Raw genomic sequence first — 115,343 nt, forward strand, 5'->3', positions numbered from 1 at the left:
TCCTCGCCGACCTCGGCATCTCCTGGTACGAGGAGCCGCTGCAGGTCGACGACCTCGCCAACCTCGGTGAGCTGCGCCGTCGCACCGGCCTGACCGTCGTCAACGGCGAGACCCACTTCACCCGCTTCGACCTGCGGGACTCCCTGCTCAACCGGGCCATCGACGTCTTCATGCCCAATGTCGCCCGCTGCGGCGGCATCACCGAGGCCATGCGGCTGTCCGCACTCGCCTCCGCCTTCCACGTCGACATCGCCCCGCACGGCGTCGGCTCCGGCGTCAGCCTCTGCGCGGCGCTCCAGCTCTGCGCCGCCACGCCGAACCTCCGCACCTACGAGTACAACCGGCTCCCCAACCCGATCCGGGAGAACATCCTGCTCAACCCGCCGAAGTTCGCCGACGGTGCCCTGGTGGTCCCCACCGGCCCCGGACTCGGCTTCGAACTCGACGAGGACGCGGTGGACCGCTACATCGTCGCCCGCTTCTGACCCGCCCCTCCGCCGGCGCCACCGCGAGGTCCTCGCCGGCCCGAGAACGCGGTGGCGGGCTGTCGCTGCCCTGACCGGCCCGCCACCGCACCGGTTCCCCGCCGCCGCCCCACCGGTCGGCGGGGAACCACCCCCTTCCACACCCCTCGGCTCCCGGGCCGCGGAACGGCACCGTCAGCCGCTCCGCGGCCCGGGTTCTTTCGTGCGGGCGCCGCCGGGGCGGGGTCGGGTGAAGGGCCCGGCGGCAGAGCCGGTGATGTCGAAGAACGCCTCGCACGTGTCCGCACCCCCACCTCCGGGCGGGCCCCGTACCGGAGGTGGGGGTGCGGACACCGGGCGCAGCGGCCAGAGTGAACCGGTGAGCATCCTCGTCCTGCTCGAAACCGAACTCGTCCGCACGTCGCCGGTCGGCGCGACCACCGACTACGTCGAGGGCGTGCGCGCCGTGCACGCGGCCCGGCCCGCCCCGGAGTCGCCGGGGGATCCGGGTGAGGTGACCTTGTGCGGCACGGGAACCGGCCGGATGCGCAGGGACCCGTACCGGGCGTCCGGGGCCGACGCGCCGTGGTACCCGCCGGAGTGGAGCACCCGGGTGTGCCCGTACTGCGATCGCGCACTCCGGGCCTGAGGTTCTGCGCGCCGGGACGTCACCGGCCGGAACGCCACGGGCCGGAACGCCACGGGCCGGGTCGAGTGCCTGGGAGGCACTCGACCCGGCCCGGGTCGTCCACCGGTCGGCCCTCAACGGACCGGTGGAGCTAGGGGGTCGCCCCGCCGTCGGCGGAGCTCCTTGCGGGTTCCTGCTTGTCGGTCCCGGTCACGACGGCCGGCTCCACGGCCGGAGGCGGTGCGGGGGCGGCCTCCGGTTCGGGGTCGTCCTCGCGCAGAGCCCGGGTCTCGGCCTTGAGGATGCGCATCGACCGGCCGAGGCCGCGGGCGACGTCGGGCAGCTTCTTGTAGCCGAACAGCAGGACGAGGGCTGCCACGACGATGACGAGGTGCCAGGGTTCGAGTGCGTTGCGGAGCATCGTGGGTCACCGGTCCTTCCGGTTGGCGGGTTCGAAGACGGGTCCGGGTGATCGGGGGCTGCGGAAGATGTCGCGCGCCCGGCCGAATGCCTCCCACGGGCACTCGACCGGGCGCGGTCCGTCCGCCGGTCCGCCGACCCGGACCGGGGCGACTACTCCTTCACCGCGCCGCCGGTCAGGCCGCTGACGAAGGTCTTCTGGAGCAGGACGAAGGCGAGGACCACCGGGATCGCCGCCAGCACGGAGCCGGCCATCAGGAGGTCCCAGCGCGGGGCGAACTGGTTCTGGAACTGGGCGAGTCCGACCGGCAGGGTGCGCAGCAGCTCGTTGTTGGTGACCAGGGAGGGCCAGGCGAACTCGCCCCAGGTCCACATGAACTTCAGCACCGCGACGGTCCCCAGCGCCGCCCAGGAGTTGGGCAGCAGGATGCTGACCAGGGTGCGCAGCCGCCCGGCGCCGTCGATCGCGGCGGCCTCGTCGAGCTGGACCGGCAGGGTGACGAAGTGCTGGCGCAGCAGGAAGATGCCGGTGGGGCTGGCGAGGAACGGCACGATCAGCGCCCAGTAGGTGTCGATCCAGCCGAGGTCGCGCATCACCAGGTACAGCGGCACGAGGATGACCTGGGTGGGGATCATCAGCGTGGCGAGGATCAGGGTGAGCACGGCCTGCCGGCCGCGGAAGCGGATCCGGGCCAGGCCGTAGGCGGCCAGGGTGTCGAACACCAGGTTGCCGGCGACGACGGCGAGGGCGACCACCACCGAGTTGAGGAACCACCGCCCGAACGGGAAGGCGGAGACGACCTCGTGGTAGGCGTCGGCGGTGAGGTGCTCGGGGATCAGGTGCCGCCCGTTGCCGACCAGGTCCTCCATGGGCTGGAAGGAGGTCAGTGCCATCCAGAGCACGGGGAGTCCGGCGAAGACGGTGACGGCGGTGAGCCAGAGCGCCGGTGCGAGGCGGATCGAGGACCTGCCGGTCAGGGACTTGCCGGTCGGGGACTTGGTCACGACTCCTCCCGGGAGGTCAGCTTGAGCCGCACGAGGGTGATCGCGAGCAGGATCACGAAGAGCACCACCGAGGCCGCCGAGGCGACGCCGACGTCGGTGAGCAGGCGGGTGTAGATGAAGGTGACCACGGTCAGGGTCGCGGTGCCCGGGCCGCCCTCGGTCATCACCCACACCTGGTCGAACACCTTGAAGGAGTTGAACAGGAGCAGGAGGAACACGGCGGCGGTGGCGGGCTTGAGCATGGGCAGGGTGATCGAGCGGAACTGCCGCCAGGGCCCGGCCCGGTCGATGGTGGCGGCCTCGTAGATCTCGTCCGGGATGCGCTGGAGTCCGCCGAGGAGGATCAGCGCGTAGATCCCGAACTCCTTCCAGACGCTCACCACGGCGACGGCCGGCAGCGCCAGGTCGTTGTCGAAGAGCCAGCGGGCGCCGTCCGCGCCGAACAGACCGATCAGGGTGTTGATCAGGCCGTGGTCCGGCTCGTAGAGCCACTTCCAGACCAGGCCGGCGACGACCATCGGGATGACGGCGGGCAGGACGGTGACGGTGCGCACGAACCGTGCGGAGGCGAGTTCGCGGTTGGCGGCCATCGCGGTGGCCAGCGCCAGCGCGTAGGTGCCGGCGATGGTGATCACGGTGAACACCAGCGTGTTGAGCAGGCTCTCGCGGAAGGTGCCGGCGCCGAGGATGTTGCTGTAGTTCTCGGCGCCGACGAAGGTGCGCGGGCCCAGCAGGTTCCAGTGGTCGGTGCTCAGCAGCATCGACTGGACCATCGGGTAGAAGGTGAAGCCCAGGATCACCAGCAGGGCGGGCGCCACCGACAGCCAGCCGGCCAGGGCGCCGCCGGGGCGCCGGCGCCGCTGCCGCGGGGTCCGGCCGGCCCGCTCCGGGCCGCCCGCCGCGGCGGGGCCGCCGGGCGGGGGCTCGGTGGAGAGTTCGGTCATGGTCGTCATCGGCTTTCCGTCACTCCTTGCCGAGCGCCTGGCCGACCGCGTCGTCGATGGTCTTCAGGGCCTTGTCGACGGGGGACTGGCCGTTGACGCCGGCGACGATGTTGGCCTTCTGGGCGTCCCAGCGGGCCTGGAAGGCGTGCCGGTCCTGGAGCAGCAGGTCGGGGGTGTTGCGGGAGAGCTGCTCGAAGATGGCGTTCCAGTTGGCGTCGGCCTTGACCTTGCCGTCCACGGTGGCCTTCACGGCCGGGTCGACCTTGGCGAGGTCGTAGGGGAAGATCGCGTGGAAGTCCATGTACTGGGCGCTGCGCTCGGGCGAGGCCAGCCAACGCATGAACGTTCCGGCGCCGTTCAGGTTCTTGCTCGCCGAGCTGGCGACCAGGCTGTGGCCGCCGACCATCGAGCAGCCGCTCTTCGGTCCGGTGGGCATCGGCGCGACCGCCCACTTGCCCGCGACCTTGTCACCGCCGGCCTGGACGTTGGCGATGACGGACTGGAAGAACGGGAACATCGCGACGTCGCCGCTGATGAAGCCGTTGAGGGCGCTGGTGCCGGTGGGGGAGATCCTGTCGGTGTAGAAGGACTTCATGTAGTCCATCGCGGTGCGCCCGGCCTCGGTGTTCTGGGTGGAGGCCTTGAAGTCGGGCGAGGTGAGCGAGCCGCCGGCCTGGCAGAGGAAGCTCTCCCAGGTCGAGTTGACGGCGTTGAGGTGGTCGTCCATGCCCTTGAACTGCCAGCCGCTCACCTTCTTGCCGGCCTCGGCGGACTTGGTGGTGATGGCGGCGGCGGTGGACCTGAGCTCGTCCCAGGTCCTGGGCGGGGCGGAGAACCCGTACTGCTGGAGGATGTCGGTGCGGTACATCATCACGTCGACGTCGAAGTAGAGCGGCGCGCCGTAGCTCTTGCCCTCGTAGTCGTCGACCTTGGCGAGCGGCAGGAACTTCTCCGTGTCGGCGGCGGTGTAGCCGAGCTTGTCGAGCGGGGCGAGGGCGCCGGACTTGAGGTAGTCGAGCTCCAGGCCGTTGTTCATCAGCCAGACGTCGGGGCCCTTGCCGGCCGCGATGGCCTGCTTGATCTTGTCGCGGCCGTCCTTCCACTCCAGCAGGGTGAGCTCGACCTTCACCTTGCTCTGGGAGGCGTTGAACTCGTCGACGAGTTCCTTGACCTTGGCGTCCTGGCCGATCCAGTAGGGCATCGACCAGAACTTGACGGTGGTCGGCCCGGCGGACTCCGAGGACCCGCCGGCGGAGGAGGAGCAGGCCGAGGCCGCGAGCGCGAAGGCGGACGCCAGGGAGAGGGCGGCGAGTCTGCGGCGGAGTGGTGCCATGGGTGGGTCTCCTTGTGCGGCGGGCTGCGGCCGGAGGGCCGCCCCGGATGTGCGGGGGCAGGAAGGCTCGGGTGCGGCGGGGTGGGGTGGAAACACCGCCGTCATCACCGACCTGACGCGTAACGTATGCGATATACGAAATGAGCGCCAGAGGGCGTTGCCGTTTCGTGTTGTTGACGGGACGGGTTCTCCTGCCGGACGGCTGCTGCTGCCGGGCCTTCCCGCGGAGCCGCCGCCGGAAGGCCGCACCCGCGGTGCCCGCACGCGGGCAGGCCGCCGCGGCCCGCCGCGGGCACCGCGGGTTCCTTCAGCAGATCCGGGCCTGCTGTAGGTATGCAATCCGGGGCACTACCTACCGTCGGCCGCGCCGGGGGCCGAGGCCGGGGAGCCGGGGCCGGCCTCAGATCGTGCGGCCCCGCACCTCGTCGCGGGTGCAGTCGAGCTTGCGCAGGACCCTGGCGACGTGCTGCTCGACGGTCCTGGGCGAGAGGAAGAGCGCCTCCGCGATGTCCTTGTTGCTGGCGCCGTCCGCGAGCAGCCGGCCCACCTGCTGCTCGCGCGGGGAGAGCCGGTCGCCGTAGCCGGCCCGGCCGCGCGGCCGGGTCCGGTCCTGGCCCAGGTCGCGCAGCAGCCGCAGGCAGCGGGCCGCGTCGCGGGTCGCGCCCAGCCGCTCGTGGACCTCCACGCTCCCGGTGAGCAGCGCGGCCGCCCGGTCGTCGTGCGGACCGGCGAGCGCCCGCGCGGCCTGCTCGCCGGCCAGCGCCGCGTGGTACGGCCGGCCGATGGCGGACCACAGCAGCCGGGCCCGGTCGCTCTCCGCCGCCGCGGCCACCGGGTCCTGCGCACGCAGGACCAGGCCCCGGCAGGCCAGCGCCTCCGCCCGGGCGCCCGGCGCGTCGGTGCCCTCGATCCCGGCCAGGTGCCGCGCCACGAGGTCCTCGGCGCCCGCCGCGTCGCCCCGGTCCAGGGCGATCTCCACCGCCGCCGGCACGAGGTCCCACGCGTACACCCACTGCTCCTTGCGCGGCAGCAGCGGCAGGTAGTCGGTGACGGTCCGCCACGCCTCCTCGGCGTCGCCCCGGGCCAGCTGGACCCGGGCCAGGCCGGCGGCCGCGCCCAGGGCGTTGACGTTCTTGTGCTCCGGGTCGCGGGCCAGGACCCGCCCGAAGCGCTCCGCCGCCCGCGCGGAGCGGCCCCGGGCCGCCGCGACGACGCCCTGGACGGTCGCCAGCAGATCGTCCACCGCGAGCGGTTCGTCGAGGTAGTCGGCGCGGAAGGCGGCGTACCGCTCCTCCCAGTCGGACCACTCGCCGGCGGTCCAGGACAGCAGCAGCCGGTACGAGCGGCAGTGCACGATCAGGGCGTGCGCGTGGTGGTGCTCGGCCAGCGCGAGCGACTCCTCGGTGTGCCGGGCCGCCCGCTCGTCCTGGCCCAGACAGATCCCCACCTCGGCGGCGTTGGCCAGGGCCCGCGCGGTGTGCCGCACGACCTCGGGATCGCGGTCCTCGCGCGGCAGCGCGGCCAGTTCCTCGTCCGTGCCCGGGATGCCCATCGAGGCCATCAGCGTGATCCGGTTGGCGGTCACCGAGGCGCGGGCCGCCCGGTCCTCGCTGTCGGCGACGGTGGCCTGCGCCCGTTCGATCCAGGCCCGCTGCTCGGCGGCCGAGAACCGGCTGGTCTCCCACATCGCGAGCACCGACATGGCGCGCGCGGCGAGCTCGGGGCGGTCGTTCACCAACTCGTCGACGGCCCGCTCGATCTCGCCCTCGCCGGAGGGGTCGGCGGCCTGGTTGAGCAGCATCAGCCCGAGGTCGAGCCTGATCTCGCCGCGCGCGGCCGCCGGCAGGCCGGGGCCGGCGACGATCCGGCGCAGGGTGGCGATGGTCCGGGTGTACTCGGTGGTGTCCCAGGCGATCCGGGCCAGCGACAGCGCGGCGCGCGCGTGCAGTTCGGACGGCAGCCGCGGCTCCTCCAGGATCTCGTGCAGCAGGGCGGCGGCCGTCCCCTGGTCGCCCACCTCCACCGCCTGGTCGGCGGCGGCCAGCGCGTGCTCCAGCCAGGCCTCGGTGTCGCCGAGCCGACGGGTGTGGTGGGCGATCTGCACCAGGGGCGGGTCCGGCAGCTTCCAGAGGGCGGCCAGCGCCCGGCGGTGCAGCCGGGTGCGTTCGGGCCCGGGGATGTTGTCGTAGTGCGCGCGCCGGGCCAGGGCGTGGGTGAAGCCGTAGCGGTCCGGTCCGAGTTCGCGCAGGACACCGGCCGTCAGGGCCGAGGTGAGGGCCTCGGCCGCGGGCTCCGGTTCGAGGCCGACGGTGTCGGCGAGCAGCCCCTCCCCGGCCGGCACCTCCAGGACGGCGGCGGCGTCGACCAGCGCGGCGGCGGTCGGCGGCAGGCGGTCGGCCCGTTCGGCGAACAGCTCCCGCAGGCTGCGGGGCACGCCGCTCGGCACGCCTCCCGGGTGGTCGCGCAGGGTCAGCAGGTCCTCCTCGGCCACCAGCGCCAGGCCCTCGCTGCGGCTGTACAGGGCCCGGGCCAGCGCGGGCGTCGCCGCGGCCGGGCCCAGCACCGAGCGGGCCATGTCCGCGACGTCCTGCTCGGTCAGCGGTCCGAGGGCCAGCTCGGCGCCGCTGGTGTTCGGCGGGCGGCGGAAGGCCGCGCCCAGCAGCGGGCCCCGGCCGGGCACGTCCTCGGCGCGGTAGGCCAGCAGCAGGGCGGCGTCACCGGGCAGGTCGCGGCCCAGCAGCAGGAGGAGCTCCCGGGTGGCCTCGTCGGCCCAGTGCACGTCGTCGATCACCAGGACGGCTGGGGAGACCGCCTCCAGTACCGTCCGTACCGCCTGGGCGACCTGGTGGCGGGCCGGGACCGGTCCGGTGGCCGGGTGGGGCGGCAGCGGCAGCCGGTCGGCGAGCTCGGGCAGCAGGTCCGCCAGCCAGCCGGCGGAGGCCCCGAGCACGCCGGGCGCGCCGGTCGGGCCGGCCGGCCCCGGGGCGCCGCCCGGGCGCGGCAGCCAGTCGGCGGCGTCGCGCAGGGCCTCGATCACCGGTCCGTAGGCCAGCGGCTCGCGCAGCGGGTGGCAGTGGCCGGTCAGCACCCGGACGCCGTCGGCGGCCAGCTCGGCGGACGCCTCGGCGACCAGCCGGGACTTGCCGATCCCGGCCGGGCCCTCGACCAGGATCACCGAGGGCCGCGAGCGGGCGGCGCTCAGCAGGACGGCGAGCTCGCGCTTCCGCCCGGCGAAGGCGGGCACCGCGGAGGCGCCCGTGGTCCTGGCACTGCCGCTCCGCCCGACCGCCATGGCCGACACCACCCTGCCTCTGCCGCGTGCTCGCGGGACCTGCGCCGGTACGCCCCCGGTCCGGGCCCGGTACCGAGGGCCGGACATCTCCGTTCCTACCGCTCCGGCCCGGGGGTCCGCCAGTGCAGCGCCGCGGGTGCGGCGCGAGTCCGGCGGCCGCGGGGTGTCCGTCGCGGGAGATTGCGGCAGGACCCCTGGCGCGATAGTCGTATATCGCATACCTTCCCAGCGATATCGGCGTGAAACCGTCCCCGCCCGAGGAGACGCCGCCCCGCCGGACCCCCTCGCGTGCCACCCCCACCACCCAGGAGGATCCGTGACGCACCGACCCGAACCGAGCCCCGTCAGCCGCCGGACCCTGCTGCGCGGCGCCGCCGTCGGCGGCGCGACCGCCGCGGCCGCACCGCTGTTACGGCTCCCGGCCGCGCGGGCCGCGGGGATCGACTCCGGCAGCTACCGCATCCGCTACGACGACGGGGCCCGGCAGACGATCCTGGGTCTGGGCTTCGAGATCCAGTCGGACTCGATCGGCTCCGGCAACAAGGGACTGCCCGACCTGGTCAGCGGCGTGCCGTTCGACCTCACGCCCGATGAGCGCACCCGCTTCTACCGGCAGATCCTCAAGGTCCGCGCCGATCGCGGCTTCCGCTACTGCCGTCTGGCCCTGGGCCTCTACCACCGAGGGCTGGACGCCACCGGAAAGCACCTGGTGGACCGCTACCCGGGCCAGACGGAGCTGCTGGCCGAGATGGTCCGGGAGGCAGGCATCGAAGGGGTGGCCGCCGAGTACTGGTCGCCCGCGCCGGGCTGGAAGTCCAACGGCTCCCTCGTCAAGGGCGGCACCCTCGCCTCCTTCGACCCGGCCTTCCTCGACCGGCTCGGCGACGCGATGGTCGCCGACCTCGACCACCTGGCCGCCCGCGGCGTGCCGATCACCATGTGGGGCCTGCAGAACGAGCCGGACGTGTCCACCGACTACTCCTCCTGCACCTACGACGCCGCCCAGTACCTCGCGGCCTTCAAGGCGGTCGCGCCGAAGATCCGGGCCAAGTACCCGAACGTGATGATCCACGCCGACAGCCAGCACGGCTGGAAGGGCCCGCGCGGCCGCGCCCTCCTCGCCGATCCCCGGGCGCTCTCCTACGTGGACGCCTGGACGTTCCACCGGATCGGCTCGGACAGCAACCAGCAGATCACCGAGGACTTCACCTCGGGGGCGGCCGGGAAGCTCGTCCTCAACAACGAGTTCGAGTACCTCCGCCCCACCAGCCCGTTCGACCGGACGCTCAACACCGCCCAGTCGATCATGAACTGGATGACCTTCCAGAACTCGCCCACCTGGTTCTGGCTGCACGCCCTGAAGCCCACCACCAACGCGGAGTCGCAGGGCTACTCGCTCGGCTTCTGGCGGCCCCCGCACGACACCGACTTCGGCCACCACCCGCACATCCGGCCCGGCCACTGGGACGTCAACCCGGAGAACTGGAACGCCGTCGCCGGCTTCGTCCGCTACCTGCCCTGGGACTCCGTGCGCCACCACGTCGAGGAGCCCGTCCACGACGACGGCACCCCCTACCGGGACCACCGGATCATGGCCTGGCGGACGCCCGAGGGCAAACAGGTCTTCGCGATCACCAACCGCTCGGCCACCACCCCGTTCACCTACACCGTCGACACCGGGACCGCCGCCGCCTTCCAGGGCCACCGCTTCGGACCGACCGTTCACAACCGGCCCCTGAGCACGGTGAACGGCCCGACGCTCGCCCTCACCGTCCCCCCGCTCTCGATCGAGTTCTGGGTCCGCTCCGCCTGACCCCGCCCACCCTTCGGCGTCGCAGGCATATCGCATACGATGAGGGGGTGACACAGGCGAACTGGGCACGGCTGCCCGTGGTGAAGAGCAAGGCCGACCTCGTCTACGACAGCCTCCGGGCTGCCATCGCCGAGGGGGACCTCAAGCCGGGCGAGCGCATCAACATGGATGAGCTCGCCCGGAACCTCGGCGTGAGCAAGATCCCCGTCCGGGAGGCCGTCAAGCGGCTGGAGGCGGACGGACTGGTGGTGTCCCGGGTGCACTCCGGGGTGACCGTCGCCGTGGTGGACGCCGCCGAGATGCGCGGCGTCTTCCTGGCCCGCGAGGCGATCGAGGGCCTGGTCGCCGGGCTCGCCGCCGAGCGCGTCACGGACGCCCAGCTGGCCGAGCTGGAATCGGTCCAGCAGCAGATGCGCGGCCGCCTCGGCACCAACTCGCTCCAGCGCCTGCCGGAACTCAACTCCGAGTTCCACCGGATCCTCGCCGAGGCCGCCGGCTACCGCATCCTGGCCGAGCTGACGGACCAGCTGCTGCTCACCGTCCGCCGTCACCGGGTCTCGGCCCCGGTCGACCCGGAGAACTGGGCGCAGGTCATCGCCGAGCACGACGGGATCGTGGCCGCCCTGCGCCGCCGCGACCCGGACGCGGCGGCGCGGGCGGCCAAGGCCCACATCAGCGCCCAGGCCGACCACGAGGTCGCCGACAAGGACTGAGCGGGCCGTCGGCCGGGGGCGGTGTCAGCAGGTCAGCCGGGGATCGGCCCAGTCGGTGTGGTCGTGGTCGATGCCGTCGCCGGCGTCCGTGACGACCAGCCGCAGCCGTTCGCCGCCGGTGAGGTCGGCGGTCAGGACCTTGGCCGGGTCCGCGCCGGTCAGCCGGCCGCTGTCGGCGACCTTGGTGCCGTCGCGCCAGATCTGGAACACGGCCGTGCCGGCCGCGCCCGACTCGTCGTCGATGCCGACCGTCACGGTGAGCCGCTCGCAGCGGCCCCCCAGGTAGTACACGACCTCGCTGGGCGCGTGCGTGCCCAGTCCGCGCCCGTACGTGGTGCCGCGCAGCGACAGGGTGCGGCCGTCCCCGGCCGGGCGTTCGCCGTTGCTGCGGTCGCGCTCGACCGGTCCGTGGCCGTTGTAGGACTGGGACCACGACCGGTCGGAGAGCGGACGGGTGCCGTCGGGGGCGGGTGTCTGGGTGCCCGGGGCGACCCGGTACATCACGGTGCCGTGCGGGGGGACGGCGGCGGCGACGGCACCGGTCGTACTGCTCGTCGCCTTCGACCACAGGTCCTTCACCTCGTACGAGGCGGCGTTGCCGAGGCCGACCGCGGAGACGGTGGTGGCGACCGTCGCGGTGGCCGCGGTCTCGTTGGTGAGGGTCACCGAGACGCTGCCGTCCGCCAGCGGTTTGGCCATCACGACCAGGCCGCCGGCCGAGGAGACCACGACCCCCTGCCGGCCGAGCGGGTCCTGGTCGACGGCGATGACGTCCCGGTTGAGCAGGATGTCGTAGGCGGCCCGGTCCGCGGTGCGCAGGTCGGTGCCGATCAGCAGCGGGGCCGCCATCTGGGCCCAGAGGCTGAAGTGGGTGCGGTACTCGGTGTCCGTCATCCCGCCGTTGCCGACCTCCAGCATGTCCGGGTCGTTCCAGGCGCCCGGGGCGGCGTACGGGGCGAGCTTCTGGTTCTGGTGGGCCAGCCCGATCATCCGGGACCAGGTGTCGCTGATGTCGAGGGTGGTGCGCCACATCTCGCCCAGGGCGGGCGCCCAGGTCCACGGCTTGTTCTGGCCCCACTCGCAGACGCTGAGCAGGATGGGCCGGCCGGTGGCGCGCAGCGCCTCGCTCATCGCACGGTACCGGGTGCGGGCGTCGAGGCCCTGGTTCCCGCAGTTGTCGTACTTCAGGAAGTCGACTCCCCAGGAGGCCCACAGGGCGGCGTCCTGCCGTTCGTGGCCGAGCCCGCCGGGGAAGCCCTTGCTGTTGCAGGTCCTGGTCCCGGCGGTGGAGTAGAGGCCGAACCGCAGACCCTTGCCGTGGACGTAGTCGGCGAGCGACTTGAGGCCGTTCGGGAAGCGGACCGGGTCGGGGACGAGGTTGCCGGCCGCGTCGCGCTGCGGCAGGGCCCAGCAGTCGTCGAGGTTGACGTAGCGGTAGCCGGCGTCCCGCAGGCCCTCGGAGACGAACAGGTCCGCGATCGATTTGACCATGGCCTCGTCGAACCCGGCGCCGCACTGGGTGGAGTTCCAGTTGTTGAAGCCCATCGGCGGGGTGGGGGCGAGGGTGCCGCCGTCGGGCGCGGCGCTCCGGGCGGCGGCCGGCTCCGGCGGGAGGGGTGGCGCTGCCTCGGCGGTGCCGCCGAGGAGCCAGCCGCCGACGGACAGGGTCAGGGCGGCCAGGGAGGCGATGGAGCGGCGAAGGGGTGTGCGGGTGGGCACAGCGGATCTCCTGGGGGTGGAATTCCGACTCAATCAAACAGATTCCAAAGGAATCCCACATAGGAGACCGTCATGACCGCGATGCGTCAAGGGAGTTGGGACGGTCGGACCTCGCGGTCGGACCGCCGGGCCGACCGACCGGGCGGCCCGGCGGAGCGGTGACGGACCGTCCGACCAGGGCATCGGCCCCTGCTGCCGCGCGAAGGCGGTCACCCGACGCTGTCGGTTTTCCGACGGCGCCGGGTGACGCTGGTGCCGAGTGACAGTGGCGCCGAGTGAGGCGGTGCCGGGTGACGTGGTGGGTCAGTCCACCGTGAACAGCTGCGCCCCCGAGCCGTCGAGCGGCCGCTGCTCGAACTGCCCGCCCACCGCGCCGGGGGCGGTCAGGTAGAGGCCGCTGTAGCGGTTGGCGAGGCGGATCCGGCCGTTGCCCGCGTCCTCCGCGAGCCATTCGTCGTTGGTGTGCTCCCCGGTGGCGTAGCCGCACTGGACGATCCTGCCGCCGGCGTCGCGCGAGGCGCGGAAGACGACCACGTCCTCGCCGCTGCCCCGGTTGACGATCCGGACGTAGCCGTCGCCGAGCGGCCGGAGCTCGAAGGTGCGGGCGGGGCTGCCGTCGCGCGGGGCCCGGACGACCGGCACGTCGCAGCCCGCGGGCCCGTCGACGGCGAGGGCGTCCGTGCTGCCGGCCACCGTGAGGCTGCGGTGGCCGGCGGGCAGGGCGGCGACCTTGGTGAGCTTGACGGCGTGCCCGCCGTGCGCGACGTTCGGGACGCTCAGGGTGTCCCCGGCCCGGACCACCCGGCTGGTCCGCACGAGCCCGTTCGGCCCGTCGGTGGTGATCTCGGCGAACCAGGTCCCGCCGCCGAGGAAGGCCGTCGGGTAGGCGATGGTGCCGGCGCCGCCGCCCGTGATCGCGCCGACGAACCAGCGGTCGCCGTTCCGTCGCGCGATCACCGAGCCGCCGACCGGGTCGCCCTGGACGAACCTGGTCTCGTCCCACGCGGTCGGCACCTGCCGCATCCAGCGCTGCGCCTCGGGCCTGGCCCGGTAGTCGGAGACGGTGCTGCCGGGCAGCATCAGCGCGCTCTCGTAGAGGACACCGAGGGCGAGTTCGGCGGCGTCGCTGTCCGGGTTCTCCCGCTGGAAGCTCATCGGCGAGGTGTCCGCGGCACCCAGCGCGCCGCGGGTGAACGGTATCGCCGTGACGTGTCCGAGGGGGCGGCCGGTGCTGTACTCCTCGCCCCGGACGGCCTCCGAGGTCAGGACGTTCGGCCAGGTGCGGCTCACGCCGACCGGGAGGCGGGAGCCGTGCAGGTCGACCATCAGCCTGTGGTCGGCGGCGTCGGCGAGCGCCTCGTCGTACCACTGCTGGCGCGCCCGGCTCTCGGAACCCATGAAGTCCATCTTCACGCCGACGACGCCCCATTGGCCGAGCCTGGTGAACTCGGCGGCGCGCTTCGCGGGGGTGTCGAGGTCCTTCCAGTTGTACCAGAGCATGACCCCCACCCCCCGGGCCCGCGCGTAGGAGACGAGGTCGGGCATCCAGCTGACGCCCTTCCAGCCGTCGTCGACCAGCAGGTACGGCCAGCCCTGCGAGGAGGCGTAGTCGGCCCAGCCCTTCAGCTTGCCGAGGTCCGCCTGGGTGGCGTGGAAGCCGTCGAACCAGGGCCAGGCCGCGATCCCGGGCTTGATCCAGGAGGTGTCGGCGACCTTGGAGGCCGGTGCGACGTCGTCCTCCAGGGTCGATTCGACGACGGTCGCGGTGGTGCCGAGCGCGGCCACCCGCCAGGGCGTGGTGAACGCGGCGGTCCGAACCACCTGTGCGTCCTTGAGCGTCACGGTGAAGCGGCCGGTGCCCGCCGTGTGGGCGAAGCGCCCGCCGGAGTATCCGCCGTCGACGCCGGACTCGGACAGCAGGACGCGGGCACCGTTGGCCAGTTGACCGAACAGGCTCATGTCGTACTCGCCGCCGGCCGCGGCGGACACCGCGGAGGTGCTGAAGACCTGCTCGTGGCCGTCGTCGAACGGCGCGCGGGTCAGCTGGGCGTCGGTCGGGAGCTCGAAGGAGGTGGTCTCCCGCAGCACGGTGGCCGCGCCCGGGAGTTCGTAGCGCAGCGCCACTCCGTCCGGGGAGGTCCGGACGTGCACGGTGAGGCGTTCGGAGCCCTTGGCGAGGACCAGCCGGGTCTCGGTCGCGGTGCGGGTGCGGCTCCGGGAGTTCCCGTTGACGGTCGTGTACGTCTCCGTGAAGGTCCGGTCGGTCCGGCCGACGAAGGCCAGGCCGGTGCTGAAGTCGGTGGTGGTGGTGACGAGTCCGATCGGGGCGGGGCGCAGCACCTGCCGGCAGTTCCAGTCGGCCCCGAGGGTGGGCGTGCCGTTGGCGTCCAGGGCGACGGTGGCGCGCACGCCGTCGCAGCCGGTGGGGGTGGCACCGGGTTGGACGGAGGTCCAGCTGCCGGGGGTCGCGGCGGAGGCCGGGGTCGAGGTGGCGGTGACGAGGCCGGCCGTGAGGGCCAGCAGGGCGGCTGCGAGGACGAGTTCGCGTCCGGGGGTGGTGCGGTTCATCGGGTCCCTTTCCTGGGTGGACCGCAGGCGGCCACGGCGACGGCCCGGGGAGGACGGGCGGGGTGGGGGCCGTGGTCGGCTGCGGCGGGGGCGCGCCGGCAGGAGTGCGGGCGCGCAGGGGCGGGGCGTGTCCCCCCGGCCCCGGCTCCGGATGTGACGATGCGTCAGGAGCATGCGGAGCTCGACCGAGAGGTCATTCCGTCACAGCTGTTCCAGCGGTGGCGAGTTGACGGTCGGACACGATCGGGTTGCGACGCTGTCGACCTGTGCGTGAATCGTGCGTAGTCCGGCCGGGTGGGTCGGAACAGGTGTCGGCGTGCCTGGTCGGCCGGGTCGCGGGCCGCCTAGGACTTGTCCGGTCGATCATGTGACTATCGCCTGCCTTGCTCGTTGGTCCGGGCATGGGGCGGGGAGATCTCACAGATGCCGAGTGGGAACGGCTGCGGCCGTTCCTGCCGGTCAGCAACAGGCGTTGCGGTCGGTGGCGGGACCATCGGCAGGTGATCGACGGGATTCTGCACCGGGTACGGACCGGTGTGCACTGGCGTGACCTGCCCGAGCGGTTCGGGCCGTGGAAGACGGTCTACGAGCGCCATCGGCTGTGGTCGGCAGACGGCACCTGGGAGCGTCTGCTCCAGCGGGTCCAGGCGGAAGCGGACGAGGCCGGCGACATCGACTGGGACATCTCGGTCGACTCCACCATCGTCCGGGCCCACCAGCACGCGGCCGGTGCCCGTACCGATCTGCCACCAGCCCTTGATTCAAAGGGGGCTGGGCCGGGGGAACACCAGGTCGAGACGCCGTGGCAGAGCCTCGTCGCCCGCCTGGCGGAGGTGGTGGCGGAGGCGAGGGCCTGGGCCGCTCGCGGGGCGGGTTCACCACCAAGGTCCACCTGAGCGCGGACGGCCGCTGCCGCCCGCTGTCCCTGGTCATCACCGCGGGACAGCGGGCGGACTGCACGCAGTTCGAACCCGTGCTGGAGAAGATCCGTGTCCCGCGGAGCGGTCCGGGCAGGCCTCGCAAGAGGCCCGACAGCCTTGCCGCCGACAAGGGCTACAGCAACGGGCCATGCCGCGACTACCTGCGCAGGCGCGGCATCCGGCACACCATCCCGGAGAAGACCGACAGCTGGGCCGTCCGCCTGCGCAAAGGCTCACGCGGCGGGCGACCGCCGGGCTTCGACGAGGAGCGGTACAGGAAACGCAACACCGTCGAACGGGCCATCAACAAGCTCAAGCACGCCAGAGCCGTCGCCACCCGATACGACAAACGCGGATACGTCTACCTCGGCACCGTCACCGCAGCAGCCCTCGTCATCTGGCTCCGCACATGATCGCCCGGACGGAACCTAGGCTGTTCGGTGGTCCCGACGGGGCGGGTGGCAGGTCAGGGTGCCATCCGGGCCGTCCCCGCCGGGGTCGTGGCCCGGTCACCGTCCTCCGGTCGGCGGAGGTGCGTCCGGAGCCAGTTCTCGGTGGTGGTGACGTGCATCAGGGCGGCGGCCCGGGCCAGCGGGACGTCCCGGGCGGCCAGCGCCCGGTGGATCGCCTCGTGCTCGGCGACGGCCCGATCGGCGGCGCCGCCGTCGACGGTCCCGCGCCGGACGCGGGCCCGCAGGGTGCGGCCGGCGATCCCCTCCAGCAGCGTGACGAGTGTCTCGTTGCCGGTGGCGGCGGCGACCGTGCGGTGGAAGGCGGCGTCGTGCAGGTTGAATTGTTCGGGGCTGTGCCGTGACGCCCGCATCGCGTCGAGGTGGCGGGCCAGTTCGGCGAGGGCCGCGTCGTCGATCCGGGCCGCCGCGAGTTCGGTGGCGGCCGGTTCGAGGAGTCGACGGGTCTCGATGAGTTCCACCAGGGTGTCGCCGGTGAGGAGTTCCACCGTGCCGGCCAGGTTCCCCAGCAGCACGCCGGGGGTCAGGCTGGTCACATAGGTGCCGTCGCCGCGCCGGACCTCCAGGACCCGGGCCACCACGAGCGCCTTGACGGCCTCGCGCATCGGGTTGCGGGACAGGCCCAGCTCGGCGGCGAGTTGCCGCTCCGGCGGCAGCCTGGATCCGGGCGGCAGGGCCCCGGCGCGGATCAGTTCGCGGATCCGGGCGATGGCCATGTCGGTCAGTGACAACGGCGGCCTCCTCGGGCGACGGCCGGGCGGCACACGGCAGGAGCGTGCCGTGAAGGCGCTGTGCGGGTGGGCCCAGCCTAAAGGACATCCCATCAATTGAGCCCTGCCCGACCGGACTTGTTTCTTCCGGTGAATGAATTCACCGCCTTGAACTGCCAGTTCCCTGCTTCTTGTCGGCGAGGGCTGGACAGGCGGACGCTTGTGCTCGACAGTACATCCCATGTCTCGGCAGATGCATTGCGCCGATCGACAACATTCGGCGTGCACCCGTGACGCCTCGAAGGCCTCGGTCGTGAACCGCGGCAACGACAACGCCCGGGCCCCGCACCAGGATCCCGCCACCGTCCCGCCCCGCCACCGTCCCGCCCCGCCGGCAACCCGCCGCGCACCTGATGCCGAACGGACCAGCCATGACCACCGCCCACCCGTCCGCCCACCCGCCGCTGGAGGACCGGCTCGCCGCCGGCACCGGCTGGCGGGACTTCCTCGGCACCCTCGACCCCGTCTGGCGGACCGTCCCCGGCGGCTTCTACGACGGCCCGTTCCTCGGCAACGGCGGCCTGGCCGCCTCCGTGCGCCGGCCGGAGGGGGACACCCGGCTCCGGTTCGTCCTCGGCGACAGCCGGGTCCGCGACCACCAGGACACCGGCGGCCCGCTCTGGGGCGGCACCCGGCTGCCGATCGGCCACCTGACCCTGCGGACCCTGGGCGAGGTCACCGGCGTGGACCTCCGGCTCTCGCTCCGGGACGCCGAACTCGCCGGCACCGTCACCACCACCCGGGGGACGGTCGCGCTCACCGCGTACGTCCACGCCGAGCGCGACCTGCTGGTCGTCCGCTGCCGGCCCGCCGACGGCGCCGAACAGGTCTCCTGGGACTTCACTCCCGACCCGGCCGTCCCGCCCCGGCAGGCGTTCTACCCCGAGCAGCGCCCGGCCGGGCTCGAGGACAACCCGCCACCGGTGACCACCGCCACCCCCGACGGCGGCGCCTGCGTCCAGGACCTCGCCTGCGGCGGCCGCACCGAGACCCGCTGGCGGACCACGACCGGACCGGACGGCACCACGACCCTGCGCTGCACCGTCGCCCACAGCGCCACCGACCGCTCAGCGAGCCGCACCGCCGAGGCCGCGCTCGACGAAGCCGCGCGCGACGAGGCCGACGTCACCGAGGCGACCCACCGGGCCTGGTGGCACGCCTTCTACCCCCGCAGCTTCCTCTCCGTCCCCGACGCCCGGATCCAGTCCTTCTACTGGATCCAGCTCTACAAACTGGCCTGCGCCACCCGCGCCGACCGGCCCGTCCTGGCCACCCACGGCCCCTGGCTGGAGCCCACCCCCTGGCCCGCCGCCTGGTGGAACCTCAACGTCCAACTGGAGTACTGGCCGATCAACGCCTCCGGCCACCCCGAACTCGACTCGCTGCGCACGGCCCTGGAGCACGGCGCGCCGGGCCTGCTCGCCTCCACCCCCGAGGACCACCGCGACGACGCCCTGGTGCTCGGCCGCTCCAGCCAGGACGACCTGCGCAGCGAACCGGCCGGCGTCCCCGGGCGGACCGACCCCCTCCCCGAGATCGGCAACCTCACCTGGGCCCTGCACACCGCCTGGCTCGCCCACCGGCACACCATGGACGAGCCGTACCTGCGCGACACCGTCCTTCCGCTGCTGCGCCGGGCCGTCAACTACTACCTGCGCTTCCTCACCCCCGACGACGCCGGCGTGCTGCACCTGCCCGCCACCTACTCCCCGGAGTACGGGACCACCGCCGACTGCAACTACGACCTCGCACTGCTGCACTGGGGCTGCCGGACCCTGCTCGACACCACCGCCCGGCTCGGCCTGCCCGACCCGCTCGCCCCCGCCTGGCAGGACGTCCTCGACCGTCTCGCCGCACCGCCGCAGGACGCCGACGAGGGCCTGTGGATCGGCCGGGACCTACGGCTGACCTCCTCCCACCGGCACTACTCGCACCTGCTCTGGTTCCACCCCCTGCACCAGCTCGACCCGACCCGCCCGGCCCACCGCGACCTTCTGCGCCGCAGCCTGGACCACTGGCTCGGCCTGACCGAGGAACTCCGCGGCTACAGCTTCACCGGCGCCGCCTCGATGTACGCGCTGCTCGGCGACGGCGACGAGGCGCTGCGCCGGATCGACGAGCTGCTGGACGGCCACGTCCGGCCGAACACCATGTACGCCGAGACCGGCCCGGTGGTCGAGACGCCGCTCTCCGGCGCGCAGAGCCTGCACGACCTGCTGCTGCAGAGCTGGGGCGGCGTCCTGCGGATCCTCCCGGCCGTCCCCGCGGCCTGGGCCGACGTCACGGTGCACGACCTGGTCGCCGAGGGCGCCTTCCGGGTCAGCGCCTGCCGGCGCGGCGGCGTCACCCGCTGGATCCGGGTGCACAGCGGGGCGGGCGAGCCGTGCCTGCTCGCGCCCGGCGGTCTGGCCGGTCCGCCCGAGGTCGCGGCGCTGGACGGCACACCGGGCCCGCTCGGCTGGGAGCTGCGCCCGGACGGGCTGCTGGCGATCGACCTGCCGGCCGGCGCCTCCTGCCTGGTGACCTCGGCCGGGGACCGCCCGGACCTCGTGGTGGAGCCCGTCACCGTGCCCTCCGCCCACCGCTGGGGCCTGCCCGGGGCCCCGTGACCCGCCTGAGCCACCACCCCATCTCCACCACCGCGTCCGCACGCCCCACGACCTCATCACCGGAACGGGACCTCCACCATGACCACGCACCTTCCCGCGACCACGCACCTCCCCGCCGGACGCCTCCTCGCGGCCGCCGTCGCCGCCGCACTCGCCTCGGGCCTGCTCGCCGGTTGCGGAGGCGGCGGTGACACCGGCGCCTCCTTCACCTACTGGTCGATGTGGAACCAGAACGAGCCGCAGGCCGAGGTCATCCAGGCGGTGGCCAAGCGGTTCACCGAGGACACCGGCATCAAGGTGACCGTCCAGTGGCAGGGCCGCCAGGTGATCCAGAAGATCACCCCCACCCTGAAGGGCGGCGCCGCGGCCGACCTGGTCGACAACTCGGTCAACGCGCTCGGCGCCCTGGTCGCGGCCGGCCAGAGCGCCGACCTGACGTCCGTGTACGCCGCGCGGATCCCCGGCGAGGACACCACCGTCGGCCAGGTGATCCCGGACAAGTACCGCACCTACCTCAACGACCGCGACGGCAAGCCGTTCATGGTGCCCTACTCGGTCGCCACCGAGGGCGTCTGGTTCAACACCGCCGCCTACCCGGACCTCGCCACCGCCCCGCCCAGGACCTGGGAGGAGCTGGTCGCGAAGCTCGACGCGATCAAGGCGACCGGCATCGCCCCGATCGCCCTGCCCAGCAACGACCCCTACTGGACCCTGCTCACCCTGCAGCGCCAGCTCGGCACGGACGGCCTGCGCGCGCTCGCCGCCGACCGCAGCGGAGCCGCCTGGGACGACCCGAGGGTCCGCGCCGCCGCCGGCAAGGTCGAGCAGCTGCGCAAGAACTACTTCGTCAAGGGCTACGAGTCCACCCAGGGCACCCAGGCGCAGACCGGCTGGGCCCAGGGCAAGGCGGCCTTCTACCTCAACGGCACCTGGGTGCCCGGCGAGAGCCGTCCCAACATCCCCGCCGGTTTCACCTTCGGCAACTTCCAGCTCCCCGCCATCGACGGCGGCAACACCGCGGTCGGCGTGAACTTCTTCGGGTTCGCGGTGCCCAGGAGTGCCAAGCACACGGCCGAGGCGGAGCGGTTCATCGCGTACTTCATGCACAAGGACCGCCTCTCGGGCATCGCGACCAAGGCCCTGAACATCACCCCGCGCACCGACATCCCGGCGCCCGCCGAACTCACCGCCGTCGCCCGGGCCCTCGACGGCAACGAGGTCTACGCCGACCAGGCCCGGCTGTTCGTCGACTACGCCGCCTGGGCCACCAAGGCGTACACCCCGAACGTGGTCCGCTTCATCCAGGGCGTCACCACCGCGGACGAGTTCGTCGCGCAGACCAAGCAGGCCTCCGTCGACTTCTGGAAGGCCAACCCGTGAGCGCCGCCACCGCGTCGCCGCTGGAACGGCGCCGCGGCCGGATCTTCGGACCGTTCGTGGCGCCGGCGGTGGCCCTGTACACGGTCCTGTTCATCGGCCCGACCCTGTACGCGATGTACACCAGCCTCACCGACTGGGACGGCATCAACTCCCCGCGCTGGGCCGGTCTGCGCAACTACACCCAGCTGCTGCACGACCCCGCGTTCCGCTCCGCCTTCGGCAACACCCTGAAGATCGTGTTCGGCGTCGGCGGAGTGGTCTTCGTGCTGAGCTTCGGCTTCCTGCTGATGCTCCGCGAGATGCGCGGCCGCAAGCTGATCCGCGGGGTGGTCTTCGTCCCGCACATCGTCTCCTCCGTCGTGCTGGCCATCTTCTGGGGCTCGCTGCTCAACCTGGACGGCCTGGTCAACCAGGCCCTCGGCCCGCTGGGGATCGACCCGGTGGAGTGGCTGCGGCCGAGCTGGACGACCAACGCCGTACTGGTCGCCCTGGTCTGGATCAACACCGGCTACTACGTGACCATCCTGATGTCCGGCGTCGACCGGATCCCCGAGTCCTACTACGAGGCGGCCCGGCTCGACGGGGCCAACGCCTGGCAGCGCTTCCGCCACGTCACGCTGCCGCTCTCCTGGGACGTGACCGCCGCCGCCGCGGTGCTGTGGACCATCACCTCGGTCAAGATCTTCGAGTTCGTCCTCGCCTTCGGCGGCAACCAGGGCGCCCTGCCGCCCACCTACCAGTGGAACAACGCCCTCTTCGTCTACGGGGAGACCGTCGGCGGGATCACCCCGCTCAACCAGTTCGGCTACGCCTCGGCCTCCGCCGTCACCACCCTGGCGTTCGTCGCCGTCCTGGTGGTCGTGCTGCGCCGGGTGATGCGCCGGGAAGCCCTGCAGTTCTGAACCCCCTCGCACGCTTCGACGAAAGGTTCCTGCGATGACCACCGTCGCGACCGGGCCGGACGAGTCCGGGGTCCGGCCCCGCAGCGCCCCGCCCCGCAGCGCCCCGCCCCGCAGCGCCCCGCCCCGCCGGGCCCGCCGCCGTCGCGCGGCGGTCGCGCTCGGCCGGCTGCCCGGGACGGCCGCCGTCTGGCTCTTCACCGGCTTCTGCCTGTTCGCCTTCGGGTTCCTGCTGCTCAGCTCGCTCAAGAGCAGCCGGGACGTGATGGAGCACCCCTGGTCCCCGCCCACCGCGCTCCACTTCGAGAACTGGTCGACCGCCTGGAACGAGGGCGGGTTCGGCCCCGCCTTCGCGAACTCCGCGCTGCTGGTGGTCGCCGCGGCCACGGTGACCGTCGTCGTCGCCGGACCGGCCGCCTATGTGCTCGGCCGCCGCCCCGGCCGGGTGTCCGACGGCCTCGGCCTGTACTTCGTGCTCGGCCTCGGCATCCCCGTCCAGGTGATGGTGCTGCCGCTGTACGCGCTGATGAACCGGCTCGGACTGATCGACAGCCTCTTCGGCCTGTTCGTGCTGTACGTGGTGACCTCGCTGCCGTTCACGGTCTTCCTGCTGACGGCCTTCTTCGCCTCGCTCCCGGCCGAACTGGAGGAGGCGGCCGCCCTCGACGGGGTGTCGGCGGCGATGACGTTCTGGCGGATCATGCTGCCGCTCGCCCGCGGCGGGCTGGTGACGGCGACCCTGCTGAACGCCATGGGGATCTGGAACGAGACCCTGCTGGCGCTGATGTTCATCCAGACCGACGACCGCTTCACCCTGCCGCTCGCCCTGCTGAACTACTTCCAGCAGCAGCAGTTCACGGGCGCGGACTACGGCGCGCTGTTCGCCGGGGTGTCGATCTCGATCCTGCCGATGATCGGCCTCTACGCCTGGCTCGGCCGCCGTCTCACCGAGGGGATCACCATGGGGGCCGGCAAATGAGCGGGTGCGCCGGTCGCGGGTGTTGACGCGGGCCCGCCGGAGTTCACTCGTTCGAGTGGAGCTGACTGGTCATCAGTTTGTGCCCGCCGTACCGGAACATGATTCGCCCGAACGGTGCCCGCCACGGGCACCCCGCTGATCAATGAAGGGCGCTTCGTATGACTACTGCTGGAGAGCCGACCCCCTCGGTCACCGACGCGACACTCACCGACATCGCCACCCACGGTCTCTGGCGCGGTGCGAGTCTCGACATCAACCCGTCGGTGCTCGCCGTCGCCGAGGCGCTGCTCGCGGCCGTCCGGGGCACGGGGACGGAGGCCGCGCTGCCCGAGGAGCTGCGGGAGCTGGCGGCGGGCGTGCGGCAGCGCGCAGAGGTCGGTTTCCCCCGCATCGCCACGGCGGACGGCTTCGGGCTCTCGGCGTTCTCGATCAGGCAGAGCGGTTCCGAGCAGCGCCCGGTGGTGATCGTGCCCGCCGGCTGGAACCCCTACGGCTGGCTGCCCTTCGTCTTCGGCTACCTCTCGCTGGCGGCGCGCGGCTACCACGTGCTGGCCTACACCCCGCGGGGCATCGGCACACCGGGCCTGGTGTCCACCTCCGAGGGGTTCGTCGACGTCGCCGGTCCGAAGGACTGGGCGGACGGCTCGCTCGTGATCGACTTCGCGCAGGAGCACTTCGACCCGAACAAGGTCGGTTTCCTCGGCCTGTCCTACGGTTCCGGGATCAGCCAGCTGGTCGCCGCGCACGACGAGGACAACCGGGTCGCCGTCGTGGCCGCGCTGAGCACCTGGGGGAACCTCGCCACCAGCCTCTACGACCACGGCACCCGGCACGAGGAGGCCGTGCGGCTGCTGGTCGGCTTCACCGGCGGCGAGGAGGAGGACAAGTTCGACGAGCCGACGCGGGAGATCCTCCGGTTCTTCCGGGACGGGGAGAACATGGACCGCGTGGTGGAGTGGGGCACCGAGCGCTCCCCGGAGGCCTATGTGGACCGCACCAACGAGCGCGGGATCCCGACCTACTACTCGAACACCTGGCACGAGGGCCTGTTCCCGGTCGGCGAGGCGATCGACACCTTCGAGAAGCTCACCGTCCCGAAGCACCTGAACCTCTGGATCGGCGACCACGGGGCCCCGGAGGGCACCGGCATCAGCGGCGTGTCGACCGGACTGCCCTTCCCCGGCCTGCTGACGCCGATCCGGGAGGCGTACGCCTGGCTGGACCACCACCTGCTCGGCGCGGCCAACGAAGTGCCGGAGTGGCCGGTGGTCAACAGCCAGGTCATGTTCACCTACAGGACCGCGCCGGTCCTCGGCGGCGGCCGGGTGATCACCACCCCGGCGCGGCGCGAACCGCTCGACTCCTGGGCCGATGCCACCGTCAGCACCGAGGCCTGGTACCTGGGCGGGAACGGCGGCAACGGCGACGGCACCCTGTCCGACAAGCCCTCGGCGGGCTGGAGCCGGGGCTTCACCGCGGGCCACGAGACCGCCGCCACGGCGATGGACGAGATCATGGCCACCGGCCAGAAGGAGTGGTTCGGCAACCCGAAGGAGTACGAGCCGGCGGCCTTCGAGCGGGACCGGCTGCTGCTGTGGTCCACCGAGGCGCTGGCGGGCGGCCGCCGGATCCGCGGCTCCGCCGGGGTCAGGCTCGCCGTCCGTACGGAGGCGGCCGACGCCGTCACCCTGGTCGCCTATCTCTTCGACCTGGCTCCGGACGGCGGCGCCCGGATCATCACCCATGAGCCCTTCACCGCCACCGGCCTCAGTGCCGGTACCGAGCTGACCCTCGACTGGAAGCTCCAGCCGGCCGCCTACGACCTGCCCGACGGCCACCGTCTCGCCCTGGTCGTCAACAGCCGGGACAAGCTCTACGCCTTCACGGGTGCGGCGGACAGCACCACGACGATCACCTCCCCGGCCCAGGGGGAGGCCGTCCTGGAGCTGCCGCTCGGCTGAGCCGCGCCGCCCCTACGCGAGGGGTGTCGCGGCCGGATCCGGTCGGCCGCGACACCCCCGGCCTCAGCAGGTCGCGCCGGGTGCCACCGGGGTCAGCCCGGTCAGGTAGCCGTCCACGGCACCGTCGACACAGGCGTTGCCGCGCCCGTACGCGGTGTGGCCCGCCCCCTTGTGGGTGAGCAGCATCCCGCCCGGCAACTGGGCGGCCAGGCTCTGCGCGTCCTCGTACGGGGTGGCCGGGTCGCCGGTGGTACCGACGACCAGGACGGGCGGCAGGCCCGGGGCCGCCACCCGGTGCGGCGTGGTCCCGCCCTTCGGCCAGGTGCGGCAGTCGAGTTCGGCGAGGGCGGTGGAGGCGCCGAAGACACCGGACTGCTGCCGGGCGCGGTCGAGGAGGCTCCAGTAGGCCTGCGGGTCGGCGGGGTGCGGGATGTCCAGGCAGTTGACGGCCGACAGCACGGCGTCGGAGTTGTCCGGGACGGCCCCGCCACTGCCGCCGCCACCGTCACCGCCGTCGTCGGTGGTGCCGCTCGCGTCGCCGGCCAGCTCGGCGAGTGCGGTGCCGTTCCCCCGGTTCGCGCTGCGCAGCGCCTCGGAGAGCGGCTTCCACTGGCTCTCGGGTGTGTACATCGCCTTGGTGAGGGCGCTGTGCAGCAGGTTCTGGTCCACCCGCCGGGCACTGCCGTCGACCTTCAGCGGCTTGCGGGCCGTCCGCTCGTACAGGTCGGCGACCAGCTTGCGGATGCCGTCCGGCGAGTCGGCGGGGCAGGCCCGGCCGGCCACGGCGGCGCAGCTGTCGGCGTAGTCGTCGACGGCCCGGCGGAAGGCCACGCCCGAGCGGAGGACCCGCTCCGACCAGTCCTGGGCCGGGTCGACGGCGCCGTCCAGCACCAGGGCCCGGACCCGCCGCGGGAACAACTCCCCGTAGACGGCGCCGAGGTACGTCCCGTAGGACCAGCCGAGGTAGCTCAGCTTCGGGTCGCCCAGTGCGGCCCGAAGGACGTCGAGGTCGCGGGCGGCGTCCTCGGTGCCGACGTGGGGGAGGATCGCCCCGCTGCGGGCCGCGCAGGCCGCCGCGGACCGGTCGGCCCCGGTCAGCAGTGCCTGACGCCCGGCCTCGGTGGTGGGGACCACGGCGTCCCGGTCGGGACCGGCGTTCCGGTCGGGCTCGGCGCTCTGCTCCGGCTTCCCGCAGTCCACGGCGGGCCTGCTGCCCGCGACCCCGCGCGGGTCGAAGCCGACGATGTCGAAGCGGGCCCGGACGCGCTCGCCGAAGGAGGAGATCCCGCCCTCCTTGAGGTGGGCGACCCCGGAGCCGCCGGGGCCGCCGGGGTTGAACACCAGGGAGCCGATCCGTCCGGCGGGGTCGGTGGCGGCCGACCTGACCAGCGGCAGGGTGAAGGTCCTCCCGTCCTCCGGGTGCCGGTAGTCCATCGGGACGGTCAGGGTGGCGCACCGGAGTTCCCCGCAGGTCTTCCAGGCGGGCTGCTGCCGGTAGAAGGCGGCCAGCTCCGGGCGGGCGGCCGGTTCGGCCGGTTCGGCCGTCGCGGTCGGCGCGGAGGTGGCGACCGTCGCGCTCGCGGAGGCGGAGGCGGAGGCGGGGGACGGCGGCGGCCCGGCCTGCGGGCGGGCCGGGTCGGGACCGCAGGCGGCCAGCGGGGCGGCGACGACGGCGGACAGGACGAGCGCGAGCGCGGCGCGGCGTGACGCGGAGTGGTTCAAGGGAGGGTGCTCCGAACGCACGAGGGCGGGCTGTGGGGGCCGACCCGTGGAGATCGCCGCCCGTGGGTGGGGGCGGCTGTCGTCACGCTACGGCGGGCCTTCCCGGCGGAGCGTCCCCCCGAGGTCCCCGACCGGCCCCCCGACCGGCTGAACTCCGCTGCTCCCTGCGGCGTAGCAGCGACGATGACGGGGAGTGACGACGGCGGGGCCCCGGTCGGCGCGGGGATTGGGCTGCCGGAGCGGTCTCGTGCACCCGTAGCAGTGGTCGTCGGAACAGGTCGCCGGGGGAGCGGGCAGGCATATGGCATGCCATCCGATCGTCAGATTGTCTCGCGAAGAATGCTCATGCTCGGGGCCGGGCTTTCACTCCTCGGGGTCGGCGGGTGCCACGGGGACTTCCGGGGACCGCCCCGCGGCGAGGAAGCGGCCGCCGGTGGACCGGATCTCGCCCCGGACGCTGCCGGCTCCGTGTTCCCCTCCCCGGCCGAGTCAACGACCGGGTCACCGACTGGGTCGCCGAGCGGGTCACCGACCGGGGTACCGACCCCGGCGCCCGCGCCGGGCATCGTCGCGTCGGCGGCGGGTACGCCCACGTCTGCCACGGCTGCCCCCGGGTCGGCGCCGAGCACCCCCGCACCCGCCACGGGCGCTCCCGCGCCCAGCGTCCCGCCCGCGCCCAGCAGTCCGCCCGCGCCCAGCAGTCCGTCCGCGTCGGCGGCCGCACCCTCGCCGCGCGTGGTGACCGCCGCCGAGAGCCGGCCGGTGTACGAGCTCGACGCTGGGCGGAAGGTGGTCGCCATCACCGTCGACGACGGACCGGATCCGAAGTACACGCCGGCCGTCCTGGCACTGCTCGACCAGTACGGGATCCGGGCCTCCTTCTTCCTCATCGGCGAGAACGCGACCGCCCACCCCGACCTGGTCCGGGAGGTCGCCGCGCGCGGCCACCACATCGCGAACCACTCCTGGAGCCACCCCGACCTGAGCGGCCTCTCCGCCGCGAAGGTGCGCGACGAACTCGGACGCACCTCCGAACTGCTCGGGCGGCTCACCGGCCGGGCGCCGACGTGGTTCCGCGCCCCGGGCGGCGGCTGGTCGCCGACGGTGCTGAAGGTCGGCGCCGAGCTGGGGATGCGGCCGATGGCCTGGTCCGTCGACCCGCAGGACTGGGCGACGCCGGGGACGGACGTGATCACCGAGCGGCTGGAGAAGGAGCTGCGGCCGGGCGCGATCGTCCTCACCCACGACGGCGGCGGGGACCGCTCGCAGACCGTCGCGGCGCTCAAGGCCTTCCTGCCGATGCTGATCGATTCCGGGTACCGCTTCACCGCGCCGCCCGGCTGACCGGCTTCCGGCGGCCCGCGTCAGCTCGCGCCCGGTCGCCCCGCCGTCCGCAGCCACGCGCGGGCGGCCCGCGCGGAGGTCAGGTGGACCACGGTCAGACCGGGGTGGGCGGCGAGCCGGTCCAGGGTCCGCCGGCGGTGCGCGGAGTGCCGGGCCCAGGCCCAGCGGATCGGGTGCTCCGGGTCCAGCCAGCCGCGGAAGCTCTCGCGGTTGCCGTTCCACAGCTCGCGCCGGGTGACCGCGCGAACCACCGAGCGGCGCAGGACCCGCTGCATGACGGTCCGTCGGGGCAGGTCGAGCCAGACATAGGTGTCGGCGCGGTCCGGCAGCAGGTCCCCCAGCTTGCCGGTGTACTGGTCCTCGACGACCCAGCGCCCGGTCGCCGCGAAGGCCTCGACGTCCGACCGGAACTCGGGGCGCGGGGTCCAGCCCGGGCCGTGGTGCAGCGCGTCCAGCTCGTGGCGGGGCAGGTCGAGCAGCACGGCCAGCCGGGCCGCCATCGTCGTCTTCCCCGCCCCCGAGACCCCGGCGACCAGCACACGTTCCACGGCCACCACCCTAGAGGAGGACGGCGGCGCCGCAGCCGGTGTCGGCCGGTGTCGGCCGGGTTCAGCCGGGTTCCGCCGAGCCGGTGAGGCGGAGTTTGCGCTGCGCCCGCTGGTAGAAGGTGGTCCGGCCGAGCCGGACGACGCGGGCGGCGGCGGGCAGCATGGTCACCTCGACGACGTCGCCCGGCGAGACATGGCCGACCACGCGGCCGTCCGCCTCGACGGCGAGGTCCCCGCTGTGCGGCAGGACCTCCAGGTCGAGCCGCTCACCGCTGGAGAGGAAGACCGAGCGGTTGAACGCGGCGTGCGGCGCCACCGGGGTGATCAGCAGCCCCTCCGCATTGGGGGAGACGATCGGGCCGCCGGCGGAGAAGCTGTACGCGGTGGAGCCGGTCGGCGTGGCGGTCACGATCGCGTCGGCGGTGTAGGCCACGAAGGGCTGGCCCTGGACCCGCACGGCTACCGCCGCGGACCGGTGTCCCGGGCTGCGCAGCAGCACGATGTCGTTGAGCGCCGTCTCCTCGACGGTCCCGAACCGCGCGTGCACCCCGGAGCGCACCTCGACGGTGAAGCGGTGGGCGTCGATGGCGTCCAGCGCGGCCGGGAGTTCCGGGATGTCGACCTCGGCGAGGAAGCCCAGCCGCCCGACGTTGACGCCGAGGACCGGTGCGTGGCCCCCGGCCGCGAGCCGCATGGTGCGCAGCATGGTGCCGTCCCCGCCCAGGCTGATCAGCAGATCGGCGCTCGTGGTCATCTCCTCGGCCCCCACCGGGATGGCCTCGCAGCCGATCCGCGCCACCTCCGTCGCCAGCCCGACGACCTTGGTGCCCCGGGCCCGGCTCCAGCGGACCACGGTGTCCACGGTGGGTGCGCTGGTGCGCTCGGGATGGAGGACCAGGCCCACCGTGCCGATGAATCCCATCCGGGTCACCTCGATGTCGGCCGGGGAGTGCTGCTCCCCTCCAGTCACGCACAGCCGCGCGGGTGCTTCAAGCCCGGGCGCCGCCGGTCGCGGAACCTCCGTCGGAGTCGGATGGTGGAGGTCGGACGGTGGTTGTCGGACGGAGACGTCCGACGGCTCCGGCCCCGATCGGGAGGTATGTCCGATGGACGACGACCAGCAGGACCAGGGGATCGACCCGTCCGTGCCGCCGAGCGGGGACGGCTGCGTGGAGTGCCTGGCGGGGGAGGGGCCGGGGTGGTGGTTCCACCTGCGGCGGTGCGCCGCGTGCGGGCACATCGGCTGCTGCGACTCCTCGCCCTCGCAGCACGGCACCCGGCACGCCCGGGAGGCGGGCCACCCGTTCCTGGCCAGTTTCGAGCCGGGGGAGGAGTGGTTCTGGAACATCGAGACCGAGCAGTACTACGAGGGGCCGGAACTCGCGGCCCCGGCGGCGCACCCGCTCGCCCAGCCGACCCCGGGCCCGCTGGGCAAGGTCCCGGCCGACTGGCAGTCGCACCTGCACTGACCCCTGCACCGGCCCCTGCACCGACCCGCCCGGCCGGCCCGGGGCCGGTCAGGACGGCGGGGTCGACAGTCCGGGGTCCGTGATGCCACCCGGGCAGGCCAGCCGGTCGACGTCCCAGCCGGCCCGGACGGCACCGGCCCGGTACGCGGCCTCGTAGAAGGCGAGGACGGCCGCCCTCGGGTCGGCCTCCGTGCGGGCCTCCGCGTAGCGAAGGACGGCCAGGTGGCTGCCGTTGGCCTCCACCCACCGGGCGGCGGCGGGTGCCAGTGGGTCCCCGGCCAGGTGCTCCGGTTCGGGGGCCGTGTAGGAGTAGAAGGCCGGCTCACCGAGGTCGGCGTCCCCGAACCAGAAGCCGAAGCTGATGAGCTCCCGGGAGTACGCCTCGCGGGTCACCGGGTCCGCCGCCGTCGGCCGGTCGAGGGCGCGTCCGGAGAACCGGGTGTGCGCCAGGTCGAAGGAGTGCCAGAAGAAGTGGACCGGGCTGGCCTTGCCCGAGAAGCGCGCCGAGAACTCCTCCAGCACCAGCGCGACCTGGCCGAGTACCTGCCAGGCGCGGTTCGCCAGGACGGGATCGTACGTCGCGTGCTCGACGTCCTCGGCGAACGGCCGGTCGGTGTCGGGCAGCCGGTAGGGCCGGGGGAACGGCAGCTCGACCCGGATGCCCAGCGCGGCCAGCGTCTCCAGGGTCTGCCGGTGGAACGAGGCGACGGAGTGGCCGGGAAGCGGGAAGGACGCCGTCCTGCCGTCCGCCACGGTGACGACCAGCCGGTGGTCGACGAGGTCGAGGTCGACGGTGAAGACCGGGTTGCCGTCGGCCAGTCCCATCGGCCGGGTGGTGAGCCCGCGCCCGGTCAGGTGGAAGGGCACGTTCCACCAGTGGTTGCGCCGCACGCTCGCCGCCAGCCGGATCTTGCCGACGACCTGGGCGAAGCGGTGCAGCGTCTCCTTCGTGTCCCGCCACTCGTCGAGCGGCATCGGTGGAAAGAGCTCCATCGGGTGTCCTCCTGCCCGTCGGCCGCCCTTCCATCATGACCAGGTCGGCCCGGATACGCAGACGGGCGGACCGGGGCGGACCGGGGAGGACCCGGCGGATCGGGGCGGACCGGGCGCGCGTGCCGGGCCGGGCCTGTCGTCGGGCCTCCGTACAGTCGTGGTCGCACGTGACGACGCCCCGGTGGGAGAGCGGAGCCCGATGGTGGACAACCGGCACACGGTCGAGGTCGAGGTCGAGGCCCAGGTCGAGAGCGAGATCGAGGTCGAGATCAGGAAGGTCGAGGTCGACGGTGCGGAGCTGGCGGCCGAACTCCACGGCGATCCCGCCGATCCCGCGATCGTGCTGATCCACGGCGCGGGACACTGCCGGCTGAACTGGCCGGACGGCTTCGTCCGCCGGCTGGTCGCGGGCGGCCGCTGCGTCGTCCGCTACGACGCCCGGGACGCGGGTGCCTCGACGACCTTCCCGGTCGGCGCGCCGCCGTACACGCTGCCCGACCTCGCCGAGGACGCCGCGGCCGTGATCGACGCCCTCGGGCACGGGCGCGCCCATGTGCTCGGGATGTCCCAGGGCGCCGCGGTCGGCCAGCTCCTGGCCCTCGGCCGTCCCGACCGGGTGGCGACCCTCACCCTCGCCTCCGGAACGCCGGGCATCCCCGGGCAGGAGCAGCCGGACCTGCCGCCCGTGTCGGAACGGCTCGCCGCCTTCTTCGCCCGGGTCGAGCAGGACGCCCAGGTCGAGCAGGACGCTCAGGACGCTCGGGGCGCGAAGGCGGAGCAGGACGCCGCGGCCGCCCGGGAGGCCCTCGTCGCGTCGATCGTCGAGGGCGAGCGCCCCTTCGCCGCCGCCTCGCGCCCGTTCGACGAGGACGGGGTGCGGCGGCTGGCCGCCCGGATCGTCGACCACGCGCGCGACATCGCGGCGCAGTCCACCAACCCCTACCTGCTCGACGCCGGCCCGCCGTGGCGCTCGCGGCTCGGCGCGATCACCGCGCCGACCCTGGTGCTGCACGGCGAGGAGGACCCGCTGTTCCCGCCGGAGCACGGCCGGGCCCTGGCCGCCGAGATCCCCGGCGCCCGCTTCCTCGCCCTGCCGGGCACCGGCCACGAGGTCTTCCCCGGGCACACCTGGGACACCGTCGTCCCGGCCGTCCTCGCCCACACCGCGAACCGGGACGACCCGACCCGCCCGGCCTGAGTAAGGTGATCTTTCCGACCGGTCCGGTGCCAGGGGTGGCGCAGGGCCGCACCGCAGGTCGGACACGGGGGAGAGGGAACGGATGGGCGAGCCGCTCGGCTTCGGGATACTCGGGCCGCTCGCGGTCACGGCCGGCCACGGACCGGTGACGATCGCCGGAGCCAGGCAGCGCACCGTTCTGGCCCTGCTGCTGCTGGACCCGGGCCGCATCGTCGCCACCGACACCCTGGTGGACGTGCTCTGGGACGGCGCTCCGCCGGCCAGCGCACGGACCCAGGTGGCCATCGTCGTGGCGGGGCTGCGCAAGTCGCTCGGCCGCCCGGGCACCGCGGGCCGCGAGGGCGGCGACCACGAGGTCATCGTCACCGCCCACCCCGGCTACCGGCTGCGCACCGACGGCCACACCGTGGACAGCGCCGTCTTCACCGCGCTCGTCGCCGACGCGGAGGCCGCGATCCGCGCGGGCCGGCCGGAGGAGGCGGAGCGCGCTTACACCGAGGCGCTGGCGCTGTGGCGCGGCCGGGCCCTCGCCGGGGTGCGCGGACGACCGGTGGAGGCGGAGGCCGCGCGCTGGGACGAGGTGCGGCTGAGCGTGCAGGAGGCGGCGACCGAGGTCCGGCTCGCGCTCGGCCGGCACCGGGAGCTGCTGCCCGAGCTGGCCGCCCGGGTCAGGGAGCACCCGCTGCGCGAACGGGCCCGCCAGCAGCTGATCCTCGCGCAGTACCGGTCCGGCCGCCGGGCCGAGGCGATGGCGGGCTTCCGGGAGGCCAGGCGCCGTCTCATCGACGAGCTGGGCGTCCAGCCGGGGCCTGCCCTGCGCGAGCTGAACGAGGCGATGCTGCGGGACGACCCGGTGCTGCTGCCCGGGCCGTCCGCCGACCCGGGGACGGCGCCCGTACCCGCCCGCACCGCGGCGGCCGCCCGGCCGCCGGCGCGACGGGGGCTGCCGCGCGGTCTCCCGGTGCCGTCCGAACTCCCGCCGGAGGCAGCGGGGTTCGCCGGCCGGACGGAGGAACTCGCCGCGCTGGACTCCCTGTTGGCGCCGCACCCGGACGGCGCCGGGCCCGTCCCGGCCGTCGGCCTGGTCACCGGTGTCGCCGGGGTGGGCAAGACCGGCCTCGCCGTCCGCTGGGCGCACCGGGTCCGGGACCGCTTCCCGGACGGCACGCTCTTCGCCGACCTGCGCGGCTACTCCGACGAGCACGCGCTGACCACCGCCGACGACGTCCTGGGGCGGTTCCTCCGCGCGCTCGGGGTGGAGAGCGACGCCGTCCCGAGCGGGTCGGAGGACCGCGTCGCGCTCTACCGCAGCCTGCTGGCCGGCCGCCGGGTGCTGATCGTCCTCGACAACGTCCGGACGTTCGCGCAGCTGCGGCCGCTGCTGCCCGGCAGCGCCGGGTGCACCGTCCTGGCCACCAGCCGGGACCAGTTGGAGGAGCTGGTGACCTGGCCGCAGGCGGCCCGGGTCCGGCTCGGACTGCTGCCCCGGCCGGAGTCCGTCGAGCTCCTCGAACGCGTCGTCGGGCGGGCCCGCCTCCAGGACGCGCCCGAGGACGTCGCCCGGCTGGCCGAGCTCTGCGACCGGCTGCCGCTCGCGCTGCGGATCGCCGGCGCCCGGCTGGCGTCGAAGCCGCACTGGACGGTCCGCCACCTGGTCACCCGGCTGGCCGACGAACGGCGGCGGCTGGACGAACTGAGCCGGGGCGAGTCCCAGGTGCGGGCGAGCTTCGCGCTGAGCTACCGCTACCTGCCGCCCGACGCGGCCCGGCTCTGCCGGCTGCTCGGGCTGCTCGCCGTCCCCGACTTCGCGGCCTGGGCCGGCGCCGCACTGCTGGACACCGGGGTGGCGGAGGCCGAACGCCTCGTGGAGCACCTGGTGGACACCCAGTTCCTGGAGGCCGTCGGGATCGACGCCGCCGGGCAACTGCGCTACCGCTTCCACGACCTGATGCGGCTGTACGCGGGCGAGCTGGCCCGGGACGAGGAGCCGGAGGCAGCGCGGGACGCGGCCCGCGAACGCTTCTTCCTCACCTTCCTGGGCATCGCCGACGAGGCCCGGCGCCGCGAGTACGGCGGCCCGTTCGCGGTGATCCGCGGGAGCAGCCCGAGCCCGGACCTCGACCCGGCCCTGCTGGACGAACTGCTGGCCGTCCCGCTCGACTGGTACGAGGCCGAGCGGCTGTCGCTGGTCGCCGCCGTGGACCAGGCCGCCAGGACGGGCCTGGCCGGGCTGTCCTGGGAACTGGCGGCCGCGACGGGGACGCTGTTCACCGCGCGCAACTACGTGGAGGACTGGCGCCGGTGCAGCGGGACCGCCCTGGAGGCGGCCCGGGCCGCGGGGGACCGGCGCGGCGAGGCGGCCATGGAGCGGGAACTCGGCGGGGTGGAGCTGCGGCTGAGCCGGCTCGACGCCTCGGCCCGGCACTACGGGCGCGCTCTGGAGCTGTTCGAGGCCGAGGGCGACGACTTCGGCCGGGCGATGGTGCTCAACGGCCTCGCGCTCGTCGACCGGCACCGGGGCGGCTACGAACTGGCCGAACACCGGCTGCGGGACGCCCTGGCGGTCTTCCGGGCGGTCGGCGACCTCTCCTGCGAGGGGTTCGCCCTGCAGAGCCTCGCCCAGTGCGCCCTCGACCTCGAACGGCCCGAGGAAGCGGTCGCACTCGGCCAGGAGGCCGTGCGGATCTGCGAGAGCATCGGCGGGACGCTGCGCGGCATCGCGCAGGCCCGCTACCGGCTGGCCTGCGCCCACCTGGCGGTCGGCCGGCCGGAGACGGCGGCCGTGGAGTTCACCCGCGCGCTCGCGATCGTCCGGGAGCGTTCGGACCTGCTCGGGCTGGCGTACACGCTGCTGGGGTTCGCCGAGGCCCGGCACCGGGCGGGCGCGGTGGACGAGGCCGAGCGGACGTTGGAGGAGGCGCTGGAGGTGGCCGGGCGGACCTGGAGCCCGATCGTGGAGGCGAAGGTCAGGCTCTACCTCGGCGAACTCCACCACGAGGCCGGCCGGCCGGTCCCGGCCCGGGCGCAGCTGGGCGCCGCGCTCGATCTCTTCCGCGGCATCGACGCGCCGCCCTGGGTGGAGCGGGCCGCGGCCGCCCTGGCCCGCACGGGCGAAGCGTGCCCGGACCCGGCGGAGGCCCGACCGGACACCGTCACGGCCCGACCGGACCCCGCCACCGCCCGCCCGGACCCCGCCGCGGTTCAACCGGACCCCGCCGCGGTTTAACCGGCCGATAAGCCCCCGATAACGCCGCTCCCTAGCGTCGTCGCAGATCGAACACCGAGTTCTGGAGTCTGCGATGCCCACCAGTCACGGCGCCCGTCACGGCACCCGCCCGTCCGCCGATCCCCGGTCCCCGGACGGCGCCCCCGCCCCCGCCCCCACCCCCGGCCCCGCGCTGCGCCTGGAGGGCGTGGTGAAGGACTACGGCCGGGGCGCCCGAGCGGTCCGCGCGCTGGACGGCGTCTCCGTCGACATCGCCCACGGCACGTTCACGGCCGTCATGGGCCCCTCCGGCTCCGGCAAGTCGACCTTCCTGCACTGCGCCGCCGGCCTGGACCGGCCGACCGGCGGCCACGCCGCCATCGGCGGCACCCCGCTGGCGGACCTGGACGAGAACGCGCTGACGGAGCTGCGCCGGCGCCGGGTCGGCTTCGTCTTCCAGGCGTTCAACCTGATCGGGGCCCTGTCGGTGCGGCAGAACGTCGAGCTGCCGCTGCGACTGGCCGGCGAGCGCACGGACCCGGCCTGGTGCGAGGAGATCCTCCGCCGGGTCGGACTCGCCGGCCGGGCCGCCCACCGGCCCGCCGAACTCTCCGGCGGCCAGCAGCAGCGGGTGGCGATCGCCCGCGCCCTGATCACCCGCCCCGACGTCGTCTTCGGCGACGAACCCACCGGTGCCCTGGACACGGTGACGGCCAAGGAGGTCCTCGCCCTGCTGCGCTCCTGCGTCGACGAGGACGGCCGGACGGTGGTCATGGTGACCCACGACCCGGTCGCCGCCTCCTACGCGGACACCGTGCTCTTCCTCGCCGACGGCCGGATCGTCGACCGGATGCCGGCGCCCACCGCCGACCGCGTCGCCGACCGGATGACGCACCTCGGGGCGTGGGCCTGATGCTCCGCTACGCCCTGCAGACCCTGCGCGCCCGACGGGGCGCGTTCACGGGTGCCTTCCTCGCGCTGTTCTGCGCCGCCGCCCTCGTCACGGCCTGCGGCATCCTGCTGGAGACCGGCCTGCGCGGCACGATCGGCACCGAGCGCTACGCCGGCACCCCGGTGCTCGTCGCCGCCGACCAGAACGTCCACCGGGTCACCGTGTCGGGCGGCGGCGGGAAGTCGAAGACCAAGCACAAGGAGAAGCCGCTCGGGGAGCGGGCCTGGCTGCCCGCCGGCACCGTGGACGGACTCCGGGCGCTGCCCGGGGTGCGGGCCGTGCTGCCCGAACTCACCTTCCCCGCCCACGCGGTCGGCGCGGCCGGGCAGGTGCTGGCGGGCGTCGACGGCGGTCCCTCCCTCGGCCACGCCTGGACCTCGGCCCCGCTGACCCCGTTCGCCCTGGTCGCGGGCGCCGCCCCGGCCGGTGCGGACGAGGTCGTCGTCGACCGGGAACTCGCCGGGCGGGCCGGTCTCGCCCCGGGCGCCCGGCTGACGGTCCGGTCGACCGGCGCCCCGCGCGAGTACCGGGTGAGCGGGGTGGCAGCCCCCGCCGACGGCGATCTGCGGCAGCAGACCTCGCTGTTCTTCGCCGACGACGAGGCCGCCCGGCTCGCCGGGCACCCCGGGCTGGTCGCCGCCGTCGGTGTGCTGCCCGAGCCCGGCGTCCCGGTCGCGGAGCTCGCCGCCCGGGTCCGGGCCGTCCTGACCGGCGCGGGCAGCACGGCCCGGGTCGCCACCGGGGACGACCGGGGCCCGGTCGAGTTCCTCGACGCCGCGAAGGCCCGGACCAAGCTGGTGTCGCTGGGCGGTGCCATCGGCGGCACCTCGTTGCTGGTCGCCGTGCTGGTGGTGACGGGCACCTTCGCGCTGGTCGTGCAGCAGCGCCACCGGGAGCTCGCGCTGCTGCGGGCCGTCGCCGCGACTCCCCGGCAGGTCCGCCGGCTGATCGGCCGCGAGGCGGTGCTGGTCGGGCTGCTCGCCGGGCTGCCCGGGGTGTGCGCGGGCCTGCCCGTCGCCGTCTGGCTGTACGGCAGGTTCGTCGCCCTGGGGGCGGTGCCCGAGACGCTGCGGCTCACCCCGGGGTTCCTGCCGTTCCTCGCCGGGTTCGCCGCGACCGCCGCCGGGGCCTGGGCCGCCGCGCGGATCTCGGCGCGCCGGGTCTCCCGCATCCGGCCGGCCGAGGCCCTCGCCGAGGCCGCCGTGGAACGGCCCGGGCTGGGCCGGGGCCGGTCCCTCGCCGGGGTCGGACTGCTGATCGGCGGCGCCGTCCTGCTCGCCGTCCTCTCGACGCTGCACGCCGAGGCCGCCTCGACGCCGGTGACCTTCCTGACCGTCGTCGTCCTCGCCACGGCCGTCTCCCTGCTGGGGCCGCCGCTGGTCAGGGCCGGGGTCGCCGCGCTGTCGCTGCCGCTGCGGGCCTTCCGGGTGGCCGGTCACCTGGCGGCCGCCAACGCCGGCAGCGGCAGCCGGCGGACGGCCGCCGCGGTCACCCCGCTCGCCCTGCTGATCGCCATGGTCGGCACCGTGCTGTTCGTCGGCACCACGACGGACGCCGCCGCCACCGCGCAGGCCAGGGCCGGGACCACCGCGGACTGGGTGGTCGGCTCGACCGCACCGGGGGTGCCCGAGGTGGCGGCCGAGCGGCTGCGCCGGCTGCCGGGGGTCACCGCGGTGACCGGGGTCCTCCGGACCTCGGTCCGGGTCGGTCTGACCAAGTACCCGGCCCAGGCCGTCTCCACCGAGGGCCTCACCCGCACCTGGGACCCCGGCGTCACCGCCGGCAGTCTCGACGGCTTCGGCCCGCGCAGCGTGGCACTGAGCGACACCGCGGCGGCCGACCTGGGCCGCCGGCCGGGCGACCGGCTGGAGCTGACCCTCGGCGACGGCACGGCGGCGGTCCTGGACGTGGTGGCCGTGCACCGGCGCGGTCTGGGCTTCGGGGACGTCACCCTGAGCCGCGAGCTGGTGGCGGGCCATGTCGACAACCCGCTGCCCGCCACCCTGCTCGTCCGTACCTCCGGCGCGGGCGGCCCCGGACGGGACGCGCTGCGGCAGGCCGTGGCGGACCTGCCCGGCGTCGCGGTCCTGGACCGGGACCAGGCGGAGGCCGTCCGGGTCGAGGCGCAGCGGTCCGGCGCCGAGGTCAACTACGTCGCGATGGGCCTGGTCGTCGCCTTCACCGCGATCGCGGTGGTGAACACCCTGGCGATGTCGGTCTCCGCACGGCGCCGGGAGTTCGCGCTGCTGCGGCTGGTGGGCACCACCCGGCGCCAGGTGCTGGCCGTGCTCCGGATCGAGGCCCTGCTGGTGGTGCTGGTCTCGGCGGTGCTCGGCAGCGCGATCGCGCTCGCCGTCCTCACGGCCTACAGCATCGGGACGACCGGGTCCGCCGTGCCCACGATCGACCCGGTGGCGTGCCTCGGTGTGCTGGGCGTCGCGGCGGCCCTGGCCCTGGCGGCCACGCTGGTCCCGGGCCGACGGGCCCTCGCCGGGCGTCCCGCCGACGTCATCGGCGCCCGGGAGTAGCCGCCGGGACCGGGGCGACGGGGTCGGCGCCGACCGGGGCCGGGGCCGGGTCCGGGTCGACGCTGGCCACGCCGGGCGGGGCGAGGGCCGGCGCGACCTCGCGGACGGCGTCGGCGAACGCCCGCACCCGAGGGTCGGCGTCGTCCCGGCAGCGCCACACCAGCCCCTGTTCGACCGGCGGAGCGTCGCCGACCCGGACGAACCGGAGGTCCGGGCGCCGGTAGAGCAGGGGCAGCTGCCCGTCACCGGGCACCATCGCCCGCCCGGCCGCGACCAGGGCCACCGCCTCGGCGTAGGTGCCGCAGGGGTCGCCGTGCCGGGCGATGGCCCGCCCGCCGGGGGTCTGCCGGGGCATGTGGAAGTCGACGAAGTAGCCCGGGACGCAGGCCGGCAGGTCGACGAAGGTCTCGCCGCCGAGGTCCTCCAGCGTCACCGTGCCCCGGTCGGCGAGCCGGTGCCCGGCGGGCAGCACCAGGAAGCGGGGGCCGCGGGTGACGACCGCGCCCACCGTCAGGTCCGGCTCGTCCACCGGGAGCGTGGTCAGCAGCAGGTCGGCGCTCCCGTCCCGCAACTGCTCCGCGTGCTGCTGCAGCTGCGTCTCGACCACCCGGACCGCGCCGCGCGGGTTGCGGTGCTCGAAGACCGTGCGGGCGGCGTGCACCACCCGCCCGTTCTGCGCGCCCATGAACCCCACGGTGAGCGTGCCGGTGACACCGCTGCCGGCCAGCTCGGCGCGTCGCAGTGCCCGCCCGATGCCGTCCCACAGGGGCCGCAGATCGTCCCGCAGGCCCTCCCCGACGGCGGTCAGCGCCACCCGGCGGGAGCTGCGTTCGAACAGCGGGGCGCCGATCCGCCGCTCGATCCGCTTCACCGTCCTGCTGACCAGCCCCGTGGTGACGTGCAGCCGTTCCGCGGTGCGGCCGAAGTGCAGCTCCTCGCAGAGTGTCAGGAAGGTCTCCATCTCGGCGCGTTCCATTGTCGGACTCCCCCCGGATTGTCGGACCGATGGACATGATCATGCCCCACCGGTCGCTCCGGGGGTGGCGGCGGGGACCGTCCAGGACGGGTGGGTGTTGACCTGGGACACGGTGGCCCCGCCGAGCCGCCGGTAGCGGGCCGCGATCCGTTCGGCCAGTCCGGGGGGCAGCGGTCCGGGGTGCTCCTCGGCCCGCGCGATGGTCTGCTCCGGTCCCAGCTCCCGGTTGGCCAGCACGATCGCGTTGACGGTCGGCCGGCGCATCCGGTCGTAGCGGTCGAGCGCGGCCACGACGTCCTCGTCGCGCGCCAGGCACCAGGCCAGCACCCGGCTGTCGACGACGGACTGCGAGCCGCCGTTCATGCCCATGGGGAACATCGGGTGCGCGGCGTCGCCGAGCAGGGTGACCCGGCCGAAGCTCCAGCGCGGCAGGGGATCGCGGTCGGTCATCGGGTACTCGACGATCGCCGGGGAGCGTTCGGCGAGCACCGTGAGGTCGATCCACGGCAGGTTCCAGGACGACAGCGCGGCGCGGGCCTCCGCGACGGGGACCCGGCGGCCCGGGCCGCCCGGGGGCGGGGCGGACGGGCCGTGCCGCACCTCCAGCACCCAGTTCACCAGGGTGTCGGCGGCGGCCGTCGCGCCGTCCCCGATCGGATAGGCGACGAACTTGGCGCCGGGGGTGCCCCCGGCCACCACGACCGTCCGGCCGTCGAGGACCCTCGGGTGCGGTGCGACCCCGCGCCACATGTGGACGCCGTTCCCGTTCGGCGCGCCCTCGTCCGGGTACAGCCGGCGGCGGACCGAGGAGTCGAAACCGTCGGCGCCGACCAGCACGTCGGCGGTGTCGACCACGGGCCGGCCGCTCGCCCGGTCAAGGAACCGGGCGCGGACGCCGTCGGCGTCCTGCTCGAACCCCTGGAACAGTTGGCCGGTACGGACCGAGTCCGGTCCCAGCCGCTCGCGGACCGCCGCCAGGAGCAGCAGTTGCAGGCGGCCGCGGTGCACGGAGTACTGCGGCCAGCGGTAACCGGCGGCCCGTCCCAGCGGTTCCTCCCAGACCGTGCTGCCCGCCCGGTCCCGGTAGCTCAGCCGGTGCGGGGGCAGCGCGACGGCGGCGAGTCCGTGCTCCAGTCCGAGTTCGGCGAGTTCCCGGACGGCGTGCGGCAGCAGGTTGATCCCGACGCCGACCGCCTCGACCTTCCGCGCCGCCTCGTACACCCGGGGCGCGAAGCCGGCGGCGTGCAGGCTCAGGGCACAGGTCAGTCCGGCGATGCCGCCGCCGACGACGGTCACTCTCAACTGTCTGTCCTCGCACTCCGTCGGAGCCGCGGGTCCGGCCGGTACCCCGGTCACCAGCATCGGCACCCCCGCAGCCCGGGTCCAATAGGCCTTGCTGATGGCAGCCGTCACGGCCGCTGATCGCACCCCGGCCGCAACCAGGTCTCCCAGCTGCGGAATTGATAGTTTGTCGGCCATGGAGCTCCGTACGCTCGAATACTTCGTCGCCGTGGCGGAGGAGCGCTCGTTCACCAGGGCGGCGGCCCGCTGCCATGTCGTCCAGCCCGCGATCAGCCAGCAGATCCAGTCCCTGGAGAAGGAGTTGGGGGAGCCGCTGTTCGAACGGCTGCCCCGGCAGGTGGTCCTCACCTCCGGGGGCGCGGCCCTGCTGCCGCACGCCCGGGCCTGTCTGGCCTCGGCCGCGTCGGCCGTACTGGAGTTCGCCGAGCGGTCGGGCCTGCTCGGCGGCTCGTTCGCGCTGGGGACCGTCGGGGGGCTGGAGGGCACCCGCGTCCCCCGGCTGCTGGGGGAGTACCACCGCCGCTACCCCCGGGTCGCGGTGAGTCTGGTCGGGGCGTCGAGCCCCTCGCTGCTGGCCAGGGTCCGCGCCGGGGAGATCGACGCGGCCGTGGTGGCCGGGCCGCCGGACGGCGAACCGGCCGGTGTCGCCTCACGGGTGCTGCTGGAGGACCGGATCGTCGCGGTCCTCCCCGCCGGCAGCCGGCCCGCGGACCGTCCGATGCCGCTCGACGAGGCGGTCCGGGGCCCGGTGATCAGCTACGGCCCCGACAGCGGTGTGCACGCGTTCGTCCGGGCCGCCTTCGCCGCGGCGGACCTGCGGCTGGACATCGCGTACGCGACGAACGACGTCGCTCTCCAGCTCGCGCTGGTCGCGGAGCGGATCGGCATCGCCCTCACCTCCGGCGCGAGCCCGGTGTTGGCCGCCGACCGGCGTTTCGTCGTCGTGCCGCTGGAGCCCGCGGTGCGCCTGCGGAAGGTGTTCGTGTGGCGGGAGGGCGTCCGGCCGAGCGCGCCCCTGCGCGCCTACCTCGACCTGTGGACGGAGCTGTCGGTCCGCCCGCCGTCCGCCGCCGAGCCCGGTGCCGCTGTCGACGGATGACCTCCGGCCGGGCCCGTCACCCCCGGGCGGGGAATTCGGGCGTGGAGCGGGCGGCCTCGCGGTAGTGCCGGGGCGACAGGCCGGTGGCCCGTTTGAAGGCGGTGCTGAAGGCGCTGTCCGAGCCGTAGCCGAGCGAGGCGGCGATGGCGGACAGGGGCGTGTCCGTACGGCGCAGGGTGTGCTGGGCCAGCCGCATCCGGCGCCGCCGCAGGTAGGCGAGCGGCGGGACGCCCGTCAGGTCCTTGAACCGCTGGGCGAAACTGGTGCGCGACATCGTGGCCGCGCGGGCCAGTTCGGCGAGGGTCCAGGGGCGGGCGGGGTCGGCGTGCATCAGGCGCAGGGCGGGCGCGAGGCGCTCGTCGGCCAGCGCGCGCAGCAGTCCGGCCGGGTGGGCGTCGGCGCCGCCGTGGGCGAGCAGGGCGCGCAGGACCTGGACCAGCAGCAGCGGGGCGAGGTGGCCGAGGGCGAAGGAGGCTCCGGGCCGGTCGGCGGAGAGCTCGCCCAGGGCCTGGGCCAGCAGCCAGCGGACGGCGGGCGCCTCGGCGGTGGTCGCGCCGAGGCGCAGTACCGGCGGGAGCGCTCCGGTCAGCAACTCCTCGGCGGCCGGGTCGAGTTCGAGGCAGCAGTCGAGGGTGACGGTGTCCCGGCCCTCGGCCCCGGCGTGCAGGAAGGGTCCGGCCGGGCCCTCGACCGGCGGCGGGGCGTCGGCCGAGGACGTCTCCGGGTCGCTCGCCAGGGTGTACGGGCGGTCGCCGACGAGGACCGCCGCCTCGTCGGCGTCGAGGCGCACGGGCTGCCCGGCACCGTCCACCGAGAGCCAGACGGTGCCCCGCAGGACGGCCCGGACGGTGAGCCTCCCCGGCGCCGGGAAGGCCAGGGCCCAGGCCCCGGCGGCGGTCAGGCAGCGCGGCAGGGTGCAGCGGACGGCGGTGAGTTCGAGGGTCTCGGCGACGAGGTCCCCGCGGAGCGCGGTGCCGGGGGCGGGGACGGGTGACGACCGTGGTGCAGCCATGCGCGGACTTTCGCGCAAGTCGTACGGACGGGCAAGCATTCACACATCGTTGTCAACCGGACACGATCAGTGCTGGGACGTGTGCGCACTTGATCCCGTGCGGACCGGCCCCGGCCGCCGACCGGCGGCCGCAGGACGAATTCCAGGAGGCAGTTGCCATGGGCGGATTCCAGGACCGCGACAAGTTTCACCCGGACGAGGTCGTGCTGTCCGCGACCGAGCAGGGCCTGATCGCCGAGCTCGCCGGCATCGTCCGGTCCGAGCCGGCCGAGTCCACCGACGAGGACTGACCCGGCCCGCGTCCGGTAGGTCCACGACGCCGGTCCGCGGCCGCTCGCACACCGACGGCCGCGGTCCGGCGATCCGGCATGCCCGAGCACGACGCGCCCGCAGCACGACGCGCCCGCAGTACGACGCACACGCAGTACGACGCACACGCAGCACGACTGACCCAGCACGACGCACCCAGCACGACACACATCCGGCACGACAGACGGGACGGCCGTGACCACCACGCACAGCGCACCTCCCCAGGCCGGCGAGCGCGGCCTCGCGCCCCGACAGGCGTTCGCGAAGGCCGCGGCCGCGATCGCCGCCCTCGGCCTGGAAGCCGATCTGGCGCCGATCCTCGACGGCAGCCCCGGCACCTGGCGGTGCGTCCTGCGCCGTGACGGTGTGCCGCTGCGCACCGGCCTCGGCCTCGGCAAGGGCGGCCGGGCGGAGGCGCGGGCGGGCGCTCTGTTCGAGGCGCTGGAGCACCATCTCAGCGGTGTGGAGGGCCTCGACCCCGGCGTCGTCCGGCCGGCGTCCGCGCACCGGCTCGCCGCCGGCCCGCTCGGGCGGGACGTCGCAGTGGCGCTGCTCGCCCAGGCGCCGGACCGGCCGCTCGGCTGCCTGCCGTACCGGTCGTCGCTCGGCGGTCCGGAGGTCGACGTGCCGATCTTCCTCTCCGTGCCCGAGTACCTGCGTCCGGCCGGGGAGAGCCTGCGCCACCTGGTCGGGGACGCCTACGACTACCGGTCGGTGGGCCGCTACTCGGTCAACAACGGCTGGGCCGCCGGGGCCGATCCGGTCGAGGCCGCGGTGCACGCGATCAACGAGCTGATCGAACGCGACGCGCTCTCCCTGCTGCTGATCAACACCTTCCTGCGCGAGCGTCCGCGCCGCCCCGCCGTCGTCGACCCGGCGACGCTGCCGTCCGCGCTCGCCGAGCTGGTGGAGTTCGCCGCGGCGCGCACCGGCCGGCCGGTGCACCTGATCGACATGACCACCGATCTGGCCGTGCCGGCCTATGCGGCCCACCAGAGCGCGCCCCCGGGGCGGCCCGCCCGGATCTGCGGCTGGGGGGCGTCGCTGTCCCGCGAGTACGCGATCTCCCGCGCGGTGAGCGAACTCGTCCAACTGCACAGCACCATGGACCTCCGGGAGCAGTACGCGCACCTGCTGCCCGAGCAGCGCGACGACACCGGGCCCTACCCGGCCCTGCACGCCTGCTACCTGTCGGACTTCACCTCGGCGCTGGCGACGGCCGAGGTCCGGCCGTTCGAGCCGACCGAGGTGCCCGACACCCCGCGCGGTCACCTCGACCGGCTGCTCGGCCTCCTGGCGGAGCGCGGGTTCGCGGTGTACCGGCGCGACCACCACGTCACGCCGCACGTGGCCGTGGTCAATGTGCTGGTGCCCGGCCTGGAACGGTTCATGCTGGTCACCGACGGCCAGGTGGTGGTGCCCGGCGAGCGCGGCCTCGCGGCGGCCCGGAGTGAGTGAGCCGCCGGGCGGGCCAGGGGCGGGTGAGCCGCGCTGGCGACCGCTCGTGCGCGGTGACGCGCCCCGGGTGGCGGCGCTGCTGGCCGCCTGCGAGGCGGCCGACCGGACCGGCGACCGGCGCGGCGCGGAGGAACTGCTCGACGACTGGGCGGCCCCGGGCGTCGACCTGGCCGAGGGCTCCGTCTGCGCCTGGGCGGGGCCGGAGCCGGTGGCGTACGCCGTCACCCGGGCCAGGGAGCGCGCCGACCCCGTGCACGAGATGGTCCTCGATCTCGCGGTGCACCCGGCCCACCGGACGCGGGGCGTACCGGCCCGGCTGCTCGCCGAGTGCCGCCGCGTCGCGGCCCGCCGGCACCGGGAGCGGTTCGGCGACGGCACCCCGCTGGAGCTGCACACCCGGACGCACGGCCGTCAGCGCTGGCTCGCCGAGGCGTTGGACGCCGCCGGCCACCGGCGGGCGCGCGGCTACCGGGGCATGCGGATCGACCTGACGGCCCACGCGCAGACACACGCGCGCACACACGCGCCAGCCGCCGCGCCGCCGCTGCCGCCCGGCAGCGTGCTGGTGCCGTTCGAGGACCGCCACGACGCGGCGCTGCTGACGGCCCGCAACACGATCTTCGCCGGCCACCCGGGTAGCGTCCCGATGACCCCCGCGACCTGGCGCCACGCGGTGACCGGGAACCCGTACTTCCGCCCCGACTGCTCCTTCCTCCTGCTCTCGGCCGACGGCCGGCAGGTGCTCTGCTACCTCCTCACCACCGAGTACCCGACCACCGAGTCCTGCACCGCGGACGGCGGGCGCGAGCTCTACCTCGCCAACGCCGGGACCAGCCCCGAGCTGCACGGCCGGGGCCTCTACCGGGCCGTGATCACCCACACCCTCGCCCACGCGAAGCGACTGGGCTACCGCTGGGCGGTCCTGGACGTCGACGACACCAACACCATGGCGGTCGGCGGCTTCTACGAACGCCTCGGCGCCCGCACGATCCGTACCTGGACGGGCCACGTGCTGTCCGTCCCCGGCGGCTCCGCCCGCGCGGCGCACCCGCCGAACGGCGCACGGGCGGCGGGTGACGGTTCGCCCACGACGTGAGCCTCGCCGAGGATGGGAGGACCGGGCGGGCCGCTGTGCGCCCCGGTGGCCCCCGTCCACGGACGGCGTCGCAGGGCGGCGTCGCGCGGACGATGTTTCACGGATGAGGAGAGTGCCCGTGGTTGCTTCCGCACGCCCGCCCGCACGTCCACCCGGCCCCACGCCTGCGCGGCGGCGCGCCGGCCGCTTCGCCGTCCTGGTCCCCGGGGCGGCCGCGATAGCGGTGCTGCTGCCGCTCGGGGCACCTGGTGCCGCCGCCGCGGCGGCCGGTCCGCCGCCGTTCCCGCTGGCGCGGGCCCTGGACGGGGAGGTGCCGCTGCCCTCGGCCCAGGAGGTCGCGGGGCTGTGCGACGGGGGAGCCGGGTGCAGCTTCCGGATGTACGACCGGGCGCCGCGCGAGTTCGTGAGCGGGGTGCTGTCGGTGGGGAACGCGGCGATCAACTGCACCGACGACCTGATGGAGATCGACCGCACGGTCACCTTCGTCACCAGCAGCACGGACAACATCGGCGGCCAGATCTCCGGGAAGGCCGCGCTGGAGGGCGGGGTGGACACCACCGTGACCGTGTCCGGGTCGGGCACGGTCACGCCGGGGTTCGTCACCGGCACCACCATGAACGGCCCCAACAAGGACAAGGGCCCCACCACCAAGGACGACGTGAAGAACACCACCGAGGTGACCGGGACGGTGTCCGGTTCCAACGCGCTGCACCTCGGGGCCAAGGCGACCTTCGAGTCGGCGTTCCAGGCCACGTTCTCGCGGCAGTGGCAGGCGGTGACCACCGAGACGACCAGGGTGGTGTTCACCGTCGGCAACGGTGACGAGATCCAGTTCGGGGTGGTGAACGCGATGTCGCGGGCGTCCGGTGAGCTGAAGGTGAACAACACCGGGAAGCTGATCAAGGACATCACGGTGGACAGTCCGTCGAGCGTCAACGTCAGCTCGGTGGTGGCCCAGACCTTCTCGGTGCCGGACAAGTGCCTGTCGCTGCGGCCCCCCGGCCGGGCCGTGACGGCGGGACTGGTCGAACTGCCCCCGGAGCGGGCCGAGAGCGCTCGAAGGGCGCCGGACGCGGTGTACGAGCGGACCGCCGCGGGCACCTGGAGGCAGCGGTGACGCGCCGTCGGGGTGGGCCGGTGGCCCGGGTCACGGCGGTCCTGCCGACCGTGCTGGCCGTCCTGGCACTGGGTACCGGCCCCGCCCTCGCGGGCGGTACGACAGCGGACGGTACGACACCGCCCGGACCGGCGACGGACAGTGCCGCTCCGGGCGGTGCGGCTCCGGCCGGTCCGGCCCCGGTCGCCGAGGAGGACGCGCCCGCGCTCGCCCACCGGTGCGGGCAGGACTACGGCTGCTCGTTCCGGGTGCTGCCCGGGCTCGGCCGCGAGTTCACCTCCGCGGTCGCCTCGGTCGGCAACTCCGCGATCAACTGCACCAACCGGCCGATCGACATCTTCCGGACCGTCGTGCTGGAGTCGAGCACCACGGACAACATCGCGGGCGAGATCTCCGGCCGGGCGGCGCTGGAGGGCACGATCGACAACACCACCGACGTCTCCGGCAGCGTCACCGGAAGCAACAAGACCGAGATCACCCACACGGACATCACCGCGCCCAGCGACAAGGGTCCCAACTCGGAGATCTCCAACGGCGCCACGGTGGCGGTCTCCGGCACCGCGACGGGCGCCGCCCAGCTGAAGCTCAGCGCGAAGGCCTCGTTCGAGCTGGCGTTCAAGGCGACCTACTCGCACGAGTGGAAGCGGACCAGCACGGAGACCACCCAGGTCAAGTTCACCGTGAAGGCCGGTGACGAGCTCCAGTTCGGCATGGTGAACGCGATGACGCGTACGGTCGGTGAGTTGACCGTCGGCGGCCTCGGCAAACTCATCAAGAACATCGTCGTCGACAGCCCGTCCTCGGTGAACGTCAGCACGGTCGTGGCGCAGACCTTCAGCGCCAGGGACATCTGTCTGACGCTGCGCCCGCCGGGCCGTTCACTGGGTGGCTCGCCGGACGACGGCCTGGTGGAGGCGGCGCCGCGCACGGACGGCGCCCGGCCCACCGGGCGGTACCGCCTGACGGCCGGGGGAGCGTGGGCCCCGCTGGACTGAGCACTGCCGCATACGTCGGCCGCCCTCCCCTGGGGATCGGGGAGGGCGGCCGACGTACGAGCCGGGCTCAGGGGGCGAGCAGCACCGACCGGGTGGGCACTCCGGCGGGCGGGGCGTCCAGGGTGAGCAGGCGCTTGTCCGTCCCGGCCCCGTTGTCCGGGGTGCCGGCGGTCGGCCGCGCGGAGCCGCAGCGCTGCAGCTCGGTCTCGGTGAGCGGGCCGGACCGCTGGTAGTAGCGGTCCGGGAGGGAGGCCGAGGGGACGTCGAAGACGGCGTCCAGCCGGTACTTGTTGCGGGCGTTGGTGAAGCTGCCGGAGACCCGTTCGCGGGCGGGCTGCACCTCGATCCAGCTCATCTCGCCCGGCTGGATGGTCGGGTTGAGCTGCTTGGTGGTGGTCCGCGACCAGGTGAGCGGGTTACTGGTGTTCACCGCCGCGGAGTTGCCGCCCGCGGTGCTGAACCCGGCGGCGGCCTGGGCGGCCAGATTGGGACGGCTCTGCGAGATGTCGGAGCGGCTGGGGACGAGCGGGGCGCCCTTGAGCGCGTAGTACTGGGTGAGGTTGTCGTACGAGGGCTCGGTGTTCTCCATCCGCCGGTCGTCCACCACGGCGTTGCGGGTGCAGTTGATGTAGACCTCGCCGATGATCCTGGTCTGCCCGTAGTACTGGTAGGAGTAGCGGGGGTCTGCGGTGAACACGCAGTTGGTGGCCGAGCCCTCGCAGTCGTCCACCGCGACGCCCGGCTCCAGCGGGTCGTTGCCCCGGTAGGCCTTGGGGCCGGGCAGTTGCTCCTTGCGGACCTTCTGGTCGACCGGTGCGGGCGTCTGCTTGGCGGTGACATTGGTGATCAGCGGGCCGCAGGAGAGCGAGTTCCGCTGCTCGGCCGAGTCGAAGGACACCATCGGGTTGTCCTCGGTGGCGGTGAACTCGAAGACCCGCCCGCTGGTCCAGTTGGCGGTGCCGACGGTGTCGCTGCCCTTGGTGGTGACCACCGGGTCGGGGGCGGGGCCGGTGGTGATCAGCGAGACGTTGTAGGTCTGGCCGTCCTTCAGCTGCTCGGGTGTGCAGCGGCGGTCCACGCCCGGGCTGTCGTCCCAGGTCAGGGTGACGCTCGACCCGGCCTTCACCCCCCACAGTCGGGTGCGCATGGTCAGCGCGGCACCGTTCCAGTTCAGCGCGGCGGCCTGGTAGCCGCGCGGGTGCTGGGCGAGGGCCTTGCCGAAGACCACGCCGGTGTTGTCGGGGGACCAGTCGGTGTGACCGGCGGCGGTGCCGTTGTCGGGGGCGACGGGCTGGGCGAAGGTGCCGTTGGGCACCTGGACGTCCACGGTGTCGGCGGCGCGGGCGGACGGCGCGGCGGCCGGGGCGGCGACCAGGGCCAGACCCGCCGCTGTAGCGGCCAGGAGCCGGGACCGGCGCGCCATCAGCAGAACCACCAGTCGCTCGGCGGGACGACCGCGTCGCCCGGCTTGACGCCGGCGGTCAGGGCGTTGGGGAGGGCGCACAGGTTCGAGGCCGCGGTGTTCGGGTCCTGGTCGCGGGGGACCTTGCCGAAGTCGTCGACGGCCTGGGTCTCCTTGGCGATGCCGTCCTTCTCCGCCTTGCCGTCACCGGCCACGCCCGCCAGGCAGTTCCGGTCGGTGGCGGGGCACTTCTCGATCTTGGCCTTGTCGGCGGCGAGGTCCTTGCACTGCGCGTTGTCCTTGGCGTCGCCCGAGCAGGGGTCGCTGGAGGCCCCGCCCTGCGGCGGTGCGAGCGGCGGGGCGGTCTGCTTGGCGGCGACATTGGTGATCAGGGGGCCGCAGCCGGGGTGGTCGGCGACGGTCGAGGCGAAGGTGATCAGTGGGGCGTCCTCGGTGGCGGTGAAGGAGTACGTCCGCCCGAGGAACCAGTTCGCCTTGCCCACGGGGTCGTTGGTGCTGAACGCGCCCGGAGTGTTGTTCGCGCCGGCCACGGTGACGGTGTAGGTCCTCCTGGCGGCGCCCTGGCTCACGCAGCTGTCGGGGTTGTCGTCCCAGCTGAGGGTGACCGTGGCGCCGGTGCGGATGCCGGGCAGCCGGCTGCTGAGCGGGGTCGATGTGGGCTGCGGGAGGTAGGCGGCCTGGAAGCCCCGGGGGTGTGCGCTGCGAGGAGCCCCGGTGACACCTCCTCCGCTCGTCCAGCCGGTGGGGGTCCCGGCCCAGGTCTTGTCGGCGGGCACCGTGGGCGAGGAGAACGTCCCGTTCACCACCACCGCCGGCTCGGTGTCCTCCGCGCCCGCCGGAGTCGGGGCCGCCAGCGCCATCGCGGCACTGAGGGTCACGATCAAAAGTCTGGCTCGTTGTCGACGCGGCACGCTCTCTCCCACTGAAGTCGGTGGAATCATAGGGAAGTTGTCATCAGGGATCGTTGTTGATCACAAGTCCCGGCCGCCCATGCTTCGGCAGTCGATCACGCACCGCAACCGCTGACGGTCCGTTAGGGGGAGGTCGAACGATCGGGCTGGGCCAACAAGGTGGAAAGCGGTTCGGAACCGCACGACCGTTCTGATCATTGGGCAGGCATTCTGCTGATCCGATCATCGACCTTCGGCCGCGCGGCCAGGATTCCGCGCGGTCCGACTCGTGCTGTCCGTGCCTCCGGAACCGTCGCGCCCCGACCCCCCCGAACGTGAGGAAGAGATGCACCCGCTGCACCGCAAGCTCCGCCGCCTGCCCGTGACCGCCGTGCCCGCGCTGGTCGCGAGTCTGACCCTGCTGGGCTCCGTCGCCCTGCCGACCTCCGCCGCCTCCGCGTACGACCTGCGGCTGCGCTCCTGGGGGCTGAACACCAGCGGCCAGCTGGGTGACGGCACCAAGACCCAGCGGCTCACCCCGACCTCCGTGGTCGGCCTGTCGGGCGCCGAACTGGCCTCCGTGGCCGCCGGCGGCACCGGTGGCTCCACCGGTTCCGGCTTCGGCCTGGCCCTGCTCGCCAACGGCACCGTGGAGTCCTGGGGCAAGAACGACAAGGGCCAGCTCGGCAACGGCGCCACCAGTGCGACCGACGAATGGGCGGTGCCGAGCCTGGTGGCCGGACTGGGCGGGGTGCAGGCGGTCGCCGCGGGCGGCGCGCACGCCCTGGCGCTGCTGAAGGACGGCACCGTCAAGGCCTGGGGCCTCAACGACAAGAGCCAGCTGGGCGACGGCACCACCACCAACACCAACCTCCCGGTGACGGTGGCCGGCCTGGAGGACGTCAAGGCGATCGCGGCCGGCGACACCTTCAGCATGGCGCTGCTGAAGGACGGCACCGTCAAGACCTGGGGCAACAACGACAAGGGCCAGCTCGGCATCACCCCGAAGGCGGCCAAGGCGACCGACCCCGTGCCCAAGCCCCTGCCCGCGACCCGCACCACGGCCGTCGTGGTGCCCGAACTGACCACCGTCAAGGGCATCACCGCCGGAGCCTCGCACGCGCTCGCACTGCTCGCGGACGGCACCGTGATGACCTGGGGCCTCAACGACAAGGGGCAGTTGGGGGACGACACGATCGTCGACAAGCCCTACCCGGTCCCCGTCCTGGAGCTCAAGAACGTGACCGAGCTCGCCGGCGGCGCCTCGCACAGCCTCGCCCTGCTCCAGGACCGCACCCTGCGCGGCTGGGGCCTGAACGACAAGGGCCAGGTCGGCGACGGCACCACCACCCAGCGCAACACCAGCGTGCCGATCCCCGGCGTCACCGGTGTGGTCGGCATCGCCGCCGGCGCCGCGCACAACCTCGCGGTGCTCTCCGACGGCACCGTCCAGGCCTGGGGTCTCAACGACAAGGGCCAGCTGGGCGACGGCACCACCACCCAGCGCAACACCCCGGTGCAGGTGCTGGCCAAGTCCGGCAGCGTCTCCATGGTCGCGGCGCCGTCCAACGGCAGCTTCAGCCTGGCGCACTGACGACCCGTCGCTCACCCGTCCCCTCCCTCCCGTCAACAGGAAGGCAGCACATGACGAACCCCCGTACCGCGCCGCGAGGCCGGCTGCGCCCGGCCCTCGCCGCGTCGGTGGCCGCGCTGACCGCGCTCGGTCTGGCCGCCGTGCCCGTGGGCAGCGCCCACGCCCAGGAGAAGCGCCTCAAGTCCTGGGGCAACAACCGGTCCGGCCAGCTCGGTGACGGCACCTGGACCGACTTCCGCACCACCGCCACCACGGTGCTCGGGCTGACCAGCGCCGAGGTGGTCAAGATCGCCGCCGGCGGGGCGGGCCCGACCAACGGCCACGGGCTGGCCCTGCTGACGGACCGGACGGTGCAGTCCTGGGGCTCCAACGGCTCCGGCCAGCTCGGCGACGGCTCGGTGTTCAGCCACAACGCCCCCGGCCAGGTGGTCAACCTCTCCAACGCCACCGACATCGCCGCGGGCGGCGCCCACAGCCTCGCCCTGCTCGCCGACCAGACCGTGGTGGCCTGGGGGAAGAACAACTACGGCCAGCTGGGCAACGGCACCAACGCGGACAGCAGCGTGCCGGTCCGGGTCGAGGGCCTGAACAAGGTGATCGCGATCGCGGGCGGCCTCAACCACAGCATCGCCCTGCGCGAGGACGGCACCGTCTGGGCCTGGGGCTACAACATCAACGGACAGCTCGGCGACGGCACGTCCGCCAGCCGCAACGTGCCCTCCCCGGTGACCAATCTGACCGGTGTCACCCGGATCGCCGCCGGCTGCAACCACAACCTCGCGCTGGTCGGCCCGCCGAGCGGCGGCACCAAGCCCACCAGCGGCAACTCCCTGAAGGCCTGGGGCTACAACGCCACCGGGCAGCTCGGCGACAACAGCACCATCAGCCGCTATACCCCGGTCGACACCCAGGGCATCTGGCTCGGCGGCGTCTCCCAGATCGCGGCCGGCTGCAACCACAGCCTCGCCGTGACCGACAGCGACAACCGCCTCAAGGCCTGGGGCCAGAACACCTCCGGCCAGATCGGCGACGGCACCACGGACTACCGGATCACCCCCGTGCCCGTCCCGGACATCAAGGGCGTGCAGTTGGTGAGCGGGGGGCGGGAGCACACCGTCGCCCTGCTCGGCGACAACACCGTCCGCTCCTGGGGCAACAACGGCTCCGGCCAGCTCGCCAACGGCACCACCACCGACAGCAGCACCCCGGTCACCTCGCTCACCGCGCTGACCGGCGTCGACAAGATCGCCGCGCCCGTCGGCGGTGACTTCAGCCTCGCCAACTGAGGCCGGTCGGCAGTTGCTTCGGCCTCGCCGACTGAGGCCCCTCGGCCATGACTTCGGCTTCGGCCGGGTCTTCGCCGACCGATCCCGGCCCGCGGGGCGGTGGACCCTCCGAGAAGTCCGCCGCCCCGCGGGCCGGCCGGTCAGGCCGCGGCCCTCGCGTAAGTGAGGAAGGCCGTGCCGCCGGGCAGCACCGTGTGGTCGGTCAGGGTGAAGGTCCGCGGGCTCACCCCGTCCTTGCCCCTGCCCGCGAACAGCGGTGTGCCCGTCCCGACGGTGACCGGGTTGACCTTGAGGACCAGCTCGTCGATCTCCGGGTAGAGGGCGCCCGCCAGCTCCGCGCCGCCCACCAGCCAGATCCCGCCGCCCGCCTCGGCCTTGAGCTCCCGGACCCGGGCCACCGGGTCGGTGGACACCAGCTCGACGGCCGGGGCCGGCGCCTCGGTGAGGGTGCGGGAGAAGACGAGGTGTCGCAGGTGCGGATAGGCGTCGGCGACGCCGGCGTCCAGGCCCACCTGGTAGGAACGGCGCCCCTCCAGCACGGTGTCGAAGCGGGTGCCCGTCGCCGTGATGCCCAGGGCCTCGCGGGCCGGGCCCGGCAGCGTCTCCGGGTAGTGGGCGACCAGATGCTCCAGATAGTCGGGGGTGACGGTGAAGAACCCGCCGGGCCCGGTCGGGTCGCCCCCGTCGGGACCGGCGATGAACCCGTCCAGGGTCGTGGCCACGAAGTACGTCAGCTTGCGCAAGTGATCAGCCCTCAAGAACGTAGTAGTGAAGGGTCTCGTCGGAGGAGGTCCGACGCAGCCCGGCCTTCTCCAGCACCCGCTGCGAGCCGGTGTTGTCATGCGTGGTGTCGGCCAGCGCCCGCCGGACGCCGCCCTCGGCGAACCCCCGGTGCAGCAGGGCCAGCAGCGCCTCGGTCGCGTAGCCCCGGCCCTCCACCTCGGGCGCGACGCCGTAGCCCAGCCCGACCGTGCCGTCCGCGTCCGGTGGGCCGAAGTAGCCGATCCCGCCGATCACCTGGTCATTGCTCAGCAGCTCGATCAGCTGCGGCTCGAACAGCGGCTCGGTGCGTGGCGCCGCGAGGAACATCCGCGCCACCGCCCGGTCGTCCTCCCGGGGGAAGCCGGGGCTCCAGCCGCTCCCCGGCCGGTCGCCGGCGGCCACCCGCTCGGCTTCCTCGGCGGTGTACGGGCGCAGCCGCAGCCGCGCCGTCTCGATACTGAACGTCATCTTTTCTCCGTGCTCCGGTGCTCGTCCCCGTGGGACCGGTCGAACAGGTACGACGGTAGGCGCGCCGCCCCTACCGGTGAATCGGTCACCATGACCCAACGCGAGGTCCGGGGTCGTACACCCGTCCGGTTAGACTCCCCGGATGCTCTACGGTCGGGCCGCGGAAGAAGGCCAGCTCAGAAGTCTGCTCCGGCGGGCGGCGGAGGGTGCCAGCGGTGCCCTGGTCGTCCACGGCGAGGCCGGTATCGGCAAGACGGCGCTGCTGGATCACCTCGCGGCCGAGGCGACGGGAGCGGCCGCGGCGGCCGGGGACGGCGCCGCCGACGGTGCGTCGGGTGCGGCGGGCGCGGCCGGCCGGGCCACGGCCCGGGTGCTGCGGACGACGGGCATCGAGGCCGAGACCGAACTCCCCTTCGCCGCCCTGCACCAGCTGCTCCGCCCCGCCCTCGACCGGCTCGGCCTGCTGCCGGAGCCCCAGGCCGACGCGCTGCGGGCGGCGTTCGGACTGGCCGCGCCCACCGGCCAGGACCGGTTCCTGACCGGACTCGGCGTGCTGACGCTGCTCTCCGAGTACGCGGGCGAGAGCCCGCTGCTCTGTCTCGTCGACGACGCCCAGTGGGTGGACCGGGCCTCCCTGGACGCCCTGGCCTTCGCCGCCCGGCGGCTGGACTCCGAGGGGGTGGTGATGGTCTTCGCGGTGCGCGAGCCGGTCCCGCTCGGCCTGCCGGAACTGCGGCTCGACGCCCTGGACCGGGAGGCGGTCGCCGCGTTGCTGGCCGAACACGCGGGCGCGGACCTCCCCCCGCACGTACGGGAACGGGTCGCGGCCGAGGCCCGGGGCAACCCGCTGGCCCTGATCGAACTGCCCCGGGCCCTCAGCGAGGAGCAGCGGGCCGGGCTGCTCGGCCCGCTGCCCGCCGCCCCGGCCGACCCGACGCCGGCCAGCCGGGTGACGGCCGCGTTCGGCGACCGCCTGGGCCGGCTGCCGGAGTCCACCAGGGCGGCACTGCTGGTCGCCGCCGCCGACGACATGGGCGACCTGGGCGTGGTGCTGGCCGCCGCCGGGGTCTCGGCGGCCGCGCTCGAACCCGCCGAGACCGCCGGGCTGATCCACCTCGACGGGGCCGTCCTGACGTTCCGCCACCCGCTGGTGCGGGCCGCCGCCTACCGCGGCGCCACCCTGGCCCGCCGGATCGGCGCCCATCTGGCCCTGGCCGAGGTGCTGGTCGGCGCCGAGCACGCCGACCGCCGGGCCTGGCACCGGGCCGCGGCCAGCACCGGCCCGGACGAGGCGGTGGCCCGGGAGCTCGACGCCGCCGCCGAACGGGCCGGCGGCCGCCAGGGGACGGCGAGCGCCTCGGCCGCCCACGAGCGGGCGTCCCAGCTGAGCCCCGACCCGGCCGACCGGCGCCGCCGCCTGGTCGCCGCGGCCCAGGCCGCCGCCGACGCCGGCCAGTTCCGGCGCGTCGCCGCGCTGCTGCGGCGCGGCGGGGAGGACTCCGGCGCCGCAGCCGGGGACGCCCCGGCCGGGAACGCCGCAGCCGAGAACGCCGAACTGGCCCGGGTGCGGGCCGCGCTGGAGCTCAACGAGGGCTCGGCCGTACGCGCGGTCGAGGTGCTGCTCGCGGCCGGGGACGCCGGTCCGACGATCCTCACCGAGGCCTTCCACGCCGCTCAGTCAGCGGGTGATCCGGACCTGGTCGAGCGGGTCCGGGCCCGGGTCGCGGCCGCGCCCGCGGACCACCCCGCCACCCTGATCGCCCTGGCGGCCGTGTACGGCGGCGAGCCGGTGGCGGCGGAGCGGTTCGAGGCGGCGGCGCGCGACCCCGGCACCCTGTTCAGCGAACGCTTCCTCGCCGCCCACGCCGTGCACGCGCTGGCCGACCACGGGCGCGCCCGCGAACTCGCCGAACTGCTGCTCGCCCACTGCCGCTCGCACGGCCTGCTCGGCTGGCAGGCCACCTGCCTGCACCTGCTCGCCGAGGCGCACCTCGCGCTGGGCGAGCTCCGGCCCGCCGCCCGCGCCGCCGAGGAGGGCCTGACCATCGCCGGGTACGCGGGCCTGGACCACCGCGCCTGCTACCTCCGGGCCACGCTCGCCGTCTGCGCGGCCGTCGAGGGCGACGAACCGCGCTGCCGGGAGCTGGCCGGGGCCGCGCTGGACCACGCCCGCGACCACGAACTCGGCACCGCCGCCGCTCAGGCCCGGTACGCCCTCGCCCTCGCCCACCTCGGCGCCGGCGACGCGGCGGCCGCCCTCGCCCACCTCGACGCGGCCGACCGGCACCCCGGCGGACCGCCGGTGCTGAACGCGCCGGTGCTGCCCGAACTCGTGGAGGCCGCGGCCCGCGCGGGCACGGTCCGGCCCGGGGCCGCCGAGCGGCTCGGGCGCTGGGCCGACCAGTGCGGCAGCCCGGCGGCCCACGCCCTGGCCGCCCGGTGCCGGGCCCTCACCACCGACGACGAGGGGGCCGAGGAGTCCTTCCACGCCGCGGCCGCCCACGGCGAACGCGCCGGGGGAGGGCTGGAGCTGGCCCGGACCCGGCTGCTGCACGGCGAGTGGCTGCGCCGGCGGCGGCGCCGCTCCGACGCGCGGCGCGTCCTGCGGGAGGCCCTGGAGGGCTTCGAGAAGGCCGGCGCCCGGCCCTGGGCGGAGCGCGCCCGGGCCGAGCTCCGCGGCACCGGCGAGGTGATCGACGACACCAGCGCCACCGGCGTCCCGCTCGGGCGGCTGACCCCGCAGGAGCGGGAGGTGGTCCGGCTGGCCGCGGCGGGCCGGAGCAACCGCGAGATCGCCGCCCAGCTGTTCCTCAGCCCGCGTACGGTCGGACACCACCTCTACCGGGCGTTCCCGAAGCTCGGCGTCGCCTCCCGCGACCAGCTGGCGGCGGCCCTCGCCGACTGAGGCGACCGACGGCCGTCCCGCGACCGGCCCGCGACCGGCCCGCGACCGGCCCGCGACCGGCCCGCGACCGGCCCGCGACCGGGCCGGACGGTGGGCGTCCGTCGTCAGGGGCGCCCGTGCTGGAAGCGGGCGTTCAGGGTCTCGGGGTCGAGGATCGGCTCCGGGTAGTCGGCGGTGAACAGCCAGGGCCGGTGGACGGAGGGGCCCGGCAGGTGGGCGAGCTCGGGGACCCAGCGGCGCACATAGGCGCCGTCGGGGTCGTAGCGGTCGGCCTGGCGCAGCGGGTTGAGGACCCGGTTGGGCCGGGTGTCGGTGCCGGTGCCGGCGACCCACTGCCAGTTGAGCTGGTTGTTGGCCACGTCGCCGTCGACCAGCAGGGAGAGGAAGTGGGCGGCGCCGATCCGCCAGTCCAGGTAGAGGTTCTTGGCCAGGAAGCTCGCGGTCACCAGCCGGGCGCGGTTGTGCATCCAGCCCTCGTGGGCGAGCTGGCGCATCCCGGCGTCGACGATCGGGTAGCCGGTGCGGCCCTGCCGCCACGCCTCCGCCTCGGCCTCGTCGTGGTGCCAGCGGTCGTCCCGGTCGCGGTAGTCGCGGCGCGCGGCGTCGGGGCGGGCGGCGAGGACCTGGTGGTGGAAGTCCCGCCAGACCAGCTGTCGGACGAACGCCTGCGCGCCCGGGCCGTCGTGCCGCAGGGCGCGGGTGACGAGCTCGGTGGGGGAGAGGCAGCCGAAGTGCAGGTAGGGGGAGAGCCGGGAGGTGTCGTCCGCCGCCAGGTCGTCGTGGATGTCGGCGTAGGCGTCGAGGTCCCACCGGCGCCAGCGGGCCCGGGCCGCGCTCTCGCCGCCGGGCGGCAGGCCCGGGGAGGTCGCGCCGTCGACGAGCAGGGTGTCGCTGCGGATCCCGTCCGGGGTGGAAAGCGTCCTGGGGGCGGTGAGGACGGTGCGGCGGGGGGCCTGCTGCCAGGCGCGGTGGTACGGGGTGAAGACCGCATAGTGGTCGCGTCCGGCCGGGGTGACCCGACCCGGCGGGAGCACGGTCACGGAGGCGTCGTGGACGTGCAGGCGGTCGCCGAGGAGCTTGCGCAGGTGCTCCTCGCGGCGCTGGGCGAAGGCGGTCACCCCGGCGGCGACGTGCACGGTGGCGGCGCCGGTCTCGGCGGCGAGCCGCGCCGTCTGCTCGGCGGCCTCGCCCCGGCGCACGGTCAGCCGGGACCCGATCCCGCGCAGCGAGGCGTCCAGGTCGGCGAGGCAGTCGGACAGGAAGGCCTGCCGGTTGGGCGCGGCGAAGCCGGCGGCCTCGACGGCGGGGTCGGAGACGAACAGGGGGACGACCTGGTCGGCCGAGGTGCGTGCGCCGTGCAGCACGGGGTTGTCGTGCAGGCGCAGGTCCTGGGTGAACAGGGCGATCGATACGGTCACGGGTGGTGCCTCGCAGGTGGCGCGGTCGGGGGTCGGGGGTCGGGCGTCGGGCGTTGCGGGTTCCCGGTTCCGGGGGTCGGCGGGGCCGGCCCCGGGCGGGCGTCAGGCCGTGACCGCCTCCTCCAGGAGGTCGACGGCGCCGGCGAGCGTGCGGGGCGTCACGGCCTCGTCCGGGGACCTGCTCCGGCCCCAGCCCGGACCGGCCGCGACCACCGTCGCCCGGCCCCGGGAGCCGCGCGGTCCCCACGCCCCGGCGCTCACCTGGCGCACCAGCCCCCGGTCGGCGGTCTGCCGGTCCTGGGACCAGATCATCACGGCGCCCGGCCCGAGCCGGTGGACGGCGTCGAGCAGCGCGCGCGGCGGGACGGCCGCGCCCAGCATCCGGAACGGGAGGGCGCGTTCGGTCAGGGCCGCCGCAGTGGCCTCCAGCGGGAGGGTGTGCTGCTCGCCGGGCGTCGCCGCCAGCAGCACCGGCCGCACCGGCCGGACCCGGACGGCCTCCACCGCCACACCGCGCAGCACGCTGGAGACGTGCCAGGACAGCAGGTGCTCGACCTCGACGTAGTGCTCGCCGTCGACCGCCCACTTGCGCCCCACGGCCTGGAGCGCGGGCATCATCACCTCGGTCCAGGCGTCGACCACGCCGAGCCGTTCGACGGCCCCGCGCAGGATCGCGGTGACCTCCGGCGCGTCCAGGCGCACCGCGGCCCGGGCCAGACCGCGGCATTCGGGGCTCACCGCTCCGACCCGCAGCGTCCGGCCGCCGCCGGGAGCGGGGCCGGCCGCGGCGTCCTCGGGGCCGGTGCCGTCCTCGGGGCCGGTGCTCCCGTCCGGCCCGGTGCTTTCGTCCGGGCCGGTGTCCTCCGGGCCGGTGCTGACGTTCCCGCGCCGGGCCAGCGCGGTGCGGGCGGCCTCGCCCGGTGGCACGCCCCTGGCCGTCAGCCGGCACATCGCCTCCAGGACGGCGATGTCCTGCGGGCTCCAGCGGCGGTGGTGCCCGGCGCGGCGGTCGGCGGGACCGATGCCGTAGCGGCGCTCCCAGGAACGGACCGTCGTCGGCGACACCCCCAGGCGCCGGGCGACCCCTCCGGTGGGCAGGCCCGGTCCGTCGGCGTCCCGGGCCCCCTCCTGCGAGGTGCGCGGCGTCACCACGGCCAGGACCTCCCCGCGGTGGGGCCCCCGCGGCCGGGGTGCGGATCGGACGCCTCCGGGGGCGGGACGTCCGGGGCGGGCGGTCGGTCGAGAGCCATGGTGTCCTCCCGCGGAGCGGACGGTCCGGGCGCCGGGGCACCCGGCGCCGTGCTGGGGGCCGGTCGGCGATTCTACGATCGCGGCCGCCCCGCGGGGCGTTCCGTCGGTCGCCGTCGGTCCGGTGGTGTCGGCGGCGGGGCCGGTGACGCGGCCGGTGACGGGGCCCGGGCCCGGGTCGAAGGTGTCCCGCAGGCGCCGCAGACCGTCACGGATCCGGGTCTTGACCGTGCCCAGCGGCAGCGCCAGCCGTTGCGCGATCTCCCGTTGCGTGTACCCGCCGTAGTAGGCCAGGACCACGGCCTCGCGCTGCGCCGCGCTCAGCCCCGCCAGCGCGGACCGCACCCGGGCCCGGTCGAGCGAGCGCGCCGCCTGCTCCTCCGGCGGCTCGCACTCCGTGTCCGCCTCCGGGAGGGCGAGCCGCCGCTCCCGGTCGGCGGCCGCGCGGGCCGAGCGGACGCGGTCCACGGCGCGGTGGTGGGCGATCGTCAGGACCCACGCCAGTACCGTGCCGCGCTCGGGCCGGTAGGCGGCCGCCGTGCGCCACACCTCCAGCAGCACCTCCTGGGCGACCTCCTCGGCGTGCGCCGGACTGCGCAGGGTCCGCAGCGCCGTCCCGTACACGGGCCCGCTCACCGCGTGGAACAGCAGCTCGAACGCCGCGTCGTCGCCCCGCGCCGAGCGCGTCAGGAGACGGCACAGCTCCCCGGCCTCCGCCCCGGACGGCCCGGGGTCGAGGGCGATGTCCTCACCTGCCTGCGCCAGTGACCTCACCCGTCCACCGTGCAGCGAACCGATGCGCCGATCCCACTCGCATCGTTCGTGCAGCGTTTCCGCATCGAGTCGAACGGAGTCCGGGGCCCCGGACGCGCGAACGACCCGCGGTGTCAGAGCCGGGCCCTCAGCACGTCGATCTCGCAGCCCGGCGCCGCCGGGTCGAAGCCGTGCTCGGCCAGCCAGCGGACCGTCAGCAGGCTCCGCAGCACCCACCACCCGCGGATCACGTCGCGGTCGAGATCCGGCCCGCTGCCGTACCCGGCGAGCACGTCACCGAGGTGCTCCCGGTGCCCGAGCGTCAGGAGGGCCAGGTCGAACAGCGCGTCACCGCGGGCCGCCTCCGACCAGTCGATGACCCCGGTCACCCGCTCGCCCTCGACGAACACATGGCTGGGCTGGAGGTCGCCGTGCACGAACACCGGGGTCCACGGGCGGAGCGCGGCCTCCGCGATCCGGCGGTTGCGGGCCACCAGGTCGCGGGGCAGCACGCCGTCGGCCACCAGCCACGCGCATTCGACGTCGAGGGCCGCCGCGAGGTCGTCGGCGCTCCGGCCCGGCCAGGGCGGCAGCGGAGCGTCGTGCAGGGTCCGGATCGCCGCACCCGCCGCCGCCCACGCCGCCGGGGAGGCGGTGGACGGCCGGCCCAGCTGGGCGAGCGCCCGCCCCGGGAGGGCGGCGATCGCGAGCACGGGCGGTCGGTGCCACAGCACCTCGGGGGTCGGGACGGGCGCCAGCGCCATCGCCCGGGCCTCGACCCCGGCGCGCGCCCGGTCGCCGTCCACCTTCAGGAACACGTCGCCGACGCGCAGGGTCGCCCGCTCGGAGTGGGCGACGACGACCTCGACCTCGTCCACGCTGGCCTCGTCCATGGCGGCCAGTATCCCGGGGCCGCGCCCGGGCCGCCGGGATTTTTCTCCGGGCCTCCGAGGTCCGGAGCGGGCATCGCGCCCGGGCGGGGGCCCCGGGTCGTGGGTGCCCCGGCAGGTCCGTGAGCCCGTCAGGTCCGCGAACCCGCCAGATCGGCCGACACCTCCCGGGCCGCCCGCGCCCCCGAGGCCAGCGCCCCCTGCAGCGAGGCCGTCGCCCGGTGGTCCCCGCACACGTAGCGGCCCGGCGCGAAGCGCGTCGTCCGGCTGAGTTCGAGCGGCGCCGGACCGGCCGGCAGCGCCTCGGGGATCCGGTAGGCGGCGAGCGGCTCCCATCCGGACACGTCCACGCCGTACAACTCGCCCGCCCGCCGCCGCACCGCGCCCTCGTCCGCCGCCACACCCCGCACGGACGTCGACACCAGCGCCCGCCCGTCGGGGGAGCAGTCCGGCACCACCTCGGACAGCACGACGGTGTTCAGCACCGGCCCCCGGGAGTCCACGACCAGCACCGGTCCGTCCAGCGGGCGGACCGGCGCCGCGTGGTAGAACGTCGTCACCGCCCGCGCCGCCGGAACCTCCAGGCCCGGAAGCAGCCGGGCCGCCGCGCCCGACCCGGTCGCCACCACCACCGTCCGCGCCCGTACCCGAACCCCGTCGGCGAGCACCACGCCCTCCGCCGTCAGCCGGTCCACCGGCGCACCGCACACCAGCCGCCCCGGCGGCAGCCCGGCCGCCAACTGCCGGGGCACGGCCCCGATCCCCTGCTGCGGCAGGCACAGGCTCCCGCGCAGCATGCTGCGCCACACCAGGTGGAACATCCGGCTCGACGTCTCCAGCCGGTCCTCCAGGAACACCCCTGCCAGGAAGGGCCGCAGCACGCCCTCGACGGTGCGCTGCGAGACGCCCGCCCGCCGCAGGGCCCGCGCGGTGCTCGTCTCCGGCATCCGCTTCAGCAGGGCGGCGGGCAGCACCGCGTCGCACAGTCCCAGCAGCCCGAGCGCCGCCAGGTCGCGCGGGGGCAGCGCCCGGCCCCTCAGCAGGTCGAGGGCCCGGTCCGGACGTCGGGTCGGGTCCAGCAGCAGGCGCGACCGCTCGCCGTCGGCGACCAGGATGCCGGGCGTGAACGGGTGCAGCCGCAGCGCGGCGAGGTCGAGGCGGCGCCGGACCTGCGGGTACGCGGTGTTGAACACCTGGAAGCCCCGGTCCAGGCGGAACCCCCGCACCACGTCGGTGCGCATCCGCCCGCCCACCTCGTCGGCGGCCTCCAGGACCAGCACCTCGCGGCCCGCCCCGGTCAGGTCCAGCGCGCAGGCCAGTCCGGCCGGGCCCGCTCCGACCACGATCACCTCGGCCGCCTCCGGCAGCGCCGGGACGGTCGGGTCCTGCTCGGTGTGGTGGGTCATCGCTCGTCCTCCCGTGCCGTCCGGCGGTCATGGGCGGTTCGGAGCGCGGCGACGGATCGGATGGGTACCGGGAGCGGGGCGGGGCGGTCCGGCCTCAGTCGAGGCCGATGGTGAGGACGTCGTCCTCCCGGGAGAGGTGCTCGATCGTGACGGACCCGGTGGCCGCGTCGTAGGCGGCGGTCCCCCCGGTGACCGCGAACAGGTGGGACCACCGGCGGGGCGCGACGAGCACCTCGGTGAGGGCGGGCAGCGGCCGCTGGAAGGCGGTCGAGGCGGTGATCATGCCGTCCGCGAGGAGCAGCACCAGCGACGCGAGGACGAACGCCCCGTCCGGTCCCACGGTCACCGGGGTGCACTGCGCGCTCTCGGTGCCGACCGGGTTGCCGTCCGCGTCCCGCAGCTCGTAGTGGACGAAGTAGGAGGTGCCGGGGACGAGCACGTCCGGGATGTCGGCGGCGGTCCGCTTCCCGGTCAGGACGAGCTGCCGCGCTGCCGGTCGGCTGCCCTCGGGCCCGGAACCCTTGGGCCCGGAACTCTCGGTCCAGGAACCCTTGGGCCCGGAGCCCGCCGCCCGGGCGGCTCCCGCCAGCCCGGCGGTGATCCCCGCACCGGCCGCCGCCAGTGAGGTGAGCCGAAGCGCGTTCCTGCGGTCGATGGTCATACCGGACTCCCTGGTGCTCGCCGTTCGGTGGCACGGGGTGTGCCACCGGTTGACGGATCACCGGGCGGAGCGGTCGGCCACCGCTCCGGGTACCGCATTCGCCGGAACGGCCGATCCGGCGGCCGGGGTCAGTCGACGCGCAGGGTGAGCGCGGCGGTGTGCAGCTGCCCCGAGGTCTGGAACTGGAGGAAGACCCGCCAGTTGCCCGGCTCGGGGAACAGCGCCTGGAAGGTCAGCTCCGGCCCGCCGCGGTCGCCGTCCACCGTGCCCGCCGGATGGAGGTGGGCCAGGGCGAGGTCGCCCTCGTGGAAGGCGCTGAGGTGGGCGTAGGCGTCCAGGTAGGGCTGGAGGTCGCCGACCGGGCGGCCGTCCCGGCTGAGGACGGCGGTCAGCCGGTGCGCCCCGGCCGCCGGCCGGGCGGTCAGGGTGACGGTGTAGCCGTCGACGGTGGCGGTGTCGCCGGGGGCGGGCAGCGGCACCGGGGCGGCCTCGCCGGGCACCGTCACGGTCCGGCTGAGGACCAGCTCGGCGGCGTGGGGGCCGGTGTTCGGGACGAAGTCGGCGTACAGCCGCCAGGTGCCCGGGGCGAGGGCGGAGAGCGCCGCGGTCCAGGTGCCGTCCCCGGCCAGGTCCGGGTGGAGGTGCTGGAAGCCGGTGAGGTCGCTGCGGATGGCGTAGAAGTGCAGCCTCTTGGTCTGGTGGACGGCGAAGTCGGTGACGGGGGCGCCGTCCGGGCCGGTGACGGTGAACCGGAGGTCCGTCGCCCGCCCGGCCGTCGGCCCGGGGTCCGCGAGGTCCAGCCGGTAGCCGTTCCGCTCGGCGGCGAGCCCTGCGGCGGCGAGGTCCGGGGCGCCGCCCGCCGGGTGGTCCATGCCCGGCATGCCCGCCATGTCGGCGGTGCCGGGTGTCCCCGCGGTGGCTGCCGAGGGCGCCGGTGGGACGGTCAGCGCCATCCCGAGCACGAGCAGCACGGGCACGCAGGACGCGAGCAGCCAGCGGCGGGCGAGCGGATGCGCGAGCGGTCCGGCGGGGGACGGTCGGTCGGCGGTCGATCGGGCCGGCTGAGCGGTGGGCGGAGCGGTCATCGGCGGTTCTCTCCCGGGGCGGGCACGGTTCGGCGGGTGCCGGGTCCGGAGCCAGGGGGACCGGACCCGGCACCCGACCAGGAGACCGCCGCCGGCCCGCGCGATAACCGAAATCTCCGCGCCCGTGCCGTCCGCCCCGGAGCCCCGGGCCGCCACCGCCGACCGGACGGGTGTGCCCTACTCGCCCCAGGCGCAGGTCGCGGCGTCGCGCTCCAGGGAGGTCACGCCGTCGGCGCGCCGTTCGCGGAGCAGTTCGCCACCGAGGGAGTAGCGGGGCGCGGCGGCCTCGGACCGGGCGGCGCGTTCCACGATCGCGTCGACGAGGGTGCGGACCATGTCCAGGCGGGGGTGGGCGGCGTGGATCTGCGGCGCCCAGGCGGCGACGAGGTCCGCGTTGCGCCCGAAGTCCGCGCCGACGCCCTCGCGGGTGAGGTGGCAGAGCAGGCCGCGGCGCTCGGCGATGCCGGGCGAGGCGTGCAGGGCGATCGCCTCCCACACCCGGTCGACGTCCGCCTCGGGGACGTCGTGGCGGCGCAGCACCTCGGCCGCCAGGTCGGCGCCCTCCACCTCGAACCGGGCCTCCCCCTTGGCGAGTTCGCCCGCGCCGAGCTCGTGCAGGACGGTGGCGGCGAACAGCAGGTCGCGGTCGTAGGCGGCGTCGTCCAGGTAGCCCAGGTGGGCGGCGAGGAGCTCGGCGAACAGGAAGCTGCGCACGCTGTGGTTGACCAGCGAGGGGCTCTCGGAGGTCCGCGCGGCGGCGAGGACGGCCTCGGCCAGCGGGCCGGTCGGCAGGTCGAGCGAGAAGGAGTCCATGGCCGCAGGTTAGGGAGCCGGAGCCGGCCCGCGACAGTGGCACGCGGGCCGGTCAGCGCTAGGATCGTGCCATGATCCAGCCGCCGCCCGAACCCCACCGGATCGCGGTGCTGGCCCTGCCCGGCGTCCTGCTGCTCGATCTCGGCATTCCGGTGCAGACCTTCGGGCCGGACCCGCACTACCGCGTCACCGTCTGCACCGATCCGTCGGCCGGACCGGTCCTCGCCGACGGTGTCGGCCTCGCCGCCCCGGCCGGGCCGGAGGCGCTGCTGGACGCCGACACCGTCGTCGTCCCGGGCTACCGGGACCCGGAGGCGCCGGTTCCCGGCACGGTGCTGGCGGCGCTCCGCACGGCGCACGCGCGCGGGGCGCGGCTGGTGTCGATCTGCACCGGCGCGTTCACCCTGGCCGCCACCGGGCTGCTGGACGGCCGTCCCGCGACCACCCACTGGCGCGACGCCGCGGCGCTGCAGCGCCGCTACCCCCGGATCGACGTCCGGCCGAACCTGCTCTTCGTCGACGACGGCGACATCCTCACCTCCGCCGGGGTGACCGCCGGGGTCGACCTCTGTCTGCACATCGTCCGGCGGGACCACGGCGCCGCCGCCGCCAACGCCCGCGCCCGGGCGCTCGTCGCCCCGCCCCAACGCCCCGGCGGCCAGGCCCAGTTCGTCGAACGCCTCCGGCCGGACGCCTGCGGGGACGAGCTCGCGGCGGTGCGCGCCTGGATGCTCGGCAACCTCGCGTCGCGGCAGAGCGTCGACGACCTCGCCCGGCGCGCCCACATGTCCCGCCGGACGTTCATCCGCCGCTTCCAGCAGGAGACGGCCAGCTCCCCGATGGCCTGGCTGACCGCCGCCCGCCTCGACTGGGCCCGCGAACTCCTGGAGACGACCCCGACCCCGGTCGAACAGGTCGCCCGCCTCAGCGGCCTCGGCAGTCCCGCCGCCTTCCGCGCGGCCTTCCACCGCCACATCGGCACCTCCCCGACGGAGTACCGGGCCACCTTCCGGGCATAACGCCCGGCGGTGGGCCGCTGGAAACGGCCGGGGCGCATTCCGGATTCCGGAGGCCGGAAATCGGCGCAATTCCGTCGCCGGGTCCGGACGGTATCTCCCGGTTCCACCGAAGGGCGGCTTTTCCGGTTGACGGTGCCGTTCCCGGAGTGTCCGCGCGCCGCTCTTTGCCGAGACTTTCCGTAGGCAGGTCTGGACCATGCGTAATGCCGGTGGAAGAGTGGGCCGCGCCAACGGGGGGCACGAGCCGCCCGACGACTTTCCAGGGGGAAATCATGCGAATCGGTACCCGTGCGCGCGCGGCCTCGGCGGCGGTCGTGATGGTCGTGGCCGGGCTCTCGTCCGTCATGGTCGGAGCCGGTTCCGCCCAAGCCTCGGCGGCGAGTTGCCCCGCCGGCGGCCAGGTGCTCGGCCCGATCCAGAACATCCTGGTGGGCTCGCAGACGATCGGTAAGTTCTACCTCGGCTGGGACTGCCGGGGTGCCTACACCGAGGTCAATCTGTGGAACACCAACTACGTCAACAACTGGAGTTATGGCCAGGTCACCGTGAAGTCCAGCTCGAGCAACTCGGCGAACAACGGCCGGCCGATCGCTAACGCCGGCACGTACTGGTTCGACGCCGGCTTCATTCCGGTGACCGGGGTTTCCAACACCCGCCTCTACAAGGGCAACTGGAACTTCACGGCCTACGGCCACTCGTGTTCCGGCGAGACGCCGACGTGGAACTTCTCCAACGGCAGTTACAGCACCGCGGACATGTTCTCGTACTGCAGCTGACACCGTCCGGGCCGGGGTGGCCCCGTTCCTCCGGGACGGGGCCACCCCGCACGTGCGACCCGGGTGATCGTCCGGTTCGGACGGTTCCGGCCGGTGTGCCGCTCCCGTCGTTCCCGCCGGGCGGCGTCGGTGCAGTACGGGGGTCGATCCGCGGAGGGCACCGGACACCGGATGCGTGCGGGACTGGTCCCTCCCGGTGTCGGCGGCCGCGCCCGTCCGGGAGGAACCCGAATCCCGTGACCCTCCGCCCGGTGGTGTCAGCGGTCGGAGCGGCCCTCGTGCCCGTCGGTACCGGTCCCCGCGGCCCCGGACTTCGCCGCGGTGCCGGTGCCGGTGCCCGTGCCGGTGCCCGTGCCGGTGTCGGTGCCGGTGCCGATTCCGGCGTCGGCATCGGTCGCGGTACCGGTGGCGGCGCGGGTGAGCGCGGTGTGCAGGCGGCGCACCGCCTGCTCGGCATCGGTGAGGTCGGACGGGGAGGGGACGACGGTGCCGAAGGACGACTGCCCGTCGGCGGGCAGCGCGCGCCAGCGCAGCACCGGGGAGAGCGCGGTGCAGGACTGGGCCAGGTACCAGGCGAGCGGGCCGTGGATGCGGGCGAGGGCTATGGCGAGAACGGCGAGGGCCTCGCGCAGGTGCTCCAGGCGCTCGATGACCGGCAGCCGCTCCTGTGCCGCCGCTTCGCCGACGGCCTCCGCGAGTCCGCTCGCGGTCTTGCGGGCCAGTGCCGCGTCCTCCTCCGTCGGGTCCCACAGATGCTGTCTCAGCTGACGCTCGGCCTCCGCGTCGAGGTCCGCGATCTGCGCGCCCATGCCCGCATCGGGTGGCAAGGGGCGGTAGGTGTGGTGCGGGGTGTTGTGCGGGGGCATTCCGGGCCTCTCGTCGGTAGCGCGGGGTGAGCGCGGGGAAGAACTCGGGGAGCGGGCGAACGCGGAGAGGGAACCGCCACGCGGTCTCAACGGTGCAGGCCCGCGGCTCCGCGCACAGCCCCGTGAACGAAACCGGGGGAGCTCGGGCGGCCAGGGAACGAAGCGGCCGCGCGCACCGCCCCGCCGAGCGGGCGGTGACCCCGCCGCGGCAGCTGGGTAGGCTCGTGGCGGAGAGCACGGGACGGCCGGTGGTGGTGCGGGTGGAGTCGTTGTCGTTCGAGAGCGCGAACGTGGGCGAGACGGAGGAGTTCCTGTCGTCCGCGTACACGCCGATGAGGATCGGCGGGCCCGTCGAGGACGCCAGGGTGCGGATCAGCCGCCGGGCCGCCGGGCCGGTGGCGATGGACCGCCTCGACTTCGGCTACACCATGGCCTACGACGCGGGCGACCTGGGCCGGGTGTGCCTGATCAGCATGCACGGCGGCACCCTCGCCGACCTCACCGGCGGCCGCGAGGAGGTGTTCGGGCCCGACGAGACCTTCCTCGTCGCCCCGCCCGACCGGCCCTACCGGGGCGAGGTCCGGGCTGCCCGTTACACCATCGCCCTCTTCGACACCGCGCTGCTGGACGCCGTCGCCCCCACCGGCCCGGGAACGCGCCCGCCGCGCCTGACCGGCAACCGGCCGGTCGACAGGGCCGCGAACCGCCGGCTCGCGGCCACCATCGCCTACGTCCGCGACCACGTCCTCGACGACCCGGCGGCCTGCGAGAGCGAACTGCTGGTCGGCACCGCGGCCAGGCACCTGGCGGCCGCCACCCTCGCCGCCCTGCCCAACAGCACCCGCGACACCGTCCGCCCGGCCGACAGCACCGATGCCACCCCCGGCACCGTCCGCCGGGCGGTCGCCTTCATCGAGGCCAACGCCGACCGGGACATCGGCCTCGTGCAGATCGCCGCCGCCGCGTTCGTCACCCCGCGGGCCCTCCAGTACGCGTTCCGGCGCCACCTGGACACCACCCCGCTGGCTTTCCTGCGCCAGGTCCGGCTCGACGCCGCACACCGTGAGCTGCTGGCCGCGGACCCCCGCGGCACCACGGTGACCGAGATCGCGATGCGCTGGGGCTTCGCCCACCCGGGGCGCTTCGCCGCGCACTACCGCGACGCCTACCGCACCGCGCCGGGCACCACCCTGCACCTGTCCGCGTGAGCGCCTCGCCGGCGGTGCGGTGCGGTGCGCCGTTCGGCGCCGGCGGTTCAGGGGCGGTTCAGTGGCGGCTCAGCGGCGGGGCGGCAGGCGGTGGAGCCGCACCTCGGTGAGCCGTCCGTCGTCCAGCCGGGCGGTGAGGTAGGTGGCGAAGGGCTGGCTGCGCCGGTCGGTCGGCGAGCCCGGGTTGAGCAGCCGCAGGCCGCCCGGCGCGAGGCTGTCCCAGGGGATGTGGCTGTGTCCGAAGACCAGCACATCGGTGTCGGGGAACCGGGCCTCGCAGCGCTGCTCCCGGTCCCGGGCGGGTCCGGTCTCGTGCACCACCGCGAAGCGGAGGCCCTGGAGCCGCACCCGGGCGATCTCGGGCAGCTGCTCCCGCAGCGCCGCCCCGTCGTTGTTCCCGTGCACGGCGACCAGCCGCCCGGACCGGGACCGGAACAGGTCGAGGGTGGCGGTGTCGACCCAGTCGCCGGCGTGGAACACGACGTCGGCCTCGTCGAGGGCGTCGAGCAGCGGCGGGGGCAGGGCCCGTGCCCGGGTCGGGAGGTGGGTGTCGGAGGTCAGCAGGATTCGCATCACGCTGACAACGACCGCCCCGCCGCCGGGGCTTCGGGGCCGTCGCGGGAACCACCCGGTCGGCGTCCCGCGCCCCCGCGGCCGACCCCGGTCTCCCGACCGAAGTCCCTTGCCCTCGGCGGCGATCGGGGTGATCCTTCGCCCATGGAGATGCCGCCGCGGGTGATCGAGCTGGACGACCTGACCCTTCGCCGTTTCGACCCCGTGGAGGACCGCGCGGAGCTGTACGAGGTCATCGACGCGGCGCGGGGACACCTCAGACCGTGGATGTCCTGGGTCGACGAGCACGACCCGGAGCGGACCGCCGAATTCCTGGCGCGGCGCCAGGAGGCCTGGGAGGCGGGCCGGGACTTCACCTTCGCGGTGGTGCTGGGAGGGGCGATAGTCGGCGCCTGCCAGCTGTTCCGGCGGGAAGGAGGTCCGGGCGGGGTCATGGAGATCGGCTACTGGCTCCACCCGGCGGCCACCGGGCGCGGTGTGGCGACCCGGGCCGCGGGCGCCCTGGCCGCCGAGGCCTTCCGGTTCCCGGGCGTGGAGCACGTGGAGATCGCCCACGATCCGGCCAATCACGCGAGCGGAGCCGTCGCGGCCAGGCTCGGCTTCACCGAGGACCGCCGCCGCCCGGCCGGGAGCGGCGAGGAGCTGGTCTGGCGGCTGGGCCGCCAGAGGGACGTGGTCGGGGAGGGTGCGATCGGGGAGGGGGCGATCGGGGAGGGGGCGGGAGAGGAGAGTGGGGGCTGAGGACAGGAAATCTTTCGGTTCTCACCCGCCGAAGTGACGGCGTCTCACCGGCGGGTGCTGAAGATCTTCCGGTGGATGGGGGTCAGACGGCGGAACTGCTCACCGGGTGCCGCTCGGCCCCGGCCCCCTCCCCGTTGGTCCGGCAGACGCTGCAGGTGTGCCAGCCCCGGTCCAGGCCGGACCGGTGCGGGGCGAGGGTCATCTCGGAGGTGTCCAGCCCGCACAGGGTACGGGGACCGCAGACGCCGGAGGCCTCCGCGGGGGCGGCGTGCGCGCGGCGCACCGGACCCTCGGGATCGTTCGGGGCGAGGCCGGGTCCCAGGACCCGGACATTGGTCGGTGTGTCAGATTCCAGTACGACAACGGTGTCCATCCCCCCACCGTTCCCGGCGGGCCGTCGGGCTGCACCCGCACGTGGCATCCGGACCAACCGGCCGGACGAAGGCCGCCGGACCCCCGGGCGCCGGGTCGGGTGCCCCCGCCCCGGCACCGGTACTACGCTGGCGGGGCCGTCCAGTGGGGAGTGCCCGGGAACATGTTTGTGAAGATCTGCGGTCTGAGCACCGCTGTGGATGTGGCCGCGGCTGTCGCGGCCGGTGCCGACGCGCTGGGCTTCGTGCTGACCGAGAGCCCGCGCCGGGTGGAGCCCGCACTGGCGCGGGAGTTGGTGGCGGCGGTGCCGGACGGGGTGCTGACGGTGGCCGTGTTCCGGGAGGAGCCGGCGGAGTACGTGCGCGCGGCGGTCCGCGCGGCCGGGGTCCGCGCGGTGCAGTTGCACGGCAACCACCCGGCGGGTGCCTTCGCGGAACTGTCCGACCTGGGACTGCCGCTGATCCGGGCCACCTCGGCGGCGAACGCGGCCGGCGCGGACTGCGGGGACTTCGGCGAGGACCTGCTGCTGCTCGACGCCCCGGTGCCGGGCGCCGGGGAGCCGTGGGACTGGGCCGAACTGGGCGCCCGCCCGCCGGCCGGGAAGTGGCTGCTCGCCGGCGGACTCGGCCCGGCGAACGTCCGCGAGGCCGTCGCGGCCGCGAACCCGTGGGGCGTGGACGTCTCCAGCGGGGTCGAGGTCCGGCGCGGGGTCAAGGACCCCGACCTGATCACCGAGTTCGTCCGCGCCGCCAAGTCCCGCTGACCCCCGAGGTCCGCTCCCAGTCCCAGTGCGCTTCCGGTCCACGCCGGTGCGCGGCGGGACCGACGGTGTGCGCGAGCGCCGGGCCGGAGCGGCGGAACCCGCCGCTCCGGCCCGGCCGCACCGCTACCCCCGGTGCCCGGCCTCCCCGGCCTCCCCGTGCTGCTCGGGGTCCCCGCCCTGCCCGTGGTCCCCGGACCCCTGGGGCGGCCGGGTCCGCTGGCCCGGCAGCCCGGTGCGTTCGTTCTGCAGGTCCCACAGTTCCCTGAACCGCCCGGCACCGTCGGCGACCAGTTCGGCGAACGTCCCCTCCTGGAGGACCCGGCCGTTCTCCAGCACCACGATCCGGTCGGCGACGGCCACGTTGGTCAGGCGGTGGGTGACCAGGACGACCGCGCGCTCCCGGGCGACGGCGCGCAGGTTCTGGAAGATCCGGTGCTCGGCGCGCGGGTCGAGCGCGGCGGTCGGCTCGTCCAGGACGAGCAGCCCGGCCTCGCGGTGGAAGGCCCGGGCGATGGCCAGGCGCTGCCACTGCCCGCCGGACAGCTCCTCGCCGCCCATCCACTCCACCGCCAGCAGGGTGGACAGGCCCCGGCGGAGCTTGGCGACGACGTCGGCGGCCCCGGAGGCGTCGGCGGCCCGCAGCACCGCCGCGTCGCCCTCGGGCGTGGGCTGGCCCAGCGTGATGTTCTCGCGGCAGGTCATGGGCCAGCGCGCGTAGTCCTGCGGGACCACGGCGACCTGGCGCCACAGGGCGTGCGGGTCCAGCTCCCGGGTGTCGCGCCCGTCCCACCGCACCGCTCCGGCGTCGGGCAGGTAGAGGCCGGCCAGGAGCTTGGAGAGGGTGGTCTTGCCGGAGCCGTTCTCGCCGACCAGGGCGAGGATCTCCCCGCGCTCGACGTGCAGGCTCACCCCGTCCAGCGCCTTGCGGTCGGCGGCGGGGTAGCCGTAGCTGAGGTCCTCCACCGCGATCCGCTCCGGGGCCCCGGGCGCCTCGGTGCCGCGCTCGGGCCGGTGGCCGCCGGCCGTGTCGAGGAAGTTCGACCAGTCGTCCAGGTACATGCCGGTGCGGAACAGATCGGCGCCGTAGCCGACGATGCCGCGCAGACTGGTGCCGACGGCGGCCAGCGCGAACACCGCGGCGCCGCCGCGCGGCAGGCTCATCCGGCCGCTGCTGACCAGCCACAGCATCGCCGCCCAGACCAGGGCCGTCCCCAGCCCGGAGGCGGCCGCGCCGACCACCGACACCCGGGCGCTGCGCCGCGCCGCCTGCCGGGAGTTGGCGTCCAAGCGCCGCCCGACGTCGTCGTACTTGCTGAGCAGGAACTCGCCCATGGTGTCGGAGCGGACCTGGTCGGCGTTGCGCTTGAGGTGGATGTACCAGCGCAGGTTGGCCATGATCCGGCGGTCACCGATCGCGGCCCGGTTGGCCAGGAACTGCACCCGGGCCGCGTGCACCGACGCGATTCCCTGGGGCAGCGCCGCCAGCACCAGCAGGGGGAGCAGCGCGGGGTGGAGCACGGTCAGCACGCCGGCGGCGCCGAGGAGGGAGGCGAGGGAGGCGAGCAGGTTCTGCGCCTCGCCGACGATGTCCACGCAGACCTCGGCGCCCCGGTCGGCGGCCTCCAGCTCGTCGTTGTAGCCGGCGTGGTCGTAGGCGGTGAGCTCGGCCGCGACGGTGGCGCGCAGCACCGAGGCCTCCGCCTCCCGGGAGATGCGCGGCGAGAGGTGGATGGTGATGGACTGGATGGTGATGCCCAGCAGGGACCGGGCGCCGGCGGCCGCCGCGATCACGAGGATCGACGGTGCGGCGTGGGCGAGTTTGGTGCCGACCTGGCCGGGGCCGAACAGGGCGGAGATCGTCCCGGTGGTCGCGAACAGGCCGGCCGCGCCGAGGACGGCGGACACCGCCTGGCAGGTGAGGAGCAGGGCGACGGAGGCGCGGTCGATGCGCCAGCCGAGGCGGAAGGCGCGGACGACGAGCGCGGGCAGTCGGCGGGCCATCGCGCTGACGCTGATCGCCTCGATCGCCTCGATCCGGCGTCCGTCGGCGAGCCACTGCAGTTCCTCGTCGGCGGTGCCGGCCGAGGTCGTGGTGGTGCTCAAGCGTTCGCCTCCTTCCGCGGCGCGCGGGCGGGCAGGGGGGCGGGGACGGGCGGGGGCGCGGGGACGGGTGGGAAGTGGATCGCCGGGGTGGGGGGACAGGCCACGGGGCCTCCAGTCGCGGAGCGGTGCGCGGACGGGCGGAAGTACCTGGTCCGGCCATGGCGAAGCAGCACAACTCACTTACTGGAAAGCTGAGTTGGCGAATCCGTCACGGGCGGGGTGGGGTCCGATGATGGTGCTGTTCGAGCGCGCCGTTCAAGCGGATTTCCGACCGGGCGAGCCCGGGTCGAACGGGGACTTTTCGAGCACGCCCCCGATGCCCCGGGGCCGCCCCGCGCCGGGGGCGGACGGCGTGTCGGGCGGGCGGCCGCGAGCGGGGGCGGCCGTCGCCGGATTCACTCGTTCGGATGGTCGAATGCCCCGGCGGTTTGCGGCCCCGTCGGCCGTCGTCGGGCCCCGGTCGGGGCTGACGGCCCGTCCGTCCTCGCGCTCGCGGCGCCGCCGGTCCCGCCAACTCCCGCGCGTCCCATCGGAAACCCGGGCCGGGGGGAGCGGCGCCGGCGGATCCCCCGGCGCACGGGCCGGGCCGGGCTGCCTCCCGAATTGGTCCAGACCCTCGCAATTGGTCCAGACCTATTGACGTGCTCGGCCGCCCCTCCTACGATCCGGACCGGCACAGCCCCACATGTCCCCCCACCTCACCCAGAGCCGGGCGTCACGCCCCCACGCGTCGGTTTCGTCCCTGGCGCTCGGCGGGAAGGGAGCACAGCATGTTCCGACGAAGGTCGCGCACCCCGGATCCGCAGCCCCGGGCCACCCTGGAACGAGCAGCCCGGACGTACCGGACCGGAGGCGCCCGGACCGGACCGGGCGCGGTGAACCGCTCCCTCGCGCTGATCAGCGCCGCCGCCGTGATCGGCGCCGGCCTGGTCGTGGCCGGCAATGTCACCGCCGGCGCGGCGGTCCCCAACCTGCTGGCCAACCCCGGCTTCGAGAACGGGCTCTCCGACTGGACGTGTTCCGGCGGCTCCGGCGCCGCCGTCGCCAGTCCGACGCACTCCGGCTCCTCCGCGCTCAAGGCCACGCCGGCCGGCTCGGACAGCGCCCAGTGCACCCAGACCGTCAGCGTGCAGCCCAACTCGCAGTACACGCTGAGCGCCTTCGTCCAGGGCAGCTACATCTACCTGGGCGCCACCGGCACGGGCCTGAGCGGCGCCCAGTCCACCTGGACGGCGAGCAGCGCCACCTACAGCCAGCTCAGCGTCGGCTTCAGCACCGGGCCGAGCACCACCTCGGTGACGGTCTTCCTGCACGGCTGGTACGGACAGCCCGCGTACTACGCGGACGACGTGGTGCTCAGCGGCCCCGGCGGCACCACCACGCCGCCCACGACGCCGCCGACGACGCCTCCCACGACGCCGCCGACCACGCCGCCGACCACCCCGCCGACCACCCCGCCCACCACGCCGCCGACGACGCCTCCCACGACGCCGCCGACCGGTGACACCTGCCCGACCAAGCCCCGCCCCGCGGGCAAGGTCCTCCAGGGCTACTGGGAGAACTGGGACGGCGCCTCCAACGGCGTGCACCCGGGCATGGGCTGGGTCCCCATCACCGACAGCCGGATCGCCGCGCACGGCTACAACGTCATCAACGCCGCCTTCCCGGTGATCCTCTCCGACGGCACCGTCCTGTGGCAGGACGGCATGGACGCCGGCGTCAAGGTGTCCACCCCCGCCGAGATGTGCCAGGCCAAGGCGGCCGGCGCGACCCTGCTGATGTCGATCGGCGGCGCCGCCGCGGGCATCGACCTCGGCTCCAGCGCCGTCGCGGACAAGTTCGTCGCGACCGTCGTCCCGATCCTGAAGAAGTACAACTTCGACGGCATCGACATCGACATCGAGACCGGGCTCTCCGGCAGCGGCAGCATCGGCACGCTGTCCGCCTCCCAGTCCAACCTGATCCGCATCATCGACGGCGTGCTCGCCCAGATGCCCGCGGGCTTCGGTCTGACGATGGCCCCCGAGACCGCGTACGTCACCGGCGGCAGCGTCACCTACGGCTCGATCTGGGGCGCCTACCTGCCGATCATCAAGAAGTACGTGGACAACGGCCGCCTGTGGTGGCTGAACATGCAGTACTACAACGGCAGCATGTACGGCTGCTCCGGTGACTCCTACCAGGCCGGCACCGTCCAGGGCTTCACCAAGCAGACCGAGTGCCTGAACAACGGCCTGACCATCCAGGGCACCACCATCAAGGTCCCCTACGACAAGCAGGTGCCCGGTCTGCCGGCCCAGCCCGGCGCGGGCGGCGGCTACATGGCGCCGAGCCTGGTCAGCCAGTCGTGGGGCGCCTTCGGCGGTGCGCTGAAGGGGCTCATGACCTGGTCGATCAACTGGGACGGCTCGAAGGGCTGGAGCTTCGGCGACACCGCGAAGTCCCTCCAGGGCCGTTGATTGCCCCGCTGACACGCGGCTGACACGCCGGCAACGGCAAGGGGCCCCGGGAGCATCCGATGCTCCCGGGGCCCCCGTCGTCGTCCGGGGCGGACGGTGGTCAGGCGGTGGCGAGGGACAGCTCGGTGGCCTTGATCAGAGCGACCACGGCGGAGCCGGTGGTCAGGCCCAGGTCGGTCACGGCGTCCCGGGTGACGGCCGCGGTGAGGACGCCGCCCCCCTCCACGGTGACCTTCACCGTGGCCATGGCGGCCCCGGCCGTGATGCCGGTGACGGTGCCGGGGATCCGGTTGCGGATGCTCAGCCCGGTGACCGGGCCGGTGGCCAGGGAGACGTCGGTGGACTTCACCATGGCCCGGACCACGCTGCCCTCGGCGAGTCCGAGCTCCTCGACGGCGTCGACGGTGACGGCCGCGGTGACCTCCTGGCCGCCGTCCAGCCGGGCCTTCACCGTGGCCATCGCCTCGCCCGCGGTGACGGAGGTGACGGTGCCGGGGATCTGGTTGCGGATGCTCAGGCTCATGATGGCGGACCTCGTACGATCGCTGGGAGCAGGGCTTTCACCTGCGGGTACGCCCGACCCTAGAGGGAAACCGCCGCCGCCGGGCGGGCCCCGTCGCAGCTGCGGGGCCGGCCTCCGCGATCACCTGGCAGAAGCGCCCGGGGCCGGTCAGTCGACCAGCGCCCGGACGGCCAGGCCGATGTACAGGAACAGCAGCGGGATCGCGAAGCCGCCGTAGACGGCGGGCAGGATCGACTCGGGCCCGCCGACGCCGACGCCGGTGAGCAGTGGGCGGATCCACAGGAAGAGGTAGGTGGCCAGGACGGGGAGGGCGGTCTGGGCGAGGGGTCGCCAGGCCAGGTCGTTCAGTTGGTCCGCCTCCGCCGCGACGGATATCGGCACCACGGAGCAGACGAAGAACAGGCCGAAGAACAGCAGCAGGAAGAGGCGCGTGCCGCCGATCGTCGTGCCGGTGTCGACGTGCCGGGAGAGGTCCCAGGTGCGTACCACCGGGCCCAGCTGGGGCGCCGACGGGGCCCACAGGACCTGCACCCGGATGTCGGTGCGGGGCTCCTCGTGGGTGTCGGCGCCCCAGGCGGTGATCCGGCGGCCGTCGGGGAGGGCGAGCTCCAGGTCGGAGTCGTAGTGGTTCAGCACGCCGTCGGAGTCCTCGACCGCCTCGGCGTTCGTCACCCCGACCACCGTCGCGGTGGACACCACCGCGCCCGCGTTCTTGATCGCGCGCGCGTCCTCGCCGCCGTCCATCTCGTTCAGGGCGCACGGGAGCGCGGCCGCGAACGGCAGCAGCAGGAGGACGGCGGTCACGCGCACCCAGACCCAGGGGGTCGCGTCGAAGGTCGTCGGCACCCGGAACCGCAGCGGGGCGCGGTCCTTGGACAGGGAGACCCGGCGGCGCCTGCGCCGGTTCCACATCCGGGCGGCCTTGGCCGCCCACAGTGCCGCCACCCGCAGCCAGAGCAGGCCGATGCCGATCCGGCCGAGGGTGTCGATCGTGGTCAGCGGCTGGCGGGTCCCGCCGCCCAGACCGAACGCCCAGACGATCGCGACGGACAGCACCGCCCACGCGCCCACCGCACTCACCCGCGCCAACCAGACCAGCACGTGCCCCACCGTCCCCCGAAGTCGATCATTCGGGCGGGATCCTCCCACACGAAGGTTTCGGGTCCGGGGCGGGGCCGTGCGGCGGGGCGGGGCCGGGCTCCCGGCCGGGGCGGGGCGGTCGGCGGGTCCTGCGACCGGTCCCGCCGGTCCCGTTCGCCCAGCGGGAGCCGGGCGGTCAGAGCGGGTGGCCGGCGCCGTCGGTGTTCAGGCTCTGGGTGTTGAACCTGATCTGCCAGACCACCACCCGCCCGTCCGCGAACTCGCAGACGACGGCGCCGTCCTGCCAGATGCCGTCGGTGTCGTACCACTGACTGCCCAGCGGGTCGCCCTGGTTGAGGTGCACGTCGTGGACGCCGAGACCCGTGGTGAAGCGCTGGCCGAAGACGTAGATCCGGTCGGCGGAGCGCAGCAGGGGCTCCAGCACGTCGAGCGCGTTGTCGCCGTCGCTGGCCACCCACGGGTACACCGCGACGGGGCGGTTCGGCAGTCTGTGGAGCAGCGCCACCAGCCGGTCGACCACGGTCGGGCCGAACGCCGGCGCGCCGACGGGCTGCTTCTGCAGCAGCGCGACCACCCCCAGCACCAGCCGCCTGAGGGTGCGCAGCCAGTCGGGGTCGCGGAGCAGCGGGCTGCGGGCGTAGTCCAGCGCGCCGGAGGCCGGTGACGAGTCGAGCCGGTGGAAGTCGGCGGTCAGCTGCTGGAGCGGGCCCAGGTCGGAGCGGTGCAGGCCGTCCACCAGCCGGTAGGAGACGCCGACGCTGCCGGGCGCGTCGACGTCGAGGGCGGCCTCGAAGGCGCCGACGGCCGTCGAGAGGGTCAGGTGGCCGTGGTACCACTGGCCGAAGTCGTGCGAGGGGTCGCGGGAGAAGTCCTGGAAGGTGCCGACGGCCACGCCGTACAGGGGAAGGGGCATGGCCCAGGTTCGCACGCCGCGGGCGCGTGCGCGCCCAGGCGCGGCCGGGCGCGCGCGAGGGTGGCCCCGGCCCCGAGGACGGCTGTGCCCGGGCGCCCCGGAGTGCGGGGCGCCCGGGCACAGCCGGCGGGTCGGGCCGACGGGTCCGGGTCGGCGGGTCGGGTCGGGCTCAGTAGGTGAGGAGGCCCGGGTCGGAGAGGCCGGGGGCGCCGGTCTCGACGTGGCCGGCGAGACGGCGGACGAAGTCGGCCGTCACGGAGGAGGTGACGGTGACGTCGTACCAGTTGCGGCAGCCGCCCAGGTCCACGGTGTACCCGACGGTTGCGCCCCGGCGGACGGTGACGGTCTGCGGGGTGCCGCCGTAGGCGTTGGCGACGGTGAGGACGGCGTCGGCGCCGGCGGGGTTGGTGAAGGTGAGGTCGAGGTTGCCGGTGGTCGGGTTGTGGCGCGCGGTGACCTCGGGCCCGGCGGTCTTGCCCGGGTTGCGGAAGCGGCGCAGGAAGCCGTTGGGGCCGTGCACGGTCAGGTCGGTGACGCCCTTGGAGTAGGTGGTGTTCCAGGCGTCGGAGAGGTTCTTGCCCGCCTCCGCGGTGTAGGTCCACGGGCCGTCGGTGCGGTTGGGCGAGGTGACCAGGAACTGTGCGCCCGCCGCCGCCCCGCCGCTGAAGGTCAGCCGGTACTTGCCGGTCGAGATGTCGGCCGAACCGTCCACGTACGGCGCGTACTTGAGCGGACGGGTGGGCTTGGTGCCGGCCTCCTGCTTCGGCATGGTGCCGACGGCGGGCGGGGCGGGCACGTAGTCCGGGTGCCGGTTGGCGTCCTGCGGGCGGTAGCCGGCGGTGGACGGCAGGGCGGCCGGTGCCGGGTTGGAGGCGGTGAAGTCGAAGGCGGTGGTGAGGTCGCCGCAGATCGCGCGCCGCCAGGGCGAGATGTTGGGCTCCAGCACGCCGAAGCGGCGCTCCATGAAGCGGATGATCGAGGTGTGGTCGAAGGTCTCCGAGCAGGTGTAGCCGCCGGTGCTCCAGGGCGAGACGACCAGCATCGGCACCCGCTGGCCCAGGCCGTAGGCGCCGGCGCCGTAGCCGACGCTGCCGCCGTAGTAGTCCGCGCCGGTGGCGACGGTGGACAGGCCCTGGGAGGCGGAGGAGGGCGGGAACGGCGGCACCACGTGGTCGAAGAAGCCGTCGTTCTCGTCGTAGGTGATGAACAGCGCCGTCCGGGCCCACACCTCGGGGTTGGAGGTGAGCGCGTCCAGGACCTGCGAGATGTACCAGGCGCCGTAGTTGGCGGGCCAGTTGGGGTGCTCGGTGAAGGCCTCGGGGGCGGCGATCCAGGAGATCTTCGGGAGCGTACCGGCCTGCACGTCGCGCCGCAGGAGGTCGAACAGGCCGTCGCCGGCCTTGGCGTTGGTGCCGGTGCGGGCCTTGTCGTACAGCGGGCTGCCCGGCTTGGCGTTGCGGTAGTTGTTGAAGTACAGCAGCGAGTTGTCGCCGTAGTTGCCGCGGTAGGGGTCGTTGATCCAGCCCCAGGAGCCGGCCGCGTCCAGGCCGTCGCCGATGTCCTGGTAGATCTTCCAGGAGACGCCGGCCTGCTCCAGCCGCTCGGGGTAGGTGGTCCAGCCGTACCCGGCCTCCTGGTTGCCGAGCACCGGGCCGCCGCCGGTGCCGTCGTTGCCGGTGTGGCCCGTCCACATGTAGTAGCGGTTCGGGTCGGTGGAGCCGATGAACGAGCAGTGGTAGGCGTCGCAGAGGGTGAACGCGTCGGCGAGCGCGTAGTGGAACGGGATGTCCTGGCGGGTCAGATAAGCCATCGTGGTGGCGGTCTTGGCCGGCACCCACTGGTCGTACTTGCCGCTGTTGAACGCCTTGTGGCCGCCGGCCCAGTCGTGGTTGAGGTCCTGGACGAACTGCATGCCCAGGTTGTTGACCTGCGGGCGGAACGGGAGGATCTCCTTGCGGGCGGAGTCGGTCTGGTACCAGACCGGCTTTCCGCTCGGCAGGGTGACGGGGCGCGGGTCGCCGAAGCCGCGCACGCCCTTCATCGCGCCGAAGTAGTGGTCGAACGAACGGTTCTCCTGCATCAGCACGACGATGTGCTCGACGTCCTGGAGAGTCCCGGTGGCGCCGGCCGGGGCGATCGCGGCGGCACGCGCGATGCTCTGCGACAGCGACGAGAACGCGGCGGTGGCGCCCGCCAGTTGGAGGAAACGGCGCCGGTTCAGCTCAGCCATGGGTGGGAGACCTCTGCCTGTCATGGGGGGTGGAGGAACGGTGCCTGAAGAGGACAGCGGCTACGGGGTACGTGCGGGCCGACCGCCGGTGTCCGGTTGCTGTACGTCAGAAGAACGCCTCGACTTGTATGGACATCCTGTGGCGCCCTCGGGGGAGTGCGGCAGGGGCCGTGCGCCGGTTGTGACGGGCGTCACGGTGCGACCGGGGCCGGGGAGGGCTTCCGGGGTGGCCGCGATTGCGCGGCGGACCTGCGGTTCTGTGAGAGGGTCGGCCCATGGAACAGCGCATTCTGGGACGAACCGGCCGACCTGTCTCGGTCGTGGGGCTCGGCACCTGGCAGCTCGGTGCCGACTGGGGCGACGTCCGGGAGGAGGACGCCCTGGCGGTGCTGGACGCCTCCGTCGAGGCCGGCGTCACCCTCTTCGACACCGCCGACGTCTACGGCGACGGCCGCAGCGAGCAGCTGATCGGCCGCTACCTGAAGGGCCGTCCGGACGCGGAGGTGTTCGTCGCCACCAAGTTCGGCCGCCGGGCCGAGCAGCGGCCGGAGCACTACAATCTCTCCAACTTCCGGGCCTGGTCCGACCGTTCGCGGAGCAATCTGGGTGTCGAGCGGCTCGACCTGGTGCAGCTGCACTGCCCGCCGACCTCCGTCTACTCCAGTGACGAGGTGTACGACGCGCTCGACACCCTGGTCGCGGAGCAGCGCATCGCCGCGTACGGGGTCAGTGTGGAGACCTGCGCCGAGGCGCTGACCGCGATCGCCCGCCCCGGGGTGGCCAGTGTGCAGATCATCCTCAACGCCTTCCGGCTGAAGCCGCTGGAGCGGGTGCTGCCGGCGGCCGCCGAGGCCGGGGTCGGCATCCTGGCCCGGGTGCCGCTGGCCTCCGGTCTCCTGTCGGGCCGGTACACCGCGCGGACGAGCTTCGCCGCGGACGACCACCGGACCTACAACCGGCACGGCGAGGCCTTCGACCAGGGCGAGACCTTCTCCGGTGTCGACTTCGCGACCGGTGTCGAGGCGGCCGCCGCGTTCGCCGGACTCGCCCCCGCCGGTGCGACGGCGGCGCAGACGGCGCTGCGCTGGGTCGTCCAGCAGCCGGGTGTCACCGCCGTCATCCCCGGCGCCCGCAACCCCGAGCAGGCGGTCGCCAACGCCGCCGCGGCCGGGCTCCCGCCGCTGTCGGACAGCACGCTGGCCGCCGTCCGCGAGCTCTACGACGCGCGGATCCGCCCGCTGGTGCACGACCGCTGGTAGGCGCGTGGCAGTCGGATGCGGCGGGCGGCCGGGTGGCCGTCCGCCGCTTCCTTCGAGGCCCGGTTCCTGCCGGTCCGGGGTGTCCGGCTTGTCGGTGGTGTCACCCTTGAGGCCCAAATCGGTCGTTCAGCTGGAGTTAACCTGTCATTTGGTAATTAGACTGGTTTGCATGCTGTCTGATCATCGCGCACTCCTTGGCTCGGTCACCGCCACGCTGCGCGCGGCCGGGCTCCCGTTGGCCGACGCGGTGCTCGGGACCGGTGGTGCCACGGTCTCCGACGGCGTCCATGGCGTGATCGTCTCCTGGCAGGCCGCGACCCGGGGTGCGGCCTCCGAGGCTTCCGGTGCGGCCGGGGTCGACGGCGCCCGTCTGCAGGGTGGTGCCGCTGTCCGATCGCGGCACTTCCAGGCCACCCTCCGCGTCGCCGCGCTGCTGGCCGAGGTCGGCTTCCACAGTGAGCACCTCGGCGACCGCGTCCTGGTCAGCGGCCGCAGCGCGGGCTGACCGGGCGTCGGCTGCTCGGGCACCGGCTGCCTGGGCGTCGGCTGCTAGGACGCCGGTGATCCGGGTGTCGGTGGTCCGGGTGTCGGCTGTTCGGGCATTGGTGATCTGGATATTTGCGATCCGGACCAGTGGTCCGTATCTTCCCTGAATGAAACGGACCGCTGGTCCGGATCATCTCGGAGGGAGATGTCTGTGACACCCATGCCCGAAAACACCGGCCTCGCCGCCGGGGGTGCCCGATGACCGCCGCCGGGGCCGCCGCCACCCTGGTCGTCGGCGCCACCGGGACCACCGGCAGCCGGACCGTCGCCCGGCTGGTCGCGGCCGGCCGCCCCGTCAGGGCCGCCTCCCGCCGGGCCACCCCGCTCCCCGGTGCCGAGCCGGTGCGCTTCGACTGGTACGACCGCGCCACCTTCGCCGACGCCCTCGTCGGCTGCGACCGCGTCTACCTCGTGCCCCCGGTGGGGGAGCCGGACCCGGCGCCGGTCATGCTGCCGTTCCTCCGCCTGGCCCGGGCGGCGGGCCTGCGCCGCGCCGTCCTGCTGAGTTCCTCGGCCGTGCCCAGCGGCGGTCCGGCGGTGGGCGCGGTGCACGAGGCGTTGCCCGGGCTGTTCGCGGAGTGGGCGGTCCTGCGTCCGTCCTGGTTCATGCAGAACTTCACCGGCGCGCACCCGCACGCCGAGGGCATCCGGGGCGAGGGTGCCGTCCGGACCGCGACCGGCGGTGGGCGGGTCGGCTTCGTGGATGCCGAGGACATCGCGGCCGTGGCCGTGCACGCCCTCACCGACGACCCGGCGCCGAACCGCGAGCTGGTGCTGACCGGCCCGGAGGTCCTCGGCTACGACGACATCGCCCGGATCGCCGGGGAGGTCCTGGGTCGTCCCGTCGTGCACCGGCGCCTGACGCCGGAGGAGCTGACCGCCGCCCTGGCGGAGCGGATGCCGGCCCGGTTCGCCGCGCTGCTGGCGGACCTGGACCGTGCCATCGCCGAGGGTGCCGAGGACCGCACCACCGACACCGTCCTGCGCGTCACGGGCCGCCGGCCGAACGGCTTCCGTGCGGTCGCGGAGAGGGAATTGACGATCCGTCGGGTGTGACCGGTCCGGCGTGCCGTCGGGGTCGGGTCCGGTGCCCGGTCGTCCCTTCGGGGGCGGCCGGGCACCGGGCTGTTCCGGGCGGGTGGTCGGAGCGCGGGCGCGAGGAGAGGTGCGCACACCCTTGACGATGAAAGTAATGTTCCTTAACTTAATGCCCGCGCCGCCTCCTCCTCCGCTCCGTCCCCCACCTCATGGAGCCCCCAGTGTCCGCAGGCTTCACCCGAAGAATCGGCCTCTTCCAGGCCACCACGATCAACATGAGCCAGATGTGCGGGATCGGCCCGTTCGTCACCATCCCACTGATGGTCGGCGCCTTCGGTGGCCCGCAAGCCGTCGTCGGCTGGATCGCGGGCGCGCTGCTCGCGCTCGCCGACGGCCTGGTCTGGGCCGAACTCGGCGCCTCGCTCCCCGGCGCCGGCGGCACCTACGTCTACCTGCGCGAGGCCTTCCAGTACCGCAGCGGGCGGCTGATGCCGTTCCTGTTCGTGTGGACGGCGATGCTGTTCATCCCGCTGATCATGTCGACCGGCGTCCAGGGCCTGGTGCAGTACCTCTCCTACCTGTGGCCGGGCCTGACGACCGGGCAGGGCGACATCGTCGGCGTCGCGGTCCTGGCCCTGGTGGTGCTGCTGCTCTGGCGCAAGGTGGAGAACATCGGCAGGGCCACCGTGGTGCTCTGGGGCGTGATGATCGTCTCGGTCGGCGCGGTGATCCTCGCCTCCTTCACCGACTTCCACCCGTCGATGGCCTTCACCTGGCCCGCCCACGCGATCGAGCTGACCCACGGCCAGTTCTGGATCGGCTTCGCCGCCGGTCTGACCATCGGGATCTACGACTACCTCGGCTACAACACCGCCTCCTACCTCGGGGCGGAGATCAAGAACCCGGGCCGGGTCATGCCGCGCGCCATCATCCTCTCGATCGTCGCCATCATGGGCATCTACCTGCTGATGCAGATCGGCGTCCTCGGCGTGATCCCCTGGCAGGACATGCTCGACCCCGACAGCGTCGCCTCCAGGTCCGTCGCCTCCGCGGTCCTGGAACAGACCTGGGGCAAGGGCGCCGCCGACACGGTGACCGTCCTGATCCTGATCACCGCCTTCGCCTCCGTCTGCGCCGGTCTGCTCGGCGCCTCCCGCGTCCCCTACGACGCGGCCCGCGACGGGATGTTCTTCCGCGCCTTCGGCCGGCTCCACCCCGAGCACGGGTTCCCCGTCGTCGGCCTGCTCTCCATGGGCGCGATCACCGCCGGCGGCTTCCTGTTCGCCCGGCACATCGGCAACGTCGCCGCGCACCCGCCGCTGACCGTCCTGATCACCCTGCTCACCAGCGTCATGGTGATCGTGCAGGCGCTCGCCCAGATCGCCGCCGTGATCGTGCTCCGCAGACGGCAGCCCGACCTCGCCCGCCCGTACCGGATGCTGCTGTACCCGCTGCCGGCCGTCGTCGCCGCGATCGGCTGGACGGTCATCTACGGCTACGCGGACAAGGCCAACCCCGGGGTCCACCCCGTCGAATGGTCGCTGGCCTGGGTCGCCCTCGGCTGCGTCGCCTTCCTGGTCTGGTCCCGGGCCGAGGGCGCCTGGCCGTTCGGCCCCAAGGAGATCCGCGAGGAGTTCCTGGAGGCCCAGGCCGACGAGGCGGAGGCCGCGCGGATCGGTTAGCCGTCCGGACCGTTCACCCCCGACCGCCGGACGGCGGGCGGGTGGCGCCGCACCGCCTCCCGTCCGCCGTTCGGCCACCACCCGAGGACGCCCTCTTGAGCACCGACCCCGCCGTCCGGCCCGAGCCCGTCCCGCACTCCCGCCCGCGCGGGCGTTCACACCCCGACGGCGCCGTCATCGGCATCGACTTCGGCGGCACCAAGACCGAGGTCGCGCTCGCCGACCCCGACGGCACCCCCGTACGGCGGATCCGCTTCGCCACCCGGCCCGAGCAGGGGCCCGACCCGGTCCTCGCCCGCGCCGGTGCGGCGGCCCGCGAACTCGCCGCGTACGCCCGGTCCGCGCTCGGGCTGCCGGTGCTCGCCCACGCCGCGGTCAGCCCGGGCGTCATCCGGCCGGACCGGATTCTGCTCACCCCGAACCTGCCCGGCTGGGAGAACCTCGCCCTCGCCGACCGCCTGGCGCTCGAACTCGGCGTGGAGAGCGTCGCGGTGGCCAACGACGTCCGCGCCGGAGCCCTCGCGGAGCTGCGCCGCGGCGCCCTGCGCGGCGCCGACCCCGGCGTCTACCTCAGCCTCGGCACCGGTGTCGCCGCCGCGCTCACCGTCGGCGGCCGGGTGCTCGACGGCGCGCACCGGGCGGCCGGCGAGATCGCCTACCTGGACCCCGGCCGACCGCCCGGGGCGCCCGTCGCGGCCTTCGCCGACGGGCACGCCCCGCTGGAGGAACTGGTCGGCGGCAGGGCCCTCGCCGAGCGCAGCGCCGCCGAACTGGGCGAGGCACTCACCGCCGACCGCCTGTTCACCAGCCCCGACCCGGCCGCCCGGCGGATCGCCCGCGAGGCGCTCGACACGCTCGCGACGGCCGTCGCCAACATCGCGGTGCTGCTGGACCCGGAGCGGGTCGTGGTCGGCGGCGGCATGATGGCCGCCGGAGCGGTGATCCTGCCCGCCCTCGCCGAGCGCCTGGACCGCGCCGTCCCCTTCCCGCCGACCGTCCTCCCGGCGCGGTTCACCGCCGACGCCTCCCTCCACGGGGCGATCACCCTGGCCCTGGACCACCGGTGCGTCCCGGCAGGCCGCTGAGCCCGGTGCGAGCGGGGCGGGTGCGCCGGGGGCGGCCGGAGTCCGTGTCGCCGGTCAGTGGCGACCGGTCCCGGTCCGGTCCGGCGGGCAGCGGAAGAAGAGCTCGGGATCGCCGTCGTCCAACCCGTGCAGCAACCCGACCGCGTGCCACTCCTCACGCTGGAGCAGCCGCTGCATCGGCAGGTTCGAGACGTTCGTCGAGGTGAACAGCTTCGGCGCGGTGCAGGCCGCCCCGGCGGCTCCGAGCAGGAGCGATCCGACACCGCGTCGGCGGGCGCGGCTCGCGACCATCAGCATGGTCACGAAGCCCTGCTCGAAGAAGGTGTACTCCAGCACGCCGTAGCCCAGCGGCCCCGACGGGTCCTCGGCCATCAGCACGAGCCCCCGCTCGCACCAGCGCCGGACGGCCGCGCGGCGGTCCGGGTCACCCGCCGCCGCGACCGTGTCGAGGTCCGCGATCGCGGTCCAGTCCGAAGGCGCGGCGGTGCGCACCAGGATCCCGCCGGGGTTCTGGATGTCCATGGGACGCATCGTGGCACGGCCCGTCCGCGCCGGTCAGGACGGCCCCGGGGCGGGAGCCCCGGCGGGTTCGGTCGCGTAGCGGCGCATCAGCCGGAGCTGCGCCTCGGGTGTCATGGCCCCGCCGTCGGCGTGGAGGTCCCGCAGCTCCCGGAAGTACCGGACGTACGGGTCGGGGGTGAAGGTGCTGAGCATGACGGCCGGTTCGTCGCGGACGTTGGCGAAGGTGTGCGGTGCCCCCGGTGGGACGACGACCAGGCTGCCCGCGACCGCGTCGTGCTCCTCGTCCCCGACGGTGAAGCGCACCGAGCCGGAGACGATGTAGAAGCCCTCGTCGTGCCCGGCATGGCGGTGCTGCGGCGGACCCGGTGTGTGCGGGGCGATGACGGACTCGGCGATGCCCAGGCGGTGCCCGGTGGTGCCGCCGTCCTCCAGGATCCGCATCCGGGTGGTGCCGAGCAGGACGGTCTCGCCCTCGTCCGGACCGACCACGGAGACGGTGGGTGCGTTCGTTGCGGTGGGTGCGGTGGGTGCGGTGGGTGCGGTGGGTGCGGTGGCGGGTGTGTCGGCGTTCGGTGTTCCGGTCATGCCCCGATTCCACCGCCGGGGCCGGTCGTCCGTCCAAGACCCGTTCTGTGGCGGCCGATACCGCGCGGGTATCGTTGCGGGTATGGAGCTGCGGACGCTGCGCTATTTCGTCGCGGTCGGCGAGGAACTCCACTTCGGCCGGGCCGCCGCCAGGCTGCACATGAGCCAGCCGCCGCTGAGCCGTGCGATCCGGCAGTTGGAGAGCGAGCTCGGAGCCGTCCTGCTGAACCGCTCCGCCACCGGGACCACGCTCACCCCGGCCGGGGAGACCCTGCTGACGGAAGCGCGGGACCTGCTGGACCGGGCCGAGCGGGCCCGCGCCCGGGTCACCGCGGCCGCCGGCCCGGCGTCGCTGACCGTCGGCATCCTGGCCGACAGCTCCGACCTGGGGGTGAACCGGCTGGCCGCCGCCTACCGGCGGAGCTTCCCCGAGGTGGAGGTCCGGGTCCGCGAGACCGATCTGACCGACCCGACCTGCGGGCTGCGCGCCGGCCTGGTCGACGTGGCGCTGACCCGAGGCCCGTTCGAGGAGACCGGCCTGGCCGTGCGCGAGTTGCGGGCCGACCCGGTGGGGGCGGTGCTGCGCGCCGACGATCCGCTGGCCGGCCGCGCGCGGCTGCGACTGGCGGACCTGGCGGAGCGGCGGTGGTTCCAGTTCCCGGAGGGCACCGATCCGCGCTGGCAGGCGTACTGGAACGGCGGTGAGCGCCGACAGGGTCCGGTCGTCCGCGCCGTCCAGGAGTGCCGGCAGGCGGTGCTCTGGAACGGCACGGTCGGGATGGCCCCGCTCGGGCACGAGCCGCCCGCCGGGCTGGCCGTCGTGCCGGTGGCCGACATGCCGCCGAGCCGGGTGCTGGCGGTCTGGAACGCGGGGGACCCGAATCCGCTGGTCCGCGCCTTCGTGCGCACCGCCGCTGCTGTGTACGGAGCCTGACGGTCCGTCGTCAGAGCGTCGGGCTCCGCTGGGCAGCTCGCCGCCAGGTCGGATGTTGATTCCTGGATTGTTGAACTCTGTTGTACAGCAGCAGTGATGACGGATCGTCATGCTCCCGGTGCGGAACGTTCCGGGCCGAACGGAGTGGCGGTAAAGGGCTTCCAAAGGAGATGTGACATGTGCCATGGTACTGATCACCGCTCCCCACCGGTCGCGACGGAGCCCCATCAAGGCACCGTCGCCCTTTGGTCCTCACCTCCACCGGTCACGTCCCCAACGCGACCGACTTAAGGCCCGGAGGCCCCCACGTGAGAACCGCACGTCTGTCGCACCTTCGGCAGTTGGCAAGACTTTTGACGCTAGCGCTCTCCCTGGTCCTGACGATCGGCCTGTTCGCCCCACTCGGGCAGGCCGCACCCGTCGCCGCGTCCCCCCTGGCCGTACCGCCGGCCGCCCGGGAGGCCGCAGGAGCCCACGCGGCTCCGTCCGGCGAGCTCCCGCCGCCCGGCGTGGAGAAGGTCCTGAAGTCCGACGATCCCGCCGCGGTACCCGCCGCGCACAACGGGAACCTCACGTCGGCCGACAACAGGCCGCGCAACGACTTCGCCCCCCGGTCCGCCCCGAAGCCGGCGGCCAAGTCGTCCGGCCCGGGCGCGGCCGCCGGTGACGGGTCGGCCGAAGCAGTGGCGTGCAACCCGACCGACTTCGGGCGGACGGGCGCGGAGCTGATCAGGCTCATCAAGTCCGTGAGCGTGAACTGCATCGACAGCCTGTTCAGGATCGAGCCCCGCTACGCGGCCGCCGCCTTCCGTGAGTCCCAGATGCTCACGGTGGCCGCCGCCGTCCACGAGGCCGCCGTCGCCTACCAGGGCAACAACAGCGGCTCCGTCCAGCAGTTGACGTACTACTTCCAGGCCGGTTACGCCGTGCAGTGGGCCTACCCCTCGATGGTCGGCAAGTACAGCGAGGACGTTCCGAAGGCGATCCTCCCCGGTGTGCAGGCCTTCTTCGCCAACTCGCACGCGCTGGACACCACCGCGGAGAACGCCGGCCCGCTGGCGAACGCGGCCATACTCGCCGACGTCACCCGCGAGCCGGTCACCTACCTGCCGATCGCCAAACTCCTGCTCACCGCCTACAACAGCAGCGCGTGGGACAAGGACAACCTGATGTGGGGGCTCAACCCGGCCTTCCTGGTGCTCTTCCGAGGCATCGAGAGCCGGGACCCGGAGTTCCGCCAGAAGCTCCAGGCCGACCCGACCCTGATCGACCTGGTGGCGGCCTTCGCCAACCGCGCCCTCGTCCACGCCGGCGGCACCTACGACCCCGTGCTCACCAACTCGATCAAGGAACTGAGCCGGTTCATGTACTACCCCGAGCTCCTCCCTCGGGCGAAGCCGTACCTCGAGGCGCTCAGCGCGAAGTTCTCGGTCACCGGCCCCACCCGGAACCAGCGCGCGGCGGCCGCGGTCGGCGTGCGCGCCTACGACCAGGCGAGGTGCGCCTCCTACGGCACCTGCAAGGACGCGGAGCTCTTCCAGGACACCTACCTGACGAACGTCAAGCAGTGCAGCCCGAGTATCCGCATCCTCGCCGAGGCCATGACCCCGGAACAGCTGGACAGCACCTGCACCAGCCTGAACGGCCAGGACGCCTACTTCCACGCCGTGGTGCGGGACAGCGGCCCGGTCGCTGACGACCGCAACAGCACCATCGATGTCGTCGTCTTCAACAACTCGCAGGAGTACGAGGCGCTCTCCCCGGTCATGTTCGGCAACTTGACCAACAACGGCGGCATGTACCTGGAGGGCGACCCGGCCATTGCCGGCAACCGGGCACGGTTCCTCGCCTACGAGAAGACCTGGGGTGACCCGGGCTTCTCGATCTGGAACCTCAACCACGAGTACACCCACTACCTCGACGCCCGCTTCAACATGTACGGCGACTTCGACGCGGCCGACCGCACCCCCGTCGCGTGGTGGACCGAGGGCCTCGCCGAGGTCGTCGCCAATTCCTACCTCAACACCGTGGACTCCCGGGTCGTCGAGCAGGCCGCCCAGCACACCTACCGGCTGAGCGAGCTCTTCGACAGCCACTACCAGAACGAGGACCGCACCTACCGCTGGGGCTACCTGGCCGTCCGCTACATGCTGGAGCGCCACCGGCCCGACGTGGACAGCCTTCTCGCCCTGTACCGCAAGGGCGACTGGGCCGGCTCCAAGACCCTCCTCACGTCGACCATCGGCACCCGCTACGACGCCGACTTCGACACCTGGCTGAACTCCTGCGGGGCCGGCGAGTGCAAGAAGATCCCGAGCTTCCCCAGGGTGACCGAGTGCGCGGGCGGTGACCTCCGCAAGCTCGACGTCAACTGCGGCCGGAGCAACCTGGCGGCCATCACCGGCAACTACGCGCACTTCTACCTCTGGGTGCCGGCGGGCACCCGCCAGATCCGGGTCACCAGCAGCGGCGGCACCGGCAACGGCGAGCTCTACTACAACCCGTACGGCTGGGCGTACACCAACTCGTACGTCACTCGCTCGGCGGGCCCGGACAACTCCGAGACCATCACCGTCACCAACCCCCGGGCCGGTTACGTCTTCTTCAGCCTGTACGCCCAGCAGGGCTTCAGCGGGGTGAGCGTCACCAGCGAGCTCTGATCCCTCCCGGCCGGGCGCCGCGCGCGCCCGGCCGCGGACGGACCGAGTACTGATCCAGTAAGGACCGCCCCGGCAGCCGGCCGGGGCGGTCCGTCCGGTTCGGCGGCGTGGAGGTGGGCCCGGTCGGCGCTCAGCCGTCGATCCGGTGATCCCGCCAGAACGGGGCGAGGTCGACCGGGGAGACCGCCCGGGCGGCGGCCTTGAACGCGGCGGTGGTCGAGACGCCGTACCAGTGGGCCCGGGCGTAGTCGCGCAGCAGGGCGGCCATCGTGTCCTCGCCCAGCAGCCGGCCCAGCTCGTGCAGGGCGCAGGAGCCGTGGTCGTAGACGACCGCCTCGTACCGGTCGGGGTGCGCGTCCCAGTGGCTCATGGGCGAGGTCAGCCGCTCGTCCTCGGACTCCCAACGCGGTTCGGCCGCACAGTCCTTGTCCGCCGAGCCGAGCACGAGGTCGGTGGCGTACTCGCTGAAGGACTCGTCCAGCCACGGCGCGCGGTACTGGTCGTCGCCGACGATGCCGTACCACCACTGGTGCGCCAGCTCGTGGACCAGCGCCGAGGGCTTGACCCGGTCGAGGACGAAGCCCGGGTACTCCATGCCGCTGAACCAGAAGGCGTTGTCGAGGACGACGGCCAACTCGCCGTACGGGTAGGCGCCGAAGCGGGCGGAGTGTGCGTCGATCGCCGTGCGCGCGAGCTCCAGCATCCGGCCCGCCTCCTCGGCGGTGACGTCGGGGGCCGCGAACACGCCGATCCGCACGCCGTCCGCCGACCGGCCCGTGAGCCGGGTGAACGGACCGGCGGCCCAGGCGAAGTCGCGGACCTGGCGCGCGGTGACGGTGGTGAGGGTCCGGCCCGGGGCGCCGGGCGTGTCCACGGCGCTGCCGGTGGCGGGGACCAGCAGGTCGGAGGGATGGTCCAGGGAGACGGAGTAGTCGGCCGCGAGGGAGTAGAAGGACTCGCCGTTGCGGGTGTACGGATCGAGGTGCCAGCCGTCGCCGTCCAGGACGGCGAGCGTCGGCAGGGCGTTGCCGAGGATGGTGTACGCGCCGTCGCGCCCGAAGCGGTCGAGGCCCTCGGGGACGTCGACGGACAACTCGAAGTCGAGGGTGCCGGACTCGCCCTGGCGCAGCGGCCGGGGCAGCGGCACCTCGAGCGCGGTGCAGTCCGCCGTGGCCGTGCCGGTGATGCCCGTCAGCCTGACGGCGGGCGCCGCGCACCCGCCGCGGGCGTTCCCCCAGAGCCGCAGGTGGACGGCGGACAGCGGCTCGGGCGCGACCTGGGTGAAGTCGACCTGCTGGTGCCCCCGCCAGGCGGCACCCGTCGCGTCGCTGCGCAGCGTCACGGTGTGGGTGACGACCGCCGGGGTCCGCGGGCCGTCGCCGGGCGGGCGGGAGTGGGCGGGGTGGTGGCCGGGCGGGGCGGCGGCCACCACCGACAGGAGCACGGCGAGTACGGCGAGGACCGCTGGGACGGCGTTCAGGGCGGGCGGGCCGTGGCGGCGTCGCATCGGTCGTCGTGGCTCCTGTCGGCGGTGGGCGGTGGGCGGTGGGCGGTAGGCGGTTTGCGGGTGGCCGGTGGCCGGTGGCCGGTGACCGGGTCGGGCTGGGCGCGGGACGGGTCAGGCGGGTCGGGCGGAACCGCGGTGGCGGGCCAGGACCCGCTGGACGGCGCGGTCGACGGCGGGCAGCGAGGCGGCGAGGTCGGTGTAGACCACCGCCTCCACCTCCGCCACCGTGTGCAGCCCCTGGACCAGGAAGGTGTACTCCCGGCCGCGTTCGAGCAGCAGCACGATGGGCTTGCCGAAGGCGCTGGCCCAGCCGATCTCGATGTGGGTGCCCGGGGAGGCCGGGGAACCGGGCAGGGCGACGAAGAGCTCCGCCTTGCGGATCTCCTCCTGGTCCAGCGCGGTGCACTGCTCGGGGCGCATCAGTTCGGCGCCCCAGGCCTCCCGGCGGTGGGCGTTGTGCACGGCGACGCCCTGCGACTCGAAGTGCTTGATCAGCAGGTCGAAGGGCTCCCGGGCACCCGGCGGCATCTCGCCGGTCTCCGGGTCGAGCAGCTGGATGAACGGCCCGGCCAGGAACAGGGTCCGCGGCAGGTCGGCGAGGTGGGCGGCGTGCTGGGTGGTCATGTCGCTCAGTCCTTGAGGAAGCACTGGATGTAGGCGTCACCGCTGGTGCCGTGGGTGTACTCGGTGGTGTCGTACGCGGTGTACGGGTGGCGCTCGACGCGGATCGAGCGGAAGTGCGGGGTGTACTGCCAGCGAAGCTCGGGCTTGGTGCTGAAGAAGGGGATGAACACCCCGCCCGGGCGCAGCACCCGGACCACCTCGGGCACGGTGCGGGCCCACAGCTCGGCGTCGGTCCACACCTCCATGTCCAGGGCCGGGTCGAAGAAGATCCCGTCGATGCTCTCCGAGGGCAGCTCGAAGATCCGCCGGAAGAAGTCCCCGCGCTCGACGGTGAGGTTGTCGGGCACCTGGGGGTGCCGGGCCCGGAAGAGGTCCTCGACCTCGTCGAAGAGTTCCAGCACGGTGTGGTGGCGGGTGGCCGGGTTCTGCGCGATCCGCAGAGCGGACAGGCCGAGGCCGAGCCCGACCTCGTAGAAGTCCTGGCCGTACTCGCAGAGCAGGTCGGCGCTCGCCCACATGAGGTCGCGCTCCCAGGCCTGCATGGCCTGCTCCCCGCCGATGCTGAGGGTCACCTCGCCGTTCTGCTCGATGAGCTCGATGGCCGGCTGGGCGCCGGGCCCGGTGATCGTGCTGGTGCTGGTGCTGGTCATGGTCCTGATGTCCTCGGGGGGTGCGGTCGGATGACGGGTCAGCCGGGCAGGACGCCGAAGTGGCGGCGGGCCGTGGAGACGGCGAGGTCCTGGACGGCGAACACGGTGAAGTAGTAGGCCTGCGGGGCGGTGGCCGGGTCGAAGCGGACCCGGAACGCGACATCCGTCGGCCGGCCACCGACGGCGCGGACCTTGGCGTGCTCGGGCTCGACCGTGGCGTCCGCGCGCAGGTAGCTGGGGACGAACAGGCCGAGCCGGACGGGGCCGGTGCGGGCGGCGGTGAGTTCGGCGCGCACCTCCAGGACGCCGCCCTGCCGGACCTCGTCGGCGCTGTGGGCGAGCAGCGAGGGCGCCTCCGGCAGCCGGAAGGTGACGTCCCCGCAGCGCATGCAGACGGCGCAGACGGTGTCGAGGATCTGCGGGAGCAGGCCGCGCCGGGTGAACTCCTGGGCCGGGCGCCCGCAGTGGCAGGTCACCTCGCGCACCTCGGGGTCCAGGGAACTGCGGTCGCCGAAGTGCGCCGGGTAGTTCATCAGCTCGTCCTCGGGGTCCGAGGCGACCTGCCCGGCCAGCACATGGTCGAGCGACTGCAGGTCGGCGGTGAGCGAGGCCTGGATCTCGGCGGCGGACTGGTCGGCGAGATGGGTGGGCCGGGCCACCCAGAGGTCGACCTTCCGGGCCAGTTTGGTCAGCCGGGGCCGCAGGGTGTGGTTGTGCGGCAGGAGTTCGGAACCGAGCAGGGCGTTCAGCCGGCGGCCGACGGTGAGCAGCAGCGGGTCGGGCCGGTGGTCGGCCGGCTCGGGCGCGGGCGCGGTGGCGTCCGGCAGGCCGAACCGCAGGAACGCCGGGTACGGGTGCGATCCGGCCAGGCTGGCGTTGAGGGTGTCCACGGTGTCGCCGCCGGTGAGGGCCGCGCGCATCCAGGCGACGTTCTCGGGCCGGTCGGAGTCGTGCACCGAGACGGCGGCGACCACGGTGCGGGCCGGGCCGTCCAGCGCGTTGAGCAGCAGCTGGTACTTGGGGTCGTACAGCGCGAGGTCGGCCAGCGGGCCGCTGTTGCAGGCGCTGAGCACCACCTCGACGGCCGGCACCCGGTGCAGCGGGACGAGCTTGTCCTCGGGCTTGTAGCAGGGCAGCCCGTAGGAGCAGCGCGGGCCGAGCAGCCCGGGCCGCGCCTCGGCGGCCGGGCTGAGGCCGCAGATGGTGAACTCGCCCAGGTTGACGCTGTCGTCCTTGCCGTGGCCCTGGAAGGCGACCTTGCGCCAGCGGGTGCCGAGGATCGCGGCCTGGATGTCGACCCGCTCGAAGTCCCGGTCGTCGTGGACCTGGACGCCGGGCAGGTGCGGCGGCCGGTCGGTGTCGGTGAACAGTCCGACGGCCCCGACCGCGGCCGCCGGGCGGGCGTACTGCTTGGCGACGCTCCAGGCGAGCGAGGCGGTGTCGCGCCCGCTCAGCAGGGTCAGGGCGTGGGTCCGGCTGCGGTAGGTGGCGAACAGCAGGGAGCGCACCGGGTCGAGGGTGAGCCGGTCGTAGCAGCCGACCAGCAGCAGGCCGCCCGGGTGGTCGCGGAGGAGGGCGGCGGTGTCGGCGAGCCGTTCCTCGGGCAGCCACTCGGCGGCCAGCGGTCCGGCCAGCTCGGCGAGGCCGTCCGGGAGCCGGTCGGCGCCGAGGAGGATTCCGAGGTCGAGCGGCCGGGGGCGGTGGAGGGCGTCGTACAGCTGCTCGGCGAGGTCGAGGCTCTGGGCCAGGTCCGCGCGTCCGTCGACCGGGACCGGCACCCCGACGGCACCGGGGGCGAGTCCGGGTGCGGCGTCCGGTGCGGTGTACGGGTCGGCGTCCTGGGAGTCCTGGGAGTCCCGGGTGTCCTGGGTGGTGTCCCGGGTGGCCAGGAACTCCTTGACGGCCGAGGGGAACTGGGCGAGCTTGACGGGCCGGAACAGCGGGCCTTCGGGCTTCATCGTCGGTGACCTCGTGGGCGGGAGGGGAGCGGTGGGTGGCACGGGGCGGCGGGCGGCACTGGGACGGGGACAGGGACGGGAGCAGGGGCTGGGGCAGGGGAAGGGGCAGGGGCCGGGACGGGAGCGGAGGCGAGGGCTGGGCGGCCGGTCACGCGGCGCACTCCGCGGCGGTCGCGGCCGAGGTGCCCCGGTCGAGCAGCGGGCGGACGGCGAAGGCCAGGACGGCGGCGCCCAGCGCGACGGCGAAGGCTGCGGCGAACACCCCGCGTGCGCCGAGCGGCTCCACCAGCAGGCCGCCCGCCTGCTGGCCCACCGCGTCGCCGAGCACGGTGGCCAGCGAGGCCCAGGTGAACGCCTCCGCCAGCGAGCCGTTCGGTGCCACCGCGCCGACCAGGGTCATCTCGACGGCCGACACCAGCGCGATCGGCGCGCCGCCGACGGCCAGGGCGAGGGCGAGCAGCGGCTGCGAGGTGGCCGCCAGCGTCAGGCCCGTCCCCAGCGCGTAGGCCAGGACCAGTCGGGGGAAGCGCACCGCGGCCGGGACGTCGGACTGCGAGCGCCCGAGCCAGACCGCGCCCAGCGCGCTGCCGACGCCCCAGCAGGCGTAGACGACGCCGGTGCCGCCGGGGGAGCCGTGCGCCGCCACGAAGGCCGGGATGCCGAGGGTGAGCAGCCCGATCGGCACGGCGCTGGCCGCCATGACGGCGGTGAGCGCCAGCATCGGCGGGTTGCGCAGCGGCCCGAGCAGGTCGCGCCGCTCGGGGTCGGGGTCGGAGTCCGTCCCCGGCGGGAGCCGGACCAGGGCCAGCCCCAGGGCACCGGCGCCGCCGAGCGCGGCCACGGCGGTGACGGCCAGCGCGGCCGAGCCGGTCAGCATCAGGGCGGCCAGCATCAGCGGCGCCCCGATCACCAGGACCTCGGTGAGGATCGCCTCCCAGAGGTAGGCGGTGTCCCGCTCGGTGTCGGCCAGCGGCAGCCGGGCCCAGAGCGAACGCATACAGGCGTTGGCCGGTGGCAGGGCGATGCCCGCGGCGGTGGCGGCGGCCAGCTGTCCCCAGGTGCCGGGCCGGGTGGTCCAGGCCAGCGCGGCGAGCGCCGCCGGGTAGCACAGGCCGGTGGCGAGCAGTACGGGCCGGCGGCCGGCGCGGTCCAGCCGCCGGGCGACCAGCGGCCCGCCGACCGCCATCCCGGCGGTGTAGAGCGCGCTGGTCAGGCCCGCCTGGGCGAAGCTGCCGCCCTGCTCGCGGACCACCAGTACGGTGGCCAGCGACATCAGGTAGACCGGCAGTCGGCAGACCAGGCTCCACCCCGCCACCGCGGGCACGTGCGGGCGGCGCAGCAGCGTGCCGAAGCGGTGGGCCAGGGTGTCCCGGTCCGGGGTGGAGGTGCTCACCTGGTTCAACGGGCTCCTTCCCGGGCGGGGGCCGGATCGATCACGGCAGCCGGATCGATCACGGGGGTCGAAGCGATCACGGCAGCCGGATCGATCGCGGGGGCGGGGTCGATCGCGGCGGTCAGGTCGATCACCGGGGCGACGCCGGTCACGGGTGCCAGATCGATCACGAAGGCGCCGAGCACGTCGCGCATCCGTCGCTCCACCTCCTCGATCGAGGCCCCGACCACGTGGACGTACCCCGAGGCGTTGTGCGAGGCGCGCCGGGCGGAGACGGTGTCGCCGACCCCGACCTTGAGAACGGCCTCGACCACCCCGGGGACACGCAGCAACTCCTCCGCCGGGGTGATCCGGCGGACCGTCCCGGAGCCGGGCAGCGGCAGCAACAGGTCGCCCGCGCACAGTCTCTGACGATAGCTCAGATCCGGTGGGAGGCCCCGGTAGACGTCCAGGGTGGCCCCGAAGACGTCGAAGCCGTACGCGTGCCCGTGGTTCGCCGGGATCTCGCAGCCGGCCAGCCGCAGCCCGATCTCGCCGGCGTACAGCTCGCCGTCGACGAGGAAGAACTCCATGTGCGCGTAGCCGTGGTCGATGTCCATGCCGGTGACGACGGTCTGCAGCAGCGCGCGCAGGTCCACCGGCGGCGCCTCGTCGGTGCCCACGCTGATGTTGGCGTTCATCGCCCCGTCGACGATGTCCAGCGGGCGGCAGGGCATCGCGCTCGGCCAGGCGTCCAGGACCTCGCCCCGGTGCACGACCGCGCACACCTCCCACTCGGTGCCGCCGAGGAACTCCTCCACCATCCACGCCCGGGCGGTGAGGTCGAGGCCGGACAGCGTCTCGGGGCCGTCCAGCCGATGGGTGTCCACGCAGGCGAAGGAGTCCACCGGCTTGAGCACCAGCGGCCAGCCGTGCTCGGCGGCGAAGGCCGTGATCCCGGCGGCGTCCCGGACCCGGGTGAACGCGGCGGTGCGCAGGCCGAGTTCGCGGAAGCGGTGCTTCATCGCGGCCTTGTCGCGCACCCAGGCCACCTGCTGCTCGGTCAGGTGCGGCAGCCCGGCGAGGGCGGCGAAGCGCTGGGCGAGCGCCTGCCGCGGCTCGGACGGGTTGCAGAACCGCTCGGGTGCGACGGGGAGTTCGGCGGCGGCCCAGGCGCGGTAGCGCTCCGCCTCCCGTTCCAGCGGCTCCCCGGCCCGCACCCAGAAGGCGGGCAGGTGGGCGGTGCGGCGCAGGTGCTCCTCGGAGAGGTCGGCGCGCAGCTCCTCGAAGCGCAGCAGCACGAGGTGCTCGGGGAGCGTGCGGGCCGCGTACCGGGTGAAGGTGGACGGCCGGTCGTCCACCATGAGCAGCACCGGGCCGGTGCCGCTCACACCGTCTCCAGGACGCGGCGGACCGTCTTGACGGCGGCCGCCTGCTCGGCCTCGGGGAGTTCGGGGGAGAGCGGCAGGCACAGGGTGCGGTCCAGCAGGTCGCGGGTGCGGGCGAAGCCGTCCCGGCTGATCAGGAGCGGCCCCTCGGGCGCGTGGTTCCAGGGGAAGCCGTCGGCGTACAGCGAGCGGCGGCCGGTGAGCACCGGGTGCTCGGGCAGCAGGTACTTGCCGAGCGTCCAGTGCGCGATGCCCTCGGCGGTGAGGGCCGCCACGGCGGCGTCCCGCAGCTCCCGGGACTCGCAGCGCAGGCGCATGCTCACCTTGACGTCGCCGCGGGCGCGCGGCAGCGGCCGGATGTCCGTGCGGCCGGGCAGCTCGGCCAGGGCGAGCGCGTACATCCGCTCCAGCCCGGCCAGCACCTCGTCCAGGTGCCGGAACTGCTGGCACTGGACGGCCGCGACCTCCTCGCTGGTGACGAAGTTCTCGCCGTAGTGGGCGTCCTGGTCCCAGGTCGGGTAGTGGCCGGGCACCCGCGCCGAGCCGTGGTCGTGGTAGCAGCGCATGGTGGCCCCGGCGCGGTCGTCGCCCGTGACGACGAGGCCGCCCTCCCCGGAGGTGAGCACCTTGTTGTGGTGGAAGCTGAACACCCCGGCGTAGCCCGCCGTGCCGACCTCCCGGCCGTCCGGGAACCGCCCGCCGAGGGTCTGCGCGCAGTCCTCGATCAGGTAGGGCACGCCCTCCGGCAGGGTGGCCACCGAGCCCTCCATGTGGGCCACGACCACCCGCTGGGCGTCCGGCGGCAGCAGGGTCCGGTCCAGGGCGAGCGACTCGTCGGCGTCGACCAGCACCGGGATCAGCCCGCAGGACAGCACCGCTCCGGCCACGGCGACGAAGGTGACGGCCGGGATGTACACCGGGTCGCCGATCGAGGGACGGGTGGAGATCAGCGCCAGCCGCAGCGCCTCGGTGCAGTTGTGCACGGCCAGGGTGTGGGCGACGCCGAGCCGCTCGCCCACCCGGCGCTCCAGCCGGGAGGCCATGCTCTCCTGCTCGGTCTGGTAGCGGAACAGCACCTGGTGGTCGATCACCTCCTTGAGCTCCGCCATGTCGGACCAGTCGAGGTAGTTGGCGCCGTAGGGGAGGAAGCGCTGGCCTTGCCGCTGGTGGAGGGTCATCGGGCGTCCGTCTCCGTGATCGGGTGCGTCGAGGCGTCGACGAGCAGCTGCTGGCCGCGGAAGTTGCGCAGCAGCAGACCGCCGTCGGGCGTCTCGGTGAAGGAGGGGCGGGAGACCGGGATCTTGCCGATCTTCGTGGTGAGGACGTACTGCGGGACGCCGAACCCGGTGATGTGGCCCTGGAGGCCCTCCATGATCTCCCAGCCCTTCTCGACGGAGGTCATGAAGTGCGCGACACCGGTGACGTTGTCGCAGTGGTACAGGTAGTACGGGCGGACCCGGATGCGCAGCAGTTCGGTCATCAGCCGGCGCATGGTCGGGACGTCGTCGTTGATCCCGCGCAGCAGCACGGTCTGGTTGCCGACCGGGATGCCGTGGCGGAGCAGCCGGTCCACGGCGGCCGCCGACTCGGGGGTGATCTCCTTGGGGTGGTTGAAGTGGGTGTTCAGCCACACCGGGTGGTAGCGGGAGAGCATCGTGCAGAGCTCCTCGGTGATCCGCTGCGGCAGCAGCACCGGGAAGCGCGAGCCGATCCGGATGATCTCCACGCTGGGGATGGCGCGCAGCCCGGCGACGATCTCCTCCAGCCGGCCGTCCTGGTAGGAGAGCGGGTCGCCGCCGGTGAGCAGGACGTCCCGGATCTCCGGGTGCTCGGCGATGTAGCGGAGGTCCTCGTCGTAGGCGCCGCCCTCGTCGTCCCGGAAGTAGCTGCCCTGGAGGTCGGTGGTGTGGAACTTGCGGGTGCAGTGCCGGCAGTAGACCGGGCAGGCCTCGGTGACGAGCAGGATCACCCGGTCCGGGTACTTGTGCACCACCCGGTTGGTGCGCCGGTAGAGGGTGTCGCCGACCGGGTCGACCTCGGCGCCGGGGAACTCCAGCAGCTCGTCGGCGGCGGGCACGGCCTGCTGGCGGACCGGGCAGAGCGGGTCGTCGGGGTCCATCAGCGAGGCGTAGTACGGGGTGATGCTCCAGCGGTAGCGGCCGGCCACCCCGGCGATGGCCCGCTCCTCGCCCTCGGTGAGGTTGATCCACTGCCGGGCCTTCTCGACGGTGTTGACGCGCTTGCGCATGTGCCAGCGCCAGTCGTCCCACTCGGCCTGTTCCGGGGCGGGCCTGGCCGGGGGCGGTCCGGTGGTGTCTTCGCGGTCGGTGGGGGCGGTGTGGGACATGGCGTGGCTCCGTACGAGGGGGGACGTCGGGCGACGGCGGTGGGCACGGTGGCGGTGGCTGCGGCGCGAACGCACGGCTGCGCGAGCGGACTGTGGCGCGAACGCACTCACGGCGCCAGCGGACTGCGGAGTGGGCGGACTACGGCGGCGCGAGCAGGAGTTGGCGGACGGTGCGGGCGACGCCCTGCGCGCCGCGCAGATCGTCGAGCCCGGGGCCGACGGCGCCCCACTGCTCCTCGGCCGACGGCGGCTGCCAGAGCGCGGGATCGGCGGGGTCGGCGGCGCTGGGCACCCGGACGAGCCGGGTGACCCGCTCGGCGAGCTCCCGCTGGGCGGTGCCGAGCGCCGGGAGGAAGGCGAGCGGAGCGCGCCGGGCCTGGGCCAGCGCGACGGCCCCCCAGGTCGGAGAGGCGAGCAGGAGTTCGGCGCGGGCGTGCAGTTCGTCGGCGTCGGCCTCCGCCGCCGCGTCGACGGTCACCCCGGCCAGGCCCGCGGTGACCTCGCGGACCGGGTCGAGCCGGGTGTCCCCGACCACCGCGCAGGAACCGGTGCGCCGGACCGCCTCCCGGACCAGCACGGGCAGCGGCCCGGTCGCGAAGGCCTCGGCCTCGGACGGCGGAACGTCCCAGAACGAGAGCAGCAGCAGCGTGCCGCGCCGCTCCCGCCGACGGCTCAGCCGGGCCGGTGCCAGCAGCCCGGTGGGCCGATCGCCGGCCGGGTGCTCCAACCAGCCGGGCCACTGGGCGCGGGCGAGCATCCGGTCGGCGGGGAGCGGGGCGGCGCCGGGGGCCGAGCGCAGGTGCAGCACCGGCACCCCGAGCCGGGCGAGGCGCGCGGTCGTCGCCTCCTCGTCGCAGACCAGCGCGGCACCGGGCAGGGTCTGGCCCGGCAGCGCGTGCCCGTTGTCGGTGGACCGGGGCAGGTCACCCAGGTGGGCGGCCACCCGGCGCAGCGCGAGCACGGAGTCCAACTGCTGCTCCCGGCAGGCGAGCAGCAGCGTCGGGCCGGTGGTCGGCACCGCCGCAGCGGTGGTCAGTACCGCCACGGTTCCACCTCCCCGAGCCGGGCCACGTCGTCGCTGTAGCCGGCCGCCGTGGTCGAGCAGCCGCTGCACACCCTCGGACCGTGCTCGCGGAAGTGGTCGACGTGCTCCCGGAAGGCCGGGGTGTCCAGCAGCAGTGCGCCGTTCTCGCGGATCGGCGCGCCCCCGGGGCCGTCGGCGTCCTCCCGGTGCGGGATGCAGCTGCAGGCGTGCATCCGGCCGCGCCGACCGTCGATGTAGATCACGTCGTCCGTGACGTGGCAGAGCGGCAGCGAGGCCCGGGGCGGGGTGGACTCCTCGAAGTAGCGCCACTGCTCCTCCGGGGTGTCGCCGTAGAAACGCTTGCCCATCGGGACGAGCCCGCTCCGCGGACCGGCCGTGTAGAGCGGGTCGCAGACCGCCCGCACATGGTCGGGGTCGGGGTAGCGGATCGAGCGGTCGAGCTTGAGCGCGGACAGCTCCCACTGCCGCACCCCGGCCTCCGTCAGCACCCGCCGCAGCTCCGGCATCTCGGTGTAGTTGTGCGGCCCGACGACGGTGTTGACGCGCGGCAGCACCCCCAGCTCGTCGGCCAGCCGCAGGCCGCGCAGGCCGGCGTCGAACATCCCGGGGGAGCGGCGGTAGGTGTCGTGGGTGGCCGCCGACGCGCCGTCCAGACTGACGATCACCTGGGCCAGACCGGCCGCCGCGAGGTCCTTCACCAGCTTCGGCAGCATCGAGCCATTGGTGATCAGCGACATCCGCATGCCCGCCCCGGCGCCGGCGCGCACCAGCTCCACGACGTCGGGGTGCATCAGCGGCTCGCCGCCGGTGAAGCGGACGTACCCCACCCCGGCGGCCCTGGCCTGCGGCAGCAGCTCGGCGAAGTCGGAGCGGGAGAAGCGGAAGGTGTCGCGGGAGAGCGCGAAGTCGCACATGAAGCAGTCGGCGTTGCAGGCTTCGAGGATGCGGATGAACAGGTAGCGAGCGCGCGTTGGCGTGGTGGCGGACACCCGGACCCTTTCGTCGAAGGTGGTGGTCGGACAGGTGGGACAGGTCGCCCAGGTGGGACAGGTCGCGCAGGTCGGACAGGTGGGGCGGGTCAGCGGGCCGGAGCGGCGGCCCCCAGTACTTCGACCAGCGCCTCGGCGACCTGGGCCGCACCCCCGGTGCCGACCTCGGCCGTCAGCGCGCCCCAGTCGGTCCCGGGCTCCCGCTCCACCCGGCCCAGCGCCTCGGTGACCAGGCCCCGCACCGCGGCGGAGGTGGCGCGCCGGTCCAGCTGGGCGGCGCGGGCGATGCCGCCGTAGATCAGGTCGAGTGCGCGCCCCTCGCCACCGACCCGCAGGGCCAGCGCCTCGTCCTCGGCGAACACCTCCTTCGGCCAGACCACCCGCGACCCGGCGCCCACGGCCCGCTCGTGGAAACGGCCGTTGAAGATCTGGCTGAGGTTCTGCGGCGGCAGGCAGACCGTCGGCACGGCCAGCCGGCCGGCCTCCAGCAGCGTGGTCAGCCCGGGGGAGGCGAGCAGCACGTCGCACTCGGCCAGGCGGTGGAGGAAGTCCTCGTGGGCGAGCGCGCCGACCGTGGTGGCCGCCGGCACCGGACAGGAGTCCACCAACTGCCCGGCCAGCCAGGCCGGGAGGTTCCCCGCGACATGCACCTCGTCGACCCCGGACGCGGCCAGTGCCTCCAGCGCGGCGGGCAGCACCAGCTGCGGATAGCTCGCCCAGTCGTCCAGCTGGGGCGCGCGCAGCCCGCCCAGGCTGACCAGGGCCCGGCGCGGACGCGGCCCGGGAGCGGCGCGCCGCCCGGCCCCGCCCCCGGCGATCACCGCGTCCACCCAGCGCAGCCGCCGCACGTCGGCCAGCAGCCCGGTGCACTCCGGCGGCAGGTCGACGCACCGCTGCGCGCAGTAGACCTCGGCGTCCAGGGGGAGTTCGGCGCGGTCCCCCTCCGTCCAGAGGAACGGCAGGCTGTCCACGAAGACCACCGGCACCCCGCAGTCGCCGAGCGCCCGGGCGAGCCCGCCGTCCAGCACCACCAGGGCCGCTTCGACCCGCTGCTCCCGGACGATCCGCGCCAGCTCCCGCTCCGGCTCGGCCTGCGGCAAATCGAACCAGCGCTCCACGGGCGAGCCCGCCAGCACCGGCCGACCCAGCCCCGAGGCCAGCCCGACGAACCTGGACCGCTCGCCGCCGCGCGCCCGCAGGGCGGCCAGTACCGCGCTCAGCTTCCCGGAGCTGCCCCAGCCGAAATCCACCCCGGCCACGGCAACCGTCCGGCTCTCTCCACTCACCCGCATCCGCCCCGCCTCCTCCCGCGCCGGCCCGTCCCGGTCGATCCGCCGCGCCCTGTCGCGCATGCTTCGTAGTCTTAGCACCCCGACAGGACAGGATGGTTGGCCTACTGACGGATTCGCCCGCTACTCCACCCCGTCAAGTGAAGTTCGTCATCGTCGTGTTGACGTACGGCCGTTGACTCCTCGGCACCTCCCGCGGAAGCCTCGCGTGCGGCCGCGCCTCCCGCGGCCCGTCCGGGGGCGCCGCCGATCGGGGCGGGCCGCGCCCGGGGCGGCGCAGTCGCGGCCGCGGGCGGTCTCGCGTGCTTCGCGCGAGTGCTCCCGTCGCGCCCCCGAGCGCCCCCGGCGGGCGGCTTGTCGCCCTCGGGGCGCGCGAGTTCAGTGAAGGAGCGCGCGGTGCCGATTTCGCGCCGTCCGGCTGAACGGCCCGTGCGTCCGACTCCCGTACGTCCGACTCCCGGGGCCACCGGGGTCGACGGGTCGGCCATGACGGTCGGCCGCCCCGGTCTCCCGGGGCGGCGAGCACGGAGCAAAGCTTCAACGGCGGGGACATGACATCTTGATGATCGCGACCTGTGAAACGTCACATAGCACCAGGAGACGCCCTCCGCCGCCTGCTAGTTTCCCGGCTGCCGGAGCCACCGGCGACCCGACCGACCACAAGTCGGCACCACCACCGCACCGTTGACACGAAGGGACCCTCCACGTGACCGTGCGCAAGCTGACGCTGTCAGCCGCCGCGACAACGACCGTGCTCCTCCTCTGCGGCAGCATCCTGGGCGCGACCTCGGCCACCGCGGCCGGCCCGGCGCCCACCTCGACCACCGCGCCCGCCACCACCGTCACCACCCACGCCGAAGCGCCCGGTGCGCCCGGCGTACCCGGTGCGACCGGCGCCCCCGGCGTGGCCGACGTGCCCACGACGCTCGCCCCGCCGACCACCGGCACCACCTCCGAGGCCACCGTGGTGAGGCCGGCGCAGGGCAGCGCGCCCGCCACTACCACCGCCGCCCCGGCCCTCGCGCTCTCCTCCTACGACCCGAAGGCCGGCACCGCCGTACTCGCCCCGACCGGGGCGGAGTCCGCCAAGGGAGCGGCCGAGGAAGCCGCGCCCCCGAGCGAATCCGCCGCAGTCGCCGTCCAGCCGGGCCAGCTGATCGACAGTCCGCCCACCCCGGCCGCCCCGCACGGCGCACTCGTCGCCGTCACCGGCGTCCAGCCGGCCGCCGACGGGACGGTGGCCGTCACCACCCGCCCGGCCACCCTCCCCGAACTGCTCGGCGCGACCAGCGCCGACCTGCACAGCGCGATAAGCCCCGCCGCCTTCGAGGTCAAGCCGTGGATCAGCGGCCTCCAGGTCACCACCGACCTCGGCCCGACCTCCGGCAGCGGCTCGGTCTCCGGCGGCCTCGGGATCAGCGCCGACGCCACCGTCCCGCTGCCGGGCGGCTCCTCGGCCAGGCTCTCCGGCTCGGTCGAACTCCACCCGGCCGTCGACTTCTCCTACCGGGGCGGCCTCGGCCTGATCGACCCGCAGCAGGCCCGGATCGGCTTCACCCTGGGCGCCCACGCCGACTGGCACGTCAGTGCCGCCCTCACCGGCAGCACCGGCCCGGTCCGGATCGCCCTGGCCTCGTACAGCGCCAGCCCGGTGGTCATGGTCGGCGTCCTGCCCGTGGTGATCAACCTGGCCTTCACCCTCTACGCCGACATCAGCGCCGACGGCACCGTCACCCTCGACGCGGAGCAGGCGTACGACGGCACCTGGGGCGTCCACTCCGACTACGTCAAGGGCCCGGGCTGGACCACCACCACCGACCCAGGCACCTCCACCGTCTCCCCGCTGCGCCTCGACCTCCGGGGCTCCGCCACGGCGAAGGCCGGACTGCTCGCCGAAGCCTCCGTCGCCCTCTACGACACGGTCGGGGTGAAGGCGTCGATCGAGCCGTACCTGCGGGTGGCGGTGAACGGTTCGGTGCTCCTGGACGCCGCCCACCCCGAGCCCGAGGTCAACGGAACGATCGCCCTCTACGGCGGGCTCGACATCAACGGGGCGCTGATGGCCCGCCTCGTCGTCCTCGGCACCCCGATCCTCGAACAGGACCTGCCGTTCCTCGCGTTCCACCGCGAGTGGCCGATCACGTCCTGGAGCGCCGGGCAGTCCCCGGTGCCGCTGGTGAACTGGACCACGCTCAGCGCGGGCCTGATCGACGACAACCAGTCCGCCTACCTGCGGACCCGGCCGGACTGGGACCCGTCGGCCCTCAAGGCCTCCTGCCCCGACGGCACCCGGCTGCTCGGCCTCGCCCACGGCAGTGACAACGGCCTGTGCAGCGACGTGACCCGGGCGAACCTCTGGGGCGCGAACCGCGGCTACGTCGTCGACCACGGCGGGACGTACGTGACCACCGACTGGGCGCCGGGCTATACCAAGGCGCAGTGCCCCGCCGGCTCCTTCGTCTCCGGCTACAGCCGCAACGGCCGGACGCTCGGCGTGCTCTGCGCCGAGTCCGCCACCCCGCTCGGCACGGCGAGCCGCACCCTGTGGTTCGACAAGGGCGACAACCGCCCGGCGGTGGCCGGCGGCGGCGACTTCGCCTACGGCTTCGGCAAGGGCCAGTGCGCGGACGACGAGTTCGTCGCCGGGGTGGCCTACAGCCAGCCCTGGTGGCAGCTCTGGGCGGCGCGGCCGTACGCGCTGCTCTGCCAGAAGCTCGCCTGATTCATCGGCCACCCGTCGGCCCCCGTCGGCGGTCGGTCCGCCGACCGCCGACGGGGGCCGGGGAAGAATTCTCGGTCCGCCCGGGGGCGCCCGTTCGGGCCGCACGGGCAGGTCGAACGCACTCAACTCGTATGTTTCAAAACCGAGTTGTGGAATCAGGGGCATTGTCCGCGCCCGAGCCCACGATCGAGGATGACCGCACCCCGGCCGGTCCGGCCGGAGGACGGTATCCAGAAGGGGATCCTCGATGCGTTCGATACTTGCCCGTGCGGCGACGGGCCTCGCGGCCGCCGTCTGCGCGGTCGCCGTAGCGGCACCGGCGGCGCTGGCCGACCCGCCGGCCGGTGTCGTCCCGGCCGCCACCGATCTGGTGGGCGTCGGCGTCGACACCACGCAGGGGTTCATGAACCGGACCTCTGTCGACTACAACGCGGCCGTCGCGGCAGGCCTGCCGCGGCTCTACAGCTGGGACGCGATCGGCATCAACCCGATCACCCCCAAGGCCGGCGCCCTGTCGATCAACCGGCCCGACGGCTCCGGGGCGGGCTTCACCGCGCTGATCAACACTACCGCCACCACGTTGGACTTCTCCCGCTCCTCGCGCGGCGTGTCGCCCGGCGACCCCAGGTCGTACTACTTCGTGCCGTTTGCCAAGGACGCCGTCTCCTGGTCGGCCAAGGCGGGCGGTCACGCGCCGGCCAACCTCAGCACCGCCCAGCTCAGGGCCGTCTACGAATGCACGGCCACCAATTGGCTGCAGATCGACCCGTCCCTCGCCAACGCCACCATCAAGCCGTACCTGCCGCCGTCGACCTCGGACACCCGGGTCGCCTTCCTGAAGGCGCTCGGCGGCGGTACGGCGATCGTCCCCGGCGCCTGCGTGACCTCCGGACCACGCAACGACCGGGGTACCGACCCGGTGCTCGACGACATCGACGTGGTGTTCCCGTACTCGGTCGGCGTCTACATCGACCAGGTGTACCGGGGACACGGCACGGCGGTGGAGTCGCCCGGCCCGCTGACCCTGCGCAGCGTCAACGCGATCGCGCCCGTCGACGCCGCGCACAACATCAACGCGCCGTTCCTCGCGACGCCCTACAGCCGACTGCTATGGCACATCTTCCGCTCCGCCGAGTACACGAGTGCCAACGCCCACGGCGTCGCGCTGCGGAGCGTCTTCGGACCGCAGGGCTGGATCTGCGCCCACCCCGCCGTGATCGTCGCCTACGGCTTCGTCCCGATCGCCAACTGCGGCAGCACCACCAGCCCCACCGGCGCCTGACCCCGCCGCGGCCGGAGGGACGGCGACGACCTCCCTCCGGCCCTCCGGCCCTCCGCCCCCGCGGCCCGGCGCACCGGCCCCGCGGCTCAGTCCGCGGTGCCGCCCGGCATGCCGTCGGGCCCGGCGAACCGGACCGCGAGGCCGGGGTGCCGGGCGAGCAGGGCGTCCAGGTCCGTGCGGAACTTCGGCGAGCGCGCCATGTGCTCCGGCACGACCAGGTGCCCGCCCTGCTCCGGCGGGACGAGGCCGGCGACCAGCGCGCTCCGCACGACCCGCTGGTGCCGGGTGTCCGCGCCGGTACCGCGCAGCGGGTCGCGGGACGGGGCGACCACGCCGCCGCGCGCCGACAACTGGTCGAGATCCGGGACCAGCCGCCAGATCTGCTGCGCCTGGTGGCTCTGCACCGACCCGGCCAGGTTGGCCTCCAGGCCGCGGGCGTGGCACAGGTCGACGAAGAAGCGGATCTCGTCGAGGGTGAGGATGCCCCTCCGGGTCAGGCCGTCGGCGTCGGTGTCGTGGGCGTCGAGGTCGACGACCTCCTCGTTGCCGGCCGTGGAGATCAGGCCGATCCTGGCGACCTTGAGCAGAATGCTGGTGTCGATCATGATGGCGTCCGCGCCGGCCGCCGCGCTCGCCTCGACCATGGCGCTTATCGCCTCGCGGTCGGTGCGCCGCTGCCGGGTCAGGCCGTGATCGGCGTGCGCGAAGGGCTCGTTGACGGTGACGTGGGTGCCGCGCGCGGCGGCCGGCAGGGCCCCGCGGGCCTTGAGGTCGGCCTCGGTCGGCCGGGTGCCGGGGGCGTCCGGGAAGAGCGGGAGACCGTCGTCGGCGAGCAGGGCGTCCGCGAGGCCGGCCAGGTCGAAGGCACCGGGGGCGTCCGGCGCGGACGGGTCGTACTCGCGCAGGCCGACCAGGGCGCGGCGGACCTGCGGCAGGGTCTTCCGCGCGTCCCACAGGTCGAGGTCCTGGGCGAACAGCACGGACATCACCCTGGTCCGGCGCAGTCCGTCCACCCGGCGCAGGGTCGCGGTGATCTCGCCCAGGACGTCGCCGAGCCGGTCGACGTCCATGCCGTCGAGGCCGACCTTCACGATCGGGCAGGGGTGGACCAGGGTGCCCATCGCGGCGGCGACACCGAGGGCGGCCTGGGCGGCCTTGCCGACCGTCTCGTAGGGGGACTTGGCGACGGCGAGACCGTTGGCCGCGCGCCGGTGCAGCAGTTGGTCCTCGCCGATGTTGGTGCTCAGCTGCACCGGCAGGTCGCGGCGGGCGGCGAGCACGGCATCGGCGATGTCCATGATCCGGCGCGGTTTGATGGTGCCGAGGGCGCTGCGCGGGTCCTCGCTGTCGATGATCCGGGCTCCCCCGAGCACGGCCTCCCGCGCCTCCTGCGGTCCGAACACGCTGACCAGCAGCCGCCGGTCCGCCTTCACTGTGCTGTGCACGCCAGTCCACCCCTCCGAGTCGATCACGGTCGGCGGCGACGCTATCGCGCCGCCATGTGCACGCCATTGGGCTGAGGTGAAGTCAGTTCGTCGTACTGATCAACCCCGTATGATGCGCCCTCGCTCGAAGGGGTGAGTGTTTACCGCCCCCGCGTGCCTTTCCGTGCTGCCGCGGCCACCGGGGGCGGCGACCGGCGGATACATTGCGGCCACTGTGGGTGACGCTTGGAGGTCTCCGTCGTGACTGTGACGAGTCGGTACCTGGGTGCCTGGGAGGGGTTCTGGCGGGATGCGCCGGACGAACCCGGGGCGGTGATCTGGGACGCGGAGGCGGCCCTGGTGGCGGAGCGCCACCTCGCGCTGTTCCGGCCGGGGCTGGTCGATCCGGAGCTGCCGGTGGTCGACCTCGGCTGCGGCAGCGGGACGCAGACGCGCTTCCTGGCCGGACGGTTCGCCCGGGTGCTCGGGGTCGACCTGTCGGAGGCCGCCGTGGAGCTGGCCCGGCGGAACGATCCCGCCGGGCTGGCCGAGTACGCCCGGCTGGACGCCACCGACGCCGGGGCCGTCCGCGCGCTCCACGACCGCCTCGGCGACGTCAACCTCTATCTGCGCGGGGTGATCCACCAGAGCGATCCGGCCGACCGGGGGCCGGTCGCCGAGGCCGTCGCGGTGCTGGCCGGGCGGCGCGGCCGGGCGTTCGTGGTCGAGCTGGCCGAGGCGGCCAAGCGGTTCCTGGCGGACCTGGCCGGCGGGCCGGCGGGGCCGCCGCCGAAGCTGCGCCCGGTGTTCGCCCACGGGCTGGCCCCCGCCGAGGTGGCCGACGGGGCCTTCGCGGAGCTGTTCGGCGCGGCCGGGCTGGCGGTCCTGGACTCCGGTGACATGCCGCTGGCCACCACGGAGTTCACGGCGGACGGGGAGCGGATCGAGCTGCCGGCGCGGTGGCTGCTGGTGGGCGCGCGGGAGGGCGGCGGCGCCTGAGGTGTGCCGGGTTTGGCGCCACCTGGCACTCAGGTGGCGCCATGGCTGTCCGGAGGGTGTTGCCGGGTGCCCCGGTCGGGACCAGGAGTCGTCCGGTGTCGTGGTGCCGCCTGTCCGAGGGGGCCGTGTTCACCCGGACGGAGGCGGGATTCACCGGCGCGGTGGCGTCCGGGTGCGAAAAAGGCTTGCGCTTGGCATCATCGTGGTGCCACTATGGCGTCATGAACCTCGTTCCCTGGATCGAGGGGCGGTGCCGCGACGTCGGGCCGGTCCGCCCGTAGTACCGCCACGTACCGCCGCCCGTAGCACCGTCACCAGTAGCGCCACCCACCGGACACCCCGAGGACGGGACCGCCATGCCTTCGTTCGACACTCCCGACCCGATCGCCGTCACCGCGCACGTCGAGGCCGGTTCCATCCACTTCATCGCCGTCGACCGGCTGGACACCGTCGTCGAGGTGCGGCCGCGCGATCCGAAGAAGGACCTGGATGTGCGGTCCGCCGAGCAGACCGAGATCGGCTACGCCGCCGGGGTCCTCACCGTGCGGACGCCCAAGCCGCGCTACCTCGTCGGCCGCGTCGGCACCGTGGACGTCACGGTCGAGCTGCCCGCCGACTCGCGGATCGAAGTGGGCGGCGCCTGGGCGCAGGTGCTGGGCGAGGGGCGGCTGGGAGAGACGGAGGTGAAGACCTCCTCGGGGGACGTCCGCTTCGACACCACCGGCCCGCTGCGGCTGGCCGCCGCGCACGGCTCGATCACCGTGGACCGGATCGAGGGCGAGGCGGAGGTCACCACCAGTTCCGGGAGTGTGCGGATCGGCCGGATCGACGGCCCCGCCGTACTGAAGAACACGCACGGCAGCACGACCGTCGACCTCGCCAACGGCGACCTGCGGGTGAGCGGGGCCAACGGCGACATCGAGGTCCGGCGGGCCGGCGGCTCGGTCGCCGCCACCACCGCCCACGGCACCCTGCGGATCGGCGAGGTGGCCCGGGGCAGCGTCCAGCTGGAGACCTCCTACGGTGCCATCGAGGTCGGCATCCGGGAGGGCACGGCGGCCTGGCTGGACCTCGGCTCGGCCTCCGGGCAGGTCCGCAACATGCTCTCCGCCGCCGACGCCCCGGGGAAGTCCGAGGACACGGTCGAGGTCCGCGCCCGCACCCGGTACGGCAACATCGACGTCCTCCGCGCCAAGCCCTGATCCCACCGTCCCACCGCCCCACCCGAACCGTCCCCGGCCGCCAGTCACCGGCCGTCAGTCCCCAGTTCTTGGTCCCAGTTCCGGCCCCCGGCCGGTCGTCACCGAGTCCCCGCACAGGAGGACCACATGCCTTCAATTGTCATGCCCGCGTCCAGCCGACCCGACTCCCCTCCTCCGCCCGCCGCCGTCACCGCGGTCGGGCTGCGCAAGTCCTACGGCGACCGGACCGTCCTCGACGGCATCGATCTGCGGATCCCGGCCGGCACGGTGTTCGCGCTGCTGGGGCCCAACGGCGCTGGCAAGACCACCACGGTGAAGATCCTCTCCACCCTCGTCACGGCCGACGGCGGGCACGCCCAGGTCGCCGGGCACGACCTCGTCGACTCCCCGGACGGGGTGCGCGCCGCGATCGGCGTCACCGGGCAGTTCTCCGCGGTGGACGGGCTGATCACCGGGGAGGAGAACATGCTGCTGATGGCGGACCTGCACCACCTGCCCCGCGCCGCGGGCCGCCGGGTCGCCGCCGAACTCCTGGCGCGGTTCGACCTGGCCGAGGTCGCCAGGAAGCCCGCCTCCGGCTACTCGGGCGGCATGAAGCGCCGCCTCGACCTCGCCATGACCCTGGTCGGGAACCCGCGGATCATCTTCCTCGACGAGCCGACCACCGGTCTCGACCCGCGCAGCCGCCACGCCATGTGGGGGATCGTCCGCGAACTCGTCGCCCAGGGCGTCACCGTCCTCCTCACCACCCAGTACCTGGACGAGGCCGACGAACTGGCCGACCGCATCGCGGTGATCGACGGCGGCCGGATCGTCGCCGAGGGCACGGCCGAGGAGCTGAAGCGGCTGGTCCCCGGCGGACACGTCCGGCTCCGGTTCACCGACCCGGCCGCCCACCGTGCGGCCGCGGCCGCGCTGGCGGACGCCGAGCGGGACGACGCGGCCCTGACCCTGCGGATTCCCGCCGACGGCAGCCAGCGCCGGCTGCGCCAGATCCTCGACCGCCTGGACGTCGCCGGGGTCGAGGCCGACGAGCTGACCGTCCGCACCCCCGACCTCGACGACGTGTTCTTCGCCCTGACCGGCGGTCCCACTCCGCCGCACCGGACCCAGGAGGTCGTCCGATGAGTTCCCTCTCCCTCGCCGTCCGCGACTCGTCGACCATGCTGCGGCGCAATCTGCTGCACGCCCGCCGCTACCCGTCGCTGACCCTGAACCTGCTGCTCACGCCGGTCGTCCTGCTGCTGCTCTTCGTCTACGTCTTCGGCGACGTGATGAGTGCGGGCATCGGCGGGGCCGGTGCCGACCGCTCCGCCTACGTGGCCTATCTCGTCCCGGGCATCCTGCTGATGACCATCGGCGGTACCACGGTCGGCACGGCCGTCTCGGTCTCCAACGACATGACCGAGGGCATCATCGCCCGCTTCCGGACGATGGCGATCCACCGGGGGTCGGTCCTGACCGGGCACGTCGTCGGCAGCGTGCTGCAGGCGGTGCTCAGCGTCGTGGTGGTCGGCGCCGTCGGGGTGGCCGTCGGCTTCCGCTCGGCGGACGCCACGGTGCTGGAGTGGCTCGCCGCGTTCGGGCTGCTCACCCTGTTCGCCCTGGCGCTCACCTGGATCGCGGTCGGGATGGGCATGGTCAGCCCGAACGCCGAGGCGGCCAGCAACAACGCGCTGCCGCTGATCTTCCTGCCACTGGTCTCCAGCGCCTTCGTCCCGCTGGACGCCATGCCGGGCTGGTTCCGGCCGATCGCCGAGTACCAGCCCTTCACTCCCGCCATCGAGACCCTCCGCGGACTGCTGCTCGGGACCGGGATCGGCCACAACGGCTGGCTCGCCGTCGCCTGGTGCCTGGCCCTGACGGCGCTCGGCCACCGCTGGTCGAAGCGGCTCTACGACCGGGACCCCCGGTGAGCCGGCGGGCGGGAGGTCCGTCGGGGCGGCGGGCGTCGGCGGGGCCCCGAGTGTGACCGCCCGGGGAACCCGATCAAGATCGGGTGAACCGCAGAAGGGTCCCCAATCGTCCTATTCGGTATGAACGATGTGTTGAACCGCCCCCGGAGGGGCCGTTCCCGGGCCGCCGTGTCCGTCGCGGCCCTCGCGGTCCCGGCCTTCCGTCGCTCCATACGCGGGGCCGTCGCCCGGTGGGCCGGGTGACGGCCCGGCTGCCCGCGGGGCGGGCGAGGTACGGGGCGATCGCGCTGGTGGTCGTCGCCGCGGTGGGGGCGGGCACCTGGTGGTGGCAGCCGTGGGCGGACGCCGCGCCGAAGGCCCTGGCCTTCACCACGGCGCCCGGCGGCACGGAGCGGGTCGGCACCGGGGAGCACCTCTACCGGTACAAGGTGCGGGCGGAGAACGGGCTGAAGGTCACGCCCGCGCAGTTCGCCGCCGAGGTGGACACCGTGCTCGGGGACACCCGGCGCGGCTGGGCCGCCGGCGGTGAGCGGTCCTTCCAGCGGGTGGACGCCGACCCGGTGGACTTCACCGTCTACCTGGCGACGCCGAAGTCCACCGACCGGATCTGCGGACAGTACGGGCTGGACACGGGCGGCTGGGTGAACTGCGCGGCGGGCAAGCAGGTCGTCATCAACCTCAAGCGCTGGCAGGAACTGTCGGAGTTCTACACCGGCAAGCCCGAGCTCTACCACGCGCTCGCCGTCAACCACGAGGTCGGCCACATCATCGGCGAGGGCCATGTCGACTGCCCGGGCCAGGGCGCGCCCGCGCCGGTGATGATGCAGCAGATCAAGGGGCTGCACGGCTGCGTGCCGAA

The 115,343-nt window shown here is 74.2% G+C and carries 93 protein-coding genes (2 of these 93 running past the window's edge); 45 read left to right on the forward strand and 48 right to left on the reverse strand.

Annotated features, from left to right (window positions below):
• Both ACW14Y_RS38215 and ACW14Y_RS38220 read left to right on the forward strand, forming a co-directional pair.
• Positions 1-485, forward strand: the final stretch of a protein-coding gene (locus ACW14Y_RS38215; protein ID WP_380392158.1) for a mandelate racemase/muconate lactonizing enzyme family protein. Its footprint begins 691 nt before the window's first position; the window shows 485 of its 1,176 coding nt (coding positions 692-1,176); its start codon lies off the left edge, out of view; the stop codon is at positions 483-485.
• A 358-nt stretch (positions 486-843) separates the two neighbouring features.
• On the forward strand, positions 844-1,113 hold the full coding sequence (locus ACW14Y_RS38220; RefSeq protein ID WP_456985086.1) for a hypothetical protein: 270 nt from the start codon (positions 844-846) through the stop codon (positions 1,111-1,113).
• 130 nt (positions 1,114-1,243) lie between these two features.
• Here the strand turns inward: ACW14Y_RS38220 and tatA are convergent, their stop codons facing one another.
• The 5 genes from tatA to ACW14Y_RS38245 all read right to left on the reverse strand — a co-directional run bounded on the left by tatA (position 1,244) and on the right by ACW14Y_RS38245 (position 8,086).
• A complete protein-coding gene (gene tatA, locus ACW14Y_RS38225; protein WP_340634384.1) occupies positions 1,244-1,513 on the reverse strand; it encodes a Sec-independent protein translocase subunit TatA in 270 nt (89 codons plus the stop codon).
• A 152-nt stretch (positions 1,514-1,665) separates the two neighbouring features.
• Positions 1,666-2,517 (reverse strand): carbohydrate ABC transporter permease, encoded by an 852-nt coding sequence (locus ACW14Y_RS38230; protein WP_380392150.1) that lies wholly within the window; start codon positions 2,515-2,517, stop codon positions 1,666-1,668.
• The gene (locus ACW14Y_RS38235) at positions 2,514-3,470 is read right to left on the reverse strand and encodes a carbohydrate ABC transporter permease (protein ID WP_380443319.1); all 957 of its coding nucleotides are present in this window, start codon (positions 3,468-3,470) and stop codon (positions 2,514-2,516) included. The genes ACW14Y_RS38230 and ACW14Y_RS38235 overlap by 4 nt, the downstream gene beginning before the upstream one ends.
• Before the next feature lie 10 nt (positions 3,471-3,480).
• A complete protein-coding gene (locus ACW14Y_RS38240) occupies positions 3,481-4,794 on the reverse strand; it encodes an ABC transporter substrate-binding protein (protein WP_456985087.1) in 1,314 nt (437 codons plus the stop codon).
• A 400-nt stretch (positions 4,795-5,194) separates the two neighbouring features.
• On the reverse strand, positions 5,195-8,086 hold the full coding sequence (locus ACW14Y_RS38245) for a helix-turn-helix transcriptional regulator (RefSeq protein ID WP_456985088.1): 2,892 nt from the start codon (positions 8,084-8,086) through the stop codon (positions 5,195-5,197).
• A 316-nt stretch (positions 8,087-8,402) separates the two neighbouring features.
• Here ACW14Y_RS38245 and ACW14Y_RS38250 point away from each other — a divergent pair, with 316 nt between their 5' ends.
• Both ACW14Y_RS38250 and ACW14Y_RS38255 read left to right on the forward strand, forming a co-directional pair.
• Positions 8,403-9,899 (forward strand): hypothetical protein, encoded by a 1,497-nt coding sequence (locus ACW14Y_RS38250; protein WP_456985089.1) that lies wholly within the window; start codon positions 8,403-8,405, stop codon positions 9,897-9,899.
• A gap of 47 nt (positions 9,900-9,946) precedes the next feature.
• The gene (locus ACW14Y_RS38255; protein WP_380303621.1) at positions 9,947-10,612 is read left to right on the forward strand and encodes a GntR family transcriptional regulator; all 666 of its coding nucleotides are present in this window, start codon (positions 9,947-9,949) and stop codon (positions 10,610-10,612) included.
• Between the two features lie 24 nt (positions 10,613-10,636).
• Here ACW14Y_RS38255 and ACW14Y_RS38260 read toward each other — a convergent pair whose 3' ends face one another.
• Together ACW14Y_RS38260 and ACW14Y_RS38265 are read right to left on the reverse strand one after the other, a co-directional pair.
• A complete protein-coding gene (locus ACW14Y_RS38260; RefSeq protein WP_456985090.1) occupies positions 10,637-12,331 on the reverse strand; it encodes an NPCBM/NEW2 domain-containing protein in 1,695 nt (564 codons plus the stop codon).
• Positions 12,332-12,634: 303 nt separating this feature from the next.
• Positions 12,635-14,899, reverse strand: coding sequence for a glycoside hydrolase family 97 catalytic domain-containing protein (locus ACW14Y_RS38265; protein ID WP_456985091.1), 2,265 nt, complete (start codon positions 14,897-14,899; stop codon positions 12,635-12,637).
• 401 nt (positions 14,900-15,300) lie between these two features.
• On the opposite strand from ACW14Y_RS38265, the gene ACW14Y_RS38270 reads away from it, so the two are divergent.
• A protein-coding gene (locus tag ACW14Y_RS38270; protein ID WP_456985092.1) for an IS5 family transposase occupies positions 15,301-16,232 on the forward strand; the annotation gives its coding sequence in 2 pieces (ribosomal slippage) (positions 15,301-15,741 and positions 15,744-16,232; 930 coding nt in all).
• Positions 16,233-16,285: 53 nt separating this feature from the next.
• Here ACW14Y_RS38270 and ACW14Y_RS38275 read toward each other — a convergent pair.
• On the reverse strand, positions 16,286-17,020 hold the full coding sequence (locus ACW14Y_RS38275) for a FadR/GntR family transcriptional regulator (protein WP_456985093.1): 735 nt from the start codon (positions 17,018-17,020) through the stop codon (positions 16,286-16,288).
• Positions 17,021-17,430: 410 nt separating this feature from the next.
• Here ACW14Y_RS38275 and ACW14Y_RS38280 point away from each other — a divergent pair, with 410 nt between their 5' ends.
• The 5 genes from ACW14Y_RS38280 (at position 17,431) to ACW14Y_RS38300 (ending at position 24,887) form a co-directional block, all read left to right on the forward strand.
• Positions 17,431-19,668, forward strand: a complete 2,238-nt coding sequence (locus ACW14Y_RS38280; protein ID WP_456985094.1) for a glycosyl hydrolase family 95 catalytic domain-containing protein — start codon at positions 17,431-17,433, stop codon at positions 19,666-19,668.
• Between the two features lie 78 nt (positions 19,669-19,746).
• Positions 19,747-21,048, forward strand: coding sequence for an ABC transporter substrate-binding protein (locus tag ACW14Y_RS38285; RefSeq protein ID WP_456985095.1), 1,302 nt, complete (start codon positions 19,747-19,749; stop codon positions 21,046-21,048).
• The gene (locus ACW14Y_RS38290; RefSeq protein ID WP_456985096.1) at positions 21,045-21,950 is read left to right on the forward strand and encodes a carbohydrate ABC transporter permease; all 906 of its coding nucleotides are present in this window, start codon (positions 21,045-21,047) and stop codon (positions 21,948-21,950) included. The genes ACW14Y_RS38285 and ACW14Y_RS38290 overlap by 4 nt, the downstream gene beginning before the upstream one ends.
• Before the next feature lie 34 nt (positions 21,951-21,984).
• Entirely contained in the window at positions 21,985-22,926 is a 942-nt protein-coding gene (locus tag ACW14Y_RS38295) for a carbohydrate ABC transporter permease (protein ID WP_456985097.1), read from the forward strand.
• 158 nt (positions 22,927-23,084) lie between these two features.
• The gene (locus ACW14Y_RS38300) at positions 23,085-24,887 is read left to right on the forward strand and encodes a CocE/NonD family hydrolase (RefSeq protein WP_456985098.1); all 1,803 of its coding nucleotides are present in this window, start codon (positions 23,085-23,087) and stop codon (positions 24,885-24,887) included.
• Positions 24,888-24,950: 63 nt separating this feature from the next.
• Here the strand turns inward: ACW14Y_RS38300 and ACW14Y_RS38305 are convergent, their stop codons facing one another.
• Complete coding sequence (locus tag ACW14Y_RS38305; RefSeq protein WP_456985099.1) at positions 24,951-26,609, reverse strand: alpha/beta hydrolase; 1,659 nt, start codon at positions 26,607-26,609, stop codon at positions 24,951-24,953.
• Positions 26,610-27,344: 735 nt separating this feature from the next.
• Between ACW14Y_RS38305 and ACW14Y_RS38310 the strand changes: the two genes are divergently transcribed.
• Entirely contained in the window at positions 27,345-27,953 is a 609-nt protein-coding gene (locus ACW14Y_RS38310) for a polysaccharide deacetylase family protein (RefSeq protein ID WP_456985100.1), read from the forward strand.
• 20 nt (positions 27,954-27,973) lie between these two features.
• Here ACW14Y_RS38310 and ACW14Y_RS38315 read toward each other — a convergent pair whose 3' ends face one another.
• A complete protein-coding gene (locus ACW14Y_RS38315) occupies positions 27,974-28,501 on the reverse strand; it encodes an adenylate kinase (RefSeq protein ID WP_456985101.1) in 528 nt (175 codons plus the stop codon).
• A 61-nt stretch (positions 28,502-28,562) separates the two neighbouring features.
• The gene (locus ACW14Y_RS38320; protein ID WP_380303600.1) at positions 28,563-29,423 is read right to left on the reverse strand and encodes an NAD(+)/NADH kinase; all 861 of its coding nucleotides are present in this window, start codon (positions 29,421-29,423) and stop codon (positions 28,563-28,565) included.
• Between the two features lie 184 nt (positions 29,424-29,607).
• Here ACW14Y_RS38320 and ACW14Y_RS38325 point away from each other — a divergent pair, with 184 nt between their 5' ends.
• Entirely contained in the window at positions 29,608-29,970 is a 363-nt protein-coding gene (locus tag ACW14Y_RS38325; protein WP_380303598.1) for a UBP-type zinc finger domain-containing protein, read from the forward strand.
• 48 nt (positions 29,971-30,018) lie between these two features.
• On the opposite strand, the gene ACW14Y_RS38330 is transcribed toward ACW14Y_RS38325, so the two are convergent.
• Positions 30,019-30,963: a DUF5996 family protein gene (locus ACW14Y_RS38330; protein ID WP_456985102.1), complete on the reverse strand. Its 945-nt coding sequence runs from the start codon at positions 30,961-30,963 to the stop codon at positions 30,019-30,021.
• 157 nt (positions 30,964-31,120) lie between these two features.
• Between ACW14Y_RS38330 and ACW14Y_RS38335 the strand changes: the two genes are divergently transcribed.
• From ACW14Y_RS38335 to ACW14Y_RS38350, 4 genes are all read left to right on the forward strand, one after another.
• Positions 31,121-32,161 (forward strand): alpha/beta fold hydrolase, encoded by a 1,041-nt coding sequence (locus ACW14Y_RS38335; protein ID WP_456985103.1) that lies wholly within the window; start codon positions 31,121-31,123, stop codon positions 32,159-32,161.
• 82 nt (positions 32,162-32,243) lie between these two features.
• Entirely contained in the window at positions 32,244-35,387 is a 3,144-nt protein-coding gene (locus ACW14Y_RS38340) for an AfsR/SARP family transcriptional regulator (RefSeq protein ID WP_456985104.1), read from the forward strand.
• 73 nt (positions 35,388-35,460) lie between these two features.
• Positions 35,461-36,279 (forward strand): ABC transporter ATP-binding protein, encoded by an 819-nt coding sequence (locus ACW14Y_RS38345; RefSeq protein WP_456985105.1) that lies wholly within the window; start codon positions 35,461-35,463, stop codon positions 36,277-36,279.
• Positions 36,279-38,846, forward strand: a complete 2,568-nt coding sequence (locus ACW14Y_RS38350; protein WP_456988365.1) for an FtsX-like permease family protein — start codon at positions 36,279-36,281, stop codon at positions 38,844-38,846. The genes ACW14Y_RS38345 and ACW14Y_RS38350 overlap by 1 nt, the downstream gene beginning before the upstream one ends.
• Here ACW14Y_RS38350 and ACW14Y_RS38355 read toward each other — a convergent pair.
• Positions 38,827-39,822: a LysR family transcriptional regulator gene (locus tag ACW14Y_RS38355; RefSeq protein WP_380303584.1), complete on the reverse strand. Its 996-nt coding sequence runs from the start codon at positions 39,820-39,822 to the stop codon at positions 38,827-38,829. The two genes, ACW14Y_RS38350 and ACW14Y_RS38355, sit on opposite strands and share 20 nt — an antisense overlap.
• Before the next feature lie 39 nt (positions 39,823-39,861).
• A complete protein-coding gene (locus ACW14Y_RS38360) occupies positions 39,862-41,124 on the reverse strand; it encodes an FAD-dependent monooxygenase (RefSeq protein WP_456985106.1) in 1,263 nt (420 codons plus the stop codon).
• Positions 41,125-41,299: 175 nt separating this feature from the next.
• Here ACW14Y_RS38360 and ACW14Y_RS38365 point away from each other — a divergent pair, with 175 nt between their 5' ends.
• Entirely contained in the window at positions 41,300-42,223 is a 924-nt protein-coding gene (locus tag ACW14Y_RS38365; protein ID WP_456985107.1) for a LysR family transcriptional regulator, read from the forward strand.
• Between the two features lie 16 nt (positions 42,224-42,239).
• Here ACW14Y_RS38365 and ACW14Y_RS38370 read toward each other — a convergent pair whose 3' ends face one another.
• Positions 42,240-43,235: an AraC family transcriptional regulator gene (locus tag ACW14Y_RS38370; protein WP_380303578.1), complete on the reverse strand. Its 996-nt coding sequence runs from the start codon at positions 43,233-43,235 to the stop codon at positions 42,240-42,242.
• 158 nt (positions 43,236-43,393) lie between these two features.
• Here ACW14Y_RS38370 and ACW14Y_RS38375 point away from each other — a divergent pair, with 158 nt between their 5' ends.
• The 5 genes from ACW14Y_RS38375 (at position 43,394) to ACW14Y_RS38395 (ending at position 48,210) form a co-directional block, all read left to right on the forward strand.
• Entirely contained in the window at positions 43,394-43,525 is a 132-nt protein-coding gene (locus ACW14Y_RS38375; protein WP_380303576.1) for a hypothetical protein, read from the forward strand.
• 214 nt (positions 43,526-43,739) lie between these two features.
• Positions 43,740-45,002 carry a YcaO-like family protein gene (locus ACW14Y_RS38380; protein ID WP_380442108.1) on the forward strand — a complete coding sequence of 421 codons (1,263 nt, stop codon included), beginning with the start codon at positions 43,740-43,742 and terminating at the stop codon, positions 45,000-45,002.
• A 46-nt stretch (positions 45,003-45,048) separates the two neighbouring features.
• Positions 45,049-46,098: a GNAT family N-acetyltransferase gene (locus tag ACW14Y_RS38385; RefSeq protein ID WP_456985108.1), complete on the forward strand. Its 1,050-nt coding sequence runs from the start codon at positions 45,049-45,051 to the stop codon at positions 46,096-46,098.
• Between the two features lie 118 nt (positions 46,099-46,216).
• Positions 46,217-47,215: a hypothetical protein gene (locus tag ACW14Y_RS38390; RefSeq protein ID WP_456985109.1), complete on the forward strand. Its 999-nt coding sequence runs from the start codon at positions 46,217-46,219 to the stop codon at positions 47,213-47,215.
• A complete protein-coding gene (locus ACW14Y_RS38395) occupies positions 47,212-48,210 on the forward strand; it encodes a hypothetical protein (RefSeq protein ID WP_456985110.1) in 999 nt (332 codons plus the stop codon). Before ACW14Y_RS38390 ends, ACW14Y_RS38395 begins: the two co-directional genes overlap by 4 nt.
• A 67-nt stretch (positions 48,211-48,277) precedes the next feature.
• Here ACW14Y_RS38395 and ACW14Y_RS38400 read toward each other — a convergent pair whose 3' ends face one another.
• A complete protein-coding gene (locus ACW14Y_RS38400) occupies positions 48,278-49,633 on the reverse strand; it encodes a hypothetical protein (protein ID WP_380309850.1) in 1,356 nt (451 codons plus the stop codon).
• Positions 49,633-50,511, reverse strand: a complete 879-nt coding sequence (locus ACW14Y_RS38405) for a hypothetical protein (RefSeq protein WP_456985111.1) — start codon at positions 50,509-50,511, stop codon at positions 49,633-49,635. Before ACW14Y_RS38405 ends, ACW14Y_RS38400 begins: the two co-directional genes overlap by 1 nt.
• Positions 50,512-50,869: 358 nt before the next feature.
• Here ACW14Y_RS38405 and ACW14Y_RS38410 point away from each other — a divergent pair, with 358 nt between their 5' ends.
• Both ACW14Y_RS38410 and ACW14Y_RS38415 read left to right on the forward strand, forming a co-directional pair.
• Complete coding sequence (locus tag ACW14Y_RS38410; protein ID WP_380309854.1) at positions 50,870-52,117, forward strand: RCC1 domain-containing protein; 1,248 nt, start codon at positions 50,870-50,872, stop codon at positions 52,115-52,117.
• A 50-nt stretch (positions 52,118-52,167) separates the two neighbouring features.
• Entirely contained in the window at positions 52,168-53,403 is a 1,236-nt protein-coding gene (locus tag ACW14Y_RS38415; RefSeq protein ID WP_456985112.1) for an RCC1 domain-containing protein, read from the forward strand.
• A gap of 140 nt (positions 53,404-53,543) precedes the next feature.
• On the opposite strand, the gene ACW14Y_RS38420 is transcribed toward ACW14Y_RS38415, so the two are convergent.
• Together ACW14Y_RS38420 and ACW14Y_RS38425 are read right to left on the reverse strand one after the other, a co-directional pair.
• Positions 53,544-54,146 (reverse strand): dihydrofolate reductase family protein, encoded by a 603-nt coding sequence (locus ACW14Y_RS38420; RefSeq protein ID WP_380309858.1) that lies wholly within the window; start codon positions 54,144-54,146, stop codon positions 53,544-53,546.
• A gap of 4 nt (positions 54,147-54,150) precedes the next feature.
• Complete coding sequence (locus ACW14Y_RS38425; RefSeq protein WP_380394142.1) at positions 54,151-54,633, reverse strand: GNAT family N-acetyltransferase; 483 nt, start codon at positions 54,631-54,633, stop codon at positions 54,151-54,153.
• A 142-nt stretch (positions 54,634-54,775) separates the two neighbouring features.
• Here ACW14Y_RS38425 and ACW14Y_RS38430 point away from each other — a divergent pair, with 142 nt between their 5' ends.
• Complete coding sequence (locus ACW14Y_RS38430) at positions 54,776-57,538, forward strand: AAA family ATPase (protein ID WP_456985113.1); 2,763 nt, start codon at positions 54,776-54,778, stop codon at positions 57,536-57,538.
• A 104-nt stretch (positions 57,539-57,642) separates the two neighbouring features.
• On the opposite strand, the gene ACW14Y_RS38435 is transcribed toward ACW14Y_RS38430, so the two are convergent.
• The 7 genes from ACW14Y_RS38435 to ACW14Y_RS38465 form a co-directional block, all read right to left on the reverse strand.
• Entirely contained in the window at positions 57,643-58,956 is a 1,314-nt protein-coding gene (locus ACW14Y_RS38435) for a cryptochrome/photolyase family protein (RefSeq protein WP_456985114.1), read from the reverse strand.
• A 102-nt stretch (positions 58,957-59,058) separates the two neighbouring features.
• The gene (locus tag ACW14Y_RS38440) at positions 59,059-60,978 is read right to left on the reverse strand and encodes a sigma-70 family RNA polymerase sigma factor (RefSeq protein WP_456985115.1); all 1,920 of its coding nucleotides are present in this window, start codon (positions 60,976-60,978) and stop codon (positions 59,059-59,061) included.
• 113 nt (positions 60,979-61,091) lie between these two features.
• Complete coding sequence (locus tag ACW14Y_RS38445) at positions 61,092-61,835, reverse strand: phosphotransferase family protein (protein ID WP_456988367.1); 744 nt, start codon at positions 61,833-61,835, stop codon at positions 61,092-61,094.
• 143 nt (positions 61,836-61,978) lie between these two features.
• The gene (locus ACW14Y_RS38450; protein WP_456985116.1) at positions 61,979-63,253 is read right to left on the reverse strand and encodes an NAD(P)/FAD-dependent oxidoreductase; all 1,275 of its coding nucleotides are present in this window, start codon (positions 63,251-63,253) and stop codon (positions 61,979-61,981) included.
• A gap of 94 nt (positions 63,254-63,347) precedes the next feature.
• Complete coding sequence (locus ACW14Y_RS38455; protein WP_380309870.1) at positions 63,348-63,914, reverse strand: hypothetical protein; 567 nt, start codon at positions 63,912-63,914, stop codon at positions 63,348-63,350.
• Positions 63,915-64,042: 128 nt separating this feature from the next.
• Complete coding sequence (locus tag ACW14Y_RS38460; protein WP_456985117.1) at positions 64,043-64,999, reverse strand: hypothetical protein; 957 nt, start codon at positions 64,997-64,999, stop codon at positions 64,043-64,045.
• 177 nt (positions 65,000-65,176) lie between these two features.
• Entirely contained in the window at positions 65,177-65,812 is a 636-nt protein-coding gene (locus ACW14Y_RS38465; RefSeq protein ID WP_456985118.1) for an HD domain-containing protein, read from the reverse strand.
• 71 nt (positions 65,813-65,883) lie between these two features.
• Between ACW14Y_RS38465 and ACW14Y_RS38470 the strand changes: the two genes are divergently transcribed.
• The gene (locus tag ACW14Y_RS38470; protein ID WP_456985119.1) at positions 65,884-66,831 is read left to right on the forward strand and encodes a GlxA family transcriptional regulator; all 948 of its coding nucleotides are present in this window, start codon (positions 65,884-65,886) and stop codon (positions 66,829-66,831) included.
• 272 nt (positions 66,832-67,103) lie between these two features.
• Positions 67,104-67,607: a hypothetical protein gene (locus ACW14Y_RS38475; RefSeq protein ID WP_380312544.1), complete on the forward strand. Its 504-nt coding sequence runs from the start codon at positions 67,104-67,106 to the stop codon at positions 67,605-67,607.
• 257 nt (positions 67,608-67,864) lie between these two features.
• Here ACW14Y_RS38475 and ACW14Y_RS38480 read toward each other — a convergent pair whose 3' ends face one another.
• Complete coding sequence (locus ACW14Y_RS38480; RefSeq protein ID WP_456985120.1) at positions 67,865-68,473, reverse strand: hypothetical protein; 609 nt, start codon at positions 68,471-68,473, stop codon at positions 67,865-67,867.
• Between the two features lie 224 nt (positions 68,474-68,697).
• Between ACW14Y_RS38480 and ACW14Y_RS38485 the strand changes: the two genes are divergently transcribed.
• Positions 68,698-69,681, forward strand: a complete 984-nt coding sequence (locus ACW14Y_RS38485; RefSeq protein ID WP_380312548.1) for a helix-turn-helix domain-containing protein — start codon at positions 68,698-68,700, stop codon at positions 69,679-69,681.
• A gap of 69 nt (positions 69,682-69,750) precedes the next feature.
• Here the strand turns inward: ACW14Y_RS38485 and ACW14Y_RS38490 are convergent, their stop codons facing one another.
• Positions 69,751-70,254: a metallophosphoesterase family protein gene (locus tag ACW14Y_RS38490; protein WP_456988369.1), complete on the reverse strand. Its 504-nt coding sequence runs from the start codon at positions 70,252-70,254 to the stop codon at positions 69,751-69,753.
• Between the two features lie 144 nt (positions 70,255-70,398).
• Here ACW14Y_RS38490 and ACW14Y_RS38495 point away from each other — a divergent pair, with 144 nt between their 5' ends.
• Entirely contained in the window at positions 70,399-70,995 is a 597-nt protein-coding gene (locus ACW14Y_RS38495; RefSeq protein ID WP_456985121.1) for a GNAT family N-acetyltransferase, read from the forward strand.
• 82 nt (positions 70,996-71,077) lie between these two features.
• On the opposite strand, the gene ACW14Y_RS38500 is transcribed toward ACW14Y_RS38495, so the two are convergent.
• Positions 71,078-71,368: a hypothetical protein gene (locus ACW14Y_RS38500; protein ID WP_380312450.1), complete on the reverse strand. Its 291-nt coding sequence runs from the start codon at positions 71,366-71,368 to the stop codon at positions 71,078-71,080.
• Between the two features lie 162 nt (positions 71,369-71,530).
• Here ACW14Y_RS38500 and ACW14Y_RS38505 point away from each other — a divergent pair, with 162 nt between their 5' ends.
• Positions 71,531-72,130 (forward strand): phosphoribosylanthranilate isomerase, encoded by a 600-nt coding sequence (locus ACW14Y_RS38505; protein WP_380312448.1) that lies wholly within the window; start codon positions 71,531-71,533, stop codon positions 72,128-72,130.
• Positions 72,131-72,253: 123 nt separating this feature from the next.
• Here the strand turns inward: ACW14Y_RS38505 and ACW14Y_RS38510 are convergent, their stop codons facing one another.
• Positions 72,254-74,233 carry an ABC transporter ATP-binding protein gene (locus ACW14Y_RS38510; RefSeq protein ID WP_456985122.1) on the reverse strand — a complete coding sequence of 660 codons (1,980 nt, stop codon included), beginning with the start codon at positions 74,231-74,233 and terminating at the stop codon, positions 72,254-72,256.
• Between the two features lie 770 nt (positions 74,234-75,003).
• Here ACW14Y_RS38510 and ACW14Y_RS38515 point away from each other — a divergent pair.
• Entirely contained in the window at positions 75,004-76,692 is a 1,689-nt protein-coding gene (locus tag ACW14Y_RS38515) for a carbohydrate binding domain-containing protein (protein ID WP_456985123.1), read from the forward strand.
• Positions 76,693-76,792: 100 nt separating this feature from the next.
• On the opposite strand, the gene ACW14Y_RS38520 is transcribed toward ACW14Y_RS38515, so the two are convergent.
• The 4 genes from ACW14Y_RS38520 to ACW14Y_RS38535 form a co-directional block, all read right to left on the reverse strand.
• The gene (locus ACW14Y_RS38520) at positions 76,793-77,215 is read right to left on the reverse strand and encodes a TOBE domain-containing protein (RefSeq protein WP_380311878.1); all 423 of its coding nucleotides are present in this window, start codon (positions 77,213-77,215) and stop codon (positions 76,793-76,795) included.
• Between the two features lie 147 nt (positions 77,216-77,362).
• The gene (locus tag ACW14Y_RS38525) at positions 77,363-78,316 is read right to left on the reverse strand and encodes a hypothetical protein (protein ID WP_456985124.1); all 954 of its coding nucleotides are present in this window, start codon (positions 78,314-78,316) and stop codon (positions 77,363-77,365) included.
• Positions 78,317-78,491: 175 nt separating this feature from the next.
• Positions 78,492-79,229: a DUF2278 family protein gene (locus ACW14Y_RS38530; RefSeq protein ID WP_380392299.1), complete on the reverse strand. Its 738-nt coding sequence runs from the start codon at positions 79,227-79,229 to the stop codon at positions 78,492-78,494.
• Positions 79,230-79,398: 169 nt separating this feature from the next.
• Positions 79,399-81,459, reverse strand: a complete 2,061-nt coding sequence (locus ACW14Y_RS38535) for a phosphocholine-specific phospholipase C (protein ID WP_380311884.1) — start codon at positions 81,457-81,459, stop codon at positions 79,399-79,401.
• Positions 81,460-81,734: 275 nt separating this feature from the next.
• On the opposite strand from ACW14Y_RS38535, the gene ACW14Y_RS38540 reads away from it, so the two are divergent.
• The 5 genes from ACW14Y_RS38540 to ACW14Y_RS38560 all read left to right on the forward strand — a co-directional run bounded on the left by ACW14Y_RS38540 (position 81,735) and on the right by ACW14Y_RS38560 (position 87,069).
• Complete coding sequence (locus ACW14Y_RS38540) at positions 81,735-82,718, forward strand: aldo/keto reductase (protein ID WP_456985125.1); 984 nt, start codon at positions 81,735-81,737, stop codon at positions 82,716-82,718.
• Positions 82,719-82,887: 169 nt separating this feature from the next.
• A complete protein-coding gene (locus ACW14Y_RS38545) occupies positions 82,888-83,223 on the forward strand; it encodes a hypothetical protein (RefSeq protein ID WP_380311889.1) in 336 nt (111 codons plus the stop codon).
• A 239-nt stretch (positions 83,224-83,462) separates the two neighbouring features.
• Complete coding sequence (locus ACW14Y_RS38550) at positions 83,463-84,320, forward strand: NAD(P)H-binding protein (RefSeq protein WP_380440284.1); 858 nt, start codon at positions 83,463-83,465, stop codon at positions 84,318-84,320.
• A 191-nt stretch (positions 84,321-84,511) separates the two neighbouring features.
• Entirely contained in the window at positions 84,512-85,984 is a 1,473-nt protein-coding gene (locus ACW14Y_RS38555) for an APC family permease (RefSeq protein WP_456985126.1), read from the forward strand.
• A gap of 95 nt (positions 85,985-86,079) precedes the next feature.
• Positions 86,080-87,069 (forward strand): ROK family protein, encoded by a 990-nt coding sequence (locus ACW14Y_RS38560; protein ID WP_380440280.1) that lies wholly within the window; start codon positions 86,080-86,082, stop codon positions 87,067-87,069.
• Between the two features lie 54 nt (positions 87,070-87,123).
• Here the strand turns inward: ACW14Y_RS38560 and ACW14Y_RS38565 are convergent, their stop codons facing one another.
• Both ACW14Y_RS38565 and ACW14Y_RS38570 read right to left on the reverse strand, forming a co-directional pair.
• A complete protein-coding gene (locus ACW14Y_RS38565; RefSeq protein WP_456985127.1) occupies positions 87,124-87,591 on the reverse strand; it encodes an N-acetyltransferase family protein in 468 nt (155 codons plus the stop codon).
• 33 nt (positions 87,592-87,624) lie between these two features.
• On the reverse strand, positions 87,625-88,176 hold the full coding sequence (locus ACW14Y_RS38570) for a cupin domain-containing protein (RefSeq protein ID WP_456985128.1): 552 nt from the start codon (positions 88,174-88,176) through the stop codon (positions 87,625-87,627).
• A gap of 82 nt (positions 88,177-88,258) precedes the next feature.
• Between ACW14Y_RS38570 and ACW14Y_RS38575 the strand changes: the two genes are divergently transcribed.
• On the forward strand, positions 88,259-89,110 hold the full coding sequence (locus ACW14Y_RS38575; RefSeq protein ID WP_380440276.1) for a LysR family transcriptional regulator: 852 nt from the start codon (positions 88,259-88,261) through the stop codon (positions 89,108-89,110).
• A 341-nt stretch (positions 89,111-89,451) separates the two neighbouring features.
• Positions 89,452-91,770 (forward strand): collagenase, encoded by a 2,319-nt coding sequence (locus ACW14Y_RS38580; protein ID WP_456985129.1) that lies wholly within the window; start codon positions 89,452-89,454, stop codon positions 91,768-91,770.
• A 130-nt stretch (positions 91,771-91,900) separates the two neighbouring features.
• On the opposite strand, the gene ACW14Y_RS38585 is transcribed toward ACW14Y_RS38580, so the two are convergent.
• The 11 genes from ACW14Y_RS38585 to ACW14Y_RS38635 form a co-directional block, all read right to left on the reverse strand.
• Positions 91,901-93,277 carry a M1 family metallopeptidase gene (locus ACW14Y_RS38585; protein WP_456985130.1) on the reverse strand — a complete coding sequence of 459 codons (1,377 nt, stop codon included), beginning with the start codon at positions 93,275-93,277 and terminating at the stop codon, positions 91,901-91,903.
• Between the two features lie 111 nt (positions 93,278-93,388).
• The gene (locus ACW14Y_RS38590) at positions 93,389-93,901 is read right to left on the reverse strand and encodes a nucleoside 2-deoxyribosyltransferase (RefSeq protein ID WP_380308613.1); all 513 of its coding nucleotides are present in this window, start codon (positions 93,899-93,901) and stop codon (positions 93,389-93,391) included.
• A 5-nt stretch (positions 93,902-93,906) separates the two neighbouring features.
• On the reverse strand, positions 93,907-94,551 hold the full coding sequence (locus ACW14Y_RS38595) for a class I SAM-dependent methyltransferase (RefSeq protein ID WP_456985131.1): 645 nt from the start codon (positions 94,549-94,551) through the stop codon (positions 93,907-93,909).
• A gap of 38 nt (positions 94,552-94,589) precedes the next feature.
• Positions 94,590-96,509 carry a hypothetical protein gene (locus tag ACW14Y_RS38600; protein WP_456985132.1) on the reverse strand — a complete coding sequence of 640 codons (1,920 nt, stop codon included), beginning with the start codon at positions 96,507-96,509 and terminating at the stop codon, positions 94,590-94,592.
• A gap of 148 nt (positions 96,510-96,657) precedes the next feature.
• Positions 96,658-97,902: an MFS transporter gene (locus ACW14Y_RS38605; RefSeq protein WP_456985133.1), complete on the reverse strand. Its 1,245-nt coding sequence runs from the start codon at positions 97,900-97,902 to the stop codon at positions 96,658-96,660.
• A 5-nt stretch (positions 97,903-97,907) separates the two neighbouring features.
• Positions 97,908-99,272: an ATP-grasp domain-containing protein gene (locus ACW14Y_RS38610; protein ID WP_456985134.1), complete on the reverse strand. Its 1,365-nt coding sequence runs from the start codon at positions 99,270-99,272 to the stop codon at positions 97,908-97,910.
• A complete protein-coding gene (locus tag ACW14Y_RS38615) occupies positions 99,269-100,447 on the reverse strand; it encodes a DegT/DnrJ/EryC1/StrS family aminotransferase (RefSeq protein WP_456985135.1) in 1,179 nt (392 codons plus the stop codon). Before ACW14Y_RS38615 ends, ACW14Y_RS38610 begins: the two co-directional genes overlap by 4 nt.
• Positions 100,444-101,616: an arginine 2,3-aminomutase gene (blsG, locus tag ACW14Y_RS38620; RefSeq protein ID WP_380308601.1), complete on the reverse strand. Its 1,173-nt coding sequence runs from the start codon at positions 101,614-101,616 to the stop codon at positions 100,444-100,446. The genes ACW14Y_RS38615 and blsG overlap by 4 nt, the downstream gene beginning before the upstream one ends.
• Before the next feature lie 139 nt (positions 101,617-101,755).
• Positions 101,756-102,661 carry a CGA synthase-related protein gene (gene blsF, locus ACW14Y_RS38625; protein ID WP_456985136.1) on the reverse strand — a complete coding sequence of 302 codons (906 nt, stop codon included), beginning with the start codon at positions 102,659-102,661 and terminating at the stop codon, positions 101,756-101,758.
• The gene (gene blsE / locus ACW14Y_RS38630; RefSeq protein ID WP_380308597.1) at positions 102,649-103,650 is read right to left on the reverse strand and encodes a cytosylglucuronate decarboxylase; all 1,002 of its coding nucleotides are present in this window, start codon (positions 103,648-103,650) and stop codon (positions 102,649-102,651) included. The genes blsF and blsE overlap by 13 nt, the downstream gene beginning before the upstream one ends.
• A gap of 89 nt (positions 103,651-103,739) precedes the next feature.
• Positions 103,740-105,002: a hydroxymethylcytosylglucuronate/cytosylglucuronate synthase gene (locus tag ACW14Y_RS38635; RefSeq protein WP_456985137.1), complete on the reverse strand. Its 1,263-nt coding sequence runs from the start codon at positions 105,000-105,002 to the stop codon at positions 103,740-103,742.
• Between the two features lie 643 nt (positions 105,003-105,645).
• Here ACW14Y_RS38635 and ACW14Y_RS38640 point away from each other — a divergent pair.
• Both ACW14Y_RS38640 and ACW14Y_RS38645 read left to right on the forward strand, forming a co-directional pair.
• Complete coding sequence (locus ACW14Y_RS38640) at positions 105,646-107,661, forward strand: hypothetical protein (protein WP_456985138.1); 2,016 nt, start codon at positions 105,646-105,648, stop codon at positions 107,659-107,661.
• Between the two features lie 247 nt (positions 107,662-107,908).
• On the forward strand, positions 107,909-108,943 hold the full coding sequence (locus ACW14Y_RS38645; protein ID WP_456985139.1) for a substrate-binding domain-containing protein: 1,035 nt from the start codon (positions 107,909-107,911) through the stop codon (positions 108,941-108,943).
• Between the two features lie 86 nt (positions 108,944-109,029).
• Here ACW14Y_RS38645 and ACW14Y_RS38650 read toward each other — a convergent pair whose 3' ends face one another.
• Positions 109,030-110,388 (reverse strand): (5-formylfuran-3-yl)methyl phosphate synthase, encoded by a 1,359-nt coding sequence (locus tag ACW14Y_RS38650; RefSeq protein WP_456985140.1) that lies wholly within the window; start codon positions 110,386-110,388, stop codon positions 109,030-109,032.
• A 240-nt stretch (positions 110,389-110,628) separates the two neighbouring features.
• Here ACW14Y_RS38650 and ACW14Y_RS38655 point away from each other — a divergent pair, with 240 nt between their 5' ends.
• The 5 genes from ACW14Y_RS38655 to ACW14Y_RS38675 form a co-directional block, all read left to right on the forward strand.
• Positions 110,629-111,366 (forward strand): methyltransferase domain-containing protein, encoded by a 738-nt coding sequence (locus ACW14Y_RS38655; RefSeq protein ID WP_380299706.1) that lies wholly within the window; start codon positions 110,629-110,631, stop codon positions 111,364-111,366.
• A 356-nt stretch (positions 111,367-111,722) separates the two neighbouring features.
• Positions 111,723-112,568 carry a DUF4097 family beta strand repeat-containing protein gene (locus ACW14Y_RS38660; protein ID WP_380299705.1) on the forward strand — a complete coding sequence of 282 codons (846 nt, stop codon included), beginning with the start codon at positions 111,723-111,725 and terminating at the stop codon, positions 112,566-112,568.
• Positions 112,569-112,709: 141 nt separating this feature from the next.
• Positions 112,710-113,696, forward strand: a complete 987-nt coding sequence (locus ACW14Y_RS38665) for an ATP-binding cassette domain-containing protein (protein ID WP_456988371.1) — start codon at positions 112,710-112,712, stop codon at positions 113,694-113,696.
• Positions 113,693-114,484, forward strand: a complete 792-nt coding sequence (locus ACW14Y_RS38670) for an ABC transporter permease (RefSeq protein ID WP_380299703.1) — start codon at positions 113,693-113,695, stop codon at positions 114,482-114,484. The genes ACW14Y_RS38665 and ACW14Y_RS38670 overlap by 4 nt, the downstream gene beginning before the upstream one ends.
• Before the next feature lie 230 nt (positions 114,485-114,714).
• Positions 114,715-115,343, forward strand: partial view of a DUF3152 domain-containing protein gene (locus ACW14Y_RS38675; protein WP_380299702.1) — the 5' portion only. 79 nt of this gene lie beyond the right edge of the window; 629 of the gene's 708 nt are visible here — the first part of the coding sequence; it begins with the start codon at positions 114,715-114,717; its stop codon lies off the right edge, out of view.

The organism is Kitasatospora sp. cg17-2, assembly GCF_054031055.1.

Bases quoted from the DNA above. Each gene is read 5' to 3' on its own strand.
- ACW14Y_RS38340 (WP_456985104.1), top strand. From the start codon at position 32,244: ATGGGCGAGCCGCTCGGCTTCGGGATACTCGGGCCGCTCGCGGTCACG.
- ACW14Y_RS38425 (WP_380394142.1), bottom strand. From the start codon at position 54,633: ATGACGTTCAGTATCGAGACGGCGCGGCTGCGGCTGCGCCCGTACACC.
- ACW14Y_RS38370 (WP_380303578.1), bottom strand. From the start codon at position 43,235: ATGGCTGCACCACGGTCGTCACCCGTCCCCGCCCCCGGCACCGCGCTC.
- ACW14Y_RS38585 (WP_456985130.1), bottom strand. From the start codon at position 93,277: ATGCGACGCCGCCACGGCCCGCCCGCCCTGAACGCCGTCCCAGCGGTC.
- ACW14Y_RS38635 (WP_456985137.1), bottom strand. From the start codon at position 105,002: ATGCGCGACAGGGCGCGGCGGATCGACCGGGACGGGCCGGCGCGGGAG.
- ACW14Y_RS38470 (WP_456985119.1), top strand. From the start codon at position 65,884: ATGATCCAGCCGCCGCCCGAACCCCACCGGATCGCGGTGCTGGCCCTG.
- ACW14Y_RS38285 (WP_456985095.1), top strand. From the start codon at position 19,747: ATGACCACGCACCTTCCCGCGACCACGCACCTCCCCGCCGGACGCCTC.
- ACW14Y_RS38575 (WP_380440276.1), top strand. From the start codon at position 88,259: ATGGAGCTGCGGACGCTGCGCTATTTCGTCGCGGTCGGCGAGGAACTC.
- ACW14Y_RS38410 (WP_380309854.1), top strand. From the start codon at position 50,870: ATGCACCCGCTGCACCGCAAGCTCCGCCGCCTGCCCGTGACCGCCGTG.
- ACW14Y_RS38320 (WP_380303600.1), bottom strand. From the start codon at position 29,423: ATGGGATTCATCGGCACGGTGGGCCTGGTCCTCCATCCCGAGCGCACC.
- ACW14Y_RS38455 (WP_380309870.1), bottom strand. From the start codon at position 63,914: ATGACCATCGACCGCAGGAACGCGCTTCGGCTCACCTCACTGGCGGCG.
- ACW14Y_RS38330 (WP_456985102.1), bottom strand. From the start codon at position 30,963: ATGGAGCTCTTTCCACCGATGCCGCTCGACGAGTGGCGGGACACGAAG.
- ACW14Y_RS38265 (WP_456985091.1), bottom strand. From the start codon at position 14,899: ATGAACCGCACCACCCCCGGACGCGAACTCGTCCTCGCAGCCGCCCTG.
- ACW14Y_RS38415 (WP_456985112.1), top strand. From the start codon at position 52,168: ATGACGAACCCCCGTACCGCGCCGCGAGGCCGGCTGCGCCCGGCCCTC.
- ACW14Y_RS38235 (WP_380443319.1), bottom strand. From the start codon at position 3,470: ATGACGACCATGACCGAACTCTCCACCGAGCCCCCGCCCGGCGGCCCC.
- ACW14Y_RS38430 (WP_456985113.1), top strand. From the start codon at position 54,776: ATGCTCTACGGTCGGGCCGCGGAAGAAGGCCAGCTCAGAAGTCTGCTC.
- ACW14Y_RS38295 (WP_456985097.1), top strand. From the start codon at position 21,985: ATGACCACCGTCGCGACCGGGCCGGACGAGTCCGGGGTCCGGCCCCGC.
- ACW14Y_RS38535 (WP_380311884.1), bottom strand. From the start codon at position 81,459: ATGGCTGAGCTGAACCGGCGCCGTTTCCTCCAACTGGCGGGCGCCACC.
- ACW14Y_RS38565 (WP_456985127.1), bottom strand. From the start codon at position 87,591: ATGGACATCCAGAACCCCGGCGGGATCCTGGTGCGCACCGCCGCGCCT.
- ACW14Y_RS38545 (WP_380311889.1), top strand. From the start codon at position 82,888: ATGCTGTCTGATCATCGCGCACTCCTTGGCTCGGTCACCGCCACGCTG.
- ACW14Y_RS38495 (WP_456985121.1), top strand. From the start codon at position 70,399: ATGGAGATGCCGCCGCGGGTGATCGAGCTGGACGACCTGACCCTTCGC.
- ACW14Y_RS38520 (WP_380311878.1), bottom strand. From the start codon at position 77,215: ATGAGCCTGAGCATCCGCAACCAGATCCCCGGCACCGTCACCTCCGTC.
- ACW14Y_RS38325 (WP_380303598.1), top strand. From the start codon at position 29,608: ATGGACGACGACCAGCAGGACCAGGGGATCGACCCGTCCGTGCCGCCG.
- ACW14Y_RS38660 (WP_380299705.1), top strand. From the start codon at position 111,723: ATGCCTTCGTTCGACACTCCCGACCCGATCGCCGTCACCGCGCACGTC.
- ACW14Y_RS38400 (WP_380309850.1), bottom strand. From the start codon at position 49,633: ATGGCGCGCCGGTCCCGGCTCCTGGCCGCTACAGCGGCGGGTCTGGCC.
- ACW14Y_RS38355 (WP_380303584.1), bottom strand. From the start codon at position 39,822: ATGGAACGCGCCGAGATGGAGACCTTCCTGACACTCTGCGAGGAGCTG.
- ACW14Y_RS38540 (WP_456985125.1), top strand. From the start codon at position 81,735: ATGGAACAGCGCATTCTGGGACGAACCGGCCGACCTGTCTCGGTCGTG.
- tatA (WP_340634384.1), bottom strand. From the start codon at position 1,513: ATGCTCCGCAACGCACTCGAACCCTGGCACCTCGTCATCGTCGTGGCA.
- ACW14Y_RS38475 (WP_380312544.1), top strand. From the start codon at position 67,104: ATGCGAATCGGTACCCGTGCGCGCGCGGCCTCGGCGGCGGTCGTGATG.
- ACW14Y_RS38550 (WP_380440284.1), top strand. From the start codon at position 83,463: ATGACCGCCGCCGGGGCCGCCGCCACCCTGGTCGTCGGCGCCACCGGG.
- ACW14Y_RS38665 (WP_456988371.1), top strand. From the start codon at position 112,710: ATGCCCGCGTCCAGCCGACCCGACTCCCCTCCTCCGCCCGCCGCCGTC.
- ACW14Y_RS38245 (WP_456985088.1), bottom strand. From the start codon at position 8,086: ATGGCGGTCGGGCGGAGCGGCAGTGCCAGGACCACGGGCGCCTCCGCG.
- ACW14Y_RS38460 (WP_456985117.1), bottom strand. From the start codon at position 64,999: ATGACCGCTCCGCCCACCGCTCAGCCGGCCCGATCGACCGCCGACCGA.
- ACW14Y_RS38645 (WP_456985139.1), top strand. From the start codon at position 107,909: ATGCGTTCGATACTTGCCCGTGCGGCGACGGGCCTCGCGGCCGCCGTC.
- ACW14Y_RS38505 (WP_380312448.1), top strand. From the start codon at position 71,531: ATGTTTGTGAAGATCTGCGGTCTGAGCACCGCTGTGGATGTGGCCGCG.
- ACW14Y_RS38280 (WP_456985094.1), top strand. From the start codon at position 17,431: ATGACCACCGCCCACCCGTCCGCCCACCCGCCGCTGGAGGACCGGCTC.
- ACW14Y_RS38345 (WP_456985105.1), top strand. From the start codon at position 35,461: ATGCCCACCAGTCACGGCGCCCGTCACGGCACCCGCCCGTCCGCCGAT.
- ACW14Y_RS38515 (WP_456985123.1), top strand. From the start codon at position 75,004: ATGTTCCGACGAAGGTCGCGCACCCCGGATCCGCAGCCCCGGGCCACC.
- ACW14Y_RS38480 (WP_456985120.1), bottom strand. From the start codon at position 68,473: ATGCCCCCGCACAACACCCCGCACCACACCTACCGCCCCTTGCCACCC.
- ACW14Y_RS38530 (WP_380392299.1), bottom strand. From the start codon at position 79,229: ATGCCCCTTCCCCTGTACGGCGTGGCCGTCGGCACCTTCCAGGACTTC.
- ACW14Y_RS38590 (WP_380308613.1), bottom strand. From the start codon at position 93,901: ATGACCACCCAGCACGCCGCCCACCTCGCCGACCTGCCGCGGACCCTG.
- ACW14Y_RS38240 (WP_456985087.1), bottom strand. From the start codon at position 4,794: ATGGCACCACTCCGCCGCAGACTCGCCGCCCTCTCCCTGGCGTCCGCC.
- blsG (WP_380308601.1), bottom strand. From the start codon at position 101,616: ATGTCCCACACCGCCCCCACCGACCGCGAAGACACCACCGGACCGCCC.
- ACW14Y_RS38570 (WP_456985128.1), bottom strand. From the start codon at position 88,176: ATGACCGGAACACCGAACGCCGACACACCCGCCACCGCACCCACCGCA.
- ACW14Y_RS38500 (WP_380312450.1), bottom strand. From the start codon at position 71,368: ATGGACACCGTTGTCGTACTGGAATCTGACACACCGACCAATGTCCGG.
- ACW14Y_RS38450 (WP_456985116.1), bottom strand. From the start codon at position 63,253: ATGACCCACCACACCGAGCAGGACCCGACCGTCCCGGCGCTGCCGGAG.
- ACW14Y_RS38465 (WP_456985118.1), bottom strand. From the start codon at position 65,812: ATGGACTCCTTCTCGCTCGACCTGCCGACCGGCCCGCTGGCCGAGGCC.
- ACW14Y_RS38490 (WP_456988369.1), bottom strand. From the start codon at position 70,254: ATGCGAATCCTGCTGACCTCCGACACCCACCTCCCGACCCGGGCACGG.
- ACW14Y_RS38300 (WP_456985098.1), top strand. From the start codon at position 23,085: ATGACTACTGCTGGAGAGCCGACCCCCTCGGTCACCGACGCGACACTC.
- ACW14Y_RS38555 (WP_456985126.1), top strand. From the start codon at position 84,512: ATGGAGCCCCCAGTGTCCGCAGGCTTCACCCGAAGAATCGGCCTCTTC.
- ACW14Y_RS38595 (WP_456985131.1), bottom strand. From the start codon at position 94,551: ATGACCAGCACCAGCACCAGCACGATCACCGGGCCCGGCGCCCAGCCG.
- ACW14Y_RS38615 (WP_456985135.1), bottom strand. From the start codon at position 100,447: ATGACCCTCCACCAGCGGCAAGGCCAGCGCTTCCTCCCCTACGGCGCC.
- ACW14Y_RS38365 (WP_456985107.1), top strand. From the start codon at position 41,300: ATGGAGCTCCGTACGCTCGAATACTTCGTCGCCGTGGCGGAGGAGCGC.
- ACW14Y_RS38375 (WP_380303576.1), top strand. From the start codon at position 43,394: ATGGGCGGATTCCAGGACCGCGACAAGTTTCACCCGGACGAGGTCGTG.
- ACW14Y_RS38350 (WP_456988365.1), top strand. From the start codon at position 36,279: ATGCTCCGCTACGCCCTGCAGACCCTGCGCGCCCGACGGGGCGCGTTC.
- ACW14Y_RS38670 (WP_380299703.1), top strand. From the start codon at position 113,693: ATGAGTTCCCTCTCCCTCGCCGTCCGCGACTCGTCGACCATGCTGCGG.
- ACW14Y_RS38600 (WP_456985132.1), bottom strand. From the start codon at position 96,509: ATGAAGCCCGAAGGCCCGCTGTTCCGGCCCGTCAAGCTCGCCCAGTTC.